This window comes from Rhodoferax sp. GW821-FHT07G04, assembly GCF_059418585.1.
Genome location: NZ_JBWKQD010000001.1, coordinates 1,927,466 through 2,010,388 on the forward strand (window position 1 = coordinate 1,927,466; position 82,923 = coordinate 2,010,388).

Genomic DNA, 82,923 nt, shown 5'->3' on the forward strand with positions numbered 1-82,923 from the left:
CGATGTCTTCACCTACACGGTGCGCGATACCGCTGGCCTGACGTCCTCCACCACGCTGACCATCACCGTCACCGGTACTAACGATGGACCGGTAGCCGTCAATGACAGTGCAACGGGCAATGAAGACCAGGCTATTTCCATTCCCCTGACGACACTCTTGAGCAACGACTCCGACCCCGACGGCGACACCTTGAGCGTGACCTCCGTGCAAGGAGCCACCAATGGGACTGTGTCACTGGTAGGTGGCAACGTCGTGTTTACGCCCACCGCCAACTACAACGGACCGGCCTCCTTCACCTACACCATCAGCGATGGACACGGCGGAACATCCACCGCTACGGTCAACTTGACGATCAATCCGGTTGACGATCCTTTCACAGATGCCAACGAAACAGTCAGCGTAGCCGAAGACACTACCTTGGCTGGCAGCGTGCTTACCGGCACCAGCAGCGTGGATGGCCCTGTTACCGTTGTTTCCTATCTGGTAGCCGGTGATGCGACGGTTCATACGGCCGGCGCCACGCCCACCGTGATCGCCGGTGTCGGCAGCCTGACCATTTTGGCCAATGGTTCTTACACTTTCGTGCCGGCTGCGAACTACAACGGTACAGTACCCGTGGTCACATATACGATGACGGATGGATCCAGCAACGATACGTCTACCTTGGCCATTACAGTGACCCCGGTCAACGATGCTCCTGTGGCTGTCAACGATACCAAGACCATCAACGAAGACACACCAACGGTATTCACAACAGCCAGCCTATTGGCCAACGATACGGATGTCGAAAACAACACCCTCAGTGTCACATCCGTGCAGGGCGCAACGCACGGAACGGTATCCTTGTCCGGTGGCAACATCACGTTCACGCCCGACACCAACTACAGCGGCCCGGCATCCTTTACCTACACCATCAGCGATGGCAATGGAGGCACCTCTACAGCGGCAGTCAATATCACGGTCGTTGCAGTCGCTGACACGCCGAATTTGACGGTCACCAACGCCTCCGGCCAGGTGTTCAATACCGGATGGGAATCGGCTCCCAATAGTGATACCACGTCGCAGCCCGTGGCTGGCCCCACCTTTGATGGTTGGAATTTGCTCTACCCCACCGGCACAACAGGCGGAGTGCCCACGACGCCCGATACGAACGGCACCAATGGCATGGACCGTTTCGAGACCTGGACCACCGGTGACCAAATGACTAACCAGGCGGGCAACCTGGTTTCATTTAACGCTGCAACCGGCGACGGCACCACGTTCCTCGAACTCAACAATGCCAGCACGACGACGAATCCACAAACTCTGGGTATAGAACGCACAGTAGTCACTCAAGTTGGACAAGTGTATGAATTGTCCTTGGATTACGCTGGCCGGCTTGGATTTGACACCACGTACACGGCTATCAAAATTACCGTCAATGGCGTCACCATTGGTACCTATGCGTCGACAAGTGGTCAGACAGCACTCGATTGGCAGAACCTGCACTTGAGTTTTGTGGGCACGGGCTCCGATACGATTCGTATCATCACCGATGCCACCAACTTCCTCAACGCCGGTCGCGGAGCAATGGTCGATGACATCAATTTACGCTTTGCGCAGGGCGCTATCCAAGGCAATGCCGTCGGCGGAACGCAAACCGACATTGCCTTGGCCCAATACGTTACGGCCAGCTTGAACGACACCGACGGATCAGAAGCTCTGACCATCACATTCTCAGGAATCCCCGCCGGGGCGGTCATTACGACCTCATCCAACCCGACGGGTATCACCCCCACGGCTGGATCCGTGACTATCAGCCAGGCAGATTTGGCAAGTGCGCACATCTTGCTGCCGGCTTCGCAAGTGGGTACGTTCTCACTCGGCGTAGTGGCAACCGCGACAGAGTCCTCCAACGGCAGTGCGGCCACCAAGTCCGGAACACTAACTTTGGAAATCATGTCCAAGGGCGTGACTATGACGGATCTCGTGGATACCGGTGTCAACACGGCGCCGGACGCAAAGAACGACACGCCAACAACCGCTCTGCTCGAAGGCTCCGCAACGACAACACTTACCGGCCAAGCCATCACTGGCGGATCTGGCAATGTGACCGACACCGACCCCAACGCCGGCGCAGTACTCCAGGTGACCGACTTGGTGGCCGGCGTAGGCACTATTCCAGCTGGCACTACGGCACTGGCGTCTCCGGTCACGGTGACGGGTCGCTATGGCAGCTTGCAGATTGCCGCCAACGGCAGCTATACCTACACACTGGACAATTCCAATGCCAACACGACTGCCTTGGTCACCGGCCAGACCGGCCACGACATTTTCACCTACAAGATTCGTGATGGCCAAGGTGGTTACGACACTGCAACCATAGACATCACGATCAATGGCACATCACCTGCAACCTTCGCTTTGATGGCGAGCCAGTCAATGAGCGTGGCGACCACACCCGCATCGTCCGGCAGCCCGTTCACGGACGCCAACGAAGTGGTGAGCATGGCAGAGGATTCCGTGCTCAACGGAAGCGTGCTGACCGGAACCACCAGCAGCAACGGAACGGTTTCCGTCACGACTTTCCAGGTCGCAGGCGACAGCACCGTCTATGTGGCGGGCCACTCCGCCACCATCGCTGGCGTCGGCAGCTTGTTGATCAATGCAAACGGCTCCTACACGTTCACACCGAACGCCAACTACAACGGATCTGTTCCCGTGGTCACCTACACGATGAATGACGGCTCCAACAGCGATACGTCCACGCTGTCGATCACCGTTACACCGGTGACCGATGGATTCACTGACAAGAACGAGACCGTCACCCTCGACACCGGAGCAAGCTTGTTGCAGGGCAGCGTTCTGACGGGCACCAGCAGCGTGGACGGCACCGTACACGTCACCACGTTTGTGGTGGCTGGAGACAATACCGTTTTCAATGCAGGACAGACCGCCACCATCTCCGGCGTTGGCACCCTGCAGATCAGTGCGGACGGAAGCTACTCGTTTACCGCAAACAAGGGCTACACCGGCGCAGTGCCCGTTGCCACTTACTCCCTGTCGGATGGCACCAGCACCGACACCTCGACGCTGACCATCAACATCAACCATGGCCCGACGGCCGTGCATGACACGGCAACGACCACCGTGGATACGCCGGTCACGATTGCGGGTAGCACCCTGTTGATCAATGACAGCGACCCTGACGGCGATCCGCTCACCTTGTTCTCGGTGCAAAACGCAACCCACGGCACGGTTGCCCAAGTCGGATCAGATGTCGTGTTCACGCCAACCGCCGGTTACACCGGTGCGGCTTCGTTCAACTACACCATCAGCGATGGCCACGGGGGAACATCCACGACTACCGTCGATCTGACGGTCGCGGCAGCAAACCATGCACCGGTCGCAGTGGCCGATTCCGTCACCGGCACGGCCAACTCGCCGGTCGTCATCGCCACGACCACGCTGCTGAGCAACGACACCGATCCTGACAGTGATCCCTTGACCATCAGCTCAGTGCTCGACGCAACCCATGGAACGGTCTCACTGGTCGGCAACAACGTTGTGTTCACGCCCACCAAGGACTACGTGGGAGACGCCTCATTCAGCTACACCATCAGTGATGGCCACGGTGGCACGGCTTCGGGCTCGGTCAGCATCACGATTGCTGCCGAACTGTTGAAGGCTGGCAGCGGCACGCCCCCGTAATCTCAAACAAGGCCCCGCGTTCCCGCGGAGCCTTCGCCGAGATGCTTTCTGTAGATCGGACTGAATTGACCCGCTTAAGGGGAGGGCTCGTTCACGGCAGGTCCGGTAGCGCCATCAAAACCCAACGGTCCAAGCGCTTGGAGATCGGCCCCATTGGTAACGCCCTCGGCGATAACTTTCAAGCCGATGCTGTGAGCTATCGTGGACAGTCCCTTCAAGAAGGCCTGGTTGCCCGCATTGCCGTCCAGCCCGCGCACAAAGCTGCCGTCGACTTTCAAATAGTCCAGCCCCAGGTCGTGCAGGCGTCCGATTTCACTGAACTGGCGCCCGAAGTGTTCCAGGCCCAGCTTGCAACCCACGCCGCGCAAGTCGGCACACAGAGCCTTGAACGCATCGAAATGGGACAGCGCACCCGACTCCGCCACCTCCAGCCACAGGCGCTGCGTACCCGCGCGCCGACGCAGCAACTTCTGCAAGTCGGCGCGAAACTCGGGCAGGTAGATGGAGCTGGCCGATAGGTTGATGGCAAGACCCGTCAACTGGGGTTTGGCTTCCAGTTCGTCCAACCCCAGGGCTACGGCAGCCAAGTCCAGCTGCGGCGTCAGCTTCAACCGCTCGGCCACCGGCAAGAATTTACCCGCTGGCTGCCACTCGCCTTGCTCATCGAACATCAGGCGCAGCGGACACTCACGGTGCACCAGTTGTCCATCCAACGTCATCACCGGGAAGGACACCAGACGTACCCACTTTTGGCTCAGTGCACGTTGGATCAGTTTGGACCACTCCTCGGTGCTCTTGGGCGTATCCTCTCCGGCGTGCAGGTCCACGACTTTCAAGCCACTAGCGCCTGCTGCTTCCACGGCCGCCAAGGCCATGTCCACCTGGGCCAAGATGGTGTCCATTTCAACCCCGGGCGGGAAATGGCCGCAGCCCAGCCAGGTGCTCGGGCGATCGGGCAAATAGGCAGCGGCCTCGCTGGTCAGTGCCTGGAACAATTCTTCCGCCACCTCTTGTGGCGAAGACAGGGCCGGCACCAACATCGCAAAGTCGGCACCATTCAGCCGCGCGGCCAGTGCCTCCGGGTAGCGCTCGCAGACCGACGTGAGCCCACGGCCAAAGGCGCGCAGAAGCTCGTCGGTATCCTTGCGGCCCAGCGCCTGGTTGACCGTCGCCAGATTGGCAACGCGGGCGATGAACACTGTGCCCCCCGCCGAGTGCTCTGCATGCACCGTGTCACGCAAACGGGACATGAAATTGCTGCGGTTGGCGAGCCCCGTCAGGGTGTCGCAGTTGGCTTCGCGGCGTACACCTTCCAGCCGCTTGGCCTCGTCATCAAACATGGTCTTTAGCCGCGCCACCGTCACATTCATCGCGTTGGCCAACTTCTTCAGCTCCGGCACCGCCGGCTCTTCCATAGTCACAAAACGGCGTTCCGTGATGGCCTGGGCTTGGTCAATAACAGCATTCAAAGGGCGCCGCAAGCGGCGCAATACCAGCGTCGCCATATAACCACCGGCCAAGCCCGCAAGCAGCAGGGCCAGCGCCATTTCCTTGGCACTCTTCCACAGCGCCGCATACGCAAAGCGGCTTTGGCTCACCAGCGTAACGGTACCCATTTGCTTCCAGCCGCTGGAGATTTGCGCCTGTCCGGCCTGCGCCTGGATAGGTAGCAATTGCACAAACCAGGTCGGCGCACCCAGATCGGTATCCGACCCCACGCGCTCCGACATCGTCTTGCCCTGGGGATTGGTTACACGTACGAGCTCATAGTGTCCCCCATCAAACAGCGAGGACACGACCAGGTCGATCATCACGTCGTCTGGACTGCTCTGGCTCAGGGACAGCGCCAAGGCTGTTGCGTTGTCCGTGTTCTTGATGGACAGCTGCGACTCCAGATAGGCACGGGCACTCAACATGGAGACCAGCAAGCTCCCAGCCAAGGCCATCAGCGTGCTGGCGATGATGGTAAGCCATAGTTGGCGAAACATTGACATTTTCAACTTCCTTTCCTGTGCTCCGGCGAGGCTACTCAAAGCCCTCGGCGCGTGCACGCTTCAACAAATCTTCCCACCGCGACAAACGCCCCGTTCCAGCAGCCGGCGTCGCATCCTTGCCCGAGACCCCGGTGAAAATGCCTTCGCTGTTAAAGCTGAAGACGGGCACCAGATCCGGCCGACGCGATGCCGGACGTATGTCGCCAATCAGGTTGTCCAACACCATGGGCTCTGCCTCGGGTTTGGCGTAATAGGCCAGCACCATGTGCGCCTGCAAGGCCGTGCTGTCCGTCGAGCCTGTCTTGGCCCGCACATAGATGAGCCGTAACTTGCTGGACTCCACGCCCATCTCCTTCAACGTAAAGTACTTGGCTATGACAAAGTCTTCACAGTCTCCAGCACCTTTGCCCAAGGTTTCCAGCGGAGTAGCCCAATAGTCTTCCTGGCCCCAGACTGTGGCATCGTCCCCAAACGTGATTTGCCGATTGAAGAAGTCGTTGGTGCGCTTGAGCCGGTCCACATCGCCCGCCGCCTTGTTGCTGACGATCAGGTTTTGCCAGGCATTGAATTTGGCAGTAGGCCCCGCGCCCCAGCGTTGGGCAAGACTGGCCAGCAATTTCTCAAAGTCCGCTCCGCCGTAGGCGGCCTGCCCCAGCCAAACCGCCCCCAATAGAACGAGCCACGCCCCTGCGGTCGCACAGTATCTGCGTGCAGTTGGCGGGCTTTTCAGCACGGTAAAGAATCCGTCAGGTCCATGGAGCAGACTGGCTAGTGACGGCGCCTACCCAAGGCCCGGGGCACGGGTAAGCGACCTGCCACCCAAGACGCCGCCTGGGAATCTGTCAAAATAAAGTTGTAACATTTTGTGTATTTTTTCACACAAGATCCCATTTTTAAAACGCCCGCGCCCACACTTGCTGCAGTGCTCGCAATTTCCTAGCAGAATGCCGCACTATCTATACTCGCCGAACACTAGCACAGTCTGTCGGTGGGCAGGTGCCGTCCAAGCCGCCCAACCCTTGCAGGAAGAATTCAATCAGTATGAACAAGCTCACCCGCATCAGCTACGCCGTCCTGCTTGCCACCGCGGGCATCAGCCCTTGGGCCAACGCCGAGCCTTCGCCTGGCAACTTGAAGGACGCGGTCGAACGGGCCATCCTGCAAAATCCGGAAGTCAAATTGCGCTTCCACAATCTGGAGGCCGCCAAGGCCGAGCGCCAGGCAGCCCAAGGTGGCTGGTTGCCCCGCGTGGATCTGGAGATCGCCGGCGGGGCCTACGAAACCAAAACCCCGTCGCTGGCATCGACGCAGGGTTACAACGGCAATCGGGCTTCGTTGCAATTGCGCCAGACCCTGTTCGATGGCTTTGCCACGCTGCATGAAACCCGCCGCCTGAGCTACGCACAGCAGACCGCATATTTCGAACTTTTGTCTGTCAGCGACCAGACCGCACTGGAAGTGGCCCGTGCCTACCTGGATGTGCTGCGCTACCGTGATCTGGTCCAACTCGCCGCCGACAACTTCACCACCCACCAGGAGGTGCACGACCGCCTGAGCCAAAAAGTGAATGCGGGCGTAGGCCGCAAGGTCGACCTCGAGCAGGCGGCTGGACGCATGGCCTTGGCCGAATCCAACTGGCTGACCGAGTCCAGCAACCTGCACGACGTGTCCGCCCGCTACCAACGCTTGGTGGGGGACCTACCCTCAACCAACCTGGCCGCGGTCGAACCCATGGGTGCCTTCGTAAAGGCTGGCGCCGGATTCATGGCAGATGCCATACGCACCAACCCCGACTTTCTAGCCGCTGTCGCCACCATCCGCGGCTTCCGCTCGGATGGAAACGTGCGCCGCTCCGCGTATGCGCCGACCATCGAGCTGCGTGCACGCCAAAGTGTGGAGACCAACCAGAACGGCGTGACCGGCGACTACCGCGATAGCGCATTGGAAGTGGTCCTGAGCTACAACCTGTACCGTGGTGGGGCGGACAAAGCCCGCGTAAACCAATATGTCGCCAAGCTCGGCAGCGCCTTCGATCTGCGTGACAAGGCCTGCCGAGACGTATGGCAAACCGGTGAAATCGCGTTCAACGACTCCCAGCGCTTGGCTGCGCAGATCAAGCTGTTGAGTCAGCACGAGCTGTCGACATCCAAAGCCCGCCAAGCCTACCAGCAGCAATTCGATATCGGCCAGCGCTCGCTGCTGGACTTGCTGGATACCGAGAACGAGTTGTACCAGGCCCGCCGTGCCCTGGCCAACGCCGAATACGACTTGCAACTGTCGTCAATACGGGTATTGGCAGCCTCGGGGTCCCTGCTAAGCACATTGAAACTGCAAACCCTGGCCCGGGACATCCCCGACCCATCGGGAAATACGGAAGACGAAGACGGGCTGATGCAATGCAGTAACGCCGTGCCCGTCGCCTCCACGCTGGATCGCACTTTCAGTTCGCGTCCCGCCTCCCTGCCGGCAGACCCGGTCAAGCCCGTGGCCACAACGTCTGCTCCTGTGGTACCTCCGGCACCCGCCCCCGTCGCTGACTGCGCGCAACTGCCGCAAGCGGTGGAAACGTGGTTGAAGGCCTGGAACCGCAAAGACGTCGCTGGCTACCTGGGGGCCTATTCCAGCAATTTTGTGCCCGGCAATGCCATGGACCGCAAGCAGTGGGAAGCTATGCGCACCAGCCGCATCAGCAAGCAGGGCGATATCCAGATCACGATCGGCAAGTTGAGCACACTGCGCTGCAACGCCAAGGCGGCCGAGGTCGGGTTCTCGCAAGAGTACGGCTCCGCCAACTACAAGGACTCGGTCAACAAGACCTTGGCGTTGGAAAGCGTACAGGGCGCCTGGAAGATCACCCGTGAAACGGTGACCAAGGGTCGAAGCTATTAGTCCCAGGCGATTGGGACTGAAACAGGCCCGGCTAACGCAAAAAGCCCACTAGTGTCAGCAGCCCTATCAGCACGGGCTGGTGGGCCATGTACCAACTCAAACTCCAACGCCCTAACCAAGACAAGGGCGCCAAAGGCAATGCGAGGCCCTTCTGGTCCGCACGCGCCAACCACCCCCGCGCCAATGCCCATTGGCCAGCAGCCATACCCCACCACATCACGCCCAGCCAAGGCAGTATCGGCACATAGTCTTCTGTGATGGGCTTGTGGCTGATCAACCCCAGCCAATTCAGCGCCTTGAGGTCCCAGGCCTCGGCAAACGGCAACACCGCATGAACCTGCGGTGCATTCACGCCCAGCAAGACCATGAGCAGCCCGGCGGGCCACAACCAGCGCCCCCATGACGCCGTCGCCCGGCACACCAGCAGCATCACGGCCATACCGTGCAACACGCCGAAGTAGATCCAGCTATTGGGAAACATCAAAGCCGAGCCCAGACTGACAGCCGCGGCGCAGGCTGCGATTTGTGCCCAGCGTTTCCAGAAGCGCTGCCAGCTTTGCCCGGCATGCACGGCGACCGCCTGGCCCATTCCGGCGCACAACAAGAACAGACTCAGGATGCAGGTGCGCTGCACCGTCCACCGCGGATCGCGGTAAAAATCTTCGTGGATGACGCCGAAATGGTTGAGGTCAAAGCAGAAGTGAAAGGCCGTCATCCACAGCACGGCCGCCCCACGCAAGGCGTCCAATGTGTCGTGCCGCGGCGGCGCGGCAAGCCGTCGCACGCGAGGCCCCATCACTTGCTGAGCGGCGGCATTTCCAGCGTCATCTGCGCCGGACCATCCATGCTGGTGGCCAGCACGGCACGGCGACCCGTGACCGATTGCACCACCAGGTTGGTATCTACTGCAGCCCCCACGCGGTAGGGTTTGGCAGGCTTGCCGTCCACCGCAATCAGGGCTGCCCCGCCATGCACGCTATCGGCCAGAACACCCACCAAGGCATAGGCGGTGCTGGCAGCTGCAGGTGGCCCCCCCACAGGCGCCACCACGCCACCACCGCCTAGCGCGCGAGCCAGGGCCATAGGGTCCAGGGCGGAAAAACCGGAAGCCGGAATCGCGGTCGATACACTGTTGGCATGCGTGCTCTTCAGCGCCCAATAGGTGGCGCTGAGCGCCGCCAATGCGGCCAGCAGCAGCGTTGCCAGCCGAGACCCCCACACTTGCAGTAAAGCGTTTGTTTGCATTGCGCGATTATGATTGACCCGACCATGAATCCCCAACCCGCCAAACACCCCTCTCTCCTGGCCCGGCTTTCGCGCCGACGTAGCAAACGCCATGCAGGCTTCACCCTCATCGAATTGATGGTGGTGGTGTTGATCATTGGTGTGCTGGCTGCGCTCATCGTCCCCAGCGTACTGGACCGTGCCGACGACGCGCGCGCCACCGCCGCCAAGACCGACGTCAACCACCTGATGCAGGCGCTCAAGCTCTACAAGCTGGACAACCAGCGCTACCCCACCTCCGCCCAGGGCTTGCAGGCGCTGCTGACCAAACCCACGGAGGGTCCCGTCCCCACCAACTGGAAGCACTACGTGGAGAAGCTGCCCAATGACCCCTGGGGGCGGCCCTACCAGTACATGAACCCGGGCGTGCGAGCCGAGGTCGATGTCTTCTCCTTCGGCGCAGATGGCCAACCGGGCGGCGAGGGTAAGAATGCGGACATCGGCAGCTGGGACTAGCCTCCCATCAGAAGGCCGCATAGCACGCCGCTCGAGGCACCCAAGTGCCGCCCCTTCCAGAGGCTTCACTCTGCTAGAGCTACTGGTCGTCGTGGCCATCATGGCATTGGCCACAGCGGGGGTGGGCCTAGCGATGCGAGACTCTTCTCAAACCCAATTGGAACGCGAAGCCCAGCGCCTGTCCGCACTACTGGAGTCAGCCCGCGCCCTGTCGCGCATGACCGCCAACACCGTGACCTGGCACGCCACGCCCAACGGCTTTGCATTCGAAGGCTTGCCCAATACGGCCTTGCCTTCACAGTGGCTGAGTCCCGACATCGTGGCAACCAACACCCAAGCCGTGGTGGTGTTGGGGCCTGAACCCATCATCGGCCCACAGCGCATACGCCTGGCCTCGCTGTCCCAACCCACACGCAGCCTGAGCATCGCCACCGACGGCGTACGCCCGTTCAAAGTGCTGGCGGACGCTGAGACCCCATGAGTCTGCGAGCCCCCTTGCAGCGGGCCTCCCTTGGTTTCACCTTGGTAGAGATCCTGGTCGCACTGGCCATCGTGGCCATTGCTCTGGCCGCCGGCGTGCGCTCCACAGGGGCGCTGGGCCGCAATGCCGAACGACAGTCCGACCTGTTGCTGGCCCAACTGTGCGCCGAAAACGCGCTGGTCGCCGTGCGCCTGTCCAAGCAAATGCCGGCTGTGGGCGATAACACGACGGCTTGTGAGCAAGCGGGCCATAGCCAGGCGGTGACCCTATCGGTGCGGCCCACACCGAACCCCAATTTCCTGCGCGTCGAAGCCCATGTGGCAGAACGTGACACCCCTCTACTGACGCTGTCTACCGTGGTGGGACGGTACTGATATGGCCCCCACGCTTGTCGCTGCGCCTACTACGCTGCCCCCCAGGGGGGCTAAATCCGCTTGGGGCGGCCCGGCGCGGATTTTGGCCTCCACACGCATGCACGGCTTCACGCTGATTGAGCTGCTGGTCGCCATCGGCATCCTCGCGCTGATGGCCGGTCTGAGCTGGCGCGGGCTGGATGGCATGTCACGGGCGCAAACCCAGTTGCAGCAGCGCTCCGACGCCGTGCTCAGTCTGCAAGCCGGTCTGTCGCAATGGGTGGCCGATCTCGACGCCATCGTGCAAGTACCCAATACCCCGGCCCTGGATTGGGATGGCCGCGCACTGCGCGTGCTGCGGCGCAGCAGTGCGAATTCGGGTGATGGCCTGCTCGTCGTGGCTTGGGCGCGGCGCGATATCGATGGCGTGGGCCAGTGGCTGCGCTGGCAGTCGCCGCCCGTGAAGGTGCGGGGTGAGTTGCAAGCCACCTGGGCCCGCGCCGCCCAGTGGGCGCAAAACGCCAGCGAAGAAGACAAGAAGCTGGAGGTGCGGGTCGCCGCACTGGACCAGTGGAAGGTGTTTTACTTTCGCGCCGATGCCTGGACCAACCCTTTGTCCAGCGACGCCGCGATCCCGCCACCACCGCCCCCCACACCGGGCTCCGGCAGCACCGCCACGCCGACCGAAGCGGTGCTACCGGACGGGGTACGCCTGGTGCTGACCCTGCCACCCAACGAAGCCTTTGCCGGCACCCTGACCCGCGACTGGGCCCGCATCACGCTGGGGGGGGGCAAGCCATGACGGCTCGCGCACGCCAGGCCGGCGCAGCCCTGCTGATGGCCATGCTGACCGTGGCCCTGGTGGCCACCTTGGCCGCGGCCACGCTATGGCAGCAGTGGCGCAGTGTGGAGGTAGAAACCGCCGAACGCGCCCGCGTGCAATCGTTGTGGGTGCTGACCGGCGCACTGGACTGGGCTCGCCTGATCCTGCGCGAAGACGCCCGCTCCGGTGCGGTGGACTACCTGGGCGAACCCTGGGCCGTGCCGCTGGAAGAGGCTCGCTTATCCACCTTTCTGGCCGCCGAAAAAGGCGTGGCCACTGATGTTGCCGATACCAACGACGCCGCCTCCCAGGCCTTTTTGTCAGGCTACATCACCGACCTACAAGGGCGCATGAACGTGCTCAACCTGGTCGAGAACGGCAAACCCTCCGAACCCACGGTGCGCGCCTTCGCCAAGCTGTTCGAGAAGCTGGGCCTGCCCCGCACCGAGTTGGCCGCATTGATAGAAAACCTGCGCTTTGCGCAAGACGCCAGCCCCGACAACGGCTCCTCCCGCCTGGCACCGCTGATGCCGCAGCGCGTGGGGCAACTGGTGTGGCTGGGCCTGTCACCGCGCAGTCTGGCCATCCTGCGGCCCTTCATCACGCTGCTACCCCTGCGCACGCCAGTCAACCTGAACACGGCCAGCGCCCCAGTGCTGTTCGCGGTAATCCCCGGCTTGGACATGGCCCAGGCCGAGCGCCTGGTCACCACCCGCCAGTTCGCCCACTTCCGCACGCTCAGCGACGCCGGCAAGGTGGTGCCCGATGTGGCGGGTGACCTGAACGAAAACCAGCACAGCGTGGGCTCGCGCTTTTTCGAGGTCCTGGGCCGCTTGCGCTTGGACCAGACCACGGTGGACGAACGCTCGGTCGTGCAACGCGACGGCATCAACGTCAAAACCCTGTGGCGCGACCGCGGCGGAGCCTCGTAAACCCTAGCGGCCAGCCCAAAAACGGGACACAACGCACCCCTACAATGGCGCAGCTTCAAAAACCGGCATGTCCTCACTGATCATCACCCTCCCCAGCACCCCGCCCACGGCCAGCACGCCGTGCAGCACGGTATGGACCGAGGATGGCAGCACCGCCAAGCGCCACCTGGACGCGCCACCCAACCTGCTGCCGCAGACGCCCGATGCCGAAGTGGTGGTGGTCGTACCCGCAACCCAGTTGTCTTGGCACCGTGTGGAGTTCCCCAAGGGCACGCTGGAGCGCGGCATCTTCCAGGACGGCAACCACGCACCGCGCCTGCGCACCGTGCTCGACGGCCTGCTGGAAGACCAACTGCTGGACGAACCCGCCCAATTGCATTTCGCAATCCAGCCACAGACCCAGGCCGACGGACCCAATTGGGTGGCCGCCTGCGACCGGGCCTGGCTGCATGCCTGGTTGGCTATGCTGGAGCAAACCGGCCGACCCGTCGCACGCATCGTGCCCGAGCTGGCCCCCACCACCAATGCCGACGCTGGCCCCGACACCGTGCGCCTGAACGCTCTGGGCACCGCCGAGCAAGCCCAGTTGGTCTGTAGCAGTCCGCAAGGCGTGGTCGTGCTACCCCTGACCCACACCGGCGTGGCCCTGCTGACACTCGGCGACGAGCCGCCCCCCGCGGTCCTGGCCGAGCCCGCCGTGGCCGCCATTGCCGAACAGCATTTCACGGGCCGTGTCAGCCTGCAGACCCCGGCGCAGCGCGCCATGGCCGCCGCCCAGTCCGACTGGGACCTGGCCCAGTTCGACCTGCTGCGCACCCGCGGCACGCGCACGCGCAAGCAGTTAGCGGCTTGGGTCGGCGCGCTGTGGCAGTCCCCGCGCTGGAAGCCGGCACGCTGGGCCGCGGCGGCCATCGTGCTGGTCAATCTCATCGGCCTGCAGGCCTGGGCTTGGAAAGAACAGGCCGCGCTGGCCGACAAGCGCACCGCCGTGCGCGAGACGCTGACCATCACCTTCCCCGATGTGCGCGTGGTCGTGGACGCCCCCCTGCAAATGGCCCGCGCACTGGCCGACCTGCAGCGCCAAAGCGGCGCCGCCGCCAGCGGCGACCTGGAGACCATGCTTGGAACATTTCAGGCGCTAGCCCCCGAGATTGCTGCACCTACCGCTATCGAATTTGCAGCAGGCGAGCTGCGACTCAAACTCGCAGACCCCGCAGCACCCACCCTCGCCACGGCCATCACCCGCCTGCAGGCCCAAGGCTACAGCGCCCAGCAAGAGGGCGACCGCCTGGTATTGAAACAACAGGAGCGCCGGCCATGAACGGCAAAGCAAACGGCGCTGGCATGCTAGGCCCTCTGCAAGCCCGCTGGAGCCAGTTGGCACCGCGGGAGCGCAATTTCCTGCTAGGCGCGCTGGTGCTGATCGTGCTGGCCCTGCTATGGCAACTGCTCTTGGCGCCCGCGCTGCAAACCCTGCGCACCGCCCCGGCCCAGGCCGCCGCGCTGGATGCACAACTGCAACACATGCAGTCCATGCAAAACCAGGCCGCCGCGCTGCAGCGCCAGGCACCCGTGGCCTATGACGAAGCCCTGCGCGCACTGAACCTGGCCACCAAGCAAACCCTGGCGACCACAGCCCAGGTCAATGTGGCCGCCGACCGCGCCACCGTCACGCTGCAGGCCGCCGGTGCGGACGCCCTGGCCCTGTGGCTGACCCAGGTGCGGCTAAACGCCCGCTCGGTCCCGCTGGAGGCCCGCCTGACACGCAACACCACGGCCACCGGCGCCACCTGGAGCGGCACGCTGGTCATGAGCCTGCCGCAACGCTGAACACCACCCATGGCACGCACATCCGGTTTGCCGCAACACCAAGCCTCGCCCCCCTGGCGCTGGGCCATTGCTGGCGTGCTGCTGGGTGGCGTGCTGGCCACCACGGTGTTTGCACCCGCACGTTGGTTGACGGCAGCGCTGGGCCAGGCCAGCGGCCAACAACTGCAACTGGTCGGCGCCCAAGGCAGCATCTGGTCCGGCACCTCGCAACTGGTGCTGTCCGGCGGACAGGGCAGCACCCAGGCCGTGGCCCTCCCCGGCCGGGTGTCGTGGCGTATACGCCCCATGTGGGCCGGTCTCTCGCTGCAGATTACGGCTGACTGCTGCACCCCCCAACCCCTGAGCCTGCGCGCCACGGTCGTGGGCTGGAAGGGCCTGCGCATCGTGCTGCAAGACAGCCAATCGCAGTGGCCGGCCAGCCTGTTGGCCGGCCTGGGCACGCCGTGGAATACGGTACAAGCCCAGGGCCAGCTCAGCGCCAGCACCCAAGACTTTTCGGTGGAGTGGGCTCCCACCGGCATCGTCCAAACGGGGCGGGTGCAACTGGATGCGCTAAACATCTCCTCGCGCCTGTCCACGCTGTCGCCCATGGGCAGCTACCGTATCCTGCTGCAGGGCGGCCCCTCGCCCAGCCTGGCGCTCAGCACGCTGGAAGGCAGCCTGCAGCTCAGCGGCCAAGGCGAATGGGTGAACCAACGCCTGCGCTTCAATGGCGTGGCCAGCGCGGTGCCCGAGCGGGTCGAGGCTCTGTCCAATCTTCTGAACATTCTGGGGCGGCGCGACGGCGCGCGCTCCATCATCACCGTGGGCTAAAGTGAGGCCACAGCACATGAATACAGTGAACTTGCAACGCAAACCAATCGCTATCGCTTTGATAGCTGCTTACGCACTATTGGTGGGGGCTAGCGGCCTATTTTCTTTGAGCGCCCTGGCCCAACCAGCCCCTGCGGCCGCGGCAGCCGCCCCCGCCAAGCGCGGCGACCCCATCACGCTGAACTTCACCAACGCCGAGATCGACGCCGTGGCCCGCACCATGGCCACGCTGACCGGACGCAACGTGGTGGTGGACCCGCGTGTCAAGGGCACGATCACACTGACCACCGACAAGCCGGTAACGCCCGCCCAGGCCTATGCCCAGTTCCTGGCCATGCTGCGCCTGCAGGGCTTCACGGTGGTGGACGCAGCAGGGCTGGACAAGATCGTCCCCGAGGCCGATGCCAAGCTACAAGGCGGTGCGGTGTTCGACAACAACCTGGTGGCCGGCAACCAGATCAGCACGCAGATCTTCAAGCTCAACTTCGAGAACGCCAACAACCTGCTGCCCATCCTGCGGCCGCTGATCAGCCCCAACAACACCATCAACGTCAACCCCGGCAACAACTCGCTGGTCATCACCGACTACGGCGACAACCTGCGCCGCATGGCCCAGATCATTGCGGCCATGGACGTATCCAACGCCACCGACGTGGAGGTCATCAACCTCAAACACGCGATTGCCGTGGATCTGGCGCCGCTGGTGCTGCGTTTGCTGGAGTCGAGTGGCGGCACGGCCGGCGTACCCGGCGCACAGGCCGACAGCAGCTTCAAGACCACGCTGATTGCCGAGCCCCGCTCCAATTCACTGATACTGCGCGCCGCCAACCCGGCCCGCGTGGCACTGGCCAAGTCGCTGATCGACAAGCTGGACCAACCCGGCACGCAAAACGCCGCCGGCAACATCTACGTGGTCTACCTGAAGAACGCCGAAGCCACCAAGCTGGCTGCCACACTGCGCGCCGCCATCTCGGGCGAGGCCCGCAGTACCACCACAGCCACCAGCAGCACGCCCACGGCGGCGGCCCCTGGCGCGGCCACCACCGGCGGCAGCGGCAGCACGGCGACCAGCCAGTCGTCCACCGGCGGGCAGATCCAGGCCGATGCGTCCACCAATTCGCTGATCATCACAGCGCCCGAGCCGCAGTACCGCCAGTTGCGCGCCGTCATCGACAAGCTGGACGCGCGCCGCGCCCAGGTCTATGTGGAGAGCCTGATCGCCGAGGTCAATGCCGACAAGGCGGCCGAGTTCGGCATCCAATGGCAGGGTCCGCTGGGGCAGGCCGGCGACGGCGCTGTGGGCATCTTGGGTACCAACTTCAGCACGGGAAAAAGTACCAACATCATCAGCCTTGCCACCAACGCATTGAGCGGCGGTGCGACCCTGGCCACGGGCGGCAACCTGGCTATCGCCAACAAGGTCAACGGTGTCTATGTACTGGGCCTGCTGGCGCGCTACCTGCAGGCCAATGGTGATGGCAATGTTTTGTCAACGCCAAACTTGCTGACACTGGATAACGAAGAAGCCAAGATCATCATTGCGCAGAACGTGCCCTTTGTGACCGGCCAGTTCACCAACACGGGCGCAGGTGGGACCTCGGGCTCGGTCAATCCCTTCCAGACCATCGAGCGCAAGGACGTCGGCATTACGCTGAAGGTCAAGCCGCAGATCAGTGAGAACGGCACCGTCAAGCTGACGGTCTACCAGGAGGTGTCCACGATACAGGCCAGCACCATCAACGCGACCAATGGCCCTACCACCAACAAGCGCTCCTTCGAATCCAATGTGCTGGTGGAAGACGGCTCCATCGTGGTACTGGGCGGCTTGATACAAGACGAATACTCCAGCAGCCAAGACAAGGTTCCCCTCCTGGGCGACCTTCCGGTGGTGGGCAATTTGTTCAAGTCTGAGACACGCAGCCGCAAGAAAACCAACCTGATGGTGTTTCTGCGGCCCGTGGTGATGCGCGATGCCTCAGCAACCGACGCGTTGTCACTGGACCGCTACGAGCAGATGCGCCGCGGCCAACAAGAAACGCAACCACCAGCCAACGCCACCGTACCGGTCAATTCTGCCGTTGTGATGCCCCCCGCACCGGTGCCGTCCACTGCGCCGCTGGTTGTGCCTTCGACCAAGCCCTGAGCACCATGGCCCACGCCGTGCAATACCCGCTGCCCTACGCCTTTGCGCGCAGCCACCAACTGCTGCTGGAAGAGCAGGACGGCAACCTGACACTGTGGCTGCACGACCTGGCCAGCGACCAGTCGCAAAGCGCCGTGGCCGAGGTCATGCGCAAGTTTGGCGCGGCCCAGGTAGAGACCGAGGCCGCCGAGCTGCTGCGCCAGCGCATCAGCGCCGCTTACGCCCAAAGCGAATCCAGTGCCGCCACCGTCATCAGCGAGGTCGAGGCCGACGTGGACCTGTCGCGCATGATGCAGGCCCTGCCGGCCATCGAAGACTTGCTGGAAACCTCCGACGACGCGCCCATCATCCGCATGCTCAATGCACTCTTGACCCAGGCCGCGCGCGATGGTGCCAGCGACATCCACATCGAACCCTACGAGCGCCACTCCAGCGTGCGTTTCCGCGTCGACGGCTCGCTGCGCGACGTGGTGCAACCCAACCGCGCGCTACATGCCGCGCTGATCTCGCGCCTGAAGATCATGGCCGACCTGGACATCGCCGAAAAGCGCCTGCCGCAGGATGGTCGCATCTCGCTGCGCATCGGCACGCGCGGCGTGGACGTGCGCGTCAGCACGCTGCCCAGCGCCCATGGCGAGCGCGCCGTGCTGCGCCTCTTGGACAAGAGCGGCGGCAAGCTGAGCCTGGAATCGGTGGGCATGCAGGGCGATGTGCTGGCCCGCTTTGAAAACCTCGTGGCCCAGCCCCACGGCATTATTTTGGTGACCGGTCCCACCGGTTCGGGCAAGACGACCACGCTGTACGCCGCGCTGCAAAAGCTCGACACCCGCCGCCAGAACATCATGACGGTGGAAGACCCCATCGAATACGAGTTGCCCGGCGTCGGCCAGACGCAGGTCAATGCCAAGATCGACCTGGACTTTGCCAAGGCCCTGCGCGCCATCCTGCGCCAGGACCCGGACGTCATCATGATCGGCGAAATCCGTGATTTCGAAACCGCGCAGATTGCCATCCAGGCCTCGCTGACCGGCCACCTGGTGCTGGCCACGCTGCACACCAACGATGCGGCCAGCGCCGTCACGCGTCTGACGGACATGGGCATAGAGCCCTTCCTGTTGAGTTCCTCTTTGCTAGGCGTGCTGGCCCAGCGCCTGCTGCGCAAGCTGTGCACCACCTGCAAGGGCGCCGGCTGCGCGGAATGCGGCCATACCGGCTACCAGGGCCGCACCGGTGTTTTCGAATTGCTGGTGACGGATGACGCCATCCGCGCGCAAATCCACCACCAGGCCGCCGAGGCCGACATCCGAGCCACGGCACAGGCCACCGGCATGACGCTGATGCGCGAAGACGGCGAGCGCTTGGTCAAACTGGGCATCACCTCGCGCGAAGAGCTGGTGCGGGTGACAAGGGACTGATCTGGATGTGGTCCCCACGCTCCACCGCTGCGCGGGTCGCTGCCCCCTCCCGCACACTCTGTTGCAATTGCGCCGTGTTTCGGCGCCTTCTTTTGCTTTAGTTTCAAGGTCTGCGACCCACAATAGGTCTTAGAGGAAACCGCATGTCATCCCTGCAATACCAGCTCAAACAAGGCAACTACCATTTGTATGACCTGAGCACGCCGCAAAGCAAGGCCACTGGCGAGCACAAATTGCGCTTGATGACCGACACGGTGGCCATTGCCTTTGACGCACGCACCGGCAAGCTGCACGAACACGGCCATCCCTCACGCATCCACTCCTGGGCCAGCAACACCCGCCGGCGCCTGCGCGCAGCCGGCGACTATGACCGCGCCAATGACATCGTCGTCGTGTCCGGCCCGCTGCCGGTGGATGAAATCAACAAGTGTTTACGCATCACCGGCTACTGCCGTCAGTTGTTTGAGCGCCTGCCCAGCCTGCCGCATGGCAAGCATTTGGCCCCCGCACACTAAAAGTATGGCCCCCACGCTCCGCCACTGCGCCGGTCGCTGCCCCCCGAGGGGTCTAACTCGCCTTGGGGCGGCCCGGTGGCGAGTTGCCGTCGACTATTCGTAAGCCCTTAACCGCGGCCGCTCGGCTTCGCTAAACAAGCTCTGCTGCAATTGCGCCAAGCTGGCCTCGCGCTCTGACGCACTGGCATTCGCCTGGGATTGCAACAGCTTGCCGCGTTCTTCCTGGTAGCGCGCAATGCGGCTCTTCCACGCGGCCTCTTCACGGTCCACATCCGCCAGGCGGGCTGCGGCTTGGGGGTCCAGCTCCTTGGCGCGCATGCGGTAAACATCGTCCTCGCTGCCACCCTTGGCCCGCAGTTCCTGGGCCTGCTGCTCCAGGCGCACCACCAGGTTGGTGGCCTCGCGCTCCTTGCGCAAAGCCTCGGGTAGCGCGGCGTCCAGCCCTGCCAGTTGCTGTTTCTTTTGGGCCGCACTCAACTCGGGGTTTTGGCTGATCTCCAGCCGCGCGATGGCGTCCATGTCGTAGCGGTCGTCAAAGCCGAACATGCCCTCGGACTCTTCGGTGCTGAAGTAGCGGGAGCGCAGGTCCTGCATGGCCATGAAGCGTCCGCGTATGGCTTGCAGGCCATTGCCTGCGAGTTGGGGTTGGCTTTCGAGCCGGACCAGCTCGCGCTTGAATTCAATGTAGAGGCCCAGCAGGCGCTGTGCCTTTTTGGCCTGTTCGGGCGGCAGGCGGCGGTCCAGCTCACCGCGGATCTGCAGCGTGATGGTCTCTATGCTTTGCTCGCCGACGGCGCTCAGGTAGTAGTCAAACAGGCGCTTGAGTTCGCCATAGGCCAACACACCAGAGGCCCCGCTGGCCGCCCCTTTGGACACCGCCAGCAAGTCGCCGTCGGGCAGCGTGTCTTGCATGGAGCGCACAAAAGGCGCGGTCCGGCTGACCGGACCGACCACGGCAACCGCGGCCGGAACGCTAGCAGCCTGCGACCCCGGCCACCACCAGGCCAACAGGCCACCACCCACCAGCGCGAGGCTGATCAGGGCCAGGCCCATGACCCGGGCATTGCGGCTCAGGTGCATGGCAGTACCGGTGCGGTGGTGGTGAAGGTCGTTGTTGTTGCAGCCGCTTTACAGGCCCATGCCCTGCAGGCGGTTGGCGTGCTGGCGGAAGATGGTCACGGGGTTGGTTTCGAAGATGTTGACCAGGCCAATGGTCTGGTTCACTTCGTCCAGGTGGTTCATCGCATAGTCGTCGCGGATGACGCGGCCCAGGTGGGTAGAGCAGCTGGCCACCAGGCCGTCATTCTTGGCACCGGCAAAGGCCAGCGAGGTCAGGGCCAGCGCGGGGTCGATCGGGTCCAGGATGTTGGTATAGGCCTTGGCACCGCTCCATGAAAAGTAGGCCACGCCACGGGCCGTATAGGCGCCTTCACCGCAAGCGGTGGTGGGCACGCCTTCGGGGTGGGCTGCATTGAATGCGTTCGAGCCGGCCGTGCTCAGCGACTTCGCTGCGGCCAGCGAGTTCTGGCTCAGGCCACTGCCGCCGGACAGGAAGTTGATGACGGTGGCCAGGCCGTTGGTAATGGACACGATGACCGAGTTGGACAGCGATCCGGGAGGGGCGACCTTCAGCAGCACGTCCGCCACGGCAGAGCCCTTGTTGACACCACCCACCGATGTGGCCGATGCCACCAGGTCCGGGCGCACCGATGCGACATAACGGATGGTCGGGCCACCATGGCTGTGGCCGATCAGGTTGACCTTGGCAGCGCCGGTGGCGGCCAGGATCTGCTTGACCTGGGTCAGCAACTGCTCGCCGCGCACCTCGGTGCTGTTGGCGGCAGACACCTGGGTCACATAGACCTTGGCGCCGTCGGCCCGCAGTGCAGAAGGAATGCCGTACCAATATTCCACCGGTCCGATGTTGTCAAAGCCAAACAGCCCGTGCACCAGCACGATGGGGTATTTGGTCTGGGTATAGCCCGCTGCGAAAGAGGAAGCGGGCAGGAGGGATAGGGCCAGCAAGCAGGCACCCAACCAGGTCATCAAGGTCTTTTTCACAATACGCTCCATTAGGGCCAAGGGCCCGAGGGTTGAAGGGAATCCGTCTCTATCTGAAAAGGCAGTGCGACCTCTTTGGTGGGGGCGCTGTCGCTGGCTGACCCGGTGCCCGCTGCTTGTGTCGGCAGGCCCAAATCAAAAAGCACGATCGTGCGATTAGTGAATCGTAGTTCACGTCAATCGGCTTGTCATGCTGGTATTCCCGGATGACGCGGTCCGGCGAGCTACGGGTTTACACGGGGATTGCACCGTCAGGCGCAGCCTGCTCCAGGGGCCTGCGGCTGCACGCGTTCCTTGGCCTTCAAACGGCTCAGGCTGACCGGCGTCACGCCCAGGTAGCTGGCGATGTGGTGCTGGGCAATACTGCCCTCCAGGCCGGGGAAATGTTGGCGAAACTGCGCCAGCCGCTGCGTGGCCGACAAGGCCGCCAGCGCCCACTCACGGTCCACACGGCGCATCAGCTCGGCGCGCAGCACGGCATCGCCCCAGCACTGCGCGTTGGCTACGGAGCGCATCAGGTCGATCAGCAGGTCCGCCTCGAACCGGGCGACCCGCACACCAGACAGGGCATGGCAATGGATGCGGGAGCGCCCGCCCGACGCACGCACAATGGCCGGCCACAAAATGCCAGGCCCCACGCTGAAGTCCAGCGTGACCTCACGCCCCGCTGCATCCCCCACCCAGGACCGCAGCACACCGGCGATCACAAAGTACTCGTGGCGCGCCTCCTGCCCCAGCTGCAGCAACGGCTCCTCGGCCCGCAGCACCTGGATGCGCATCGCGCCCAGCAAGGCATCGGCCACACCGGGCTCCAGCGGTGCGATGGCGTTGGCAATGGACAAGATGGTGGTCGCATCGCTCGGTGTCGGCGTGCCCCCGGCAGCAGTCGTCTTTTTCATGGAATCCGTTATCAAATGTTATCGCGCGGGTGCTGTGCCTACGGAAAGATGCAGGCTTCCTCTCCCACTCTGCACACGCAATATGACACCCTTCTGGACCTCTCCGTATTTTGTCTCTGTACTGGCCGCGTGTTTGCTCGCGCTCGGCCTCGTGGGGTGCAGCGCGCTTCCATCGGGTGTGCCGCCCACCGTGGAACACGACCCCTCTTTGCCACGGCTGGAACTGCGCGGTTACCCCTTCCATGCCGAGCACCATGGCGAGCCCGGCAAGCCCGTTCTCATTGTGTTGCACGGCGGCCCCGGCGCGGACTACCGCTACCTGCTGGGCCTGAAGGGATTGGCCGATGCCTACCAGGTGGTGTTCTACGACCAACGCGGCACCGGCCTGTCGCCCCGGGTGCCGGCGGCCGACATCACGGTGCAGACCTTTGTGGATGACCTCGACGCCTTTGTCGATGCCTTTGGCCACGGCCGAAAAGTCCACCTGCTGGGCCACTCCTGGGGCGCCATGCTGGCCTCGGCCTACACCAGCGCCCATCCTCACAAAGTGCAGGCGCTGGTGATGGCCGAGCCCGCTTTTCTGGATGCGTCCACCGCAGATGTCTTCACGTCCAGCGGCGGGCCGTCGTTGCGCCAGATCGTGGGCTTGGGCAGCGCCTGGCTGGGCAAATGGTTCGTGCCCACGGGGGGAGACCCCTATGCCCGTGAGGACTGGTTTCTGCTGCAGGCCTTGCCCTTGATGCAGCAGCCCTCAGAGTTGTGCGAGGGCCGCTTGCCCGCGCTGCAGGCCTGGCGCTTTGGCAGCCCCAACTTCGACGCCACCATAGGCCGCATGATGGACGACCCCGCCTTTGCGGCGCAGCTGGACTTCCGCCAGGGCGCGCAGAATTTTGAGGGTGCAGCGCTGTTCATCGCCGGCGCCTGCAACCAGCTGGACGGCGCCAAGCAGCAACGCCGCCACCTGCACCACTACCGCCACGCCAGCCTGGTCGAAATCGCAGACGCGGGACACTTCATGTTCAACGACCAGTTGGCGCAGAGCCTGGCTGTGGTGCGCAGCTTCCTGGCGGAGCAGGGGACAGGGCAAACGCAATAAATGGCCTGGTCATGCGCTGGGGGTGCCGCCGGGCATGCGGCACCCGCTAACATCACACCCCATGCCCGCCTACTCCTTTGAAGCCCTCGATGCCAATGGCAGTGCCCGCAAGGGCGTGATTGAAGCCGACACCGCCAAGGCCGCACGCGGCATGCTGCGCGCCCAGGCATTGGTGCCCATGGCCGTGGAGCCGGTGGCGCCCGGCACGCAGGCCGGCGGCCAGAGCGGCAACGGTGCGCAGGGCACCACGTTGTGGTCTTCCCGCATCTTCAGCGCCACGGCGCTGGCGATCTGGACACGCCAGCTCGCCGGTCTGGTGACCTCGGGCCTGCCGCTGGAGCGGGCGCTGACGGCCCTGTCGGACGAGGCCGACGACGAACGCCAGCGCCACTTGGTGGCCGCCATCCGGGCCGAGGTCAATGGCGGCACGGCCTTTGCCACAGCGCTGGCCCAGCACCCGCGCGAGTTCGCACCCACCTACTGCGCGGTGGTCGGCGCCGGCGAACACAGCGGCAACCTGGGCCTGGTGCTGGAGCGCCTGGCCGACGACCTGGAGCAAAGCCAGGCGCTCAAATCCCAATTGATCGGCGCGGCGCTGTACCCCGCCATCGTGACGGTGGTGGCCATCACCATCGTGATGTTTCTGCTGGGCTATGTGGTGCCCCAAGTGGCCGAGGTGTTTGCCGGCAGCAAGCGGGCCCTGCCCTTGCTGACGGTGATCATGCTGGGCCTTGGCAATTTCGTGCGCAACCAGGGTTGGCTGATACTGGGCGCTATTGTTTTGGTAGCTATTGGTGCCCGTTTGGCGTGGGCTAGTGCCGGATTTCGTGAAAAATTCGATGCCATGTGGCTCACTCTACCTATTTTGGGTAAGTTGAGCCGTGGCTACAACGCGGCGCGCTTTGCCGGCACGCTGTCCATGCTGGCGGCGGCCGGCGTGCCCATCCTGAAGGCCTTGCACGCCGCAGCCGACACCCTGTCCAACCGCGCGATGCGCACCGACGCCATGGACGCTCTGGTGCTGGTGCGCGAAGGCGCGCCCTTGGCATCTGCGCTGGCGCAGAAGAAACGCTTCCCCGGCCTGCTGGGCATGTTTGCCCGCCTGGGCGAGCAGACCGGCCAGTTGCCCACGATGCTGGAGCGCGCGGCCAAGCAGCTCAGCACCGAGGTGCAACGCCGCGCGATGCAACTGGCCACGCTGTTGGAGCCGCTGCTGATTGTGGCCATGGGCATCATCGTGCTGCTGATCGTGTTGGCCGTGCTGATGCCCATCATCCAATTGAATCAACTGGTTCATTGATGGCCCCCGACGCTTGGGGTGGCCCGGCGCGGATGGGGTCTCTACTCTTGAAAGGTGCACTGCATGTCTGACTGGAACGAAGGCTATGTCACCGACATTGGCTACACCTTTGGTTACTACGCCGAGCTCAACCCGCTGCGCACCCGGTTAGCGTTGCTCAATGCCGGCTGGGCCGCGCCCGAGCTGCTGACTGAAGGCCCGGCCTGCGAGTTGGGCATGGGCCAGGGCGTCAGCGTCAACATGCATGCGGCAGCCTCGGCCACGCCTTGGTATGGGACCGACTTCAACCCCACACAAGCCGGCTTTGCGCAGCAGCTGGCGCAGGCCAGCGGCGCCGAGGCCCATGGCACGCGGCTGTACGACGAGGCCTTTGCCGATTTTTGCCAGCGCAGCGACCTGCCGGACTTCAGCTTCATAGGCCTGCACGGCATCTGGAGCTGGATATCGGATGCCAACCGCAGCGTGCTGGTGGACTTCGTACGGCGCAAGCTGCGTGTGGGCGGCGTGCTCTACGTCAGCTACAACACACAACCAGGCTGGGCAGCCATGGCGCCCATGCGCGACCTGCTGGCCGAGCATGCCCAGGTCATGGGCGTGCCGGGCCAGGGCATCACCAGCCGTGTCGATGGCGCGCTGGCCTTTGCCGACAAGCTGATGGCGGTCAACCCCCGCTATGCGCAAGCCAACAGCCAGATCGCGGCACGGCTCAAGACCATGGCCGGCATGGGCCGTAACTACCTGGCCCACGAATACTTCAACCGCCACTGGCAGCCCATGTCGTTTACCGGCATGGCGGAGTGGCTGACACAGGCCAAGCTCAGCTACGGCTGCTCGGCCCACTACCAGGACCACCTGCCGGCGCTGAACCTCACGCCGGCCCAAAATGCGTTCCTGCAGGAGCAGCCCGACGCCATGTTCCGTGAGACGGTGCGCGACTTTTTGGTCAACCAGCAGTTCCGCCGCGACTACTGGATCAAGGGCCCACGCAGACTGGCGACGGTGGCGCAGCAGCAAGCCCTGTGCGACCAACGCATGGTGCTGCTGATACCCCCGGCCGATGTGACCCGCAAGGTCAAGTCTGCGCTGGGCGAGGCCGCGCTGACCGCCGGCATCTACGAGCCCATTCTGGCGGCCATGGCCGACCTGCAGCCGCACCGCATCGGCGACTTGTGGGATGGACTGCAACGCGGGCCCCACAAGGCCAGCGTCAATTTCGCCCAGCTGGTAGAAGCCATGCTGCTGTTGTGTGGCAAGGGCGACCTGGTGGCCGTGCAAGATGAAAGCGTGATTGCGCAGGCCAAACCCCAGTGCCAGCGACTCAATACCCACGTGCTGGGCTTGGCCCGCCACAACGCCGATGTCGGCTACCTTGCCAGCCCGGTCAGCGGCGGCGGCGTGCTGCTGGGCCGCATCCACCTGCTGTGCCTGCTGGCCTTGCGCGAAGGCAAGACGCCCGTCGCCGCACCTGATGTGGATGTATTGGCCCGCTTTGCCTGGGACACGCTGCTGGCCCAGGGCCAGCGTATGTTGCGTGATGGGGTGCCCATGGAGTCACTCGAAGACAACCTGGCTGAATTGCGCACCCAAGCTACGGAATTTGTCGCCAAGCGACTGCCTACGCTGCGGCTTCTGCAGGTGGTGGATTGACGGTGTTTTGCTGCTTGAGGTACTGACTGGAGTGCTCCTTGCTTTGAACAGCCTTAACAGCCGAACAACCAAATAACCGGACACCCCACTCCCCCAGCCCCTCGCCCCCGTCGGGCGAGGGGAGCCCTTAACAGCCGATTTGGCGGCGGCGCGCCGGCTACGGCGCTACTAGCGGTGCGGCGCGCTACGTGCTGGTTGTACCGCGGCCCTAGCGCTGCGGTTGGAGTCAACGGCTGCCGCGTGGGGGTTCCCACACTGGCCGCTGCGCGCGCCAGCGGCTCCGCACCAACAGTGCACGAGGTCCCTAGGACAGCAGGTTCGAAACCGTAGTGCCCAAAACCGTAACGCAACCTCACTGCGGTAATGCCTTAGCCGGAGCGCAAAAAGCAAAATCGGCTGTTGAAGGCTCCCTCTCGCCCGACGGGGGCGAGAGGGCGGGGGGAGAGTGGGGTGTCCGGCTATTCGGTTATTTGGATGTTCGGCTGTTCAAAACACCCTCAACAAAGCTACAGAAACCACTAACCCGCCCCATCCACCCGATGCGCATAAGCCAACGCCACCGCCGGCGCCACATTCAACAAGTGCGCAATCTCATCCATATCGTCCGGCACCCCCGGGTTGTCCCAACCCAGCATGGTGTGGCGCGCCAGGCGCACGGCCAGCACCACATTGCGCACGATGGCGGTGTCCGCATGGCGGTCGTCGCTGATGCGCACCAGCAGCTCCGGCAGATGCCACAACTTCATCAAGGCCTGGCGCAGATCGTCCAGCTCGATGTTCAGCGTGACACGCTGCACGGTGGCGCTGCGCAGCGTGGGGTCGGCGCGCTGGGCCTGCGCGATGCGCAATTGCAGCGTGGGCGCATGGCACCACATCAGCATCTCGGCAAAGTCGTGCAAAAAGGCGGCCAGCCGGATCACGTCGGCATCGGTGTCGCCACGGTGGATCGCAAAGCCGGCGGCAAACTGTGCGGCACGGTCGGCGCGGCGCAACAGGGCGCGTAGACCTTCCAAAGCCTGGGGTTGGTCGTGCAAATGGTCTTCCACCGTGGGCTGCGGGCCAAAGGCGCGGAAGAAGGGGGAGATACCCGTCATGACCAGCGACGTGGTGATGCTCTCTGTCTCGGTGGCGTTGTCGGCCCTGCGCTTGCTGGCCACGTGGGCAAGCAGCTTGATGGCCATCAACGGATCGCACTCGATGGTGGCGCCCAGCATGCTGGCGTCCACATTGTCTTCGTCGGCCCGCAAAGCTTCCAGCGCCTGCGCCGTCTTGGCCAATACCGGGATTTGCGCATCACGGAAGTAGCGGGTCCACGCGTCCAGATCGCGCAGCGGCGCAGTCAGATAGCGTGTGGGGGTAGCCATATGCCTGCCAGTATGGGCGCCCGCACCACGGCGGTCAAGGCGCGATAAAACAACGCCGTCAGGATGCCACGAAGGCACCGCGCCCGTGCTGGGCCTGGCGCAGTGCCAGCTGTTTGGCATGGATGCTGCGCTGCGGCGCCTGCGGGCGTGGCAATACATCGCGCAGGCAACGCGGGCGGGCATGGGCTCCGCTGCGCTGGTAGTCGGCCAGCAGCATCTGGCGCACGGCTTCCATCGGCAGGCCGCGCTGTGTGGTCAGGTAGTCAAACAGTGCGTCTACCAAATCTTCGGGCGTCAGACCATGGGTCTTGTGCGTGGTCTGCCACAGCCAGTCGCTCCAAATGGCGAAGGCGGCAAATGCGGAGTCGCCGTGCAAGAGCGCATCCAGCGTCTGCTGGAATCGCCCGGAGTTGGCCACCAGATCCCAGTAGCGCGCCAGGCGCACAAAGCGTTGTATGGTGGCCGCATCCAGCACCGCGGTTTGCTGCACCGCATAGGGCGGCTCTGTTGCGTAGACCATGCCATGCTCTTGGGTGTGGCGCGCAATGGGCGTACCGCGCAGGCGCTTGAGGAGGCCGAGCTGGATCTCGTGCGGACGTATCGCGTGCAGGCGGTCAAAGCCTTGTGCAAAACTCTCCCAGGTTTCGCCCGGCAGGCCGAAGATCAGATCGGTGTGCAAATGCGCCGGCGACTGCTGCACCAACCACTGCAGATTGGCCTCGGTCTTGGCGTTGTCCTGGCGGCGCGAGATGCGTTGTTGCACCGCGGGGTTGAAGCTCTGTATACCCACCTCCAACTGCAGCACGCCGGGCGGGAATTGGGCCATCAGCACCTTGAGCTTGTCGGGCAAGTGGTCGGGTATGACCTCGAAGTGCACAAACAACTCCTCGCACATGCGGTCCAGAAAGAATTGCAGGATGCGGGCCGAGGCATCGATCTTCAAATTGAACGTGCGGTCCACAAACTTGAAGTTGCGCGCGCCGCGCCGGTACAGCGCATCCATCTCGGCCAGGAAGGCATCCAGGTCAAAGGCGATGGCGGTCTTGTCCAGCGAACTCAAACAGAACTCGCATTTGAACGGGCAGCCGCGCGAGGCCTCGACATACAGCAGGCGGTGCGCCAGGTCGGCGTCGGTGTAGTGGATGTAGGGCAGGGCAATGGTGTCCAGTTCCGGCTGCTCGCCAGGAATCACCTTCATCAGCGGCTGCGGCCCGTACAACAGCGCGCGGCACAGCTTGGGGAAGCTGACGTCGCCCCAGCCGGTGATGACGTGGTCGGACAACTGCACAATCTCCTGCTCGGCCCATTCGTGACTGACCTCGGGGCCGCCCAGCACGATGCGGATGTCGGGCCGCGCGGCCTTCAGCAGCCGCACCAGGGCCGTTGTCTCGGTCACGTTCCAGATGTACACGCCAAAGCCGATGACGCGAGGCTGCAGCGCCAGCAGTTCGTCCGCCAGTTCCTGGGGCTTGCGGGCAATGGTGAACTCGCGCAACGCGGTCTGATCCGCCAGGTCACCCATATTGGCCAGCAGGTAACGCAGACCCAGCGAGGCGTGGATGTATTTGGCGTTCAGCGTGCACAGAACAATGGCGGTGCTGGGGGCTTGCATCCCCCGATTATTCAACGGCCATCCGCGGTGGGCGAAAATCGGGCTTTCCTCGCCCACCCCATGCAATCCATCGTCCTGTCGTCGTTGCTCCCCGTCGTGCTGTTGATTGCTATCGGTTTTATAGCGTGCCGCGCAGGCTGGATGAGGGCTGAGGCCACAAAAGACCTAGGGCGTTTGGTCTTCATGGTGCTGACGCCCGCCCTGCTGTTCCGCACCATGAGCACCGTGCATGTGGAGCAACTGGACTACAAGCCGGTGGCGTCCTACTTCACGGCCGTCATTGCGCTGTTCCTGCTGATGCTGGTGCTGGGCCGCGCCACCCAACGCGCCACGGTGCTGGCACTGGCAGCCACCTTCAGCAACACGGTGGCCATTGGCGTGCCGCTGATCGGCCTGGCCTATGGCGAGGCCGGCATGGTGAGCCTGTTCACCATCATCTCGCTGCACGCCCTGGTGCTGCTGACGCTGGCCACCATTGCGCTGGAGCTGGCAGAGGCCCGCCAGGCTGTGCAAAAGCACGCTACGCCCACCGGAAAAGCAGCATGGCACCGCCCGGTGCTGGACGCACTGAAGAGTGGCATCTTGCACCCCGTGCCGCTGCCGATCATGCTGGGTCTGCTGTTCGCGCAAACGGGCCTGGTCATGCCCACGGTGCTGGACCGACCTTTGCAGCTGCTGGGTACGGCCATGGGGCCGATGTCCTTGTTGCTGGTGGGCGCCACACTGGCCAGCGCACGCATAGGCCATGAATTGAGGGGGGCGTTTGGCTTGGCGCTGTTGAAGAACCTGCTGCTACCGGCCTTGGTGGCGCTGGTGGGTGTGCTGATGGGCCTGCACGGCCTGCCGCTGACCGTGATGGTGGTGACGGCCTCCCTGCCCATTGGCGCCAATGTGTTCATGTTCTCGCAGCGCTACAACGTGGCCGAAGAACTGGTGACTGCCAGCGTGGCGGTATCCACCGCGCTGGCGATGCTGACCGTGTCGCTGGTCATGGCGCTGGCCGAGCACCTGTAGCCTGCACGCCCGCCCGCAAACGGGCGACAGCTTTACTCCAGCAGCGTAGTTTCCAGGAAGCGCACGGTGGCGTAGAACTCGAAATCGGCGTTGGCCTTGCGCTTGAAGCCATGGCCCTCATTGTCGGCCAACAGGTACCAGACCGGCACACCGTTCTTGCGCACGGCATCGACGATCTGCTGCGCCTCGGTATAGGGCACGCGAGGATCGTTCTTGCCCTGCACGACAAACAGCGGCACCTTGATGGATGCGGCGTTGTTCAGCGGAGCAATCTTTTCGTGGAAGGCGCGCATGGCAGGGTCGCGCTCGTCGCCGTACTCCACGCGGCGCAGGTCACGGCGGTAGCTTTCGGTGTTGTTCAAAAAGGTCACGAAATGGCTGATGCCCACCACGTCGATGGCGCCGCGTATCAGCGGGCTGTAGTCCACCGCCGTGGCCAGGCTCATATAGCCGCCGTAGCTGCCGCCGGTGATGGCGATGCGCTTGCCGTCCAGCCGCGGGTGCTGGCCAACCCAGGCCAGGAAGGCGCCGCCGTCCTTGACGGAATCCTTGCGCTTGAAGCCGTTGTCCATATCCAGATAGGTCTTGCCGTAGCCGGCCGAGCCGCGCACATTGGGCAACAACACGGCCACGCCCAGCTCGTTCAGGAAATAGTTGTAGCGGCCCATGAAGCGCACCGTGGACTGCCCTTCGGGACCACCGTGGAAGCTGACCAGCACCGGCCGCTTGCCAGGGAACTTGGTGGCATCGGGCAGGAACAGCCAACCGCTGATGGCCAGGCCGTCAAAGCTCTTGATCTGCACCAGTTCGGGGCTGACAAAGCTTTCGGGCTTGACGCCGGGCGCGGTGCCGGCCACGGTCCAGCGCTCGGTTTTTCCAGTCGCAACATCCAGCGTGTAGACATCGCCGGGACTTTGCGGTGAATTCAAGGAGTAGGCCAGCGTGCTGCGCTGCGTGGCGTGCCACAGGCCGCCGCCAATGGCGCCTGCCGGCAGATCGGGGCGTGCCAGTTCCTTGCCGGTGGCCGCGTCGAACAGGTGCACTTCATCGCGACCGTTGTTGTTGGCCACGGCCATCAGGCGCTTACCGTCTTCGGACAGCGAGAAATTTTCGATATCCCAGGGAATGTGGTGGGACAGCACGGCCAAGGATTTGTCACGCAGGTCGTACACCGCCAATTCCGAAAACTCACCACCCTGGTTGGTGCTGAGGAACAGGCGTTGCTTGTCCTGGCTCCATTCAAATCCACTGTAGCCGGCGGCAGGGGCTCCATCCTTGGGCAGGATCTTTTCACGCGCACCGGTCTTGGCATCAATCAAAAAGACGTCAGAGTCATTGGGTGTGCGGAACTGCTGGGCCGCGATCTGGCTGTCATCCGGGCTGAAGCGGAAGTTACCCCAGCCACCGCCGGGTAATTCAGCCAGCCGGGTCTTGGTCTCGGGGTTCAAGGGGTCGACCAGCGTCAACTGGGTGGTGACCTGGTTGCGGCTACCGCCCTGTGCGGTCTTGTCCAGCGGCACGGCACCGATCAGCAGGCGCTCGCCGGAGCGGGCCCAGGTGTAGTCGCTGCGTTCCTGGGGGTTGGACAGCAGCGTGGATTGGCGGGTCGCCAGGTCCATGCGGTAGACCTGGGTGGCCTCGTTGCCACCGGTGTCGCGGCTGTAGACGATGTACTTGCCCTCGCGCGGCTCGAAGGCAGCGGCCGTCACGCTATCCGGGAAATCCGTGAGTTTCTCCAGCTTGCCGCCCGGTGACTTGAGCCAATAGATCTGCGCAATATTGGCACCGGCCTCGCGGTGGCGCACCAGCATGGACCGCTCGGTGGGGTGCCAGCCGACGAAACCATGGCCGCGGAACTCGGTGTACAGCGCCACCTTGTCGGCAATGGTCTTGGAGATGGCGGGAATACCATCGGCCGTCAAATTGGGGTTGGGCAGTATGCTGTCTTGCGGCTGTTGGGCCCAGGCAGTGGCCAGACTGAGCGCCAGGCAGGCGCCCACATAGAGTTGTCGTCTCATGCAATCGTGTCCTTAGTGGTACTGTGGGAGGCACACACAGGCCGCGCAGACTGCCGCCTCTTTTGGAGAACAGGTGCTACGGGTGGCGCCCCAAGCCGTCCATTAAACCAAATCTGCCGCCAAAAACCCCGCAGCACGCACCCTCAAATCAGCAGATCGTCGCATGCATAGGCGCTCAGTCGCAAAAGAGGTGCGGCTGGGGCTGGGGCTGGGTACAGTTCGCCCCAATCTATACAGGAGGCTTCATGTACCCCCACGCCCATACACTTTTCCACCAACACCACGCCGTGGATATGCAGGTTGTAAGCGCTCGCTAGCCATGCAAAACACCGTCAACCCGTGCCATCCGTATTGCACCGGTTGACGCCATAATCGTGGGCTTGAGCACCCCTCGTGCCCAGTCGCCCATCACCCCACCCTGTCAGTTTTCCCACACGGAGAGTTCTCTATGCTGCGTCCCCTTCTCATCGTTGCCGCGCTGGCCACAAGCCTGACGGCATGCGACAAGTTCCCCGGCAAAGGCGACAAAAAAGATGCCGCCGCGGCCCCGGCCAAACTGGTGATCGCGCCTGAAGACATTGTGACCATACGCTCCAATGCGCTGGCCTCGGGCCCGGTGGTCACCGGTTCCATACAACCCGAGCGCAAGGCCGATCTGCGGGCCGAAGTGTCGGCCGTGGTGCTGCAGGTGTTGAAAGAAAACGGCGATGTGGTGCGCAAGGGTGATGTGCTGGCCCGGCTGGACCAGACCTCGATACAGGACAACCTGCGCTCGGCCGAAGATGCGGCGCGTAACGCGGCCCAATCGCTGGACCAGGCGGAGCGCAACTTCCAGCGCCTCAAGACGCTACGCGCCTCGGGCATGACATCGCTGCAAGCGCTGGACGATGCCGAGGTGCGCCGCAATGGCGCGCAAAGCGAGCTGTCGGCCTCCCATGCCCGTACCGTGGTGGCCCGCCAGCAGCTGGAGCGTACCGTGGTACGTGCCCCATTTGACGGTGTGGTCAGCGACCGCAAGGTGTCCGCCGGTGACACAGCATCCATCGGCAAGGAGTTGCTCAAGGTCATCGACCCCACCAGCATGCGTTTTGCGGGCCGCGTGTCGGCCGACAAGATCAGCCAAGTCAGCGTCGGGCAGGCGGTGGGTTTCCGCATCAACGGCTATGCCGGGCAGGAATTCCGCGGCAAGGTGACCCGCGTGGACCCCAGCGCCAATGACGTGACGCGCCAGGTGGAAGTGCTGGTCAGCTTCAGCGATGCCTCCGCACAACCCAAGGTGGCCGGCCTCTATGCCGAAGGCACGATCGAGTCCAGCACCGTGCAGACCTTGACCTTGCCCGAATCCGTGCTGATGAAGGCCGGCGACAAGACCTCGGTCTGGCGCGTGACCAACAACGCACTGAACCAGGTCGTGCTACAGGTGGGCGCGCGCGACGCCCGCACCGGCAACATCGAAATCCGCACCGGTCTGAAGGAAGGCGACACCATCTTGCGCAGCCCCAGTTCCAACTTCAAGGAAGGTCAGACGGCTGAGCTGGTGACGGTCAAACCCCCGACGGCGGCCGCCTCGTCCGCCTCTTCGACCGCCAAAGGGTCATAACCATGTTTCTATCCGATTTCAGTATCAAGCGCCCCACGGCGACCATTGTTCTGATCATCGCGCTGATGGCCCTGGGGCTGCTGGCGCTGAGCAAGCTGCGGGTCAACCAGAACCCGGACGTGGAAGTGCCCGGCATCCAGGTCTTCATCGCCTACCCTGGCGCATCGCCAGACTCGGTGGAGCGCGAGATCGTCAACCGCATCGAGAAGTCGCTGCAAAGCGTGCCCGGTGCCACCGACGTCTATTCCACGAGCAGCGAAGGCAATGCCAGCTTCTGGATCGAGTTCTCTTTCAAGAAGAACATGATCGAGGCAGCGGACGATGTGCGCACCGTGATCTCCAGCGTGCGCTACAAGCTGCCGACCGAAATGCGCGAGCCCATCGTGCGCCACTTCGACCCCGCAGCCCAGCCCATCATGAACATGGCGCTGTCCAGCAGCAAGCAAAGCCATGCCGAGATCTCGCGCCTGGCCGAGGACACGTTGGCCGACAAGCTGCGCGCCATACCCGGCGTGGCCACGGTCACGATCAACGGCTCGCTGAAGCGTGAACTCTCGGTGCTGCTGCGCGCCGAGAGACTGCGTGAATTCAACGTATCGGTCGGTGACGTGGTGTCCGCATTGCGCGCACAAAACACCAATGCCCCGGTGGGCAAAGTGCGCGGCACGCTGGACGAAGAAAGCATCCGCCTGGTGGGGCGCATCGAGTCACCCGAAGAGTTCCAGAACATCGTCGTCAAGCGCTTTGGCGGCCAGATCGTGCGCCTGGCGCAAGTGGCCACGATCAAGGACAACTTCGCCGACATCGACTCACTGAGCATACGCAGCGCAAAGCCCAATGTGGGTATCTTGGTAACCCGCTCGCGCGATGCCAGCACGGTCAGCGTGGCCAGCGACATCCGCAAGCTGGTCAAGGAAATCAACACCGGCTTTGAGAAAGACAACCCCGGCACCAAGCTGGAAATCACCCGCGATGGCGGCGTGGACGCACAGCGCAGCCTGAACAACGTCATCGAGTCACTGATGCTGGGCGCGGTGCTGACCATCTTTGTGGTCTATGCCTTCCTGAACTCCTGGCGCTCCACGCTGATCACGGCACTGAGCCTGCCCACGTCCGTCATTGCCGCCTTCATTGCGGTCTGGCTGTGCGGCTTCACGCTGAATTTCATGACGCTCTTGGGCCTGTCGCTGGCGATTGGTGTGCTGATTGACGATGCGATTGTGGTGCGCGAGAACATCGTGCGCCATATGCAGATGGGTGCAGACCGGCGTACGGCCTCGCTGGAGGGCACGGCCGAAATCGGCTTGGCCGTGGCGGCCACCACTTTCTCCATCATTGCGGTGTTCATCCCGGTGGCCTTCATGCCCGGCGTGTCCGGTGAATGGTTCCGCCCCTTTGCGCTGACCGTGACCTGCTCGGTGCTGGTCAGCCTGGCGATCTCGTTCACGCTGGACCCCATGCTGTCGGCTTACTGGGGCGACCCACCTGACCACCACACGGCCCCCAAGAAGGGCCTGGGTGCGGTGCTGGCACGCTTCAACGACTGGTTTGACCACCAGGCCGACCGCTACGGCAATGTGATTGCCTGGGCCCTGCACCACCGGCGCTGGATGACGGCCATTGCAGTGCTGAGCCTGGTTGGCGCGCTGGCCCTGCAAGCCACCGTGGGCGGCAGCGCCTTCTTGCCCACGTCGGACTCGGGCAACCTGATGATCGAGGTACGCACGCCGGCCTCGTCCTCGGTCGAATATGCACGCCTGAAGATGGAGCGTGCCGCCGAAGTGGCCCGCACCATTGCCGAGACCAAGGACACCAACAGCAACATCACCGCCAGCGGTGGCCGCATCTATGTGGACATCGGCAAGCGCAACACCCGCAAGCGCGGCGCCAAGGAGATTGCAACCGAGCTGCGTGAGAAGATTCGCACGCTGGTGGGCGCCGAATACACGGTCATGGACGACCTGAACAATGGCGCACGCAAGCCCGTGCAGATCGACTTCACCGGCCCGGATTCGCGCAAGCTGCTGGAAATCACCAGCGCCTACATGGACAAACTGCGCCAGATACCCGGTGCGGTGGATGTGGGCCTGTCGCAGCAAGACCCCAAGAAAGAGCTGAAGATCGAACTCAACCGTGGCCTGGCCAACTCCATGGGCATTTCGGCCAACGACGCGGCACAGGCCCTGCGCGTGGCCTTTGCCGGTATCGAGGTCGGCGACTGGGTGGACCCCACCGGTGAGACGCGAGACGTGGCGGTGCGCCTGCACCCCGATGACCGTGTCAGCAAGGAAAACATCGAACGCCTGCCCATCGCCGTGTCCGGCACCAACATGATGGTGCCGCTGGACCAGATCGCCACCGTCAGCATGGGCAAGGGCCCGTCCGGCATTGAGCATACGAATGGCAAGCGCAACATCACCGTGTCGGCCAACGTGCAGGGCCGCTCCAACGGCGAGGTAACCGACGACGCGCTGAAGCTGGCCAAGTCCTTTGACTACCCGCCGGGCTATGGCCTGTCGCTGGGTGGCGCCGGCCAAAGCCAGAAAGAGCTGTTCACCGAGATGCTGATTGCGCTGCTGTCCGGCATTGGGCTGATGTACCTGATCCTGGTGATGCAGTTCGGCTCGTTCACCGCCCCGCTGGCCGTGATGCTGTCGCTGCCGCTGTCGCTGATCGGCGTGGTGCTGGCGCTGCTGATCACCCGCGGCACGCTGAACCTGATGAGCTTCATCGGCATCATCATGCTGATGGGCCTGGTCGCCAAGAACGCCATTCTGCTGCTGGACGCCGCCCGCAAGCGCGAGGCCGAGGGTGTGGACCGCGAACAGGCCTTGATGGATGCCGGACGCGTGCGGCTGCGCCCGATCCTGATGACCACGTTCGCGCTGATCGCCGGTATGCTGCCCGTGGCTCTGGGCCTAGGTGAAGGTGGCGAGTTCTACCAGCCGCTGGCGGTGGCCATCATTGGCGGCACCATCACCTCCACGCTGCTGACGCTGCTGGTGGTGCCCACGTTCTACGACAGCATCGAGATCAAGCGCGACCACATGGTGGCCAAGTTCAAGGCGCGGGCTGAGCGCTGGAATGGCTTCTGGGCTTTTGTGCTGACCTTTGGCGAGGCGATCGCGTTCTTGGTTATGGGTCGCTTTGTCTACCGCATGGTGCGCCTGGCCTACAACCGCGTCACCGGCGGCAAGCGCGATGGCCTGATTCAGGTGGTGCAGGCTTCGTAAGCTGAAAGCAGCACGGGGTGCAAGCCATGGCCTGCACCCCGTGTTCAAAATACCCAATCCAGGGTTTTTGAGGGTCTTGGCTGGTGGTTTTTCAAAAAGTCAGCCTCTAGCCCTCGTCAAATATAACCAAGGCGCTACACAAAATGTAGCGCCTTGCTTTTTTGTCAGGCCCGCGCGTCGCTCCAGCGCAGCTTGCAGTTGTCGTCACCGCGGTATACGGCGCCGCCCTTGTTGTCGACACAGTAGTCGGGCGACACAATCATTTCCGAGAAAGCCATATCCTGGCCGATGCGGGTGTAGTCAAACAGCACGCAGCGCGTCACACTGGCCCCGGCCCGGATGTGGCTACCGTGGCCAATCCAGGTGGGCCCGATGATGCGAGCGCCCGGCTCGACCTTGACGCTGGAGCCGATGTAGACCGGGCCTTCGATCTCCACGCTGTCCCAGTCAATACGGGTATTCAAGCCCACCCATACGCCGGGGCGCACCTGGCGTCCGGGCACGTTCATGTGCGCCACCTGGCCGCGCAAGACGCGTTGCAGCACCGACCAGTAGTCGCTGACGCGGCCGATGTCTATCCAGTTGAAGAAGCGGTCTTGCACAAAGAAGGGCAGCTCCTGCTCCACCAGTCGGGGGAAGAGTTGCGAGCCGATGTCAAAGTTCTGCCCCGGCGGGATGTGGTCGATGACGCTGGGCTCGAACAGGTAGATGCCGGTACTGGCCAGTGTGGACTTGGCCTCTTCGGGGCGAGGCTTTTCCTGGAAGGACTGAACGCGTCCATTCTTGTCGGCCACGACGATGCCGTAGTAGGGCACCTGGTCCTTGGGCACATCCAGGCCCACGACACTGGCAACCGCGCCCTTTTCCTTGTGCTCGCGCACGGCGGCGCCAATGTCCAGGTCAATCAGCGCATCGCCACACAGCACCAGCGTGGTTTCATCAAAGAATCCTGAAAAATCCTGGATGTGGCGGATGCCACCGGCCGAGCCGCGGGGGCGCGGCAAAATGTCGCCATGGTCCAGCACGCCTTCGTAGGAATAGCCGATCTCGACGCCCCAGCGGCTGCCATCACCAAAATAGTGCTCGATCTTGCGGTGGTGGTAGGCCACATTGACCATGATTTCCCGCACACCGTGGCGGGCCATGTGCTCGATCAGGTATTCCATGACCGGCTTGCCCAGCAACGGCACCATGGGCTTGGGTAAATCTTTGGTCAGCGGCCGCACACGTGTGCCTTGCCCAGCCGCCAAAATCATGCCTTTTGTCAAACTCTGCTCCTGCAATTGAAAGGCGCCCGCTAAGGCGACCTCGGGCCGCGAGTTTACCGCTGGCAGATGGCAGTTCTTATTCGAAGTTGTGACACTATGTTGCAGCGCACAACTGCTGCGCAGCTCAGGCCGCTTCGGGGTAACCCTGCGGGTTGTTGCTTTGCCAGCGCCAGGTGTCGGCGCACATGGCTTGCAGATCGCGCGTGGTCCGCCAGCCGAGTTTCTGCAGTGCCAAATCGGCATTGGCGTGGAAACCCGCCAGATCGCCGGCACGGCGCGGCTTGATTTGGTAAGGCACGGATTTACCGCTGGCCGCCTCAAACGCACGGACCAGTTCCAATACGCTATATCCAATGCCGGCGCCCAAGTTGAAAGCCTGGCAGAGACCATTGCCAGCGCCCGCCATCCACTGCAGCGCCCGCAAATGGCCCTCGGCCAGGTCGGTGACATGGATGTAGTCGCGCACACCGGTACCGTCCGGAGTTTCGTAGTCATTGCCAAACACGCTGAGGTATTCGCGCCGGCCAACCGCCACCTGGGCCACAAACGGCATCAGGTTATTGGGCACGCCTTGGGGGTCTTCACCGATCAGCCCGCTCTCGTGCGCACCCACCGGGTTGAAATAGCGCAGGATAGCGAAGCGCCAACTGGCATCGCTGGCAAAGGCGTCACGCAGGATGTCTTCCACCATCAGCTTGGTGCGGCCATAGGGGTTGGTGGGGGCAAAGGGGTGGGCCTCGGTATAGGGCAGAAACTGGGGCGCGCCATAGACGGTGGCAGACGAGCTGAACACCATTGATTTGACGCCACAGGCTTGCATGGCTTCCAACAGACGCAGCGTGCCGACGACGTTGTTGTCGTAATAGGCCAGCGGCTTCTCACCCGACTCACCAACGGCTTTCAGGCCCGCGAAGTGGATGACGGCCGTGGCGCCACTGTTGCGCAGCGCAGCCTCCAGCGCTGCACGGTCCCGCACATCGCCCTGCACGCGGGCCACAGACTTGCCGGTGATGCGCTCCACACGGTTCAAGGCCTCCGGCTTGCTGTTGCAGTAGTTGTCGAACACGGTGACCGCGTAGCCTGCGTTCAGCAACTCCACACAGGTGTGGCTGCCAATATAGCCGGCACCGCCGGTGACCAAGATGTTTTTATCCATACCACTCATTCGACCACCACGTCCTTGACAAAAATATCGGCCAAGCCTTTGGGTGATTCCAGGCGCAGCACGGACAGGCCTGCCGGCAAGGCTACTGTCAACTTGGAGCTGACCGTCGCGGTGTCTGTGGCGTCGGGTGCCAATGCAATGGTTCCCACGCTGCTGCCATTGGCATAGAGCGCGACCGAACCAGTGACCTTGGTCGCGATGTTGAGCGAGACCTTGTAACTGCCCGCCGCAGAGGTACGCAAAGGCACCATGATGTAGGGACTGGCGGCCGCGGGCCGCAACAGATAGCTGGAGCCGTTTACCGCCCAGTCGGCCGCATCAGAGCCAATGGTCTGGGAAGCGGCCGACTTCAGATTCACGGTTGCAGGCACGAGCGTGCCCAAGGTCACGGCGGGCTTGGATTTGGCATTGATCGCGTCTACCGCCTGCAGCTTCACGGAGCTGGTGTCGGACACGGTCTGCGGCGTCAGCTCGTTGGTGAAGCTCCAGGGTGCAGAGCTGCTGTAGACGTAGTACACCAGTTCGTCACCACCCGCCTGGTCCCAGATGTCCTGGGCCAGCAGCATGCGGTCCTTCATGCGCGCGTCGTTGTTGAAGACAGGCGAAATGGCCGCCCCCGCCACTGTTCCGGTTGCGTTGCTCCCCCCGGGGCCAGGCCCCCCTTCATAGGCCACGTATTTCAGGCCATAGGCGTGCACCCAGATGGAGTCTGTCACCGAACTCTTGGCAAACGCAGGCGTCGGCAGGTTGGCAAAATAGCCATCCAAGCTGCCTGCACTGGCCTCCTTGGGATCCAAGCTTGATTCGTAGTAGGCAGCGCCACCGCCGCCATACCAAAGATCGCTAGGCGACCGAGCAACGGGGTTCAGCGGCGTGGAAGGACGCACTTGTCCGTAGAAGGCTTGTGCCCATGCCAAGCCAGTCGATAGGTAGGTGTTGGCATTGCCCACCTGACTGGCAAGAATGGGACGCACCGTACCCATCATGGCCGCATCGCCAAATACATCTCTAAAGCTCAGGCTGATGAAGGCAGAGCGGTAGGCAATCCAGCGCCGCAGTGCCAGGTATTGGTCCGACTGCGGGCCATCAAACGCTATGGGGTGCGTGGTGTCGCCTTTGCGCGCACTGGCCAGCTCCAGTGCCCAGCCAAAGCCTCTGAAACCCGGGCCGAAATTCCAGACCTCGTTGCCATACTCCACATAGACCCGCAGGCCGGGCTTCAGCGGTGCATACACCGGGTTGGCCTGGGGGCCGCTGTAGGGTGTGACGCCGTCACTGCCGTACTTAACCAACTGCGCCAGTTTGCGGATGTAGTCGTCATCCGCACGCACCGGCACATTCAACCAGACGTCGCGGTCGCTCGCGTTCGCCAGCGCTATCAGCAACTCCCAGCTCTGGCCGCTGTCCCCGGTAAAGCCAAAGAAATTGGGTTTGGTGCGCTCGCTCCACGTGGACTGCGGGTTGGTGTTGGCGCTGACAAAATCCATGCCCCGTATCAGCTTGAACTTGCGCATGGCCGCCAGGAACTCGGTGGTAAACAGTGCCGAGCCATCGGTGGCATAGCCGGGTCGCCACAAGCGGATGTTGCTGACACCGTCTCCCTTGGTGGAGGTGCTGCTGCGGTAAGTGTCCCTGAAGACCAGCCAGGCATTGCCGGAGACATCGCTGGACAGCACCAGATCAGCCTTGCTGGTGTTGCTGGCGGCGTCATAGCTGGCGTTTTGCACGTTGCCGGCACCGCCGGCCGTGACCGTGGCGCGCCCGCTGAATTGCAGCTTGTAGGTCCCGGCGCCGATCTTGGTGGATGAATAAATCAGTTGAAAATCGCGGCCTGGGTTGCCGTTGGCGTCGGCCGCCACGTCGTACGACCAATCCAGCCCCCTGGGCTGGGCATGGCGGGCCGCATCGGCCATGGCGAAGCTGCGGTCGTAATAGCTCAAGGCACCGACCCCCACACCCACGCGCTGCTGCGACACGATGGGAATGGGTGTCGTCGGGCTGTTGCTCTGCGTTGGCGCTGCCCCACCCCCTCCGCCCCCGCCGCAAGCCACCAAGCAAGCGCTCAGCAGCGCGGCCAAGCCCTGCAGCTTGCTTCGTCTCAAATCCATCGGGTTTTCCTTCCTGTGACCATTGCGTTTTTATCTATTGTGCCGCACGCAAAAACAACCAATTCGATTGCAGTTTGGCGTCCAGCTTGATGGTGTAGACACCATCCCGGTAATTCACGGGGACCTCTTTGAGTTGCTGTTGCGCATCCCGCTTGGTCAGCTTCAGTCCCTTGGGCGCGCGAACCTGCAACTCGCCTTCCAGTGGCTCGACATGAAAGGGGGGTTGCTTGTTGGCTGGGGGCACCGCGCGGCTGCCCAAAGACAGCATCAGGTTTCTGGATTGTGCAATGGGCGCGCCGTCCAGGCTTTGGACCGCGATGCTGGCATTGGGCGTGCGAAGCTTGATGCCAATGTCTTGCAGGCGCACGGCTTCCGCGCCCAACCATCCCATCGCCGCCTGGGTGCGCGGGGTGTTGATGGTGTAGGTTCCACGCGCCCAGTTGTGGACAAGTTCCCCGGTATCGCTGGTCGCCTGCGACGCGTCCGGTTCCACCACCGACGCTACGGGGTTGCGTAGCACCTGGGCGTTCGATGGCCAGGTGCTTCTGCTCAGCCACGGCAGTGACGGGGTAGCTGGCATGGCCACCACCAACTTGCCCACCTCGGCGGCCGTGCGCAAGGCCACCGCATTGGCCGGTGACAGTGGTTGCTGAAACAGCATTTCGGCGCCAGGATCGAAGACATAGGTGCTCGTCGCTTCGTGTACATGGCCCTGGCGGTACATCAGTGCCGCGGCGGGCAGCATGGCCAATAGCGCGGGATCGTTGTAGGCATGCCAGTTGGAGGCGCTGCCTGGCCCTCTGATCGGCTCTTGCGAGTAGGCGTATTGCAACAGGGCATCCCACCCTTGGTGGCTGGCCATACCAGCCACAAACAGCGGCAGGGTATGGCGGTCCGGTGTGGGAAAGGGCTCGGCATTCCACTCGCTGACCGTCATGGGTTTGCCGGCCACCTGTCCCGCCGCCATCCAGTGCGCGATATTGGGCGCAGTCAGCGGGCTTTTTTCCAACTGCCCCAGGCCGCCATAGGCGTGCACATCGATGATGTCGCCCACCGTCAATGCCGGCAGAGAACTCAGGGGATTGCCACCCCAGGTGCTGGTGCTGGCAATGGGCACTTGCACGCCCAGGCCGCGCAGCTGGGCCAACATCTCTGCGTTGACCCGTCGTTCCAGATCGTTCAAAAACAGTTTGGAAGGGCCATATTCCCAGGATCGCCACACCTTGTCTTTGGGAAGCCCCTGGGCGCGGGCAAAGCTATCGGCTTCGGCGGTATACAGGCGGTTGTGTTCCGGCACCTTTTTGTCGGGCAGCAAGGAATTGCCAAAGTGGTGGGTGATGTCGTTCTCGTTGGTGATCAGCATCGCTGCAATCGCCGGCTCATCCTTGTAGGCTTTGCCGGTGTAGGGGTTGGCGTGCGTGACATAGGCTTCATTGAAGCGCTGCATCGCGCTCTGGATGCTGGGGTTCACATAGCTATAGCCCTTGAGATCGGCCACTTCTTTGCCTTTGCGGATTTCGTCAAAACCAAAGATGTTGTCGGCCGCCTTGAAGGCGCGTTGCACATGGAGGTCCATCCAGATGTAAATACCTTCGTCTTTCAGGCATTTGATCCACCAGTCCAGCTTGTCCATGGCCTCCGCATTGAGTCGTCGGGTGTCGGTCACCACCTTGGCGTCTCCAAACACATTGGGCGTTACCCAGGGCGAATCGTGGTGATGCAACCGAACCAGGTTGAATCCCAGCTTGGACAGGCGTTGGGCCTGCTCGCGCACGGCCTCTTTCGGTGTGCCGAACAAGGTATAGGCCGATATATTGGTGCCCCAAAAACGGGCGAGACTGCCATCGGCAAACTGCAGTCGTTCACCCACCGCCTTCACGAAGCCGCGCTTACCGGCCGGCGCTTCGGTTGCGTTCAAAAAGGCCAGGTCCACAGGTGCGGTCTTCCAGTCCACGGTGTCTGTCGGCCAAGTCGACGGGTCCGTCAATCCGAAGCGTTCACCTGCAGTGGGGCCTATGCCCATGTCACCAGACACGGTCAGCGTAATCGTATGTTGGAGTCTGCCCTGTGCGATGGCATTCTTGTAGAAAAAGGCCCGGACTTCGGTTTTCTTGTCCTGCTCGAAATAGACGCTCGCCAACGGGGGCTCGAAACGCATCTCAAGTCGCGCCTTGCCGTCGCGTCCCCAGACCCACCCGCGGTTGTCGGGTAACAAGGCAGGCTCCCCCATTTCCGTACCAAAGTTGGCCAGATCAAACTTGAAAACCATGCCCCCGCCAATCACCTCCGGACGTGAACCATGGGCCTCCAAGTTCAGCGCCCAGACCAATTGCCGAGCGGAAGGCTTCTGAATATCGGCCACGAGGTCAACGTCCAGTGGTTTGCTCTTGCCCACCAAGCTGTAATGGTATGGAGCAACCACCTTGACACCCGCTCCTGTTTCAAGGCCTGCCCAGGACCATTTGGCGCCCCAGAATGCAAAAGAGGGCGTCATCGCATTCACCCCATTTTTGACAAGCATGGGCAGGCCGGTCTTCTCGTCCACGCTGGCAATGTAGGTGGACGACGTTTGCGCCCAAGCCATTGGTGCAGTGGACAATACGATCAGGCTAAGCGCTATGCGAATACCGCAACGGTGTAACAAGTGTTTGAGTTGTTGCATTGAATGGTTGTAAGGAGTTATATCTAGCGGTGTTAGGCGCAAGGCCTGCTCTACACTTTCTCTTAGCCGAGGAGCTTCAGAGCCTTTCTAATTTTGAGATTCCATGAAACTAGCAGCATACGCAGGCCATTCCGACAACAATTTCCATTTGATGCGCATCGTCGCTGCATTTGCCGTGCTGGTAACACACAGCTTTGCACTATCGACAGGCAACGCAAATGCCGAGCCGCTCCGCGGCAGTCTTGGTATGACGTTAGGTTCTATGTCCGTCGACATATTTTTCATCATCAGCGGCTTTCTGGTTACTGCAAGCCTTCTGAAGACACAAAGTGCGATCGCTTTTTTCTGGGCGCGCGTGCTGCGAATATTCCCCGCATTGATTGTGATGTTGTTGCTCGTCGTCTTTGTACTGGGCAGTTACTTCACATCACTCTCGCTGTTCACCTATCTCACCGCACCCAAGACTTACTCCTATTTCTTGAAATGTGCCACTCTCGTTTTTGATGTCGGATGGACGCTGCCGGGCGTCTTCCCTTTCAATCCCTTGAAAAATGCAGTCAACGGATCGCTGTGGACTATGCCATACGAGATTTACATGTACGGCATTCTGCTTGCAGTGTGGCTCGCATTGGGCGCATGGATAGCGGACCGGGCGAAACTGTTCAAACTCGCCATCCTGACGGCGATGACCGCATCAGGCGTAATCCTTCTGACGGGCCACTTGCTGTTCGATACTGAAATCGAAGGGTGGTTCATGAAACTCTTCTTCATGTTCTTCAGTGGCGCAGGCTTTTACGTGTTGAAACACAAAATCACCCTCTCGCGCACGGCATTTTGGATTTGCGTAATCGGTTTGCTGATGACGGCTCAACTCGACAGAAGACTTTTCTTTGCCTTCTACGTCATGACGCTCGCGTACACCGTATTCTTTTTGGTCTACGTCCCTTCAGGACCGATCAGACGCTACAACCGGATGGGGGACTATTCATACGGCGTGTATATCTACGCATTCCCTATTCAGCAAGCCATTGCGGCTTTGTCGCCTGGTGTTTCGGTACTGGCAATGGTGAGTCTGTCTTCTGTCTTCACACTGACCATGGCCATTTTGTCTTGGCACTTACTGGAGAAGAATGCACTCAAACTCAAAGGTGCTTTCGTTCATCGCACCCGCGCGAACCCCTGGATTGCATCCGTACGACCCAGCTTCGGCAAAGGCAGTTGATGCCCGTGACGTTCTCCGATCCGCAAACCAGGCCTATGCGTAGCGCAACCACAGGATGCGCAGTCTGCGCATTGCCGCCGCCAGAGTCTTCAACCCGATGATCTTGTCAAACCATCGAAACCCGGCGATATCGCTGGGCGATGGGCGCTGAAACCCCAGATTGGGCACCGCGATCTGCGTCACGCATTCGGGATGTTGCATGCGGAAAGTGGAATAGGCGCCATCGACATGCATCGGTCCACCATCCGGATGGCCAGGCGGGCGTTCCAGCATGGCTTCAAAGCAGTTGACCAAGTGCGCAATCACATCACCACGGAAAGCGATGAAGTGTGACTGCATCAGCGGCTTTTCATACTTCTCAAATCGCAAGGCCCCTCCGGTCTCGCAATCCACCATGTGGCCCAGGTAAACGATGTCATAGCCATCGGCTTGGACGTGTCGCGCAACCGCTTCCTGGTGCCTCTTGAGAAAGTTGTTGAACATCAAATCGTCTTCAACAATCAAAATTCTTTTCATGCCGCGGTCACGGGCCAAGCGATGGATTTCAAGATGGCTCATAAAACAGCCACGCGCGCCTATGCTGGGAAATCCCCCGGCATCCTTGGGCTTGACCGCCGGGAAAATCTCTATCTTGTCTCGATCGGACACCCCTAGCCAATCCAGCTCGCTGCCAATTGCCTTGCGCCTATCGGTTCGCTCAACCAAGTTGATGACAAATACCTTGTCAAAGCAAGCGAGAAATGTATTGTTGGAAATCATGGTGGGAAGGTTGATGTCAAGTGTTCACAGCACTCGAGGATTTGAATCTGGCAGGTGCGGTGCGACCATACCTAGGTTGCATGCATTGTCAACTTCTTAAACCGGTCTTTCAACGAGAAGTTGAAGATTGACATGTTCTTGCCATAGGAGTTGTCATAGAAATGCACTTCCTTGTTCAATAACAATGAGGCGATGCAAACATGCAGTCGGTTGGTGTTCACCACATCATGCCGATTGATGAAATCAAAGAAAACATTGGCTGTTTCACGCGCATGGAATGGCGACATATCGAGTCCGCACAAAGTTTGCGAGAGGTCTACATTTGAGAACGGAATAGCGACAGATGTTCGCTCTACGTCCTCCCGAAAAACATTGAGAATCTTGGGATGGTGCACATTGCGAACGCTGTGGAATGCCTTACGGATACCTCGCTTTGCTCTGCGAGAGAGCAAAACCCCATCGCGACATTCTTTGGCGTGCGTTGATCGGTATTGCAGCGTCAGATCAACATTGCTGTGCAATGCCACGTCGTGTGCCATATAGACATTTGCGCGGGTTTTGGTACCCGACATGAACTCGTAGGATGGCAGGTCTCTGCAGAAGAGATCCACATTGGCGGACATCTGCTCGAACAACTCCGGATACGACCGGATCGTATGGGGCAATACCACCAGCCTGGCCGCGCTCTGATGGTGCCTCTCTATGAAATCGCGCGCATTGGGGTAGGGCTGGACCAGGTTACCACCGCCTCCATACACCACGACCTTACCGGCGGTGGCTTGCAAGCCGACGTCCGTTGATACATATTCATACTGGATATTCAGTTTGTCGAAAAGCTGGTACGTCGCATTGGCAATGATGCCGTCGCCAGCATTGCCAGGATTAGGGCAGTACACCACCGTTTGCCCGGAGAACTGGGTCAGATACTCTTCCAAATTTTTTACTGCGTGCATGGGAGTTGTCGGTCAATCAATTCAGTCAGTGGGGGAGGGTAAGCGCCATGGTTGGCAGGCCTATTTCGCTACGGATATGAAGGCTGTGCCGGCTCGTATTCGATGCAGACACAAACTGTATGGGTTTACCACGCCTCAGGCCATGGGCCTGAAGCATCTGCAGCAGAGCTAGGAATGCAGTGTCGATGTAGCAGATATTGCTGGTATCGATCGTGTAATCTTTCCCGGACTCACACCATCGGGTGCAGGCCGCTCGGAATGCCGAAACATTTTCCTGTGTGCAGTTTCCGAACAACTGCAAGTGCGTCCCATCCGCAGACTCTATGCACTTGAAAGAAGGTGTATTTTGATCCCCGTGGGCGATGCTCTTGAACTGCCAGCGGTAGCGCAAGCCCAAGGGGATTTTGGTCACCAACAACTTGAGCAGCGCACGACCATCATTGAAATAGCGTCGCCACAGCTCCGGCTCTTCCTTCACCCGCCACAGCCACTCCAATCCCGTTTTCTGCATCCAACGTGGCGCACGCTGCACACTTCCCACGACGAAGTTAACAACTGCGCCTAAATGGCTGACAACGGGAACGTTGAGAGCCTCCAAATTGTGTTCAATCCAGGCTTGTCCCTTGGCAGCCCCCAAAGAGACAACCAGAAAGTCCGCGCCCGATTGATTGATCCTTTCAAGGGTGCTAGCGCTACTCATGTCCTGCACCGATCCATAGCCGGGCGACTCAAAGCCCACGCATTCCATGCCCTTGTGCTCGGTGTTGATCTGCTGCGCGGCCCGCTCAGCAATGCCCGGAGGCCCGCCAAAGAAATAGACCTTGATCGGCTTGCCATGGCCATTGCGCAATGCCTCAAATACATCCGACCCTGCCACCCGCTCGGGAATGGGAATTCCCATGAGTCGTGCAAGCCAGACTACCGGCATGCCGTCGGCCAGGCTCAGGTCACTGTGGACGACAGAGTCCCGAAAGGCCGCGTTCTTCTGGGCAGCCATCAAAAAATTGAGATTGGGCGTGGAAACAAAGCACGGCGTCCGGTTATCTATCGCCATGCGGATGCGGGCCACCGCATCGTCCAGCGTGATGGCATCGAAAGGCAGGCCCAATAGAGAATGGACGTTGCGATTGAAGTCGGGAGCCTGGCTCTTCATAGCTCACCATCGCGCTTGCTGCGCACCCAAGCGCTTTGCCGCTTGATCAAAAAGTAAAAGTACAACGGGACCTTTGCCAAGACATAAAGAGGCACATGGCACAACTGCCTCAGGCTGATGATGCTGCGTCCAAAGCGCCACCAGGCCAACAAGACCGCCAATCCGAGCATGGTGATCATCAAGCCGGATAGCAGCGCGGGCAATGCGCTTCCGCCCAACCCAGACAGTGCCATGCCAGCCACACCTGTGCCTACGGTCAATAGAACCAGCAACGCCAGCGGCGGCACGCAGAGATCCAGTGCCATGGCCAGCAAAGAGCCATTGGCGCTGGTACAGGCTTGCCATAGAAGCCTAGGCACCTGTGTAACGATGACACCCAAATGCCCGTGCTCCCAGCGGGTGCGCTGGGTTTGCAAGCCCTCCGTTGCAACCGGGAACGCACTGGTCACCAGTGCGTCGGAGCAAAAAATGGGGGCTACACCTTGGCAGGCCAAATCAATTCCCAACTGCATATCTTCAACAATGTGGCCTGTGCTGAGCTTCGCTTGACTGATATGCGGCCAAGTGAAAGCCATACCGGTCCCCATCAACTGGCACGGCAACCCCAGCCGGTGATAACCCAGAGCGCGCACTTTGTTTTTGACCAACCAAGCCAACTCAGCCAGTCGAGTCTTTACGCCAGCCCCCACCGGGGACCGCATCAAATACAGTGCTTGCGTCGGTCTGTTCGATGCTGCACATTGGCGGGCCAGCGTGTCTACTGCACCGGGTGAGAGCAGACAGTCCGCATCTACGACCACCACGATATCCGGTGGATTGCGTTCCAAATGCCGCACCCCATGGTCCAACGCATAGCCTTTGCCACGCAGTTGGTCGTTATGCCGCTCTATGACTTCCACGAACCCCGACGAGCCTGCGCATGCCCGAACGATATCTGCAGTGGCGTCGGTGCAGTTGTCTGCGACCACCAGCAGCCGTCGACCCGACCTCAGTTGGGGCAACAGCGCTTGCAACACAGTCGCAATACCGGCGGCCTCGTTGTGGGCAGGCATCAGCAGGCATACCTCAAGACGCTCGGGGCTGGCCTCAACGGGATCCCGCGGCATTTTTTCGTTTTTTTCGATGGCAAGCCAAGCAGCCAGCACCTGCACCAGCAGCACCATACAGGGCACCAGCAGCACCAGGGTCACGATTAGCAGTGCGCTCGACAGAACGGTCATATCCCGGCTCTCTGCAAAAGCTCCGCCAGTTTGGCAGCCTCGGTATCAATGGAATGTCGCTGCAATACGCGTGTGTGCGCTGCAGCCCCCATTTCCGCCAATCGGGCGGTGGGGGTGGCAAGGCAATGTTCCATGGCCTGCGCCAATGCATCAACAGCACCCGCAGAAAACAACCAACCGACCTCCCCGTGGCTGACCAGCTCTGGTATGCCCGCCACCGCCGTCGTCAGCACCGGGCGGCGCAATGCCATGGCCTCCATGATGACGACCGGCAAGCCCTCGGCAAAACTTGGCAAGACCAGGGCCCGTGCGGCCAGCAGTTCCTCGCGCACCTGGGTACTGCTGATCCACCCTGTGATGCGTACCTGCTTTTGCAAACCATTTTGGACGATGAGTGCCTCTACCTCGGCGCGCATCTCACCATCTCCCGCCAGCACCAACTCACAGGCAATGCCACGCTGCCGCAGGCTGGCGAGCGCTTGCACCAGCAACAATTGCCCCTTCTGTTCACACAGGCGCCCCACGCAAACCAGGCGCGGTACATCGGGCGGGTCGGTGGGATGTCCGCTATGAAAGGAGGCTTCCAGCCCACAATGCACGACATGGATCTTGGGCCATTGGGTGTGATCCACCCAACGGTACAGCTGGCTGCGACCAAAGGAGCTGATAGCGACCACAAATTGGGACCGGCGTATTTTCTCGCCCAGATGAATGAACTGCGGCTTGTCAAACTCTTCGGGGCCATGCACGGTAAAGCTATACCCAGGCCCCCCAAGCGCGTTGACCAGCATGACGACTTCGGCGCTGTTGGTACCGAAGTGGGCATGGATATGACCTGCGCCCTGTTGATGCAGCCAGGGCAGTATGCGACAGGCTTCAGCCAAGTAGATCAAATGGTAAGGAAGTGATCGATCCGCATGACGCGACATTTTTGCCGCCAGGACCAGCGCCGACCAGAAACGCAGGGGCGCTTTGAACAGGGTGCATAACGCAGCCCATACCAAAGGCAGTACACCGCCCTGCAATACATATTGCGTGCGACTCTTCTCGGCCAGGTCTTCGGGATCCGCAACCACGTCAGCCCAACCACGCAGAGCAATGCGCTGCACCTCAAATCCCTGGCGCTCCAGCGCCAGAATTTCCCGTCGGATAAAGCTGTGGCTGACCTTGGGGTACTGGTTGATGAAATAGGCAATGCGTGTGGTCATGGCGTGCAATAAAACATCACTTGTACTCGATCAATATGGCACGCTTGCCCAGAACGCGGTTCAGCAGGAACTGGAATTGGCCCAGGACCTCCGGCACTTTGCCCACGACCAGCAAGGTCGCATACCATCCGGCACCCGGCAGGGTGCTGCGCATGCGCATGTAAATCCGCAGCACCTGCACAGGAAATGCCAATAGCAACGCCAAGCACCAAGGGCTGGCGGCGGCACCCAACACGATTGCCGTCGCGGGAATGCCCGCTCCCCACAACCAGGCACTGCGCGATTCACGCACCCAGTGCCGTTCCGGCGGCTTGCCATGCAGCGCCGCACCTTCTGCGAACGCGTAACCTGTCCGCTTGGATCGGGCCCACCATTGGCGAAAGCGCAGCATGGCCGCGTCGTGCAAGGCCATGTCCTGGTCGATCCGCAAAATCTTCCAGCCCGCAGCGCGCAGGCGGATACAGAGCTCCGGCTCCTCTCCCGCAATCAGTGTTTCCAAAAAGCCCGCGCTGGACTCGAACGCCACAACGCGAAATAGCGCAATGCCGCCACAGGCCTTCGCCTCGCCAACGGGGGTGTTCCACTCGTTGTCGCAGACTTGGTTATAGATGCTCTTCTCGGGGAAGCGCTCCCGAAGCCGCCCACACACTACCGCGACTGCGGGGTTGCTTTGCATGGTGGATTGGGCCGCGCCAAGCCAGTCGGGTAGCAACTCGCAGTCGCCATCAATGAACTGCACATAAGCAGCTTCTGGCTCGACCTGGATGGCTCGCTGGAAGCCGGCATTGCGTGCGCGGGCTGCAGTGAATGGGAGGGACATATCCAGATCCACGACTTGGCAGCCCAAGCCCCGAGCGTAGTCTGCAGAGCCGTCACTGGAACCTGAATCTACATACACCACCGCCCGTGCCAACCCGGTCTTCAGAACCGATGCAAGGCAGGTCTTCAGTCGATCGCCTTCATTTCGACCGATGGCAACCACGACCAGTTTGGCACCATTGTGCTGAACCATGCTGTCCACTACCGGGTTGGCTGGGTAGCCCAGCGCGTGCGCACAAACGTGGAGCACACCAGGGCGGTGTGATTCCAAGCCGCTATGGCGTCCAATGCGACCCCAGGTTTGAAGATGCGTTTGAAAGCGTTGATACCGTCAGCCAGCACGGTGAGCAATACATTGCCCCACACAGCAGCCCGTCCATGGTTCTTCCGGAAATACAGAAGCTCACTCTCTACCTGCAAGGCCTCCAACTGCCTACCGCCTGGGGTGATCGCGCCGTCGGACTTGGCACTTTCCCCACCGAGGTGAACCACCGGCGTGTGGGGATAGAACACCACGTCCCACCCGGCCTTCTTGGCCGCAAAGCAATGGTCCACCTCCTCGAAGTACAAAAAGTACCGAGGGTCAAACAGACCGACTTGCGCAATCACCTCTTTGCGGACCAGGTAGTAGCAACCAACGACCCAGTCGCAGGTGCGCACTGCATCATGGGCCCAGTCCATATCGTCCACCATGCGAACACCGCTGAACAGCCGATTGAGACCCGTTCGGTGAAGAAAAATATTCCATGGTGTTGGGAAGTACCGGCAACTGGGCTGCAGCACACCGTCACGTCCCTCGAGCCGTGTACCTAGAATTCCACACTGCGGATGCGCATCCATGTAGGCAACCGTCTCGGTCAAAGCCTCCGGGGGCACAAATGCATCGGTATTGAGCAGCAATACATACCGGCCACTGATGGCGGCCAAGGCTTGGTTATTGGCACGTCCAAAGCCAATGTTTTGGCTGTTGACAATAAGAGGACAATCAGCGAACTCTCGCTGGATCAGTTCGACTGAATTGTCCTTGGAGGCGTTATCTACAAATACGACTTCCACCCGCAAACCTTGGGCTGCGGCGCGCAGCTTGTCCATGCACTCACGCAGCAGATTCTCAGTGTTGTAGCTAACGATGATGGTGGAAACGTCAATCATGCCGTGGGGATTTGCGCGCGCAGCAGCGGGTAACAGGGAATTATCATCGACCCCTTGCACCTATGACCCGTTGAACCCGTAAAAACGGTGGCACTTTTTCAATTCGATACAAGTTTGAGGCACCCATACCCATGAATCAACGCACCCCGTCCCTGAAGCGGGCTGTCCTGACCGGATCTTCTTGGACCTTGCTGAGTGTGGGTGCGGGACAATTGATCCGCCTTGGTAAGAGCTTGATCCTGACGCGGATGCTGTTTCCAGAGGCCTATGGCGTGATGGCCATCGTATGGTCAGTCCTGTATGTGTTGACCATGCTGTCAGATGCCGGGCTGGCTGCTGCGGCGATTCGCCATGAAAGAGCCCGCGAACCGAGCTTCATCAACACCTTGTGGACGGCAAAAGTGCTCCGCGGCTTCATGATTCTCGTCGTGGCTTGTGTGATCGCTTATCCGGTTTCCTACGGGTACAAGATGCCGGATCTGGTGTGGCTGGTTCCTTTGGCTGGATTAACCGTGGCTATCAATGGTTTCAACTCAACGAATGTGTACAGCCAGCAACGCCAGATGGTCTATGGACGGCTGACCTTTATCGAACTCAGCAACGAGGTGATTGGGTTGTTGGTGATTGTGGTTTGGGCTTACTTCAGACCTGGGGTGGGCGCCATGATTGGTGCCGCCCTTGCCAGCGCCGTGTACTTCTTGGCGGCCTCGCATCTGTTGCTTCCGGGTGCGAGGAATCGATTTGCATGGGACCGTGAGGCGGTCCATGACATTTTTCATTTCGGAAAGTGGGTGTTTCTCAGCAGCATCATCTTTTTGATTTACACCCAAGGCGACCGCATGCTGCTGGGCCACTATCTGGATGTCAAGATGCTGGGTGTCTACAGCATTGCCATCATGATCAGCGAGATTGTGAGTGGCGTGATCGGCAAGCTGAATAATGCGGTGCTATACCCCGCTCTAAGCCGGGTCATCAACCAGGATCGCCACCGCTTGAAGGAGGTGTTTTACAAGACCCGCCTGGGTTTCGATTTTGTCATCGTGCTGCCCATTGCCGTATTGATGGTCATCGCAAGTCCCGTCGTAGCGTTGATGTACGACTCTCGCTACCAGGCGGCCGGCTGGATTTTGCAAATATTGTGCGTCCGGTTGCTGATGATTGCCGTGCTGAGCACCAGTGAGGCTTGCCTCTTCGCCCTGGGCAAACCCAAATTCGCAGTGATACAGAACGCCTGCCGCGCTAGCTGGATATTGCTCGGCATTCCGCTGGCTTGGCATAGCGGCGGCATCGTCGGGGTTGTGTGGGTGGTCGCCACTACCGAGATACCGGTTTTTGCCGTGTTGTGGTTTGGGATGGCGCGGGAGAAGCTCCTCTCCCCACTGCGCGAAGCGCGGTCGCTGGGGGCTCTGCTTATAGGCTTGCTCCTGGGAACCGTCTTGCAGCGTTTTCTTTTCTAGCATCCTCCACATATGCCCTTGCAAACCTTAAGAGTCGAAAGCATTGCAGAACAGCACAATGTCGTTGCCATCGCGATTGGCAACGCACGGTATTTTTTTAGCGCTTCAGGAGCCTCTATTGCCTTGAATGGCGAAGCGCTGGCTTCTGCAGCTGCCATGCTGGCTATGCAAGCGCGCGCGTGTCTGCAAGTGGACCGCCCCATCTCCGCCAAATACCAGCAGGGACTGCAACACATCGGCGTCATTTTTCAGCAGTGGTTTGGTTTTGCGCCGCTGCCCCCGGTGGACGCCCCACGCATGCCCACAGCAATCCCGGCGAAGATCGGAACGCGCGTTGGGGCCTTCTTTTCCGGTGGCGCCGACTCTCTGTACACCTTGCTCAAGCACCGTGAGGAAATCACAGACCTGATCCTCGTTCTCGGCATGGACATTCCACTATCGGATACCAAGCAAGCAGCGGTTACGGAGGCAGCGGCCCGCGATGTGGCCACCCAGTTCGGGAAGAACTTGGTCGTGGTCCAGACCAATCTGCGCGCAGCCATCGAGCGTGCCCGCCTGGACTGGGGTACCCAGGCGCACGGGGCGGTGCTGGCAACTGTTGGACATCTGCTGTCCGAAGATTTTCACAAAATCTATATCGCGTCCTCCCATACCTACCAGGGCTTGTTTCCCTGGGCAAGCCACCCCGTGGTCGACTATCACTGGAGCAGCGATCGCCTGCGGTTTGTGCACGATGGCTGCGATGCCACCCGCGTGCAGAAGATTCAGCGCATCGCCGAGGACCCTATTGCCCTACCGGCGTTACGTGTGTGTTGGATGTCTAGTGGCGGGGTCTACAACTGCGGTGTTTGTAGCAAATGCGTCCGCACCATGATCAGTTTGATCGCGGTGAATGCATTGGATAGAGCCACGTCATTCCCCAACACACTGTCACCTAAAGCCGTTAGCCGTCTGAAGCTGCACAAGGCCAACGACATGCTTTTTGCTGCCGAAAACATTGCCGTGTTGGAGCAGTCGGGTGCATCGCCAGAAATCTTGGCATCCCTCAAGCGCGCGCTGAGTCTCTCCCGGCTACGGGCAGGGATCACAGCGCTGATTGCCCTGTTTCCAACCATCGAACATACATTGAAGGCTGTGCACGGATACTTCAAACCGCAGCCTCGTCCCGCCGAACTGGTCGCGGCTGCGTTTGATGTCCCGCCGCCGCCACCCAACTAGCAAACGTGGGCATGCCCTTTAGAGTCGAGGCATCAAACGATTGGATGCGGAATACGCCAAGCACATGCCCGCAAGCGACCACAGCAACAGGGGAACATGGTAAATCGGGCTTACGGTCGCGATGATAGTCAAGGCACCGATCAATACAGCCAACAGGCTTTGCCCAAATACATGCGCTTCAGAAGCCATCGGCAATCTGAACATTTGTTTGAACGCGGCAAACAGGATCAGCAGGAAAAATGACACATACAGGCCCAAGCCGACAAAACCAGTGTTGAGCCCAACAATCAGGTAGGTATTGACCAAGTCAATGATGCCTTGCCCCTGGCGCAACTCTTCCATATGGAGCAAGTAGTCGGTTGATCCGAAAAGTGGATTGTCCAGAATAATTTGAGAAGACGTATCAAACAGGTTCTGCCGATAAGTCACATTCTCCTTGTCCACCGTGCCGACGAAGGGCAAGTAATCTATTACCTTCTGCCCATAGTCGGTAAATAGCAACGCGACACCCGCTGGCAACGCCATCAATCCAAATCTGAGTAGACGCCGCACAGGTTTTTCGCCTGTCAACGTGACAACCAGCAGAATCAAAACCAATCCAACCCAGGGACCGCGCGACAAGGGCGCAACAATACCCGCAATCAGTAGGAGCAGGCCCAGCGCATACATGAAGCCCTTTGGGATGGAGCGGCGTAGCGCCAGAAAGCACCCAATCGCTATGGCCAGCACATATCCCATCACAATGGACTGGCCACTGGTTGCTGATGCGCGCAGAAACTCCCCGCGCGCGAGATACCCGGGCTCCCACTCCACCCCCAGCGCGCTACCTGCGGATGCATAGAGAATCCAGTGCCGCAAGAATTCGAAGACCCCCACCAGCGACACCAACATGGCGGCCACGGCAAAGCTCATCAAGGCATCCCTGAAGTCCTTTACTTCCTTCAACGACCGACTGATGGCGTAATAGGGCACCACAACATCGATGCCCCAGGCCAGGGCCGAGCGCGCCACGTTGGTTCCCACGTCATACTGCGACTGGAGCACCAGATTGAGTACGATGTAGATGGCGAGAATTTTGTCGGACAAATAGGCTTTGCCGCCTTGCGCGACCGCTTGCTTTCTGGCCTTCCAACAGACTGGCACAAGCACAATGGCGCTCAAGAGGCGCACGTAATCGATGGCAAAGAAATAACGTATGCCGGCAAACCCGGGTATTTCCACCTTGATCTGCGGCAATGCCAGCACCAGAAAGAAGAACAAGGCTATAGGATTGCGCTCCTTCTTGGCCGCTTGGTAGATCACAAGACCGGCGACCGCAACGAACACCCAGTAGTTTTGCGACAAAAACCCCGCCAGCGTGATACCGAACCACGCATTACGCCTGCGCACGAAGTCGTCGGCCTGCATCGCCAGTGCCGTTGCAGGTGCCTTGGCCAAAGCAAAGACCACAGTCCCCAACACCAGAATGAAGACAAGCGCCCGGACGTATTCAGGCATATTGCCGCCTCCTACCTGCCGTGGCTTGCACCGACAAGCTAAGGCGCAACATCAATCAACGGCGGCGCATTCAGAACGGACCCCACCACATGCACACTGGCGCGCTTCAGTTCCGCAACCAGATTCTTGAAGGCGTTGGTGCCGGTCGCCTGGGCACGGGCAACGGCCAACGCCGTGCCGGCCTTGCTGGCTACCATGATGGCATCCGCACCACTGGCCAGCGCCGAGGTATCAATCAACACAATGTCGTAGGTCTTTCCGGCCCAATCAAACAACTTGGTCAGGTTGGGGCGGTTCAATAGCTCCTGGGGGTTGGGCGGAATCGGGCCCGCGGGCAGCACATCCAAGTTCTTGATGTACGGAATGCGGTGCACTGCACTTGCCACATCCGCGCGGCTGGCCAGCAGGCTGGAAAATCCAATTTGGTTGTTGAGCTGGAACAGCGCATGCTGGCGCGGCGCGCGCATGTCGGCGTCTATCAGCAGCGTACGTTCTCCCATCTGGGCGAACACAATGGCCAAATTGGCCACCAGATAGCTGCCGCCATCTCCGCGTCCGGCCCCAACCACAGCCAGCATCGCATGGCCTTTGTGTTGGTCAAACCAGCGCAGCATCAACTGGGACCGTATGGTGCGCAACTGGTCCACTTCATGGCTGAAGGGCTGATACGCCGCTACCAATTCGGCATCGGTATGCTGGCCCGTTGTGCGTGGCAGGTAACTGTATTCGTACTGGTGCGCCAGCGCATAGTGAATGTCACCCTCGCTCATCAAGCCCAACTGAATGGCGGCTTCACCAAAACGGATTTTCTTTTCGCGTTGCAGTTCAATGATGCGCTGGGCATTCTCGGGGGTCAGAACCTTGGCATCGACAAGGATCTGTCCCAGGGACCGCTTGGACCCCGTTTTGCGCTCTATGCTTTCAACATCCATATCGATGTCGCTGGGAAACAGTGAGGAAGGAAATTGCGAATCACTCATGACAAACTCGCCGCTCGGCTGGCCGCATGCATCGCTTTACGCTTCTTGCGGAGTGTGAAAAACTTTCCGAACAACACAATGCGTTGTCGCCAGGAATAATTGGGATTCCGACGTTCTATGGTTCCCAGCACGGGCACATCGTCGACCAGGATATCCTCCAGAACGCGTACTTTGGGATTCAACAATTCGATCCCCAGAGCAGCGCCCAGGGCCGCAACCAAAGCACCCAGGAAGGTAGCCGCCAAATACTTGGGGCGGTTGGGTTTGAATGGAATGTCGGGCTCAATCGCAGGGCTCAATACCGTCACGTTGGCCTGGTCGGACTGCTTCTCCAGATTCAGCTGGTTGGTACGCTTCAGCACCGAGTCGTACATGGCTTTGGCTGCCTCCACGTCCTGGGCCAGCACGGATATCTGGTCGCGCTCTTGCCGCAGTGCCAGCACGCGGGCCTTTTGCGCGGCGACCAAGCCACGCAGTTCTGCCTCGCGCATATTCGCCGTGCTGCGTGCGACCGTGGTGCCACCCGTCACGCGGCGCATTTCCTGTCCGAGCTGTTCTTTCAATTCGGCGATCTGGCCTTCCAGTTGGATGCGCATGGGGTGATTGGGGCCGAGGCTGATGCGCATTTCGCTGAGGCGGGCCTCCGCCTGGCTGAGCTGGGCCTTGATGCTGGCCACCGAATTGCTGGCAAGAATGTCGGGGGACTGCTCTCCACCAGAGTTCTTCTCACGGCTACCGATAGCCAGGTTTTCGCCTTGCACCGCCAGCAGTTGGGCGGTCAACGCGTCCAGGCGCTGCGTCTCCTGGTCGGTACGCTGGTCAATGCCGATGATGCCCTTTTCGTTCTGGTAAGCGGACAACTTGGCCTGCGCCGACTCCACATTGGCGCGCAAGCTCTTCAACCGCTCGTCGAACCAATCAGCATACTGGCGCACAGGCTCCACCCGCAAGTCCACCGTCAAATCCAGATAGGCCTGCGCAAACGTGTTCACCGCAGCGGTGGCGAATTTCGGGTCTGTGCCTTCAAAGGTCAGGCGTATCACGTTGCTGGAACGCAGGGGCTCGACCAGCAAGCCCTTGCGCAGCAGAGCGGCGTAGTAGTTTTCGAGTGGGATCTTTTCTTGTGTGGCCGTCTTCCATTGTTCAATGAGGGACGGGGTCTGCGCCACACGCAGACGTTTGACGACACCGATGGCCACCCGTTCGCTTTGAATGATGGCAATTTGTGTAGCAAGGTAATTCGTACCACTTGTCACAGCGCCGGCAATGGGATCGGCGCGGCTGTCCACCAGCAAATCGGTAGTCGCTTGGTAGGTTTTGGGGGTCAGCAGAGTCAATGCGACACCGGCAATGGATACCAGCACAAAAGCCAGCACCGCCACATAGCGGTGGGCAAAGAGTATGAAAAGTAGCTGCTTGGGATTCATGCGCACACCGCTTTAGAACAGGCTTTCGCGTATGTAAATCACATCGTCCGGCTGCACCAAGTCGGTCAACTCGGGCCTGGATTCCTTGACGCTGCCATCGCTTTGGCGGCGGTTGAGACGCAGATTACGCTCCGTGCCCCGCTGGGTAGGGCCACCGGCCGTAACCAGCGCTTGCATCACGGTCATATTGCGCTCCAAACGGTAGGGCCCCGGTTTACCGGCCTCGCCGTATACGTAGAACAAGGGTGCCCGGTGCACATACAAGGTGTCACCGCTGGCCAACAGCACGTCGTTGGCCAACTTGTTGTCCAGATAGGTGGCCGCCACGTCGATTTCTTGGCGCATGGGCTTGCCATCGCGCTTGCCCGTCAGAATCACCGTGTCGGAACCACCGGGCGCAATGCCACCAGCCGCCGCCAAGATATTGGACAGGCGCGTGTTCAATGCGTCCAGGGGATACAGACCCGCGCGCCCCACCGCACCCAAAACGGTCACCGTCTTCTTGCGAACCTGCAGTTGTGCAATCGTGACCTGGGGGGTTTGGATAAATCCACCAGTCTTCAGGGCCTTGGCAATCAGCGCCTCAGCTTCTGGAATGGTCAGCCCCGCCACCTTGGTAGCACCAATCAGCGGGTACGTGATCTGGCCGGACTCCAGAATGCGTGTTTCCTGGGTCAAGTCCGGGCTCTGGTATACCTGGATACGGATGATGTCACCGGGACCGAGCCGGTCTTCAAACAGACTGTCCTGGGCCCGGGCTGGAGTCGACAGCGTGAACCATGCCATGGCGACCATGGCCGCGCCCATCAGCAAGCGTGTCATTGTTTTCATTTCAGTCCCTTGATGCCTTTTTCGAGATTGATGTTGGCGGCGCTACCACCGGCATCGGAAGCCTTGGCATTGCTGGCACGGGCTTCCGCACGGGCTTTGGATCGCGCCTCGGCTTCAGCCTGCGCCCGCGCCTGGTCGTCGACTTTTTGTTGAGCCAGCATCTCCGCGTCGGCCTTGGCCTTGGCTTCGGCTGCGGCTTTGGCGTCCGCAGCAGCCTTGGCCTTGGCTTCCGCCTCGGCCTTGAAGGCAGCCTCGCCACCGGCAAACTCACCCAAATACTCGACCTTGGCCTTGGCCTTCAGGGCCTCTTTTTCACGCTTGATCGCTTCAGCCCCGCGCTGGTTGGCCAGGAACACCTTGATACGGGGCTGCGCCTGCGCCTCGGCAATGGGCATCGACTTGGAAGCGGTCACGCGCAGGATGAAGTTCGCCTCATTGCCCTCAATCAAGCCCAACTGACCGTCTTTGAACTGGTGCAGCTTGGGCAGCACCTCTAGCGGGATTTGCTCCGCAGCGCGGGCACCTGCACTGGGTTTGAAACCAATGTTTTGCTGGGTCAACCAGTCGGCGACCTCATCCATGGACTTGGCCGCGGCCACCTTGCTGCGCACTTCGTCCATCCTGGGTGTAGCCTTATCCAGCGCAATCTCTTGCAGATTGAAAACGCGGCGTTGGCTGAACAGTTCGGGGTGGGCCGTGAAATAGGCCTTGACCTCGTCTTCTGTGGGTTTGGGTTGCGCATTGCGGATCTGCTCCAATGCGGCCCGTGCAATGATTTCACGCTTGGCACTTTCGATGGCGGAGACCACTTCCGGGCTGCGGTCCAGCTTGGTGCTCGTGGCCAGATTGATGGCAAGCTGTTGCTCCACCAAGCCTTCCAGGATTTCACGCTTGACCTTGGGCAGGCTGTCTGGCGACACACCATTGACCTTGGACAGCACACTGTTGATTTGGTGCACCGAAATCTCTTCACCGTCTACGATGGCAACCGCCTGGGTCGCGGCCTTGTCCTTCTTGTTGCAACCGACCACGAGCAATGGAAGCAATACGGCCACAGCAATGGCACGGGCGGTGTTGGAGCGAAAAATCCGAGTTTGCATGGTGTCAATAGAGGAGTGAATTAGTAAATGAACTGGGCGCCCAGCAGCACTACATGGGCACTGAAGTCCTGGTCTGGGGCGTTGGAACTGCGATTGGATTGGGTCACGGAGCCTCGCAAACTGATGTAGCGGCGCGGTTGCCACGACATGGTCATTGCGGTGTCGTTCGTGCGGTCGCGGCGGGTGTTGGCGCCTTGGGTATTGCCCAAGGCATCCCGCACGCTCTGCTTGAATTGCAACCCCACCGCAAGCGTGGGGGTTGCCTGCCAGGTTGGCGCCAAGCTGACTGCATCCGTCACCGCATACGTTGAATCTGGCGTTTGAAAACTGTTGATGTCGCGCTGCAGATTTCCGACCAAGGTGGTTTTGCTGGTGATGCGCCAAGTCGCCTCGAAACCACCAGTGATCCCACTGAAGTCCAGCTTGGGGTCGGGCGTAAACCGCTGCTCCAGATAGGCCAGCCGAGCCTTGAATGACGTATTGCTGTTGATCGCATACGTGGCCAGCAGAGCATGGCCGTTGTAGGTGTACGCGCTATTGCCAGTCACCGCACTGGTGTTGGTGCCGTTGTCCACACGCCGCACATAGCTCAGACTGTTGTTGCGTGTTGGGGCATAGCTGAACCCCGCCGTATACGACTCAAACTGCAGATCGGCCACACCCACTACCGCACGTTCATTACTGGAATTGGCCTTGGAGTAGTCTGCCAGCAGATTCCAGGGGCCGCCCAAGAGATAGCCCACCGTCAGATTGTCCAGATTGGTCACATTCTTGTTGCGCAAGCTGGGATCCACGCTGTCAGCCGTGGGATTCAATGATTCCGTGTGTTTGGTGCTGAGCACCCCCACGACGGTGGGCGACAAACTCCAGTGCCAGGCGGCGAAATAGTTTTGCCCAACAAAATCGAACTGGGTCAGCGTTTGGTGTTGGGTGTGCAGGAGATTAGCCTCCAGCTCCACGCGCTGTTGCCCCAGGGGCAACGCCACATTGACATCCAGCGTTTGGCTATCGATGCGGTCCGCCACGGATTTACTCTCCGGCGTGCGCAAATAGTTGCTGTCGTCGGTGCGCGTGACACCGGCCTTGAGCTTCAAGCGCTCCGGATCCTTTTCCTGTTGTGCCCAGACGCAACCCACCGCCATGCCAAGCGCCAACGCCAGGGCTGTGTTGCGGTGGGTCGGAAGGCGGCTCATATGCAGGGAATAACCGTACTCTGCTGCGAGGGCTCCACATGCAGCGCCTGGCGCAGGCGTGCCGCGGTCAACCCCAGCAGCATCAGCAAAAACTTGTTGCCGAGGCGCGGGTGATCGGCCAGCATGTCGTTGAGCTTCTGCTGCGTCAGAAACGCAAAGTCGCTGGGTTCTTTGGTGATGCAATTGGCCACGCGGCGCTCGCCATCGATCATGGACATTTCACCAAACAATTCGCCGGGCTTGAGTTCGCGCACCACCACTTCCTGCCCGTCACGGAATTTGACAATCTGTGCGGCGCCCGTCACCAGAATGGCCAGGAAGTGGCCTTCATCGCCCTCGTGTATCACGGTGGACTTGCGTCCCACGCCGAAACACTCCATGTATTCGGCCAACAGCGTCAACTCTTGTCGGCTGAAGTGCTGCATGGACCGCTGCTTCTTGAGCACACCGATGAACTCGTCAGCGAAATCGCGCGCGGTGCCCAAGGCCTGCGCGTCTGGCGATAGCTGATCAAAGTCTGAATTCATATGTGTTATCTCCGTTGATTCTTTGGCATAAGACCCCCAGTTGGCGGGGCCATCAGTACGCCTTTTGATCACCTATCACGACCCGCACCGTCTTGTAGATGATGAACAAGTCCAAACGCAAAGACCAGTGGCGCAAGTAGTCCAGGTCGTAGTCAATGCGACCCTGCATCTTGTCCAGGGTCTCCGTCTCGCCGCGGTAGCCGTTCACCTGTGCCCAACCCGTGATGCCAGGCTTGACCTTGTGCCGCACCATATAGCCCTTGATCAGCTTGCGGTACATCTCGTTGTGGGCTACCGCATGGGGACGGGGCCCCACAATGCTCATGCGACCCTGCAGCACATTGATGAACTGCGGCAATTCGTCCAGCGAAGTCTTGCGCAAGAAGCCGCCCAGGGGGGTGATGCGTGCGTCGTTCTTCTGAGCCTGCGCCACCACCGAGCCGTCTTCCGTCACCGTCATGGAGCGGAATTTGTAGACCAGGATTTCCTCCCCGTCCAGGCCATAGCGGCGCTGGCGGAAGATGATCGGACCAGGTGACGTCAGCTTGACGGCAAAGGCAATGGTCAGCAACACGGGAGACGCCAACAACAAAATCAACAGCGACAACACGACATCGCTGAGGCGTTTGATCACGCCATTGGTTCCCCGGAAAGGCGTCTCGCACACCGAGATCACCGGCATGCCGCAAACCGAGCCGGTGCGTCCCTGTATCAGGTCGGTGATGAACATGTCCGGCACAAAGAAAATGGAGGCCGTGGTGTCTTTGAGTTCGTCCAGAATTTGCAGAATGCGCGGCTGTGAGGCCATGGGCAGCGACAGATAGATCAGCTTGACACCGGTGTCCCGCACATAGGCTGGCATGTCCGACAAGCCACCCAATATGCGCAAATCACCCGATATGTCCAGGCGCGCAAGGTCGCGGTCGTCAAAGAATCCGGCCAGTTCAATATGGGAATACGGCGTCTCACCGACACGGCGCGCCAGCGCCACACCCTGCTCATTCATGCCCACGATGATGGCGCGTTGCGGAGGGCCCTGCACCTGCACCAGCACAGGTGCCAAGGCCCGGAATGCCAACTGTGCGCTGATCAGCGCAAATGGAGACAGCACGAACCAAGCCATGATCGCCTGCTTGTCAAACTCCCGGTAGTAGCCCGTGGCAACGCCGGCAAAGACCAGCAAAGCCCCCGTCCACAGCGAGCTGGTCAGCACATCCGCCACCATATGCCAACCGGATGTATTCAACCGCGGCGTGCCCGGAAACGAGATGGAAAAGACGATGACCGAGAGTATGAGATAGGCGCCCGACAGCGCACCTTCAAAATAGAAGGCGATCGACCACAAGGTGAAGACCAGAACAAAGGGCTCCAGCCCGGCCTCGACAGCACTGAGCATGCTGTCCTTGCCGAGAGGGCCAGGGGGATGATTGCGGGCCGCGAATATGGCCGCATGACCGCTGCGCTGGGTTTCAGGCATCTTGCTTGATCGCGCTGAATGCCGACACGGCCTGGGCACGGTTGAGCACATCCAGCTTCTTGAAGATGCGCTGCATGTGATTTTTAACGGTGAAGGTGCTCACGTCCAGAATGCTGCCGATCTCGCCATTGGTCTTGCCCATGGCCACCCATTTCATGATGCCCGCCTCGCGCTCGCTGAGCACGGACACTTCGGCATCCGAACTACTCTCCACCACCTCGACCGGCGCAGCGCTCTCCGCCACATACTGATTGGGCAGCAGCTCCACTTGTCGCAAGGCATTATCAATATAGGGCAGCATGTACTTCAAGGCCGTGCGCTCATTGCGGTGGCGCTGGGTCTGCGTGCTGAACAGCACATAGAGGCAATCGTGGCGGCCCCGCTGGTCATTGATGCCATGGATGAGACAGGACCGCATGGTCCGCATGGCGTCGCCAATGGGGCCCGGCGTAGCCACGTTGTCCCAGGTAAAGCCACGCTCGCAAACCTTCAGCGAAAAAGGGCGGCGGTCTTGCGCAATCCAGCGGTCAAACAAACCCGTCAGCAACGGCGTGATCGCCTCTGTCACCGCATTCACCGAGCGCACACCCGGAATCGATGACACGATGTCGTAGTGGATCAGACCCAGGTGAAAGTCTCCCCAAGCGGCGACCAGAATGTCATGGGGCAGGTAGTACTGCACATCGCCTTGCAACCAGTGCATCAGGTCGATGTGGCGGCGTACGTCGAATACTTGGGAGATCAGCGCGTAGTAGCGCGCCAAATCCTCTTTCTTGGGACCGACTTGAGCGATTGTTGCCATTGTTTGGGTCATGGGTGACAGCAAATTAATTGGCGCTTGCGCAATCCTTGTCGCTTTGGGTTTCCGATAGCCATCAACAAAAAAGCTTGCCAGGGGCAAGCTATTTTGGAAATCGGCATGCTCGAAAATTAAGCAGCTCGGTTCTTTCGACGGCGGACCATTGTACCCACCAGGCCTAGTCCGGCCAGCATCAGAGCGTAGGACTCCGGCTCTGGAACAGCGGAAACCAAACCGTCGTTGTTACTGAAAGATACAAATGTATTGCTGCTGGCGGCCTTGAATTGTGCTTGCTGAGCACCCGAGCAGCACCACTCCACGCCATAGATGGTCAGCGTGTGGTTACCGGCTGTCAGATTTTGCGAGAAGCTCAGGTACTGGCTGGGGTTGCTATAGCTACCGGCCCACCACATGTCATTGGTCTTGAAGGTCTGCGCGACACCGTCCAGGAACAGCGCGCCGCCCAAACCGAAATCAACACCAGAGCGGAAGGACCACACGCCCGCATCGGTGACACCGAAGGTCACTGTTGCCTTGTAGGCGTCGTTACCACCTTGGGACAGATTGGGGTTCACGCTGTCGTAGCTGGAGATGGAGACCACTGGCGAGGCCAACACTGCAGAATCCACCGCGACTTGGTAGTCACTGGCGCTGGCAAACGTGGGGCTACCGGTGTAGTGGCCGGTTTGGTACTCGATGGTGCTGGAATGCGCAGCACCCGCGATCAGCGCGAGAGACAGTACGGACAAAAGCTTTTTCATGGTTTTTCTACCCTTGGAATAGAGCCGTATGGCGGATAAATTAGGCCGCTTTGATCTTGCGGCGGCGGGCGATGGCACCCATCAAACCCAGGCCGGCCAACATCATGGCGTAGGATTCTGGTTCGGGCACAGCGGCCGTCACCGAAACGTTGTCCAAAGAACCACCCAGGCTATCGGACTTGCCGGTGCCAAAGAACATCAGGGCCGTAGGGCCGTTCAAGTTGATCAAGGCGGTGTACTGCTGCCACACGTTGCCGGAAGGTGCGCCTGCCGTCGTGTTCATCACCTGGCCAGACAGATTGCCGAAATTGAAACCAATGCCATTGGAACCGGCGGCCACATGCTCACGTGGGGAATACCAGAAGCTGAAGTTGTACCAGCCATTGCCATTGACGATCTGGTACATGCCGCTGTTGTTATTGGTGTCCAGCTCGACATAGTTGGAGCCGCTTTGGGCAGCGCCCGCAACGTTGTCGCGCACTTCAATATTGGGGATGCCAGACCAGCCGATGATGCCGCTGTAAATGCTCCAAGTGCCTGCTGCCTGGGAATTGGTGGCCGAGACTTGCTCAAAGCTGCCATTGACGACTAGATTGCTGGCTTGGGCTGCAAACGCAGAGGCAGCCAGGGCCGCGCAGATGAGGGATTTTTTGAGGAACATAAGACTTGGCAGTAAAAACTTTGCGAGAAATACAAACAGGCTGGACGAACCAGCTACAGCCAAATTCTCGCTGCGGCGCAACAAGGCCGCAATAGTCCATTCGGACTAATGGGCCACACGCAGGGTGCCCAACACCCGGTCACGCGCGGTTTCCGGCAGTGCCTGGGCCAGTTCTGTCAGGAATTTGGCCTGCACCTGGTGCCCATGGGCCATGTCCGGGTCTATGCTGGACACCCGCACCAGCATGCCGTCCGGTATCAACCCCCGCAACCCTAAACGGAACTGCGTCAGCTTCAGATCGGTTCTGGACACCGCCACGCGGTCTCCTACCACCAACCAATACGTGATGGGCTCCTCACGCTGGGCCAATTTGGACATCAGTAAGCGCGTGCTCACCGCGCGATCCGCCAGCACCAATTGGCTCTTGGCATTGGATGTGATCTGGAAGCCCTGGGCGGGGTAGCACACCTCGGGCAGGTGAGCACGGGTGGCATCCGATTGGTCGCCGCCGTAGGCCACCGACAACATGATGCGCTCGCCCACCGCATTAATGTAAGTACGTGTAAGCGTCTGGTTGTAAATGCTGTTGAGCAAGGCCTGGGTCTGTGGCGACGGCATGATCATCGCGGCGCGCGCATCCATGCGCCAGTCACCGAACTGGGTGGGAAAGACCTTTTCCAGATCTGGCTTGCCCAGCACATCGCTCAGGTGCGTGGTGGGCGTGGCCCAATGCGCAAAGGCCGACGTGGCCGCGATGGCCGCAAACACCAGCAAGGCCCGCAGGCGCGCGGCGCTCATGCGGCCACCCCTGCACGCAGCGGCTCTTTGAAAACCCAGCCCAGCACATGGTCCGTGACCAGTACAAAGGCCAACCCCACCAGGAACAGCACCATGCCGGCAAAGCCATGCACAAAACCTTGGCCGGCCGCGTCACCAAAATGGTAGGTCACCAGCACCAGAATCATCACCCGCACCACGTTCGCGCAAAAGGCAATGGGCACGACCAGAATGCTCAGCGTGACATTGCGCGCCACCGAGGTGTATTGCATCAGGTTCATATACAGCAGGCCCAGGGCCTCCAGCGTGAACATGGAGTTCAGGCCAGCACAGGCATCAGCCACCAGCAACTGGTACTGCCCCACATTCAAGATGACGCCAGCACGGCTGATGGGGTAGCCCAGGGCGTACAACACATTGGCCGACACGGTAGACACCGCAGCCTTCAGTGGTGCCGTCACCTCGGCCACCAGTACCTCGGGCAGGGGCGTCATGAAGGCCAGGAAGAACAACGGGAACCAAATCAGGCGCAGCGCCCGCTTGCCCAGGAAGCACAGCGTCATGGCGCACAAAAACCATATCTGCGAGCCCACCTCTAGCATCATGAAAGACTGAGAACGCCCCACGGCGTACGACACCAGGCCCACCAGTAGCAAAGGTAGGCCCCAGGCCAGCGAAGGTTGCGGGGGCAGAGCCGCCAAGGCGTGGCGGGCGCGGTACAGCATCCACAGGCTGACGGCCAGGATGATGGGGCCATGGCCCTGCTCGTCGGTTGTCCACACGGAGCGGGCCACATCGATGTAGCTGGGCACATACAGAATTGCAAAGCCCAGCAGCAGCAGACCCAGGACCATGGGATCTATGCCCGGCGGCAGGATGGCTTCCCGCGCTTTGGCGTTGGACGGAGTATTCGACATAGGCCCAGTTTGTGTAACAGCAGGTAATGGGTAAATGGCGCCGATTATCCGGGGTTTGGGCGCTGCGACCGCCAGCGCCCCCAAGCCGAATGGACTATTGCGCTGATACCGCCCAGCTCCAGCACCACGTTCAGCACCCGGATATTCCAGTTGAAACCCAGCAGCACATCTACATGGTGGAAGGTCGACGCCCGCACCAGTACAAACAGGCCCAATACCGCCAACCCGGCAACGGCGCGGTGGGCAAACACATCCAGCTCCGCCACCCTGCGCACCAACCAAGCAACGGCGGCCAGGCTGGTCGCCGCCAGCACAACAATGAAGACCGCCTGCACTGTGCGTCGCAATGGGTACCAGCCAGAGGCCAGGGCCCAATCGCGGCCTACCTCGGTCAGCAGGGTCTGCAAATCCAGCTGTTTGTTGAGCCCCAAGGCCCCCATGGCCAGCACCATGCCCATCCAGAATTGGCGCTGCGGCCCCGGCCGTGATTGCCGCTGGCAGGCCCAGCACAACAGCAGCGCCAGGGCGTAGGCGGCCACCGTGATCCAGCCCAGCGCATCCGGGTCACCAATGCCCAGGTGCCAACGGCCGTCTGCCACATTGCTGCCTGTAGAGTCCATGCTTGTCGTAGATCAAAGAAGCCCAGGCAGGTTCAACGACCAAAGGGCGCTGCCAAGGGCTCGCCAATGAAAACACCCTGCGCCGGCCAGGCCACGCTGCTCCAATAGGCCTCTAACGCCGTCGCGCCCTGCACATAGCGGCCCAACAAAATCTGTGGATTGGGAAATTTCTGCAAGTGGTTGCAGGGCTCGCTGACCGTGCCGTAACTGGCGGTGGCGCCCGCATCCAGCCATTCCATTGCGCTCATCTGCCCATTGCCGCCGTGCAGCACGCCGCCAAATGAGGTCAGATGGTCGGCCAACGCGCCGGGCACCCAGTCCATAGACTCCGGCACCGCCACCCGGACCAGGCCAGTCTGGTACAGCAACACCCGCTGTGGCGGCGGCGAGGTAGCGGCATCGACGGCCGCCGCGTCATTCCGCACGATCTGGAAACCCAGGTTGGCAAACACGCGTTTGGGCGGGTAGGCCGCAGCCCGCACGTTGCGCGCCTTGTCCGGCGTGCTGACAAACACCGCGCTCACCAGGGGTACGCCCCGCTTGCCCAACTGCTGGTCCGCAGCCATACCGCGGTCGATCAAGGCCTTGGCCTGCTCCACGCTACCCGATGCCAGCAACATGGACGGCCGCAGCCCCAGATCAGTCATGGGCCGCGCCGTGCCCGTACTGAACAAGCGGGATGGCGCACTGGGTCCGCAACTGTGCTGGCACAGTGCGGGCTGGAAGCCCAGCGTCAAGGCCGAGGTAATGGAATTGCACTCCACCGCATAAGGCTCCACCCAGGCCAGCGCCAGCGCCTGCACCTGCGGCCCCATGTGGGCGCGTATATCGTTGGCCAGGGTTTCGAGTTCGGTTGCGCTCAGGCTGGCTTTGACTGGCAGGTTGACCCGCAGCACCTGGTCCGCGGGGATGCCACGGCGCTGCGCGTAGTAATCACCGACGGCCACTGAGTACGGGTCGGCAGTGTTGATGACCAGGCCCAGGTCTTTGGCGGTGAGGCGGGTGGGAGTTGCGGGTACGGCGGCCTGCGCCCATGCAGCGGAAGCTGCCAGCGCAAGAAGCAGGATGAGGATGGCAACCCTACGGGTGCTATCAAATATGTAGCTCATTATGTCCAGTTGACGAGGGCTACAAACCAATTTTGCATACAGCACTGAATAAATTCAGTAAATCTACCCAATATAGGTATATTGAGGTACATCAGCTCGGTACTTGGAGTAAAAATCAGACATAGCCCTCGTGGAATATAGCAACTCCGCTATCCAAACAATAGCGACATATGCAGCACCCCGTGCAGACCGGCGCATCAGCACACAGCGGCTGGAACTGGCATTGAGTGTATTCGCTCGGCCCCAAGGGCGATCGACTTTCAGCTGTGGGATTTCACCGCAAGCTTCGCATCATCAGCCACGCAACCGGTTGAGCATCTTCTGGGAGGACAATGTGCTCTACCACCCGCAGCAGCCGGTCATGGGCCCATCGCAGTGGGACTGGATTGAGATCATGACAACGACAGACGACAAAGGATTTTTGTGGCGCTGGGCCAGAAGGTGGCGCAGTTGGGCAAGGCGCATGGCTTGACGCAGCAGGCGCTGGCCGAGCAGTTGGGTATCTACCGGTTGCATTGCATCAATGAACGCGCCCCCCCAAAGCATTGCCAAACGCATTTGGCCTGACGCAAAGTCATACTTACACACGCCCGCGCACCAATGCCCGTACGGGTTTGCGGGCGCACGGGGTGGCCGCCAACAGCCCAGGGCGAACTTTTTTGGCCCCGACGTGCGGTTTTGCGCCGACACGGCGGCAGGCAGCAACTAAAAGCCCGGCGGGCCTGAATCTACCTATATTGGGTTTATTGGGGTACGTTCAGAGACGATTGCGCATCAAATTGGCATCCAGTCCTTGTCAGATATTCGTAGTATGCTACCAAATACATAGCATTCGCTTCACTCCTTAGCCGCTGCATGCGCGGCGCGCAGCGCCGTGCATGGGCTGCCGAGCCTGGCTCTGCAGCGTGGGCAGCACTCGAGCCGGTGAGATCCGGCACGGCCGCGCGTGCAGGGCTGCCCCAACCCACTTGCGCGACACAAGCGGCGGCGGGGTCAGGCTGTCAAGGCTGGCCATGGGCCACCGCGCTTGTGTGGCGCGCAGCGGCCTTTACTGCCTGGCACCGCTGCTGCGCCCTCGCCACCCAAGAGGAATGGGGTAGTTGGGCCATGCCATCGTTACCCCTCCCAGATCACGGACCGCTATTTCCACAAGTCCTCGGATTCAACAATTTTTTGACTCTTTTCAGCTTTTCCCGCCATTTGCCCACTTGCCGATTTCACGACTTATGGGAATCTAAAAGAGTCACTTAGAGGAGTTTCTCGATGAAACGTAGTAAACGCACCAAGCCCACAACAACCCTCTTGCGCCATTTTGCAAACCTGTCCAACGCGCTGCGCTTCTTCATGGCGATCTGGGAGTTTTGGACCTCCCACGTCCTGGTCTAGCCGCGGGCACGGCGCGCCAGCGCCGTGCGGCTGTTCTGTCTTTGGCTGTTGGAGTCCATGCCTATCCAGTCAAGACAAACCCCTGAGCCGGGGTGGCAAGGAACCCCCTTTGGGGGCGGACGGGCCACAACCCGGTGCTGGGCCAAAAGCGCAAAGCGCCTGACCCACCTCGGTTGGGCGGGGCTCCCCCAAACCTACGCGCAACGCCTGACTGGAACACCCTGCGGTTGAGGCGCAGCCGTGACTGCACAGGCTTTCTCTAATCCAAGAGAATCCACCGCTGCTGGGAGTCCAGGGCAACGCGAGCGATCTTCTTCAATTCATGGGGACGTATTGCACCATTCGGGTCACGCGTGTAAAACGCTCCCTCAACAACCATGCGGTATATGCCTGGCGAGGGCTCCTCATCATCTTCATCTTGCAACACATCAATATCAATTTGGTACGAGCTCTCAGAATCCACGAAGACGGAACCTCGTGGAATTCTTGTGACTACGCTAGAAAAACCAAAGGAAATCGAGTTGTCTTTCTCAGAAACAAGCAAAGCCGCTGCAATAAGTGGTTCGCCAAGCAATTCAATCCGCTCCTTTGAGACAAAGGACACTTCAATTGGCAATCTTCCGTGAGACTGCATTGCGTCCTGTATAGACACTACCAATTCCATCATTGACCCCGGAAAAAGTTGTAATAGTCACGGAAGACAGCCAAATCTGCCTGACCTAGCCCAAGTCGGCTTCCTTGCCAAATATTTGTAGAAGTTGCAAACACTTCTTTCTGAGTTCTCGTTAAATCATATTGCCACATTACCTTCGCCTGACCATAGGAAACCCCCGGCTCCATAAACTTATTGAACTGCCTAAGGTGTCGAATCTCGTGCAATACGGTCAAAGCCATTACATCTGCATTCCCAAGGTTTTCATTCAGGCTAATTATTGGAGCTTTGCCACTTGCAGAGAATAGACCGAAGTCATCTGGATGAGAGAAGAACTTCACTCGAGTGGAACCAAGCAACTCAGATGTCTTTTGAGCATACCCGGTACCGAATGTCTCTTCAATGCGAGTCATGGCCATACTCAGTTTCTCAGTTTGAGACAACTTGACAAAGGATTCGTCGATCGTTCCAAGGAAACTTGACGCACTCGAAGCCATTCGCGACGAAGCGTTTGTAGCGCCAAAGACCTCTTGCATACGGGCAGTAGCGGCGGCAAGTGTCGGACTCATGTTGTCCATGGCTGGTCCAAGCCATTGCGCCGTCTTCCCAACGCCTTGCCACGCCAACCCACCCGCTGTTGTGGCCAACTTGGTTGCGCCCGTTCCAGCGAGAAAGCTCAAACCGCCCTTAAATAATGAGTCCGCCTGTTGGTCAAACGGCTTATTTGCAAAATCGACGGCGGCATATATACCGCCCACCACTGGTGCCATGGGGTGTGTTGCAAGGTATTGCAATTGTTCACCTGCGGCTGCTCTCGCATTCGGATCAATTGCGATTCGGTATGCTCCACGCCCCATCTTGGCAAAGTCATATCCAACGTCATTGGCCAACGATCCAAACTTGGCACCGATATAGGCAAACGGGTTGCCCTCAGCAACGGCTCTGTCTTGCATGCCTTGGTATGTGGCCTGGTCATCTGCCAGAGCCTGCGCCAGTTCGTCCGGTGGTTTGACGTTAGCACCTGAATTTCCCACTCCATATATATGAATGTGGAGCAGTCCTGATTCATCCACCCACCAGTGGCTCTTGTCTCCCACATTCTTGCTGTAACTATCTTCTTGTGTAGCGGCCGTCCGGAAGCGCGATATCTGCTCTTCGCGCAAACTCGCCAAGAGATCATCACTGGGTCCGTCCTGCGCACCATTGCTTTGAGCATTCTGTACGTAGGTAGGCAACTTGCCACTACCCAAAGAGTAGTCGGCCAAGATTTCATCATCCCCAAGGTCGAACTGTGAACCCCATTGGCTGGCCTGCTCAGCTTTGAGCGTCAACCCCGATCCACTCCATTGAGCTGGCGTGTCTACTGAAGACCCGTAATACTCCGGATCAAGTTCTCGGTTGACCCTATTGAGCATTGTGCGATTGTCGGTCGGCTGCATTGCATCAATGAACGCCCCACCCAACGCATTGCCAAACGCATCTGTGGCAACCTGTTGAATGCTCATCTTCCCGCCACGTGCAAGAGCCGTAGCACTTCCAGTCACAACACCACTGAACGCAGCACGCGTGAACTTGTCAAACCCGGTGATTGCGTTGTTCGGTACGCCGTTGTTGGTCAGGTCAAGGGCTTCATTCATACCCCAGCCTACGCCGCCCCCCACCGCGCTGGCGGCGACGGACGTCCAATCAAAGTGTTCTTGCAGACCGGTCATGACGGCAACACCCTGTGTCACCACGTTGCCCAGCGCAGCGCGGCCGGCGGCGGCCTGCCAAGTCGCAGGAGCCGCCCCACTAAAGGAGCTGCCCACACCCGCACCCACACCGGCCCCAATGGCTCCCATGGCCACCGCATTCCAATTGAAGCCTTTCTGTACGCCAATCATGTTGCCAACGGCCTGGCTGGCGATCGAGCCCACGGCGCCGCCAATGGCAGCTGCCGCCAACATCGCGCCCGAGCTCACGCCAATGGCGGCACCGGCCGCAGCACCCGATAGGACACTACTACCCAAAGCCATGGTGGCCGCAAATCCAGTGGTACCAGCAGCAGCGCCCGTTGCCAACAACGAAGCCGCGGCCCCCGCCGTATAGATAGTGGCCACAATAGCCACGATGATCATGATGATCTGCCCGATACCGCCACAGCCACCCGCCCCCGCCCCTGCAGGCATTGGCAGATCCGGCAGATTCGGGCTGGTGTTGCCCACAATCTTGCTGGGGTCGTAAGGACGCAGGCTGTTGGCGTTGTTGGCGCTGAAGCCCAGCTTGGGCAACGTCAGCGTCTGGCCGTCCAGCAGCGGCGCGTCGGGCGCCACCGCCAGGCCATTGGCGTCGGCCAGGCGGTACCACAGGCGCCCGTCTCCATAGACGCTACGCGCAATGCTTTGCAAGGTCTCCCCGTGCTGCACGGTGTAGGTGGTGCTGGTGGGCTCGGACTGCTTGAGGTTCAGAGCCTGGGCCCCCAAAGACACGTCCAGCGTGCTTTGGTACGTCACTGATGCAACGTCGCTGTTGGCATCATCCTTGGGCGCAATGCCATAGCGTGCCAAGACCTCACCGTTGACGATCAGCTGACGCTGAACCTGACCGGGGTTGGCGCTGTTGCCGATATAGCCGCCCACATAGCCCGAGTTGGGGTTGGTGATGAGGCCTGCACCGTAAAGGGTGCCCGCGCTGCTGGCCGCGTTTTGGTTGACGTACAGGGTCTGGCCCTGGGCGTTGTTCACAAACGTGCGGTTGAAGGCGGTGTCTTTCTCGGTATGGCGGACCAGGTAGCCGTTGGGGTCGTAGGTGTTGTCAGCAAAGGCGTCGTCTGTCCTCACGTCTTGGCCCGAGGCCCATGCATTGCGGTGCGTGTCCACATGGGTGATGTGGGCTTGTCCGTTTTGCACCGTGATGGTGTTCTTGACCGTGGTCGTGCTGGAGCTGGTGGGTGTACCTAGGTCGTTGGCACCGACGGTTTTGTCCACATAGCCCAGCAGGTTGCCCGCTGCGTCGTAGCCCAGGCCGGCAGCGCCGTCGCCGTGGTAGTCGATGTCGGAGCGCTGTAAAACCGTGGCCAGCGCCTTGTTCGCGGCAGAGACCGTGCCGCGCTGCACCGCACGGGTTTGCAGCACGTGGCCAGCGGCATCGTACTGGTTGTAGCGGTACATGACCGAGGGGCGGCTGGTGTCGCCCAGGTAGGGCAGCCGGGTAATGCTGGCCACCACGCGCCCTGCGCCGTCGTAGTAGTACTGGGCTTGGTCGAACTCGTTGGCCGAGTTGGCTCGGGTTAGGTGCCCCAGGCTGTCGTAGTCGTAGCTGATGTTGCTGTTGTTGGCAGTGATTTGCGTGTCTGTATTTAGCTCCCAGGTGCGGTTACCCAGCTTGTCATAGGCGTAGGTGTGGGTCACCACATGGTTACCCTCTTGGGTGTCTTCCTGCCAGATCTGGCGGCCCATGTCATCAAAGTTGAAGCGGCTGGTGGTGGTTTTAAGGCCTTCGTCAACTGCTCCGGTTGAGATGCCGGGGGTGGCCGATCCATTGCGCACCGTGGTGGTGACAGTCTTGCGGTTGCCGGCCTCGTCGTAGCTGATGCTCATCGTGGCGCGGCCGTCTCCGGCCATCACCAGGCGGCGGGCGGTGTCATAGACCATGTTGTTGTCTTGGTAGACCACACTGGCCAAGGTGTTATCCGCAAAGCGCGTGAGCTGGCTCACTTTTTCGGAGATGCGGTTGCCTGCCAGGTCGTAGGTGTACCGGGTGGTTTGCCCCAGGTAGCTGTCCTGCTGGGTGATGAGCTGCCCGGCCTGGTCGTACTCGTAGTACTTGCTGACCTTGTTGGCCGCGTTACGGGGGTCACTGCTTTCTTCGTGGATGAGCTCACCGGCCAGGTTGTAGGTGTAGCTGTAGCTCACGACGCCGTCCTTGTAAGCGGTGGCTCCAGCGATGGCGGCACGCCTGCCAAACTGGTCGTAGTTCCACGTTTGGGTTGCGCCAGTGGCATCCGTTTGGGCAATAGTGCGCCCCAGCGCGTCGTAGGCGATGCGGGTGGTTTGGGTGGTGCGGTCTCCAACAGGTGGCGTGACGGTAGGCACCTGACCAGGGTCCAGCCTGTTGAGACTCAAGCTGCGCTGGCTGACCTGGCCCGAGCGGTCGTAGCTGTAGCGGGTGACTTCGCCATTGGCGTTTTTGCTGGCTACTTTGCGACCGGCTTCGTCGTAGACCGATGTCTCCAGCACCGTGGGGCCCATTGCGACGTTGAGGTCATGCCAGACAGCGCCGTTGGCGTTGTGGATGTCGGTCTCGTTGTTGTCGGCGTGGACTTTGCTGTTGTCTATATCGCCCAGGCTGTCGAGTTGGTAGGTTTTTACCGCGTCTTGCAGGGTGGTGCTGAGCTGGTGGCCCAGCTGGTCATAGGCGTAGGTCGTGGTAACGGTCGATGCCCCGTCTTTCAAAGCGACCGTCCGCACTTTTTCGCCAAAGGCGTCGTAGTCGTTCAGGACATTGCCGCCGTCGGCGTGGTGCTCCTGAACCAGGTTGCCCGCTACGTCGTAGCGCTGGGTGTTGACCTTGCCCCGTGCGTCGGTAACGGCAATCTGGTGGCCCTGGGCGTCGTAGGCGTACGCGGTGGTGGCCTGCATGCTCGACACCGTGGAGGTGTAGTTCAGGCCGTTGGGCAGCACGGTCTGGATGGTCTGGGATTGCGAGACCAGTTGGTTGTGGGCGTTGTAGCTGTAGTGGACGCTGTTGCGCACGCCGCCAGGCTGCGCTGCACTTCCCAGAACCTGGGGGCCGTCCAGCTGAATGACATTGCCCCAGCGGTCAACTTGGCGGCTGGTGGTGGGGCTCTGGTCTTGGTCAGGTGTGGCGTTGGTCTGGACGCGAATGGGCAGCCATTTCTGCGTTGGAATCTCGGTGACGCTGATGGTGGATCCGCTGCCATAGCCGACCGGAACGGTGACCCGCATTGTGGTGCGGGCCTCACCATAAGGAAGCGGGCTGTTGGCGATGAGCTGAACGATGTACTCGCCCGGCGGGTAGATGCCCGCAATGGGAACGCAGGAGAAATAGTTCGAGGGCAGGACGGCGCGCTGACTGGCAGTCGTAAAGATTTCGGGGTCGGTTGCCACGATGGCGCCCGTGTCGGCGCGGGCAATGATGACGTGCATGCGGGTGTCCGCAGGCAAGGCTGGGCCTAGAACGACACCGTAGGTCCTACCATCAATCACGCCTGTGCCGAAGCTCACGCCGTTGATGGCAGGGGTGCCCGCCGCGATCGTGGGTGTTGCTGGGTTGGTATTGAGGCCCAGCAGGGTTGCGCGCTCGTCGGTGGCGACGGTGAGGATTTCGTCAACACCGTTGTGGTCCAGCCGGTACAGGGGTTGGTTGCCGCTTTCAGGTCTGCTGTCCACATAGCCAGCGATGTCATACGACCAGCCTTGGCCGACGTATTGACTGACTTCGCTGAAGCTGGTGGTGAAGCGGCGATCGGCGTTGATGGGGTCGCCCCGGTAGAGGCTGTATAGGGGGATGTCGTTGATTGACGGCGAGGCGTTGACATAGCCAACGATGCCCTCACTGGAGAAGCCCATTGCCAGGCGCAGCACGTTGTCCAGGCTGGTGTTGAGGTCAAAGCCCTTGCTTTGGATGAAGCCGGCCCACTCCTGCCTGTTCCATTCGGTCAGGAGGTTGCCAATGGGCTCAGCGCCACGAGCGGTGAAGTAGTGGTGGCCGCTGTTGTCGTAGTAGCGTTTGAGGGGAACGCGGTTCCAAGCGGGATCGGTGTACAAGAAGCCCGCAACGCCCAGGCTGGTAAAGAGCCCTGGGGCGGTTGAGATAACGGTAGCGTCACTTCCGGTGGGCGCGACACTGGCCGTGACGGTGACGGTACCCCGGTTGAGGGTGTGCTCGCCGTTGACCCAGTTGAAGGTCTCTACCTTGAAGTCATAGTTGCCAGCACCGATCGGGTCGAGGACTACGCCCACGCGGCCGTTGGCGTCCATAGCCACAGGCTGCAGCTCGGTATGCCAGTTGGCCGGGATGTCGGCATCACCGGAGAGTTTGTAGCTGATGAGGGTGTGGGTGTCAGCTGTGGGTTTGTCCCAGCTGATGGTGGTGCGCATTTGCCCACCCACCAGTTCTTTGCCGAACTTGCCGGTGGTGTTGGGACTGAGGTAGTCCACCGCGTTGCCCGAGCCGCCAACACTGAAGACGCCGGTGCTGAGCACCATCTGGCCTTCCGGGGTGGTGGTGCGCAAGGTGTATTTGTAGTTGCCTGCGGCCAAGCCCAGCCCACTGTAACGGTAGCCGTCTTGGAAGACCTTGCGATGGGTATCGGGGATGGTAATGACGGGCCCGTCAACACCGTTCAGAACTTGCCTGACCTCCAGATCCGGGAGGAAGTTCAGATTGGTGGGCACGCTGACCTCCAGCGAGAGGCTGGAACTTTGATGGTACAGAACGGTGCCGGTCCGCAAGAGGTTGTTTGCCTCGATGCTTGAAGTGGTATAGCGCCAGTTCTGGGCGTTTCCAACACCGGTTTGGAGTTCTTGCAACTGGATGCTGACGCTGGAGCCTGCACTTTGTACAAAGCCTTCCAGGCGGATCAAACTCCAATCGGCTCCGACCTGAGCGCGTGCGCTAGCCTCGCTCCCCGCGGTGACGAGGCGGAACTCGTCGGTGCCGTTCTTTTGGAAGCGGAACAGTCCGATCAAGCCCAGGCCTTCGTGGTAGTCCTTGGCAATGTAGCCAATGACGTCACCCGCCGACCAGCCTACGAGGTGGTTGTGCAGCGCATCCAGGTTGGCCGCGTCTTGCGCATCCCCTCTGTCAGCCGCCGCGATGCTGCGTCCGGTGAATTGGTTGACGTAGCGATACAGGGGTATGACTGCAATGCCCTGTGGGGCCACCTCAGGGCTGGTGATGAGGTAGGCACTTAGGGGGCCAGACGACCAGCTGCCAATGGTTTCGGAATTGGCCGGCGTGTTGTTGTCGTACACCGTGGTCCAGTTGCCGAAGATGTCTTTTTTCTCCAGCTTGACGCTGCTGATTTCGGAAACACCCCAGGCAGTGGGGTCCGTGTTTCTGGGGCCATTCGTCCATTTGAGGCTGTAACCGTTGACACTCTCCTCGGGGGACAGCAGCACCGTTTTGCTGACGGCCTGTGACTCACCACTCTCGGCATATTCCTTGGATTTGTAATTGACCGTGACACGCACATCCCCACTGCCCAACGTGGTCAGGGGGCTCCACATGATGTCAATCTGATTGAGGCCGAGTGCCGCCGTCGAACTTGTCCTGATCAATGCGTAGAGGTCGTTGCCCTGAACGCGCACGGTTTGTTGGGCATTGGCGGCGCGGCTGGGCTCCTTGGTCAGGATCAGGTGGCCCAAGGCGTCATACGCCATATCCGTGCGGCGGTAGTCCGATTGGGCATTGGTCAGGAATTGCGGGATGTTGTTGCTTGCGTTCTCCAGGTCCAAACGACCATTGCTCTCCACACGGATGGTCTGGTTGCCCTGCAGGTCGTATTGGAATATGCGGGTAACGCCATCGCCTGCGTTGGTGCGCCACACACGGCCGGCCGCGTCGTAGTCGTAGTACTCGTACTGGCGGCTACCTGCGAGGGCGTTGCCCATGGCTTGGCCGTTTTGCAGCACCGTCTTGGTGAGGAGTTCGCCAAAGGCGTTGTAGGTGGAGAACGTATCCACCAGAACCGGTGTGGAGCCTTCGCCCACGGCGGTATAGACATGGGCACGGTTGCCCACGGCGTCGTAGACATTGGCCGTGAACACGGTTTGGCCCGCACTTTGGATGTTCTGCCATTGTTTGGCCACGCGGCCCAGCGCGTCGTACGACGTGAAGCTGCTGTAGCCCTGTGCGTCCGTACTTTGTATGGCGCGGCCCAAGGCGTCGTAGCGGGTATAGGTGGCGCGGTCTGTTGCGTTGTAGTTGCCGACTTGGTCGCTGACTCGCTGCACCATGATGGTGACGTTGCCAAACGCGTCGCGGTGGAACTCGGTAACCGGGGTGGTTGCAACCGTCGCCCCGTTGGAGAGCACGTCACGTTTGGGGGCCTTGACCAACGTAACGCGGCCCAGGCTGTCGTACACGCTTTGGGTAATCGCGCCACTCTGGTCGGTGGTCTTGGTCAGATTGCCAACGTTGTCGTAGGCATAGGTGGTCACCGCACCGCCAGCTTCTGCACCCAGACTACCGTCGGTTGCTACGCTGCGATACACCAGGTTGAGTTCGGTTTGGCTGGTCTTGCGGTTGAGGGCGTCGTATTTGTAGGTGGTGTTGCGGTCCTTGGGATCACCCACAATGAAGTTCGTGATGAGATCAACGATCGTGGCAACAGGACTGCCGTTGACACCATTGGGCAGGCCGCCATTCCATCCATTGACGGCTTTGGCGTATTCGCTATGGACCGTGACATTGCCGCGGGCGTCAAAGCTCTGGGCACTGACGTAACCCATCGCATCAACGGTACCGGTTTGGTGGCCGACTGCGTCGTAGAAGTAGTAGGTGTTGATGGACGAGCCGCTTACGCTGGGGTCTCGCCGCTCCGATTGAACCACCAGCTCGCCAAAGGCGTTGTAGGTTTTCTGGGTCGTGGGACGCACGCCTTGGTAGGCGCTTGCGTTGCCCTGGCTGTCGGTGTAGACGCCACTGACACTTTCGTTTTGCACCGTGACGGCGCGGCCCATGCGGTCGTAGTAGGTGTCGATCTGGCGTGACTGGCCACCACCAGCCGCTCGGCGAATCATACTGGTGACGTCGCTGAAGGCCGTACTGCGTAGGTACGTGGTGGTATTGCCTGCTGCGTCGGTTTCTTGCGCTACACGGCCGGCTTTGTCGTAGGTTTTGGTGCTGACATTGCCTGCAGCATCGGTACCCATGTAGGCGTTACCCAGCAGGTCATAGACGGTGGTGCTGATGAGTGCCTGCGGGACGGTTTCGCTGCGGGTGACGTGGCCGCCATTGGCCAGCAACTGCGAGGGGCTCTCGTTGTAAACACCCACGGCTGCAAAGATGGTCTTGACCTGGCGATCCAGGCTGTCGTAGACGTAGGTCGTCGTGCGCTCCTGGCCGGCGAGGTCTTTGGCCTCTATGCGCGACAACACGTTGCCGCGTGCGTCATATGCCATTTGAGTGACCAGACGCGCGGTTGGCGGTGACCTGTTGGGGTCAATGGACAGGCCACTGGCGTCGTTCCCATCGGCAGTCACTACTTCAACTTCGGGTGCGGTTTCCCGGATCAGATGCCCGGCAGCGTCGTAGTCATAGTTCCAGGTACTGGCGTTCTCGTTGGTAAAGCTGGTCTTGTTGCCCGCGCCATCGTACGTAAAGGCCTGGGTATGCCCCAGGGCATCGGTCTGCAGGCTCAGCTGCCCCGCACCGTCATAGCCGAATTCGGTAACGGCATTGGTATCGACACTGCGCGCGTTGGTTGTAAAGAAAGTGTTTTGCAAACCGGTGCTGAAACGCTCGCTGAAGCGCGTCTGCTCAACCACTTGGCCAACGCCGTCGTGGCGGTAGCGGGTGACATACCCTTCGGCGTCGACCACAAACTCCAGCTGGCCGGCAGCGTCGTAGCGTTGGCGGGTGACGCGGTCTTGGGCATTGGTGCCCATGTACGAGGCAATGTCGCCGGCGGTAACCGGGGTTCCTGCGTCCAGGGCGACCAGCGCTTGTGCACTGGCTTTACTGGCATAGCGGGTCAGGTCGGTCACCAGGCCCAGCGCATTGCGCGCATACTGCGTGACCTCGCCCTCGGCATTGACCACCACCGCCTCACGGCCGGCGCGGTCATAGGCATGGCGCGTGACGCGGTCATGCGCGGAGTCAAACAGAGGCGCAGACAGTGCCACCAGGTTCGGTCCACCCTGCGCACTCGCGTAGCCCGACAGAACATTGGCGTACTGCGTGGTGCGCAGCACATTGCCCATCTTGTCATAGGCCAGATCGGTAACCGCTCCGGTGGCATCCACCGTGCGGGTTGCGCGGTTGGCGGCATCGTAGACGGCGCGGGTAACGCGGTCGTTGCTGCTGAGCTGGTAGATGCCCTGTCCGTTGGCAAACTGGGTGGTCTGCAGCACATTGCCATTGGCATCGCGCAGGTACTGGAAGGCCTGACCGGCGCTGTTGGCGCTCTTGCTGACGCGGTTGGCCGCGTCATAGATGTAGGTGGTACGCAGGTCGTTCGTAGCGTCAGCGATCGCGAGCAAGTGCTGGTCGATCTGCGCGGGCGTCATGCCGTCCACAATGGCGGGCAAGCCGGTGACACTCGATGTGCCCAATCGCTTTGCGTAAACCGTGCGCTCGATCAGGTTGCCCACGGCGTCATAGCGCATCGCGATGGGCGCCAAGGTGCCATCGGCCACGTAGATGGCGCGGTTTTG

General features: G+C 60.9%; 61 protein-coding genes. 23 read left to right on the forward strand and 38 right to left on the reverse strand.

Features of this window, described 5'->3' with window-relative positions; translation table 11 throughout:
• Nucleotides 1–3,691, forward strand: a 3,691-nt coding sequence (locus tag AC07OO_RS08905) for a beta strand repeat-containing protein (RefSeq protein ID WP_495081690.1), incomplete at its 5' end; no start/stop codon positions are given.
• A gap of 74 nt (nt 3,692–3,765) precedes the next feature.
• Here the strand turns inward: AC07OO_RS08905 and AC07OO_RS08910 are convergent.
• Nucleotides 3,766–5,685, reverse strand: coding sequence for a bifunctional diguanylate cyclase/phosphodiesterase (locus tag AC07OO_RS08910; RefSeq protein ID WP_495081691.1), 1,920 nt, complete (start codon nt 5,683–5,685; stop codon nt 3,766–3,768).
• Between the two features lie 31 nt (nt 5,686–5,716).
• Complete coding sequence (locus tag AC07OO_RS08915) at nt 5,717–6,355, reverse strand: transglutaminase-like cysteine peptidase (RefSeq protein ID WP_495081692.1); 639 nt, start codon at nt 6,353–6,355, stop codon at nt 5,717–5,719.
• 371 nt (nt 6,356–6,726) lie between these two features.
• On the opposite strand from AC07OO_RS08915, the gene AC07OO_RS08920 reads away from it, so the two are divergent.
• A complete protein-coding gene (locus tag AC07OO_RS08920; protein ID WP_495081693.1) occupies nt 6,727–8,574 on the forward strand; it encodes a TolC family outer membrane protein in 1,848 nt (615 codons plus the stop codon).
• Between the two features lie 31 nt (nt 8,575–8,605).
• Here AC07OO_RS08920 and AC07OO_RS08925 read toward each other — a convergent pair whose 3' ends face one another.
• Nucleotides 8,606–9,370, reverse strand: coding sequence for an acetyltransferase domain-containing protein (locus AC07OO_RS08925; RefSeq protein ID WP_495081694.1), 765 nt, complete (start codon nt 9,368–9,370; stop codon nt 8,606–8,608).
• On the reverse strand, nt 9,370–9,819 hold the full coding sequence (locus AC07OO_RS08930) for a type II secretion system protein N (protein WP_495081695.1): 450 nt from the start codon (nt 9,817–9,819) through the stop codon (nt 9,370–9,372). Before AC07OO_RS08930 ends, AC07OO_RS08925 begins: the two co-directional genes overlap by 1 nt.
• Nucleotides 9,820–9,843: 24 nt before the next feature.
• Between AC07OO_RS08930 and gspG the strand changes: the two genes are divergently transcribed.
• The 11 genes from gspG to AC07OO_RS08985 all read left to right on the forward strand — a co-directional run bounded on the left by gspG (nt 9,844) and on the right by AC07OO_RS08985 (nt 19,619).
• Nucleotides 9,844–10,314 (forward strand): type II secretion system major pseudopilin GspG, encoded by a 471-nt coding sequence (gspG, locus tag AC07OO_RS08935; RefSeq protein ID WP_495081696.1) that lies wholly within the window; start codon nt 9,844–9,846, stop codon nt 10,312–10,314.
• A gap of 19 nt (nt 10,315–10,333) precedes the next feature.
• Nucleotides 10,334–10,795, forward strand: coding sequence for a prepilin-type N-terminal cleavage/methylation domain-containing protein (locus AC07OO_RS08940; protein ID WP_495081796.1), 462 nt, complete (start codon nt 10,334–10,336; stop codon nt 10,793–10,795).
• Entirely contained in the window at nt 10,792–11,169 is a 378-nt protein-coding gene (gspI, locus tag AC07OO_RS08945; RefSeq protein WP_495081697.1) for a type II secretion system minor pseudopilin GspI, read from the forward strand. The genes AC07OO_RS08940 and gspI overlap by 4 nt, the downstream gene beginning before the upstream one ends.
• A 1-nt stretch (nt 11,170) precedes the next feature.
• The gene (locus tag AC07OO_RS08950) at nt 11,171–11,950 is read left to right on the forward strand and encodes a PulJ/GspJ family protein (protein ID WP_495081698.1); all 780 of its coding nucleotides are present in this window, start codon (nt 11,171–11,173) and stop codon (nt 11,948–11,950) included.
• Nucleotides 11,947–12,903 (forward strand): type II secretion system minor pseudopilin GspK, encoded by a 957-nt coding sequence (gene gspK / locus AC07OO_RS08955; protein WP_495081699.1) that lies wholly within the window; start codon nt 11,947–11,949, stop codon nt 12,901–12,903. The genes AC07OO_RS08950 and gspK overlap by 4 nt, the downstream gene beginning before the upstream one ends.
• 67 nt (nt 12,904–12,970) lie before the next feature.
• Entirely contained in the window at nt 12,971–14,224 is a 1,254-nt protein-coding gene (gene gspL / locus AC07OO_RS08960) for a type II secretion system protein GspL (RefSeq protein WP_495081700.1), read from the forward strand.
• The gene (locus AC07OO_RS08965) at nt 14,221–14,733 is read left to right on the forward strand and encodes a type II secretion system protein M (RefSeq protein ID WP_495081701.1); all 513 of its coding nucleotides are present in this window, start codon (nt 14,221–14,223) and stop codon (nt 14,731–14,733) included. Before gspL ends, AC07OO_RS08965 begins: the two co-directional genes overlap by 4 nt.
• A gap of 9 nt (nt 14,734–14,742) precedes the next feature.
• The gene (gene gspN, locus AC07OO_RS08970; RefSeq protein WP_495081702.1) at nt 14,743–15,546 is read left to right on the forward strand and encodes a type II secretion system protein N; all 804 of its coding nucleotides are present in this window, start codon (nt 14,743–14,745) and stop codon (nt 15,544–15,546) included.
• 16 nt (nt 15,547–15,562) lie between these two features.
• A complete protein-coding gene (gene gspD, locus AC07OO_RS08975; protein WP_495081703.1) occupies nt 15,563–17,689 on the forward strand; it encodes a type II secretion system secretin GspD in 2,127 nt (708 codons plus the stop codon).
• 17 nt (nt 17,690–17,706) lie between these two features.
• On the forward strand, nt 17,707–19,104 hold the full coding sequence (locus AC07OO_RS08980) for a GspE/PulE family protein (RefSeq protein ID WP_495081797.1): 1,398 nt from the start codon (nt 17,707–17,709) through the stop codon (nt 19,102–19,104).
• A 143-nt stretch (nt 19,105–19,247) separates the two neighbouring features.
• Nucleotides 19,248–19,619, forward strand: coding sequence for a hypothetical protein (locus tag AC07OO_RS08985; protein ID WP_495081704.1), 372 nt, complete (start codon nt 19,248–19,250; stop codon nt 19,617–19,619).
• Nucleotides 19,620–19,712: 93 nt separating this feature from the next.
• Here the strand turns inward: AC07OO_RS08985 and AC07OO_RS08990 are convergent, their stop codons facing one another.
• From AC07OO_RS08990 to AC07OO_RS09000, 3 genes are all read right to left on the reverse strand, one after another.
• A complete protein-coding gene (locus AC07OO_RS08990; protein ID WP_495081705.1) occupies nt 19,713–20,699 on the reverse strand; it encodes a lipase secretion chaperone in 987 nt (328 codons plus the stop codon).
• A gap of 48 nt (nt 20,700–20,747) precedes the next feature.
• Nucleotides 20,748–21,665 carry a lipase family alpha/beta hydrolase gene (locus AC07OO_RS08995; RefSeq protein WP_495081798.1) on the reverse strand — a complete coding sequence of 306 codons (918 nt, stop codon included), beginning with the start codon at nt 21,663–21,665 and terminating at the stop codon, nt 20,748–20,750.
• A gap of 266 nt (nt 21,666–21,931) precedes the next feature.
• Nucleotides 21,932–22,579: a Crp/Fnr family transcriptional regulator gene (locus AC07OO_RS09000; RefSeq protein WP_495081706.1), complete on the reverse strand. Its 648-nt coding sequence runs from the start codon at nt 22,577–22,579 to the stop codon at nt 21,932–21,934.
• Nucleotides 22,580–22,769: 190 nt separating this feature from the next.
• On the opposite strand from AC07OO_RS09000, the gene AC07OO_RS09005 reads away from it, so the two are divergent.
• The 3 genes from AC07OO_RS09005 to AC07OO_RS09015 all read left to right on the forward strand — a co-directional run bounded on the left by AC07OO_RS09005 (nt 22,770) and on the right by AC07OO_RS09015 (nt 26,622).
• Complete coding sequence (locus tag AC07OO_RS09005) at nt 22,770–23,675, forward strand: alpha/beta fold hydrolase (RefSeq protein ID WP_495081707.1); 906 nt, start codon at nt 22,770–22,772, stop codon at nt 23,673–23,675.
• 61 nt (nt 23,676–23,736) lie between these two features.
• Nucleotides 23,737–24,975, forward strand: a complete 1,239-nt coding sequence (gspF, locus tag AC07OO_RS09010; RefSeq protein WP_495081708.1) for a type II secretion system inner membrane protein GspF — start codon at nt 23,737–23,739, stop codon at nt 24,973–24,975.
• Nucleotides 24,976–25,038: 63 nt separating this feature from the next.
• Complete coding sequence (locus tag AC07OO_RS09015; RefSeq protein WP_495081709.1) at nt 25,039–26,622, forward strand: methyltransferase regulatory domain-containing protein; 1,584 nt, start codon at nt 25,039–25,041, stop codon at nt 26,620–26,622.
• Nucleotides 26,623–27,140: 518 nt separating this feature from the next.
• Here AC07OO_RS09015 and AC07OO_RS09020 read toward each other — a convergent pair.
• Together AC07OO_RS09020 and AC07OO_RS09025 are read right to left on the reverse strand one after the other, a co-directional pair.
• Nucleotides 27,141–27,986, reverse strand: coding sequence for an HDOD domain-containing protein (locus AC07OO_RS09020; RefSeq protein WP_495081710.1), 846 nt, complete (start codon nt 27,984–27,986; stop codon nt 27,141–27,143).
• A gap of 58 nt (nt 27,987–28,044) precedes the next feature.
• Nucleotides 28,045–29,598, reverse strand: a complete 1,554-nt coding sequence (locus tag AC07OO_RS09025; protein WP_495081711.1) for a B12-binding domain-containing radical SAM protein — start codon at nt 29,596–29,598, stop codon at nt 28,045–28,047.
• Nucleotides 29,599–29,658: 60 nt separating this feature from the next.
• Between AC07OO_RS09025 and AC07OO_RS09030 the strand changes: the two genes are divergently transcribed.
• Complete coding sequence (locus AC07OO_RS09030) at nt 29,659–30,612, forward strand: AEC family transporter (protein ID WP_495081712.1); 954 nt, start codon at nt 29,659–29,661, stop codon at nt 30,610–30,612.
• Nucleotides 30,613–30,644: 32 nt separating this feature from the next.
• Here AC07OO_RS09030 and AC07OO_RS09035 read toward each other — a convergent pair whose 3' ends face one another.
• Nucleotides 30,645–32,630: a S9 family peptidase gene (locus AC07OO_RS09035; protein WP_495081713.1), complete on the reverse strand. Its 1,986-nt coding sequence runs from the start codon at nt 32,628–32,630 to the stop codon at nt 30,645–30,647.
• Nucleotides 32,631–33,078: 448 nt separating this feature from the next.
• On the opposite strand from AC07OO_RS09035, the gene AC07OO_RS09040 reads away from it, so the two are divergent.
• Entirely contained in the window at nt 33,079–34,230 is a 1,152-nt protein-coding gene (locus AC07OO_RS09040) for an efflux RND transporter periplasmic adaptor subunit (RefSeq protein WP_495081714.1), read from the forward strand.
• A gap of 2 nt (nt 34,231–34,232) precedes the next feature.
• Nucleotides 34,233–37,463, forward strand: a complete 3,231-nt coding sequence (locus AC07OO_RS09045; RefSeq protein WP_495081715.1) for an efflux RND transporter permease subunit — start codon at nt 34,233–34,235, stop codon at nt 37,461–37,463.
• Between the two features lie 164 nt (nt 37,464–37,627).
• Here AC07OO_RS09045 and AC07OO_RS09050 read toward each other — a convergent pair whose 3' ends face one another.
• From AC07OO_RS09050 to AC07OO_RS09065, 4 genes are all read right to left on the reverse strand, one after another.
• A complete protein-coding gene (locus AC07OO_RS09050; protein WP_495081799.1) occupies nt 37,628–38,719 on the reverse strand; it encodes a nucleotidyltransferase family protein in 1,092 nt (363 codons plus the stop codon).
• Nucleotides 38,720–38,855: 136 nt separating this feature from the next.
• A complete protein-coding gene (galE, locus tag AC07OO_RS09055) occupies nt 38,856–39,887 on the reverse strand; it encodes a UDP-glucose 4-epimerase GalE (RefSeq protein ID WP_495081716.1) in 1,032 nt (343 codons plus the stop codon).
• A gap of 5 nt (nt 39,888–39,892) precedes the next feature.
• On the reverse strand, nt 39,893–42,004 hold the full coding sequence (locus tag AC07OO_RS09060; protein WP_495081717.1) for a hypothetical protein: 2,112 nt from the start codon (nt 42,002–42,004) through the stop codon (nt 39,893–39,895).
• Nucleotides 42,005–42,038: 34 nt separating this feature from the next.
• Nucleotides 42,039–44,588 (reverse strand): hypothetical protein, encoded by a 2,550-nt coding sequence (locus tag AC07OO_RS09065; protein ID WP_495081718.1) that lies wholly within the window; start codon nt 44,586–44,588, stop codon nt 42,039–42,041.
• A 181-nt stretch (nt 44,589–44,769) separates the two neighbouring features.
• Between AC07OO_RS09065 and AC07OO_RS09070 the strand changes: the two genes are divergently transcribed.
• Nucleotides 44,770–45,888 (forward strand): acyltransferase family protein, encoded by a 1,119-nt coding sequence (locus AC07OO_RS09070; protein ID WP_495081719.1) that lies wholly within the window; start codon nt 44,770–44,772, stop codon nt 45,886–45,888.
• A 33-nt stretch (nt 45,889–45,921) separates the two neighbouring features.
• Here the strand turns inward: AC07OO_RS09070 and AC07OO_RS09075 are convergent, their stop codons facing one another.
• The 7 genes from AC07OO_RS09075 to AC07OO_RS09105 all read right to left on the reverse strand — a co-directional run bounded on the left by AC07OO_RS09075 (nt 45,922) and on the right by AC07OO_RS09105 (nt 53,152).
• Nucleotides 45,922–46,647: a glycosyltransferase family 25 protein gene (locus tag AC07OO_RS09075; RefSeq protein WP_495081720.1), complete on the reverse strand. Its 726-nt coding sequence runs from the start codon at nt 46,645–46,647 to the stop codon at nt 45,922–45,924.
• A 71-nt stretch (nt 46,648–46,718) separates the two neighbouring features.
• Complete coding sequence (locus AC07OO_RS09080; protein ID WP_495081721.1) at nt 46,719–47,600, reverse strand: polysaccharide pyruvyl transferase family protein; 882 nt, start codon at nt 47,598–47,600, stop codon at nt 46,719–46,721.
• A 25-nt stretch (nt 47,601–47,625) separates the two neighbouring features.
• The gene (locus AC07OO_RS09085; protein WP_495081722.1) at nt 47,626–48,753 is read right to left on the reverse strand and encodes a WecB/TagA/CpsF family glycosyltransferase; all 1,128 of its coding nucleotides are present in this window, start codon (nt 48,751–48,753) and stop codon (nt 47,626–47,628) included.
• The gene (locus AC07OO_RS09090; RefSeq protein ID WP_495081723.1) at nt 48,750–49,973 is read right to left on the reverse strand and encodes a glycosyltransferase family 2 protein; all 1,224 of its coding nucleotides are present in this window, start codon (nt 49,971–49,973) and stop codon (nt 48,750–48,752) included. Before AC07OO_RS09090 ends, AC07OO_RS09085 begins: the two co-directional genes overlap by 4 nt.
• The gene (locus AC07OO_RS09095; protein ID WP_495081724.1) at nt 49,970–51,181 is read right to left on the reverse strand and encodes a glycosyltransferase family 4 protein; all 1,212 of its coding nucleotides are present in this window, start codon (nt 51,179–51,181) and stop codon (nt 49,970–49,972) included. The genes AC07OO_RS09090 and AC07OO_RS09095 overlap by 4 nt, the downstream gene beginning before the upstream one ends.
• Nucleotides 51,182–51,197: 16 nt before the next feature.
• The gene (locus AC07OO_RS09100) at nt 51,198–52,193 is read right to left on the reverse strand and encodes a glycosyltransferase family 2 protein (protein ID WP_495081725.1); all 996 of its coding nucleotides are present in this window, start codon (nt 52,191–52,193) and stop codon (nt 51,198–51,200) included.
• Nucleotides 52,194–52,201: 8 nt separating this feature from the next.
• A complete protein-coding gene (locus AC07OO_RS09105; RefSeq protein WP_495081800.1) occupies nt 52,202–53,152 on the reverse strand; it encodes a glycosyltransferase family 2 protein in 951 nt (316 codons plus the stop codon).
• Nucleotides 53,153–53,283: 131 nt separating this feature from the next.
• On the opposite strand from AC07OO_RS09105, the gene AC07OO_RS09110 reads away from it, so the two are divergent.
• The gene (locus tag AC07OO_RS09110) at nt 53,284–54,609 is read left to right on the forward strand and encodes an oligosaccharide flippase family protein (RefSeq protein ID WP_495081726.1); all 1,326 of its coding nucleotides are present in this window, start codon (nt 53,284–53,286) and stop codon (nt 54,607–54,609) included.
• 12 nt (nt 54,610–54,621) lie between these two features.
• Nucleotides 54,622–55,827: a hypothetical protein gene (locus AC07OO_RS09115; protein ID WP_495081727.1), complete on the forward strand. Its 1,206-nt coding sequence runs from the start codon at nt 54,622–54,624 to the stop codon at nt 55,825–55,827.
• Between the two features lie 18 nt (nt 55,828–55,845).
• Here AC07OO_RS09115 and AC07OO_RS09120 read toward each other — a convergent pair whose 3' ends face one another.
• From AC07OO_RS09120 to AC07OO_RS09190, 15 genes are all read right to left on the reverse strand, one after another.
• Entirely contained in the window at nt 55,846–57,324 is a 1,479-nt protein-coding gene (locus AC07OO_RS09120) for an O-antigen ligase family protein (protein ID WP_495081728.1), read from the reverse strand.
• 38 nt (nt 57,325–57,362) lie between these two features.
• Nucleotides 57,363–58,304 carry a chain length determinant protein tyrosine kinase EpsG gene (gene epsG / locus AC07OO_RS09125; RefSeq protein WP_495081729.1) on the reverse strand — a complete coding sequence of 314 codons (942 nt, stop codon included), beginning with the start codon at nt 58,302–58,304 and terminating at the stop codon, nt 57,363–57,365.
• The gene (locus AC07OO_RS09130; protein ID WP_495081730.1) at nt 58,301–59,731 is read right to left on the reverse strand and encodes a Wzz/FepE/Etk N-terminal domain-containing protein; all 1,431 of its coding nucleotides are present in this window, start codon (nt 59,729–59,731) and stop codon (nt 58,301–58,303) included. The genes epsG and AC07OO_RS09130 overlap by 4 nt, the downstream gene beginning before the upstream one ends.
• Nucleotides 59,732–59,743: 12 nt before the next feature.
• Nucleotides 59,744–60,562: a polysaccharide export protein EpsE gene (gene epsE, locus AC07OO_RS09135; RefSeq protein ID WP_495081731.1), complete on the reverse strand. Its 819-nt coding sequence runs from the start codon at nt 60,560–60,562 to the stop codon at nt 59,744–59,746.
• Nucleotides 60,559–61,662, reverse strand: a complete 1,104-nt coding sequence (locus AC07OO_RS09140; RefSeq protein ID WP_495081732.1) for an EpsD family peptidyl-prolyl cis-trans isomerase — start codon at nt 61,660–61,662, stop codon at nt 60,559–60,561. The genes epsE and AC07OO_RS09140 overlap by 4 nt, the downstream gene beginning before the upstream one ends.
• A gap of 20 nt (nt 61,663–61,682) precedes the next feature.
• On the reverse strand, nt 61,683–62,855 hold the full coding sequence (locus AC07OO_RS09145; RefSeq protein WP_495081733.1) for an outer membrane beta-barrel protein: 1,173 nt from the start codon (nt 62,853–62,855) through the stop codon (nt 61,683–61,685).
• Nucleotides 62,852–63,382, reverse strand: a complete 531-nt coding sequence (locus AC07OO_RS09150; protein ID WP_495081734.1) for a cyclic nucleotide-binding domain-containing protein — start codon at nt 63,380–63,382, stop codon at nt 62,852–62,854. Before AC07OO_RS09150 ends, AC07OO_RS09145 begins: the two co-directional genes overlap by 4 nt.
• Nucleotides 63,383–63,434: 52 nt before the next feature.
• Nucleotides 63,435–64,778, reverse strand: coding sequence for an undecaprenyl-phosphate glucose phosphotransferase (locus AC07OO_RS09155; RefSeq protein WP_495081735.1), 1,344 nt, complete (start codon nt 64,776–64,778; stop codon nt 63,435–63,437).
• A gap of 73 nt (nt 64,779–64,851) precedes the next feature.
• Complete coding sequence (epsA, locus tag AC07OO_RS09160; protein ID WP_495081736.1) at nt 64,852–65,661, reverse strand: XrtB/PEP-CTERM-associated transcriptional regulator EpsA; 810 nt, start codon at nt 65,659–65,661, stop codon at nt 64,852–64,854.
• A 128-nt stretch (nt 65,662–65,789) separates the two neighbouring features.
• Entirely contained in the window at nt 65,790–66,419 is a 630-nt protein-coding gene (locus AC07OO_RS09165; RefSeq protein ID WP_495081737.1) for a CCXG family PEP-CTERM protein, read from the reverse strand.
• Between the two features lie 40 nt (nt 66,420–66,459).
• Nucleotides 66,460–67,080, reverse strand: coding sequence for an FxDxF family PEP-CTERM protein (locus AC07OO_RS09170; RefSeq protein ID WP_495081738.1), 621 nt, complete (start codon nt 67,078–67,080; stop codon nt 66,460–66,462).
• A gap of 105 nt (nt 67,081–67,185) precedes the next feature.
• Nucleotides 67,186–67,878, reverse strand: a complete 693-nt coding sequence (gene epsI, locus AC07OO_RS09175; protein ID WP_495081739.1) for an exosortase-associated protein EpsI, B-type — start codon at nt 67,876–67,878, stop codon at nt 67,186–67,188.
• Nucleotides 67,875–68,774, reverse strand: a complete 900-nt coding sequence (xrtB, locus tag AC07OO_RS09180) for an exosortase B (protein WP_495081740.1) — start codon at nt 68,772–68,774, stop codon at nt 67,875–67,877. The genes epsI and xrtB overlap by 4 nt, the downstream gene beginning before the upstream one ends.
• 44 nt (nt 68,775–68,818) lie before the next feature.
• Nucleotides 68,819–69,394 carry a hypothetical protein gene (locus tag AC07OO_RS09185; RefSeq protein ID WP_495081741.1) on the reverse strand — a complete coding sequence of 192 codons (576 nt, stop codon included), beginning with the start codon at nt 69,392–69,394 and terminating at the stop codon, nt 68,819–68,821.
• Between the two features lie 32 nt (nt 69,395–69,426).
• Complete coding sequence (locus AC07OO_RS09190; RefSeq protein WP_495081742.1) at nt 69,427–70,503, reverse strand: TIGR03790 family protein; 1,077 nt, start codon at nt 70,501–70,503, stop codon at nt 69,427–69,429.
• A 1,263-nt stretch (nt 70,504–71,766) separates the two neighbouring features.
• Between AC07OO_RS09190 and AC07OO_RS09195 the strand changes: the two genes are divergently transcribed.
• The gene (locus AC07OO_RS09195) at nt 71,767–71,889 is read left to right on the forward strand and encodes a hypothetical protein (protein ID WP_495081743.1); all 123 of its coding nucleotides are present in this window, start codon (nt 71,767–71,769) and stop codon (nt 71,887–71,889) included.
• A 259-nt stretch (nt 71,890–72,148) separates the two neighbouring features.
• Here AC07OO_RS09195 and AC07OO_RS09200 read toward each other — a convergent pair whose 3' ends face one another.
• Together AC07OO_RS09200 and AC07OO_RS09205 are read right to left on the reverse strand one after the other, a co-directional pair.
• Nucleotides 72,149–72,541 carry a hypothetical protein gene (locus AC07OO_RS09200; protein ID WP_495081744.1) on the reverse strand — a complete coding sequence of 131 codons (393 nt, stop codon included), beginning with the start codon at nt 72,539–72,541 and terminating at the stop codon, nt 72,149–72,151.
• A gap of 11 nt (nt 72,542–72,552) precedes the next feature.
• On the reverse strand, nt 72,553–82,905 hold the full coding sequence (locus AC07OO_RS09205) for a hypothetical protein (protein WP_495081745.1): 10,353 nt from the start codon (nt 82,903–82,905) through the stop codon (nt 72,553–72,555).
• Between the last annotated feature and the right edge of the window lie 18 nt (nt 82,906–82,923).

What these genes read in the sequence shown, in the direction of transcription:
- AC07OO_RS09020 (WP_495081710.1), bottom strand. Translation starts at nt 27,986, where the DNA reads ATGGCTACCCCCACACGCTATCTGACTGCGCCGCTGCGCGATCTGGAC.
- AC07OO_RS09065 (WP_495081718.1), bottom strand. Translation starts at nt 44,588, where the DNA reads ATGGCTTGGGCGCAAACGTCGTCCACCTACATTGCCAGCGTGGACGAG.
- AC07OO_RS08985 (WP_495081704.1), top strand. Translation starts at nt 19,248, where the DNA reads ATGTCATCCCTGCAATACCAGCTCAAACAAGGCAACTACCATTTGTAT.
- AC07OO_RS09100 (WP_495081725.1), bottom strand. Translation starts at nt 52,193, where the DNA reads ATGGTTCAGCACAATGGTGCCAAACTGGTCGTGGTTGCCATCGGTCGA.
- AC07OO_RS09155 (WP_495081735.1), bottom strand. Translation starts at nt 64,778, where the DNA reads ATGCTCAGTGCTGTCGAGGCCGGGCTGGAGCCCTTTGTTCTGGTCTTC.
- gspG (WP_495081696.1), top strand. Translation starts at nt 9,844, where the DNA reads ATGAATCCCCAACCCGCCAAACACCCCTCTCTCCTGGCCCGGCTTTCG.
- AC07OO_RS08920 (WP_495081693.1), top strand. Translation starts at nt 6,727, where the DNA reads ATGAACAAGCTCACCCGCATCAGCTACGCCGTCCTGCTTGCCACCGCG.
- AC07OO_RS09170 (WP_495081738.1), bottom strand. Translation starts at nt 67,080, where the DNA reads ATGTTCCTCAAAAAATCCCTCATCTGCGCGGCCCTGGCTGCCTCTGCG.
- AC07OO_RS09140 (WP_495081732.1), bottom strand. Translation starts at nt 61,662, where the DNA reads ATGCAAACTCGGATTTTTCGCTCCAACACCGCCCGTGCCATTGCTGTG.
- AC07OO_RS09185 (WP_495081741.1), bottom strand. Translation starts at nt 69,394, where the DNA reads ATGGACTCTACAGGCAGCAATGTGGCAGACGGCCGTTGGCACCTGGGC.
- AC07OO_RS09050 (WP_495081799.1), bottom strand. Translation starts at nt 38,719, where the DNA reads ATGATTTTGGCGGCTGGGCAAGGCACACGTGTGCGGCCGCTGACCAAA.
- AC07OO_RS09085 (WP_495081722.1), bottom strand. Translation starts at nt 48,753, where the DNA reads ATGAAGAGCCAGGCTCCCGACTTCAATCGCAACGTCCATTCTCTATTG.
- AC07OO_RS08950 (WP_495081698.1), top strand. Translation starts at nt 11,171, where the DNA reads ATGGCCCCCACGCTTGTCGCTGCGCCTACTACGCTGCCCCCCAGGGGG.
- AC07OO_RS08990 (WP_495081705.1), bottom strand. Translation starts at nt 20,699, where the DNA reads ATGCACCTGAGCCGCAATGCCCGGGTCATGGGCCTGGCCCTGATCAGC.
- AC07OO_RS09070 (WP_495081719.1), top strand. Translation starts at nt 44,770, where the DNA reads ATGAAACTAGCAGCATACGCAGGCCATTCCGACAACAATTTCCATTTG.
- AC07OO_RS08925 (WP_495081694.1), bottom strand. Translation starts at nt 9,370, where the DNA reads ATGGGGCCTCGCGTGCGACGGCTTGCCGCGCCGCCGCGGCACGACACA.
- epsG (WP_495081729.1), bottom strand. Translation starts at nt 58,304, where the DNA reads ATGAGTGATTCGCAATTTCCTTCCTCACTGTTTCCCAGCGACATCGAT.
- galE (WP_495081716.1), bottom strand. Translation starts at nt 39,887, where the DNA reads ATGGATAAAAACATCTTGGTCACCGGCGGTGCCGGCTATATTGGCAGC.
- AC07OO_RS09195 (WP_495081743.1), top strand. Translation starts at nt 71,767, where the DNA reads ATGAAACGTAGTAAACGCACCAAGCCCACAACAACCCTCTTGCGCCAT.
- AC07OO_RS09150 (WP_495081734.1), bottom strand. Translation starts at nt 63,382, where the DNA reads ATGAATTCAGACTTTGATCAGCTATCGCCAGACGCGCAGGCCTTGGGC.
- gspN (WP_495081702.1), top strand. Translation starts at nt 14,743, where the DNA reads ATGGCACGCACATCCGGTTTGCCGCAACACCAAGCCTCGCCCCCCTGG.
- AC07OO_RS08930 (WP_495081695.1), bottom strand. Translation starts at nt 9,819, where the DNA reads ATGCAAACAAACGCTTTACTGCAAGTGTGGGGGTCTCGGCTGGCAACG.
- AC07OO_RS09030 (WP_495081712.1), top strand. Translation starts at nt 29,659, where the DNA reads ATGCAATCCATCGTCCTGTCGTCGTTGCTCCCCGTCGTGCTGTTGATT.
- AC07OO_RS09130 (WP_495081730.1), bottom strand. Translation starts at nt 59,731, where the DNA reads ATGAATCCCAAGCAGCTACTTTTCATACTCTTTGCCCACCGCTATGTG.
- AC07OO_RS09075 (WP_495081720.1), bottom strand. Translation starts at nt 46,647, where the DNA reads ATGATTTCCAACAATACATTTCTCGCTTGCTTTGACAAGGTATTTGTC.
- gspK (WP_495081699.1), top strand. Translation starts at nt 11,947, where the DNA reads ATGACGGCTCGCGCACGCCAGGCCGGCGCAGCCCTGCTGATGGCCATG.
- AC07OO_RS09095 (WP_495081724.1), bottom strand. Translation starts at nt 51,181, where the DNA reads ATGACCACACGCATTGCCTATTTCATCAACCAGTACCCCAAGGTCAGC.
- AC07OO_RS09025 (WP_495081711.1), bottom strand. Translation starts at nt 29,598, where the DNA reads ATGCAAGCCCCCAGCACCGCCATTGTTCTGTGCACGCTGAACGCCAAA.
- AC07OO_RS09145 (WP_495081733.1), bottom strand. Translation starts at nt 62,855, where the DNA reads ATGAGCCGCCTTCCGACCCACCGCAACACAGCCCTGGCGTTGGCGCTT.
- gspF (WP_495081708.1), top strand. Translation starts at nt 23,737, where the DNA reads ATGCCCGCCTACTCCTTTGAAGCCCTCGATGCCAATGGCAGTGCCCGC.
- AC07OO_RS09015 (WP_495081709.1), top strand. Translation starts at nt 25,039, where the DNA reads ATGTCTGACTGGAACGAAGGCTATGTCACCGACATTGGCTACACCTTT.
- epsE (WP_495081731.1), bottom strand. Translation starts at nt 60,562, where the DNA reads ATGAAAACAATGACACGCTTGCTGATGGGCGCGGCCATGGTCGCCATG.
- AC07OO_RS09090 (WP_495081723.1), bottom strand. Translation starts at nt 49,973, where the DNA reads ATGACCGTTCTGTCGAGCGCACTGCTAATCGTGACCCTGGTGCTGCTG.
- gspD (WP_495081703.1), top strand. Translation starts at nt 15,563, where the DNA reads ATGAATACAGTGAACTTGCAACGCAAACCAATCGCTATCGCTTTGATA.
- AC07OO_RS09190 (WP_495081742.1), bottom strand. Translation starts at nt 70,503, where the DNA reads ATGAGCTACATATTTGATAGCACCCGTAGGGTTGCCATCCTCATCCTG.
- AC07OO_RS09000 (WP_495081706.1), bottom strand. Translation starts at nt 22,579, where the DNA reads ATGAAAAAGACGACTGCTGCCGGGGGCACGCCGACACCGAGCGATGCG.
- AC07OO_RS09080 (WP_495081721.1), bottom strand. Translation starts at nt 47,600, where the DNA reads ATGCACGCAGTAAAAAATTTGGAAGAGTATCTGACCCAGTTCTCCGGG.
- AC07OO_RS08965 (WP_495081701.1), top strand. Translation starts at nt 14,221, where the DNA reads ATGAACGGCAAAGCAAACGGCGCTGGCATGCTAGGCCCTCTGCAAGCC.
- AC07OO_RS09110 (WP_495081726.1), top strand. Translation starts at nt 53,284, where the DNA reads ATGAATCAACGCACCCCGTCCCTGAAGCGGGCTGTCCTGACCGGATCT.
- gspL (WP_495081700.1), top strand. Translation starts at nt 12,971, where the DNA reads ATGTCCTCACTGATCATCACCCTCCCCAGCACCCCGCCCACGGCCAGC.
- xrtB (WP_495081740.1), bottom strand. Translation starts at nt 68,774, where the DNA reads ATGTCGAATACTCCGTCCAACGCCAAAGCGCGGGAAGCCATCCTGCCG.
- AC07OO_RS09045 (WP_495081715.1), top strand. Translation starts at nt 34,233, where the DNA reads ATGTTTCTATCCGATTTCAGTATCAAGCGCCCCACGGCGACCATTGTT.
- epsI (WP_495081739.1), bottom strand. Translation starts at nt 67,878, where the DNA reads ATGAGCGCCGCGCGCCTGCGGGCCTTGCTGGTGTTTGCGGCCATCGCG.
- AC07OO_RS09040 (WP_495081714.1), top strand. Translation starts at nt 33,079, where the DNA reads ATGCTGCGTCCCCTTCTCATCGTTGCCGCGCTGGCCACAAGCCTGACG.
- gspI (WP_495081697.1), top strand. Translation starts at nt 10,792, where the DNA reads ATGAGTCTGCGAGCCCCCTTGCAGCGGGCCTCCCTTGGTTTCACCTTG.
- AC07OO_RS09035 (WP_495081713.1), bottom strand. Translation starts at nt 32,630, where the DNA reads ATGAGACGACAACTCTATGTGGGCGCCTGCCTGGCGCTCAGTCTGGCC.
- AC07OO_RS09120 (WP_495081728.1), bottom strand. Translation starts at nt 57,324, where the DNA reads ATGCCTGAATACGTCCGGGCGCTTGTCTTCATTCTGGTGTTGGGGACT.
- AC07OO_RS08910 (WP_495081691.1), bottom strand. Translation starts at nt 5,685, where the DNA reads ATGTCAATGTTTCGCCAACTATGGCTTACCATCATCGCCAGCACGCTG.
- AC07OO_RS09105 (WP_495081800.1), bottom strand. Translation starts at nt 53,152, where the DNA reads ATGATTGACGTTTCCACCATCATCGTTAGCTACAACACTGAGAATCTG.
- AC07OO_RS09165 (WP_495081737.1), bottom strand. Translation starts at nt 66,419, where the DNA reads ATGAAAAAGCTTTTGTCCGTACTGTCTCTCGCGCTGATCGCGGGTGCT.
- AC07OO_RS09115 (WP_495081727.1), top strand. Translation starts at nt 54,622, where the DNA reads ATGCCCTTGCAAACCTTAAGAGTCGAAAGCATTGCAGAACAGCACAAT.
- epsA (WP_495081736.1), bottom strand. Translation starts at nt 65,661, where the DNA reads ATGGCAACAATCGCTCAAGTCGGTCCCAAGAAAGAGGATTTGGCGCGC.
- AC07OO_RS09060 (WP_495081717.1), bottom strand. Translation starts at nt 42,004, where the DNA reads ATGGATTTGAGACGAAGCAAGCTGCAGGGCTTGGCCGCGCTGCTGAGC.
- AC07OO_RS08995 (WP_495081798.1), bottom strand. Translation starts at nt 21,665, where the DNA reads ATGACCTGGTTGGGTGCCTGCTTGCTGGCCCTATCCCTCCTGCCCGCT.